Here is a 112,011-nt window from a genome sequence, read left to right on the forward strand (position 1 = left end):
AAGTACGGCGACTGGCTCGTCCGTCACCCCGACGGCCAGTTCGCCGTCCATCCGGCGCCCGCCGTTGCCTCGTCTGTCTGACCTGGAGTCCACATGCCCACGCCCGCCGACGAACTCGCCGCTGCAGTCGAGACGCTGCGCAACGCCACCTTCCGGGGCGCGATGACAGCCACACCCGCCGTCGCCGCCCTCCTGCGAGCCCGCGAGCCGCTCGCCAACTGGCTGGGCTCCTGGGGCGACACCGACATCGACGAACACGCGGCCATGCCCGACGACCTCCGCCACGCCCTGCTCATCGCCCGCGCGATCAACGCCAGCACCACGAAGTGACACGGCGCCGGCCGCTGCTGCGGATATCAGCAACGGCCGGCCACCCGATGATCCTCCACCGTCTGCACCCCCTCCCGGAGACGCCCCGATGACCACCGAACCCACCGCGCCTGCGGGCGACCGCCTTTTCGCCCTGATCGCGTCCATCCCCGGCTCCGGCACGGCGGACTGGTGCGACAAGGCCCGTGCTCTGCTCGACGAGGTCCGTGCGGAAGCTGTGTCTGCCGGAGTGGCGCCCGCCACCGACCAGACCACACTCCGCGACCGCATCGCCGCCGCGCTCATCGCCCGTATCAAGGAGTCCGTCCTTCCGGAGACCACGACCCCGCAGTTCCTCGGGGGCACTACGTCGTTCTTCGCGGCCACCGAGTACGACCTCGCCGACGTGGCGCTGGCCCAGATGCCCGCGACCGTCGACCGGGCCAGCGTGTACGCGGAGGTCGCTGGCCGCCTCGCCGCCGACGCCGAGCATGGCGACAAGGAAGGCCTGACGCGGATCTACCGCCGGTCTGCCGCGCGGCAGGTTCGCACGTGGGCCGACGAACTGGCCGGCGAGGTGCGACAGGACGAGGCTCCACGATGGGTGTGCAAGTGCCCGGCCGGACTGTGCGGATGCGGGCACCACGACGAGGCGCGGCAGGACCCGACACCCGATGGCGAGCCGGCCACCGCTCCAGGGCGTGCGGGAACGGTTCCCACGCCCCTTGGCGCGGCCGCGGTGGCGTACCAGTCCCGGGACGGGCGCTTCCTCCGATGCCTCACCCACGCCCCGGACGAAGGACTGGTCGGCGTCGACTGGTTCGTTCGCACCGGACTGGAGGTCGACGGCGACGACAGCCGTTGTTCAACGTCCGGCTGTGGCACGGATGTGCTCGCCGAACCATCCACCACCGCCTACGGCAACGGCAAGGGCCGCGCCTACTGCCTGACCTGCGCCCCGACCGTCGGCGCAGACGTGCCGCTCACGATCGACGACGTCGACCACTGGGAGCTGTGCCCGTCCTGCGGGCGGCACATCGTCGACGTAGCCCGCGACCAGCCGCAGACGACGGAGGACTGACCGATGGCAGAGCCCACCACCCCCTGCACCTGGTGCCCCGACCGACGCCGCATCCCCGTCGGTCAGTTCGACGAGCACGTCAACCGCATGCACCCCTCTGTCTCCGACCCCCGCAACTCCACGTCCTGCTGGTCGCAAACCGAGGTGTGCACCCCGGACGGCATGCTGCGCGAACTCGCCTGCCGACGGGGCCGACACCGGTGGGGCAAGCACTTGAACCTGCACGTGCGATGGGCATGCCCACCGCGCTGCTCGTGCATCCGGCACAGGCGCAACCACCGTCGCTCTGCCCAAAACCGGGAGACTTCGTGATGGCTGTGGACGCCTTGCTCGATGCCTACGCCGCCCGAGGCCGCGCCCTTCAACGAGTCCTCGGGCTTGTCGCCCGTCACGCCGACCAAGTCGCGGCCGAACCGTCCCTCGTCCTCCGTGCACTGGACGCCCACCCCACAGCCATCGGCTGGTGCCCGCCTGCGTGTGCAGGCGACTGCACGCCTGACAAGGCCGTCATGGCACATCCCGCCGCCAACACCTCCGAAGCCCCGGACCGGATCTTCGAGGGCGGGACGTGAACGGCTTCATCTCCAACGTCTTCCTCTTCGTCGGCGCGGCAGCCGCCTGGGTGGTCGTAGCAGCCCTTGCCGGCATCACCACCGTCGCCCTCCTCGCCCTCACGGTGACCCGAGCCGTGAGACGGCACCGGCACACATCCAGCACGTCAAGCAAGGACACCCCTTGAACGCTCCCGCCCCTTCCTCCGAGAGGCCCTTCACACCGGCGCAGACTCTCGTCATCGCCGGGTACGCCCGCGGCCAGAAAGCCGACGCGATCGCCACTTCGCTCGGTATCTCCTCCAGCGCCGTCCGCAACCACACGCGCCGTGCCTCGAAACGCATCGAGGTCCGCAACCGTTCCCTCGCGGCGCTCGTCGACCATGCCTACGCCTCCGGCGCGTTCGACGGCATCCCCGACCTGGCGGTCAAGCGCACGCCGCACGTCATGCCGATCGTGCGCAGCCTGCAGCAGGTCCTCGACTGCCTGGTCCGTGGCATGTCCACCAACGGCATCGCCCTTGAGCTCGCCATCAGCCGGAGCACCGCCCGCGAGTACCGGCGCCGACTGTTCGCCCAACTCGGCACCGATTACCCGCCCCACGCCGTAGCACGTGCCTGGCAGATGGGCTTGCGCAGGCCAGCCCGCACGACGCCGCCCATGCCCGAGGGGACGCCGTCCGTCGTAGCGGCCAGCGAGCGAGGGACACGGTGACCCGACAACCCCACTCCCACCCCGATTGCGCAGGAGCCGACGTGCCCCATCCGCTCGACGACATCCGCACCGCCATCCGCACGCTCAAGACCGCCCCGCCGCGCGGTCGCGTCAACAGCAACAGCAAAGCGATGCTCCAGCACGTCGCCGGCCTCATGCGAATCAGCGAACCCGTCGCCGCCTGGCTCGAAGACGAGGCCGAACGCCTCACCCTCACCCCCATCGGTACCGACCTGTCCGGGGAACACGCGGTCATCGTCGCCCGGGCGCTGCTCACCCCGATCACCGGCCGCCCCGAACCCGGACAGCCAGGTGCCGTCATCGACAACGTGCGCGCCACGCTCGAGGGCATTCTCCGCAGCGAGGAGCCCAGCCGGTGAGCGCCAGTGTCACTGTCCACTGCAACCGGCAATGGGCCGACGGCGCCTGCGCCCACCGCCTCTATACCGACGCCGTCACCCTGGACGAGGCTCGCAGCGTCGCGCGCTGGCTCGGCTGGCGCACCCACCCAGGCGGCCTTGACTACTGCCCCACCCACTCCGGCAACCCCACCCCGGGCCCCGCAGCGGACGTCGTGCAGCTCCACGCCCACGCGACCGCCGACGGCGGCAGCGCCCCGACACCGCTCGAGGTCCTCACCTCGGCCGCGCAGCGCCTGCGCGCCCTCGCCACGGCCGTCGACGAGGACATCGCCGACAACCCGTACTGGCACTCCCAGCACACCGCGCGGGAGGACTGGTTCGCGAACGGCATCACCAACGCAGTCGGCGGCCCCGCCGGAGTTCTCGCTGGCCTGCTCAGCCCGGCCAACGCACGCCTCTTCGCCCAGGCCCTCGAGGACCGCCGTCCCCGCACCGCGATCCCTGCCGAGTTGTTCCTCATCAGCCGCAACATCCAACGGAGCGCCAACCGATGACCGACAACCCCCGCGGCGAGACCTGCGCGATTGGCGTCGGAATGCCCGCCGCCCTCCACCTCGACGCGTTCGGCCGCGAGATCGACGCCGCGTTCGGACACCTGCCCTGCCTGGTCGGAACTGCCGCCGTCGGCAAGCAGTGGCGGGACGTCGACGTGCGACTCATCCTCCCCGACGATGAATTCGACCACCTGTTCCCACCCGTCGAGCGAGGACAGTTCCCTGACGGACTGTGGAGTCTGCTTTGCGCCGCGCTCAGCGAACTCGCGAGAGTCCGCACCGGCCTCCCCGTGGACTTCCAGATCCAGCGGCAGACCTACGCCAACGACCGCTACCCCGGGGTGCGTCATGCCCTCGGACTTCAGGACAGGAACGGCCAGTGACCGCCTCGCCAGCTGACCACACCTCCGCCGCGACCTTCGCGCGCGCTGCTGCCGGCATCAAGCCGCTTTGTTCCGTTGGCGTCTCATCCGCGTCCTTCGGCCTCCGGGCTCCAGCCGCCGACGAATCCGACCTCAACGGCGCCACCACTGCAGCCACGCCCGCCGACGATCGCGCTCCGGCCGACCTTGGCGCCCGCACCGAGAGCGAGCCCGAACGATGAGCCGCCGCTCCCGCATCCTCGTCCTCCTCTACGCCCTCCACGCCCTGTGGTCCGCCTGGTGCGCCACCCAACAGGCCTTCTACGGCAACGTCCTCGTCGCCACGGTGTTCGTCCTGTTCTCCGTGGTACCGATCGCCGCGGTCCTCGAGCAGAACGAACTCACCGACCTCCGCGACGCCGTCCACTACTACAAGTCTCTGGAAGCCAGGCGCCGTTCGCGCGACACCCACGAGGCGCAGCTGAAGGCCGCCGGACTCCAGAGGGCGGACTAACCGTGAACGACCTCTCCATCACACCGTGGAAGTGCCCCTTCTGCATCGGCGGCATCGAACCCAGCACTGGCGGTCAGGCCCGCGAGCGCTGCCTCCACTGCTCCGGAGTCGGCCTCACCGACGACCCCTGCGGTGACGCCGACCGGGCACCCCGGCCGCCCGCCCTCATGCGCACCCCCTGCGGCGACTGCGCCTTCCGGCCCGGCTCACCGGAACTCGAAGCCAGCGGAACCCAACTCCCAGACGCAGAGCCGTTCTTCTGCCACCAAGGTCTCCCCGTCAACGCCTACGGCGCGTACACGCCCGTCGCCACCTTCCGCGGCCTGCCGCTCGGCGCGATGGTCTGCGCCGGCTGGTGGGCCGCTCAGACCGGAGAGCCCCTGCCGGCGAGGCCCTACCGGGAGATCCCGATCACCGAAGACCAGGTCGAAGCTCGTTGGGGCCACACCCCGAAGATCCTCACCGACCCCACCAACAGCCACGCCGAGGACCAGTGACCATGCCCGAGACCAGCTGGAACGGCGAGCGCTGCATCGCACGCCGCATCACCGCAGTCGTGGCCGACGACGACCGATTCCCCCTGTACTGGGCCCGTCACCTCGTCGGCACCCGCCGCAACATCGTGGAAGTGATCTACAACGGCTCCACGTTCTACCTCGACGACGCCGACGGCTCCGCCTGGCACAAGGTCACCCAAGGCCGCGGCGCCCCGTACTGGACGCACAACAGCATCACTATCACCCCCGACAGCATTCGGCCCCGCCCCGACAACGCGCTGAACGGCGCCCTGGCCACGGAGGGACCAGCACCAGACCAGTCCACCACAGGGGTCGCGTACGTCGACGTCGGGTACTCGGCCAGCCAGGCCGGCTACGTACGTGACCAATTCGCCGTCCTCCTCAGCCGGCTGCCCGTACCGCTGCCCACCCCGCAAGAACTGGCCGATGGCGCCACCGCCGACAAGGTCACAGCGCAGCGCATCCATGCCGCCCGCCCAGGCATCCCGACCCACACCGCCTTTGGCGCCCTCCAAGCCCTCCGCGCCGTACGCGCCATCCACCGCGCGCCCAACCCCGACAGGGAAGACCGCATCCCGCTCGAAGACCTCACCGAGGAGGACCTGGAGCAGCTCTACGACGACCTCGACCGCCACGCCGAAGTCGTGGGCGAGATGAACGAGCAGGCCATCGACCTCGAGCGCCACGCAGCACAAACCCAAGCTGAGATCGCACGCCAGGCGCGATACCAGGCCCGCGCCCGCGCGGCCGCCGTACGACAGGCCAAGCGATGGGCCGGCCGAGCCCGAACCGCCGAGGCTGCGGTACGGAACTGGATCGCTTTCATCAACCGGGGCATGGACACCCACACCCAATTCAGCCTGCTCCATCCGGACGGCACGCTAGAGCAACTCCCGTGCGTGGACTGGTGCCACGCCTGCCGCCTCGAGCAGGCTCAGGCCGAGCGGGACGACGCGTACCGCGAGCGCGCCCGCCTCCTGGCGCTCCTCGCCGCGCTGCTTCCTGGATCGGTGATCGCCCACGCTGACGACGTAGACGAGCCAGGCTGGCAGATCCTCTACCTCTGCATCGGCGGCCACCAGGCGAGCTGGCACATCCATCCGCGCGACGCTGGCCTCCTCACGAACGTGGAACACGTCACCACTGACCACCCGCGAGCGACCTGGGACGGACACACCACCGATCAGAAACACGAGCGGATCGAGGAGCACACCTCCCTCCTTCACCGGGCGGGGTCCCAGCCCACGCTCGCCACCCCAGGAACAGCGACCAACTCCCAGGCACAGACGGCCCCCACGGAGAAGGCTCTCGACCTGTACAACAGGTGGACGCAGGCCGGCCCTCCGCCGCTCGGCACTTCGCTGGCCCGCTGGTGGGACGCCCGCCTCGCCGAACTCCACGAAGCCGTACGACCATGACCGGCAGCACGCCACCGCGCGACCAGGTTCGCCCAGACATCGCTGCACTGTTGCATGAAGGGCTGTCCGATGCCGCGATCTCCCGCCGGGTGCACGTCTGCCACACCACCGTGGCCAGGGCTCGTGCCGTCCTCGGGATCCCCAAGCACAGGCCCGGCCCGCGGGCCGCAGCCACTCCCGACGAACTGTTCTGGCAACGCGTCGAGCTGAAGGACGACGGTCACATGGAATGGACCGGCTACGGCACCACGGGCGTGGCCGGTCTGCGGCACGAAGGTAAGTTCCATACAGCATTCCGGCTGGCCTTCCGTATCGCCAACGGCCGGGAACCTGAGGGGAATGTGCAGGTCACCTGCGGACGCGAGCAGTGCGTGGCACCGGGACACCATGCAGACCGAGCAGACCGCGAACTGTCAGCGCGCATCGACATCCTGCACGACCTCATCTTCGGACCCCAGCCCGTCATGGAGAGCGAAAAGTGACACCCGGCCAGACCATCCCGCCCACCATCGTCCAAGCGAGGCCGTACTGGCCGCCGTCGACGCGACTATGAGCCGCTGCGACTTCACGGACCTCGAAACGACGGCCTGCGCACACTGCCGCCCGTCGACCTCTGCGCACACCCCCGTTACCAGCCCGAGTCCACGGCCCTCGACCCCTGTGCCGACGGACTCGGACAGGGAACGTGCACGGCCCTGGTTCACGGCCGTGCACGCGGGCCGGTGCGCCATCTGCCACACCCCCTACCCGGCGGGCACACAGATCCGCCTCCAAACGCCAGCAGGTTGGCGCGCCAACTGCTGCCGAGCGCTAAAGAGTGAGGGGCGGGAGTCACCCCCCACTGCCAAGCGTTCCCATCAACAGCTTCGGGCAGCCGGCCAGGCCGAACCAGCCACCAAGGAAGCTGCCGACTTCAACCTGTCCAAGTGTGTACGCGACGATTGTGGAGGCGGCGAGCAGGAGGCATCGCGTTTGTGGTGACAGATCGCCAGACGTCCAGGTCGACGCCCGCAGAGACTGGATCTTGCGGTGCAATGCGGCCGTCTCGTTTGCGCTCGCCCGCTCCAACTCCGCGACGATGCGAACTCCCCGCTTGCGCACGTCCGCGTCGTCAGTCGGTACGACCCGGTGGTCAGCCTCTCGCGCCGCTTCTGCTGCACGATGCGCGTTGTGTCGCAAGTAGTGCCCGAGTTCCTTGAGCGTTCCCGCGTCGGTGAGGCGTGCCCACGAGTCGAGAAGGGCGTCGCCCAGCTCGGCCGTGTCGTGCATCGCGTCGGGTGTCATGTGGCCAGCGTTCAATTGCCGCGTCCACAGGTCATCCAGTGTCAGCACACCGAACGCCTGAGTAAGCCACACCTGCGCCGTAATGTCCTCGTACAAGCTGCTCACACGCATGCTCCTGCCGTCGCGCCCTCTCTTCACGGAAGCGTGAGAGAAGGGTGTATTGCGAGCGGGGTTGCGCCGAACGGGTGGGGCCAGTGGGCGGTGACAGCCTGGCTGCGCGAGGTCCGCAGTCGCCACCTCGACTGCGGTCACAGCCTTCTCACTGAGGCAGGCACTTATCCACAGGCCTGCACGAGGTGACCGTGACAGTCATACGGTGCTGTTCCTGCCGACCTTGGGAGCGCACGATGACGTATCGAGTTGACCTGTCCGTCCACGCCGAAGACGCCCTCGCCGAACTGCGGGCTCATGACCAGCGGGAGGTCCTGGAGACGATCGCTGCGGCCCTGGTCCAACGGAATGCGTGGCCGCCGCCCGGCGGTTGGGACGCGACCACGCTCTCTGGATCGCGGTGGTGGATCACGTTCACGGCGTACGTGGACGGGATCGACATCCTCAGCATCGGTTGCGCCTGACAGGTTCCGTTGGCCGGACAGCGGGCTGTACAAACCCAGCGTCAGGACGGTCATGCAGGCGTACCCAGCATGCCGAGCACGGCTTGCGTCGAAGCCCCGAAACGCGCGCGCCTCCAGAGGACCACCCGACTATCCTGATCTGTTGCCCACCTGGAGACAGACGCCATGACCGCACTGACAGATCCACTCACCGAGGAGCAGCGGCTCCTCCTCGACATCGCGTGGACGACGTTCGTCGAACACCAGCGCTTCCCCAACTTCTTCTACGTCGAACACTGCATGCGCAAGCACGGTCACGACGCCGCCGAGGTGCTCTACAGCTTCCCGAGGATCGGCCACGACCAGGTTATTGCTGGCTACCGGGCCGTCGGGTTCCTCGGGCACGGCTCCACCCCGCAGTCCGACGGACCGGTCTTCGTAACCATGGCCGGGCTCTACCACCTGCAGCCCGACCAGATGGCCCGCGACCTGGCCAACGGCCTGCTGGCGTACATGCGCCGGATGACCTTGGAGCAGGACAAGATCCTTGACAGCCCCTTCGACCAGCCCAACGTCGACGTGGACCTCCGCGACGTCCTAAAGGAGATCGACGGCGCCGGCCCCCTCCTGGAGCGCATGTCGCAGATCGCCGACCGCGAGTGGCCGGGCATGCGCTTCAACAGGATGGCTCTTGCCGGTCGGCTCGGCGTGCTGCCGGCCGCGGACTACGACACCCTCGACGCCTACCTAGCCGGCGTCGCTGCCCATCTGTCGCCGCCCGCTCCGCCGGAGGCACTGTCTTTCACAGAGCCGCGCGCCTTGCTGCGTGCGCTGAACTTCCTCGACGTCACCTACGAGTTGGTCCTCGGTGAAACCCTTGTCGTCCCGCCGCCCATGGACCGCTCGAGCCTCCTCGCCCTGGACGTCGGCGACGAAGCGTCCTACAACTCCGGGCTGGTCGTCCTGACCGACATCCTGCGCGACTTCAAGGTGCCCGGGAGGAACCCAGGCTCGGGCCTCCTGCGCCTGGAAGATCATCTCGTCGGCAAGCTGCCCGCGCTGGACCGTGACGCGGTCCACCAGGCCGTCCAGCTCCTGGACCAGATCCGTGTTATCCGCAACTCTGCCGTCCACCCCAAGCCGCGGCCGGAACTCGCCGCCGCCCACCATGCACTTGGGCTGCGCTTCCCGGTGCGCGACTTCACGGCTGCCTGGGACAGCGTCCGCGCGCACGCTGAGCTGGCGGTGAGCAACCTGCAGGAGGCGATCCAGTCCGCAAGGCCCTGACGGCGGCCTTCGCGGTCAGCAGGGGTTACCGGCTATGCCGCCAGGCCACCTCTTGGTCTCGTGTAGATCGGCGGCCCCCAGGCCGTGGTCATCGCCAATGGACCCGTCGCCGCGCGGCTCAGCGGAACCTCTTGATCGTCACCACCCCGTGCCGCGTGGTCCCCGCCAGGGCCTCAGCGACGAGTCCGGAAGCAACCGCGGAATAGGCTTCGCCGGCGCCCGTCCGAGCCCGTCCGGACGCCGGCGAAGCATCCGCCCAAGCTGCGGCCTGTGCGGCGAGGAGCGCTCCGAGTCGCTGCGAGAGCACGACGCGTCCATCGGGCACCCGCACGGCGAGTGCGTGAGGGTGCGCGGCCGGCCCCGTGTAGCCGAGGACGTCGACGTCCACCGTCTCCGCGTGCCTGATCTTCCGCCACGAGCTGGACCGGCCGGCCCGGTAGGCGGAGCTGCCGAGCTTCGCGACCACTCCTTCGACGCCGGTGTCCTGGAGCGTGTCGTACCAGGCTTGCGCGACTTCGAGGTCGTCCGTCGCGGACACGGCCTGGATCGGCGTCGGCCGGGGCAGGTCGCCCAGGACATCGAGGAGAGCCTGGCGCCGCTCCGTGTACGGCCGCCCCCGCAGATCCACGGACGGCACGGCCAGGGCGTCCCAGACGATGTACAGCGCCGGATGCGCCTCGGACAGCTTCCTGGCCCGCGCCGGCCCCGACGCCGCTCGGGACTGCGCCGCCTCGAAACTGATGCGCCCGTCGACCACGACCACCGCCTCGCCGTCGAGGACCACCCCCGGCGGCAACTCCATCCCAGCCAGCGCGATGTCCATCCAGGCCGATGTCACCTCCCGGCCCGACCGCGCCTGCAGTCGTACCGAGTCCGCGGTACGCCACATGATCGTTCGGTGGCCGTCCAGCTTGATCTCGTACCACCAGTCCGGTCCTGCCGGCAGCACAGGGACCAGCTGGGCCAGCGCGACCTCGACGGGGAACTCCACACGACCACCCTGTGCCTCCTCCGCACCACACCGCACGGGGGCCTACTCCAGAAAGCGCAGCTCCCGGTCCGGTCGGCACGCTTCGCAAGCCGGCACCCCGTTCCGCAACGCATCCAAGGCCTGCTCCCGCGTCGCCGGAACACTCCGCCAGGCGCCCTTCGCCACAGCCCAGCACGAGCCCACATGCACGCCCCCGCGCTGGACCACCCACTCAGGCGGAGGCGGCCGCCGATCCTCTGCCCGCCGCCTCTCCGCCAGCCGCTCCTCGTCAGCGATCCACCGGTCGATGAGCGCGAGCTGCCGGACCGCCTGCTGCTCCACGACACGACGGGCGAACCGAAGCATGTCGAGCCGGGTCACCGGTGCGGGATCGTTCATGTGTTCGATGGTAAGGCTCGGATCCAACCCTGTGGATCCACGCGCTGGGACACCTCTCGGCCATCACCAGCGCAAAGCGATACCCCGCCCCGTACCTCGTTCAGGGGTGCGCTCGATCACGCCGAGCTCCGCCATCCTGTCGAGCTCGTACCCAACAGGCCCCGTACTTGACAGCCCCGCGCACCGGCTGATGTCCCGCACTGACGGAGTCGCCCCGTCATGCTCGACCGCCCACTCCCTGATCCACTGCAAGATGCGCTTCTGCTGCTCCGTGAGGAGCGCTCCCGTCTTCTGTATCTCGCGGACCTGTCGGCGAAACTAGACCCGGACCGCGGGCGACCGGCCAACCTCCGTCCTCCAGAACGGGTGAGAGCTGAGCTGCGTTGAGAGTTGCTGCAGGCGGCGGCGAAGCGCAGCGGTGTACTGCGGTCGGCGTTCGAGCGCCGAATGTGTAGGTGAGGCCACAAGCCCCTTTGTGACGTTCAGCGATAGTTGGCCATGCGCAGCGATAGCTCGCCACGGCGCTACACGCTGCGATGGATCGCGAGTATGACTTCCAATGGTAATGACCATTCCTCAGCGATAGATGGTCCTTCTCGCCGAGCTGCTCATATGCCGCTGATTCTGGGCGGTGACCCTGTGCGTCGGCCGTCGGCCGTTGTGCGTGAAGGGCACCCCGCCTAGGTTGTCGGCATGCCTGAGTCGCCCCCTGTTGTCCTGGACCCTTCGGTGAGTACCCGGCGGGAACGTTTCCGGGACCGGGCGCGAGGTCTGTCGTATCTCACCCGCACCACTCATTGGATCGTTACTCATGCGACTTGGTGGCTCGGGTTCTTCATCCTGCTTTATGTGCTGGGCGCTGGGCTGCTCGGCTGGCGAGCCGCCTATGAGGTTCTCGTAGGGCTGAGCTCGCCCGGCGAAACGCGGCAGCCAGCGTACGCCTACCTTCTGTGCCTCGCGGGCTGGCTTCTGGTGCCGGCCTTTATCGGTGCTGTTGCTGGCTACTTGGTGACAGGACAAATTGAGGCGCGCCGACGTCTGGGCGAGGCGCAAGTGCTTGAAAGGATGCACACTCCTCAAGACCCGACCGTCGGTCCCACGCTACGGGTGCGGTCGCTCGCCGAACTCGAGCGCGAGGGCGATGAGAACATGCGTCGCTTTGTGGATCTCTTTGTCAATGGGATACATGACGGAGATCAAGAACAAGCCCGGGGCCACTGGACCCGTACCGTGCAACACATCGCGAACAATGTTCGGGAGTTAGAGGAACTGACACCGGCACAAGCAGAACGCCACGCAGAACAGCTCGCCCAGACTGTGGCGTTTGACCTCGCGCAGCTCGGCAAGTGCTGGGCCTGCGGCCTGTAACGCGGCCCGCGGCACGGCTACCGTGACAGTGTGGAGAAGCAGTCGGCCGAGCAGGTTATCGAGCGCATGGTGGGTGCCACGTTCCCGGGCGCCCCCTACCACGCTGTGCACCAGGCCGCGGTCGCCATCACTGACGTGGGTATGCGTAGGGATGCAACCGAGGCAGACGCCCTCGCCTTTGCTAACCGGTTTCGGGGCCGGCTGAGTTCGCTGCCCGAACCAGAGCCTTCGTCCGATCCACCAGATTCGCCGCCTGAGCGTGCCCAGCCGAGGAAACGCCCAGTCTTGCGTCCTCGTGTGAGGCGCTCGCCCTCGCCCTGGCCTCGCACAAGGCATGAAGAGCTCAGGTTGGAACAGCGGTCCCTTGAACTCGAGTCGGAGAAGGCGCGAAAGCAGATGCTGCTGGCAACGGGGCGACAGCGCCTCGATCTGCTTCGACAGGCGATGGACGATCCCCAGTTGGCAGAGATCCTGAACACCTACCCGAGCGTGCGCATGGGGCTGGATGGGCCAGAGCCAAGGGAAAGTGCCGTCCGTCGCTATCTGTTTTGCCAGGCGCTGTACGAGCAGGAGGTGCTGGCCTTCCGCGTCGGCGTGATTGGGTGGGAAGAACTGTACGGCCGCATGCGCATCCTGCTGCAGAACCCCCACTTCCGCGAATGGTGGCAAGAGACCAAGTCCCACCGCGCAAGCCTGCCCAGAGGCAGCGTCGAGGCGCGAATCGGTAGCATGGTTGACACTCTCGTAGAGGCTTTGGAGGATGCGGACGCCGATGACTGGTGGGCCGCAGGCGATCCACCTGATTGGTCACGTTAAGCGCCCTCCGACCAGCGTATCCGTCGGCGGAATCGCTCGGGGCGGGACTGGACTGGCCAACTATCGCTGAGCAGAGTGGCCAACCGTGATTGAGCGCAGCACCTGCGGCCTGCGGCGATGTCAAGAGGCTGGCCATGTACCTCCGAAGGTCACACCCTTGTGCCAGTGGGTGTAGATCCCAGGCCGCGCTGAAGACGCTTCAGAGGCCTAGCCTGAACCTGTGAGCTATGACTACGAAGGGCCACAAGCCTCTACCAGGCTCGCCGTCGAGTTCCTGACAGTTTGGATGGAACAGAACCGACAAGCTGCGGTTGAGCACATCGTCAGCGTTCTGGACTCAGAGGGGGGCCCTGAACGCGATTTCGCCATCGCGGGCCTTCTCAACCTGGGTCACTTTCTTGTAATTCAGGTGGCCAAGGCGAACGGGGCGGTGGGTGCTGAGGAGCTGACCGAGGCCGCGCACGAATACCTTGCCTACCTGTCGGTCCACCTGCCTGATGAGCCATAGGCGACGAGCATGCAGTAGCCGCGTAGGTAACCCCTCTGACGGTAAGGGGCAGCAAGTCCTCAACTGCGATCAGACCTCATGGTCCGCAGCTCGCTGCGGTGCACCCATCACCCGTACGCGGTCAGAGCGACGCTCTACGCCCCGTGGTGCTGCGTCAGGCAGGCGAAGTACAGGGCGTCGCCCCAGCCTGAGGACGGATCGAAGACAAGCATCGTCGCACGCGCCGTCGGCTCGCAGACGGGCACCGTCTCGTGCAGCGAACCGTGCACGGGGTCGTACGACAGCAGATCCGCGCACTGATAGGCCGGCGCGTTCGCGAGGAGGATCGCGTCCTTCACTCCGTCACTCTCCGAGCCCGGGTAGACCAGGCAGTAGGTCGTGGCGATGTCGCCGCCGGTGGCCGGTGCCTGGATGATCCGCACTTCCTCGGGGCCACTCGCGGCGGCGATCTGCGGCGACTCGCTGACCGATGGTGAAGGCGACGGTTGGACAGGGAGCGACGTTCCGGATGCCGGCGCGGACGTGGACTGGGCTGGTACCGGCGACGCGTTCTGCGGCTGGGGTGTTGTGCCGGCCGCCGAGGCCTGGCGCCCGGGATCGGTACCGAAGACCAGTTGGAGGACGCCTACTGTCGCGAGGGCCCCCAGTGCGGCAACCGCGACGCTGGTGGCGCCGAGCATCCACCAATTCGGCTGCGTACGTGGTGGCGGGGGCGGTTGACGCTCGGGTAGACGGATGACCGGGATGCTGTTGAGGGTGTCGCCGTTGTGGAAGCGCAGGAGCTCTTCCTCGTCCGGGCGTGGTGGTCGTGCCGGCTTGTCGTCCATGGTTCCCCCCAAGGTGACGCGCGTGATGGGGAAGTGTTGCGCGTCAGGTGGGGTGCCGGGTGGCGAACGGCGTATCTCGACGCGACCGGGTGGAGCTCCCGCCGGCGGGTTGCCGTCGACGGGAGCTGCGGCGGTTCGGCTACGCGTCGTTGCTGTTCGCCGTGTCGGTTGTCCGGGGTCTGTGCTGCCCAGATCCCTTGTAGCCGCGGAGCAGGTCTTGGACCGTCCCGGGCGAGACGCCGAGGCGCTTGGCGATGTCGCGGATGCTGACCTTCTCGTCCTGGTCCTTGAGCTGATTGGCGAGTACGCCGCGCTCCTCTGCCCATCTTGAGCTGCGTTTCCTCACCTCGGCTGTGATCTGGCTCTGTGCGCGAGATCTCGCCTCGGGATCCTCGATGGCTTCAACGGCGTCGAGCGCCTCGTTCACGCGCTGCACCTCCTCGGATGTCACGCCCGCACCCTTCTTCGTCCTGCTCGGGCGGGCTTTTCTGCCAGAGGCGTATGGTGACCGTACGCCGTGGGTGTATGGTCACCTTACAGTCTCGGGCGAGAGCCCGCGATACATCGAAATAAGCCCTCGCCCCGGCGCTGGAACGCCATTGGGGCGAGGGCACCCACCCTGACTGCGACGAAAGGGCAGGCAATGCCCGACACTACCCACCCTGCAGAGGTCGACCAGCAGCAGCCGCGGCCCCCATCGCGTATCCGCGACGCCATCCATCCGCTCGTGGCGACCACGACGACCGCGCGCCAAATCCTCGATGCGTACATCGCCGTACGGGGCGGTGACAGCTCCTCCGTCGTGAGCGAGGCGGTCGCCAGCTTCAAGGTGGCTGTCGAGCAGCTCTGCGACTCCCGCCGCGCCGAGCGGCTCCCGGTCGCGCCGGCGGAGAGCGTGGCCCGCACCTTCCTCGAGCAGTTCGCCGACGTACGCGGCGGCACGTCGGACTCCGCCGCGATGGCGGAGGCACTCGGTGCGCTGCGGGGCGTGCTGGCCGCACTCCTCATCGGCACGCCCCATGATCCGCCCGTTAGTGGACCTGCGTTGGTCGATGGCGACGTCTTCATCGCCCGCTACCTCACCGTCGGGGGCGCGGCCACTGGCGTCCAGTACCGCCTGGCGACGCTGCGGACCTCATGTGACGGCGAAGGCTGCGACTGGACGCTCACCCAATCGATCGGGCTGGAGCACGACGACACCGAAGCCGTCCGGGACGAGAAGATCCGCGCCCTGCTCCCTTACTTCCAGGACCGGCTCCGCACCCACGCGGCCCAGTGTTACGCGAGGCCCGGTCTGACGCACGACACGGGCTCTCCGGACAGCGACCCCAGCGCGGCGCTGCACTGGGCCGCGTACGCGGTGAGGCTGGCCGCCGAGCGTGAGCGGCAGGGCCGCTGGCTGACCGGTGACGAGCAGGTCGTCTTCACCCGTTTCCAGTCGGCCGCGCGCGCCCACGGGTTCACCGACGAGCAGGTCCGCGAGTACTCGAAGGCGTTGCGCATCCCGGCGGTGAAGGCATGACCGAGCAGCCGGAGCAGCCCGACCTGAAGCCCAAGGCGAGCCCCATCGCCCTGATGCCCGCCACCGTCGAGGCCTGCGCCTCCGACCTTCGCAGCCGGAAGAAGCAGGCCATCAAGGCGGGAGACGCCGCCGCGCAGCGAGGCGCCATCACCCCGAAGGCGAGCTTCTGATGGACTTCGCCGCCGTCGCGGACGCCCTCGAGCGCGCCGCCACCGCCATGGAGACCAACCCCCGGCTGGACCCGGACGGGGCCGTACGCCTCGCTGTCTGGGGCAACGCGGAGACGCTGTACCCCGGCGACGACACCCCTGGGGCCCTGACCTTCGACTCCGCCTCGTCCGCGATCGAGTGCTTCTGCGGCTGGCAGGGCAACGGCATCGACCGCATCCCGCGCGACGAGGCCATCACCGCCGCGCGCTCCGAAGCCGCCCGGTACCGCTCATACGGGGGTGGCCGGTGAAGCGGATCGAGAAACGTCTGAAGGCCCTCAACCCGTTCGCGTCGAACCCGAGCACCACGGAGCGCGAGAAGGCCGGCCGCCGTCGGGACCGCGAAACGCAGGAGGCATCCGAGCGCCGCGCGGCCTATCGCGGGAGCCTCCGCGGCTCGGGCTCGAAGCCGCGCTGGCCGTTCTAGTCCGCCCACAGACCGCCGGGCCCGCGTGCCTCCCCCCGACCGCGGGCCCGGCTCACCACCACACCTGACTGCCATTTCGGAGAGAGGCACACCGCCCGTGCAAATCGTGATCATGGGTCAGGGCTACGTCGGCCTGCCCCTCGCCATGGCCGCCGTCGCCAACGGCTACACCGTCACCGGGTACGAGCCCGATGAGGACCGCCTGCTCCACCTCATGAACGGCAAGTCGTACGTCGAGGACGTCTCCTCGGACGTCTTGGCCCACGTCCTGGATTCGGGCCGGTATCTGCCCACCCGGCAGTCGGCCGCGCTGACCGACTTCGACGTCGCTGTCATCACCGTGCCGACCCCGCTCAAGGACCGGCAGCCCGACCTGTCCTACGTCCGGGCAGCCGCCGAGACCCTCGCCGCCCACCTCAAGGCGGGCGCCCTGGTGGTGCTGGAGTCGACCACCCACCCGGGCACGACACGCGAAGTCGTCGTCCCGATCCTGGAGAAGGCGACCGGCTGGACGGCCGGCCACGACTTCCACGTCGGCTTCAGCCCTGAGCGCATCGACCCCGGCAATCGGCAGTGGTGCCTGGGCGCCACCCCGAAGATCGTCTCGGGGCTCACGCAGGCCTGCCTGAACGAGGTCGAGCGGTTCTACACCGGCATCGCCGGCGAACTCGTCCTGGCCGCCACGCTGGAGGAGGCGGAGCTGGCCAAGGTGTTCGAGAACACCTTCCGGCACGTCAACATCGCCCTCGTGAACGAACTCGCCCGCCTCGCGCACGTGTTGGGCGTCGACGTGTGGCGCACCCTCGACTTGGCCGGGACGAAGCCGTTCGGCTTCATGCAGTTCCAGCCGGGCCCGGGCGTCGGCGGCCACTGCCTGCCCGTCGACCCGGTCTACCTCTCCCACCACCTGCGCACCGCCCACGGCCAGCCGTTCCGCCTCGTCGAGCTCGCGCAGGACATCAACGAGAGCCAGCCCGCATACGTCGTCCGGCGACTCCAGGACACCCTCAACACCCGCTACCACCGCGGCGTATACGGAGCTCGGATCCTGGCCCTCGGCCTCGCCTACAAGTCCGGCACCGGCGACCACCGCGAATCACCCGCCGCTCAGGTGATCAGCCTCCTCGAAAGCAAGGGCGCCCTCGTCGACTGCCTCGACCCCCACGTCGCGCCCGCCGGCGTGGGTGACGGCCCGAAGGTCTTCGGCGCCCACACCGAGCCGCCCAGGCCCTACGCGGACTACGACGCCGTCGTGCTGCTCACCCCGCACGACGAATTCGACCTCCAGCAGATCGCCGACCAGGCGAACTACGTGCTGGACACGCGGGGCGTCATGCCCGTCGCCCCGCACACCGAGCGGCTGTGACCGCCATGACAAAAAGGAGAACGCATGTACACGGGATCGATGGCCCACACCGGCCTGGGAGCACTGCTGCTGACCGGGGTCGCACTGGTGCTGGGCGTGGCCGGCGCGGCTCTGCGCTTGGCCACCAGGAGCAGCCAGGGCTGACGGACCTGACGATCGCCGTCCTCATCCCCGCGCACAACGAAGAGACGACGATCGGGGAGCTGGTCCAGGCATGCCTGGACCAGCCCTACCCCGTCGAGCAGCTCATCGTCGTCGCGGATTCCTGCAGCGACCGCACCGCCGAAGTCGCCCGCCAGGCCGGCGCAACGCTCGTGCTGGAGACCAACTTCGCGGACAAGGCCGCGAACCAGAACCACGCCCTCCCGCATGTAACAGCGGACGTGATCGTGGGCTTCGACGGCGACTCCCGCCCCGAGCCGTCCTGTATCTCGCTCATGGTCGCCGACATCGCCCGGGGCTACGACGCGACCTGCTCGTCGATCCTCCCCATCCAAGACAGCGGATTCTTCATCGAGGCGCGCCGGTTCGCGTACAGCCTCGGCAGCCAGTGGTGGAGGCTCTGCCAGCGCCAGGTCGGCCGCCTCCAGGTCCTCACCGGCGCGAGCTACGCGTTCCGCACGGACGTCGTCCGCGCCGTCGGAGGCTTCCCCAACGGCCTCATCAGCGCCGACATGGACATCACCTGGAAACTCCACGAAGGCGGCTACCGGACCTGGTACACGGCCGACGCGCTCACCCTCACCATCGACCCCGAGACCTGGGCCGAGTACACGGCGCAGATGCCCCGCTGGGCCGCCGGCTACTTCCAGAACGTCCTCCGCTACCGGCGCCTGATGTGGAACTGGCGCTCCATGCTCACCGTGGGCACCGCCATGTTCGACCTGGTGACGCTGTGGTGGTGGCTCGTCGTCGTGATCTACAACCTGACGACCTGGCAGCACCTCTCGATGTTCCGGTACATGGGCTACTGGTTCGCCGGCCACACCGCGCTGACCATGTACCTGGTCTCCCGCGTCGTCGGCTGGAAGAAAGCCCTGATCGGCTTCGCGCCGTACACGCTGCTCAACTTCTACAACAAGTACCTGTACACGCGGTCGATGTTCCGTGAGTGGCTCCTCGGCCGGCACTACGCGGCGTGGACCGGCCGCTCGGGCCGCAAGACCGTCATCACCCCCATGACCCCTGAGCGCCGACGCGGCCTCGGTTGTGCCGGCGCCATCGCCGGAACCGCGACCGCGATCTGGGGCGGCTACCTCGGCAGCACGCTCCTGTGGACGACCGGCATGGCCGCGTCCTGCCTGATCCCGCTGTCCATGATCCGGCTCTCCGGCAGCGGCCAACGCCGCGCCACCCCCAGCAGCCTCACCATCGCGGCGCCTTCCGCCGGTGGCGACGCCACTCGGGAGCTGCCCGCCGCCGAGGTCCTGGACTCCGAGACCACGCTCCAGCTGGCCACCCGCCGCTGAACCACCCCACGACCAAGGAAGCACTGCCATGCCCGACTGGACCCCGACCACGTTGGCCCGCGTCGACCACGAGTACGACCGCCGCAACGCCGGCAGCCGCAGCACCGGCCGCTTCGGCTCGTACATCAGCGCCCGCGAGAACGAACTCGACGAGGAGGAACGCGCCGACCGTTCCGGCTTCACCGCGTGGGCGTGGCACATCGCCACCTCGCCGGTGATGTCGCCCGGCTACGTCGAGATCCGTCCCGACCTGTCGGTCACCTTCGACCGCGACGAGGACGGCGACCCGATCGTGAAAGTTGTCGTGCCGCTGTCCCACGGCGTCCTCGCCCGCCAGCACCGCCCCGATTATGAGGTGGGCGACTGGGAGGCCCCGTACGGCCGCGGCGAGAGGTACAGCCAGCTGTACGGGCCCTCATTCGTCAAACGCACAGCTGTCCTGACGTCCGCCACGCTGCTCGAGCCCGCGAAGGACTGGGACCTGTACGTCCCCTCCGGCGGCGCTGAGCGGCTGGTTACGGACGCGCAGGAGGCGGTGGAGACCGCTGCCCGGCTCATCAACGTCTACGTCGGACCGCGGGTCGCTGGCCTGCTCGGCGAGTAGGGATCACCGCACCCGTGACCACCACACCAGACAACGAACTCGCCGCTGAGCAGCAGAAGTCGTTGGGCCACGCCCTCGGCCTCGCCGTCCGGACCGGCGTCCTCGGTAACGCCGCCGACCGAATCGCAGCACTGTCCCAGGACTGGGAGCTGGACCCGGGCCGCGGTGACGCCGTCGAGCACCTGCGCCAGTGGGCCCAGGAGACCGACGCCCTCACGATCGCCCTGGCCTGGGCAGGGAGCGTGGAGTACCCGGAAGGCATCGAGCTCACCAGGCCTGCCGTGATCCCCTGCACGGCCACCGAGGGCATCCGTGTCGAGCTGACCGTCCAGGGAGATGACCGGATCCGGCTCGCCTCCCTCCTCGACATGGAGCTCCGCGACCCCTACGCCACCTGCTCCACCCCGGGGTGCGGTTCCCCCGAGGACCTGGACACCACCGACACATGGGGCTGGACCCGGCTCAAGGTGGCCGGCACAGAAGACACCTCCTACCGCTGGTACTGCACCCCCCACTGCGTCTCCAACGCGCTCGCCCGCGCAGGCGACGAACTCGCCGCCGCAGACCACCAGGCCGCCATGGACGGCGGCCTGTGAAGTCTCCCCTCGACAGCACGCCCTGACAGCCGCGCAGAAGGACATCCCCGCCGGCGACCCAGCCGCCGGCGCACAGGGGACGCCGTCCACTCCGCTCCGTTCCGACCCCGCCCGACCGCGTTCCGACCACAGCTGACGAACCGGCTGCTCCACCCTCGTCCCGTCCATCGGAAGGGCCTCTCCATGACTCTCCTCGACCGCCTCACACACTGGCGCCGCAGCTCCGTTCCGAGGACGCAGACACCCGTTCCGACCGCACACCCGACCGTTCCGAGCGTGCACACCGCCGTTCCGACCACGCCCACCGGGAGCCCTCCCAAGGCCCCGGCTGGGCGGCTCCGGCGACGATCGGGAGACCGGGGAGCGAGGCACGTTCCGAGGACACAGGAGTCCGTTCCGAGGACAGCCCCCGACGTTCCGACAGCGCGGCAAGTCGTTCCGACGGCAGCCCGGCGAGGCCTCAACGTCTTCGCGGTCCTCGGCGGCCTTGTCCTCGCAACGATCGGCTTCACCGGCTCCTACCGCGCCCTCGTACGCCTCGGTCAGACACACCACTTTGGCGAATTCGCGCAGGTCTTCCCGATCGGCGTCGACGTCGGCATCGTCGTCCTCTACGCCCTCGACCTCGTCCTCACGCACCGCCGGATCCGCTGGCCCCTGCTGCGCCTGACTGCCCACGGCTTCACCGCGGCGACGATCACCTTCAACGCGGCGTCGGGTGGCCGGTCGCTGAGCGACGATCCGGTCGGGGTCGGCATGCACGCGGTCATCCCCGTGATGTTCGTGATGTCCGTCGAAGCCGCGCGGCGTGTGATCGTCCAGGTGACCCGGGCCGAAGCGGTCGCCGCCGGCGAAGCCCGCGCCTCAATTCCGCTCGAGCGCTGGCTCCTCGACCCGATCGGCTCCTTCCTGCTGTTCCGGCGCATGTCCCTGCTCGGGATCAACTCGTATGTCGAGGCGGTAGACAGGCGCCGTGACCAGCTCATCTACCGGGCTGCACTCGATCGCGCCTACCCCAAGGGGAAGGAGTACCCGCGGGGCTGGAAGAGCGCGCCGATGGAGGCCCGTCTCCCCATGATCATGGCCCCGTACGGGCTGACCGTCGACGAGGCCCTCGCCATCCCGGAGCAGGCCCGCGAAGCCGAGGAGCGGCGTGAACGCGAGGCAATCGAGCAGACGGAGCAGGAGGCTCTCGACGCCGAGCTGCGAGCGGCCGACGCCGAGATCCTGCGCCTCGCGAAGGAGGCCGAGGTCGTCGAGGCTCGCGAGCGGCTGGACGCCCGGAAGTCGGTCGCTTCGGTCGCTTCCCGCTCCGCGTACGCCAAGGCCAACGCGGTGGCGGAGGCAGAAGAGCGCGTAGCCGTCCAAGAGGCCGAGGCTCTTGAGTCGGCCACTGCCGCCGCAGCGCTGCTGCAAGCCGCCGAGGACCGCCGCACCGCCGCAGCCGCCACCGCCGAAGCCGATCGCCTCGAGGCACAGGCCGCCACTGACCGGCGCGCGACCGCGCTCGCCGAACAGGACGCGGCCACCGCGCTGGCCGAAACGAAGCGCCTCGAAGCTGTCGCTGCGCAGCGCGACCAGGAGGCCACCGAGGCCCGCGAGGCCGCCCTCGAAACGCGGGCCCGCGCCCTCGAAACCGAGCAGACGCTCACCGCAGAACAACGCCAGGCAGCGAACCGGGCCGCCGAGAACAGCAGGCGCCTGGAAGAAGCAGCCGAAGCCGAGAAGCGCGCCGCCGAAACGCGCGCGGCTGCGGCCGTAACGGACGCCCGCGCACTCGAAATGGAAGAAGCCAACGCCAGCGCGCGTCGCCGCACGGCACAGATCAACGAGGAAACGGCAGCGGCCGAGCGGCGCGCGGCCGACGAACTGAAGGCCGCCGAGACGGCGCGTCTCGATGCAGCCGAAGCGCGTCGACGCGCTGCCGAAACGGAGACCCGCGCGCTCGAAGCGGAGGACCTCGCACGCCTCAGCCCGCGCGAACGAGACGCCCGACGGGTCGCCCGGATGATCATCACCAACGGCGGCGACCCCGAGACCGTCGAACTCGCCGTCATCGCCAGCGCCCTCGGAGTGTCCGTCTCCACCGCCTCCGACCGACGCCGCGAGGCCGCCGACCTGATCGCCGGCGGCTACACGCTGCCCTCACCATCCCTCGACACCCAGTGCCTGGTCTGACCACGCCCGTGCCTGCCACGAGGACCACCTGGAGCCACCCGATGCCCTGCCTCTTTCTCCCCGTCGGCATGGTCGCCATCGCGACCGCGATCTTCACCCGGCACTCCGCAACGCGTCAGTACGCCCTCGTCGCCGCCATCGGCGTTGCCGTGCTCCAGACCGTCTGCTGGACGCAGCGATGAAGAGCACCGTCCACCGCGAGCCCGGTGAAGGCCAGCTGGCCGCTATCGCCGAGGGCTGGCACCTGTGCGTGCTGATCGGCCTGACCACCCCTCAAGCCGCCCTCTGCACCGACGGAGTCGGCCTCCTGCTGGCTCTGTACTCCTGCGCCCGCGGCCGTGCCTCCACCGGAGCAGCCCTCTCCGCCACGGTCAGCGCGAGCGCCACCGCCCTAGCCCTTCTGCACTAAGGACACCCACCCAATGTTCCTCGCTCATCTCCTCCTCATCGCGGCGTCTGTCTGCTGCATGGCTGGCGGTATCGAGCTCCTGGTCCACGCACGACGCAAGGCGGAAAACCCGAAGGTCGTAATGGTCCTCGCGACCGCGACCCTGACGCTCTCGGTGGCCGCTCTGGTCGTCTACCGCGTGGCCGACGGGGGTCTGCTGTGACGCGGCCTCAACCGCCCGGCGAGCCCGCCGCGGAGAGCACGACACACGCGGCCGTGCCCTCCGCGCCGGCAACTCTTCCGAGGGGACCGGAACCGCTAGCGGCGACTCATCCGGAGGACATACCGGCCCCCACCACCGCCCCCGAACCCGAAGAGCCGCAGCCTGCGCCCTCAGAGGCTTCCACGGCGCCGCCGACACGGAGCGGGAAGGACCAGGTGGACGAGGAGCCTGATGAGGTGGCCCTTCGGTTCGGCGACCTCATCGGGTGGCCGCGGCGCCGGGCCAATCCTCCGACGCAGCCTCCGTGCCTGCATCCGCGCACCGTGCCCGTCCACGCCCAGCCGTTCGGTGAACTCGTCGCGATGATCTGCCTGGTCTGCGACGAACAACTTCCGGCACCCGAACCGCGGGACGACGGTGACCCTCCGGGAGAGCGGGCGCCCACCGGCACCTCCCCGGGGGCGCGGGGGCGTGCGCCGACGTCGAAGCCGGCGCAGTCACGCCGCCCGGCCGCAGTCGGCCGCAGCTACGTCCGGCCGATCCTGTTCACGCTGTCTGCTGGCCTGTTCGGGTGGAGCGTCGGCCTCGTCGACGCCATGGGCGCGCTCCTCCCAGCAGCCGATCACGGTGCGCCGGGAGCTGTGGGCACTGCCCTCGCCCTCGGCGGCGGATACGGCACCTGGCGCGCACTGAGCCTGCCTGGCGTCGCCGGCATCGTCCCGGCCGGGATCGTCGGCCGCGCGATCGCGACCGTGTTCGTCGCGTCCGTAGTGCCCGGGCTCGCACCGGACGCGGTGGAGGTCCTCGACCACTACGGCGCCTACATCGGGCTGAACTCCTCGGCGGTGGCACTGCTGGCCGCTGCCGGCGCGATGGTCGGGGGCCTGTACTGGCTCGTCGACCGCCGCTTCAAGGCGATGCCGCTGCCGGTCCGGTGGCTCGTCAGGATCCCGCTCGCCTCCGCCTGCCTCGCCGTCGCTCTGTACTCGCCCGGACCGCGCTGAAAGGCCTGCTGATGACCATCCTTGCCGCCACTGGCGCTCTGGCCGGCCCCTGGCTCGGGACGATGTACCTGAGCGGGATCGCGGCCATGATGCTTGCCGCGCTGATCTACGGTGTGCTCGGCTCCGACACCATCAAGATCAACACGAAGGAGCGGATCACCGTCTGGGGCCTCCTCACCGGCTCCATGTGCCTTGCGGCCGGCGGGAACTGGGTCGACCTGATCACCGGCCTCAGCTCCGTCCCGTCCTCAGTCGTCGAACAGTCAGGCCTGCCCGCATTCGGGCCGGGCGCGATCGGCGGCCTCCTGGTCATCATTTCCATCGCCAAGAGCTACAAGCGGAAGTGGCTCCACGCCGTGTTCGCGCTCATGGCCGCGAAGTTCCTCATCGAAGCCGGCGGCATCGGAGCCGTCGTCCTCAACGCCGCCAGGATGACCATCGGACAGATGGGCGCCCACTCATGACCCACGTACGCACCGCCTGGCGCGCCCTGCTCCTCTTCGTGACGGACGTCCTGCAAGGCAGCGTCCTGCTCCTACGCCAGACCCACGCGACCAGCACGCTCCTGCACCGGAAGGTGCGGGACCTGTCTGGGTCGGCGGCTGCGGCCAACAAGGGCGCCAGCAAGCAGGACCAGGCCAGGAACGAGAAGAAGCCGGCCGACGCCGTCGCCCGCGGCCTGAATGAGAAGGGCGCGGCGACCGGCGAGGCGACGGCGAAAGCCGTCGAAAAAAAAGGCAAGGAGGGTGCGCGCCGGAAACGCAGCGCGTGGACGCTGGACCGCCTCGCCGGGCTGGCTCTCATCGGATGGGCCGTGTGGTGCTTCGGTCACCGGCCCGTCGCGACCGGCTGGCACGCGCTCACCCCGTTCCTCGCGCGCGCTGCCCCGTGGGGGATTGCGTTGTGGATCGTTGCCGCATGGCTGACCGCCCTCTGCGCCAAGGATGACGCCCGGGTAGCCTCCGGCCCGGATCGCGGTCGGCCGGGCGCTCCGGACCCCGACGCGGTGCGCGGCGCCGGCCTCTGGCTGTGGCGCCTCGTCGCCGTCCAGGTCGCCGCCGCTGTCGGCCACGGGCGCAAGGGCGTGCACTTGAGGACGCTCCTCACCGAGCCCGGCATCCCCGACGCGTGGGACGTGACGACGCTCCGCGAGCACTGCGAGCGCCTCGGTATCCCTGTGAAGCCGATTCGGATCCGGGGCAGCGGCGCCAAGGGCCCCACCCACGGAGTCCACGTCGACGACCTCACGGCTGCGCTCGGCATGCCTCTGGACGACGCAATCACCGCGCTCACCGACCGTCTCACCCCACACCCCCGGGCCACCCTCCCCGAGACCCCCGAAGGGGCCTCGCCCGACCCCTCGGAGGAGGTGCTGTCCGCCGCCCCGGTGCAGGCCTCCAGCACCCCGCCGGAGGGGCGCCCCTACGGCCTCGTGCTTGGGGCCTGGCTGGCCGCCCAGTCCAGCCCCATCAGCACCCCCCATCACACCCCTCTTCCCGGCTCCGCTCCAACCTCCTCTGGAAGGGGGTAGACGCCCAGCTCAGACGCCATCTACCGCCCACATCTACCGGCCGTCTACCGTGGTCCATCTACCACCTGCGCCGAACCTGAGAGCAGGCTCCGATGCCGCACCTCTACTACTGCCCCGTCTGCCGAATCGAGTCGCGTCCGTACGCGCTCGAGGAGGCCGCGCAGCGGAAGGGGCAGCGGCACCGGGATGAGAACCACGGTGGCGATCACCCGCACGGCGAGACCATCCAGACAGTGCCGTACCAGATCGACCTGGCACAGGCCCGAATCCTCGCTGCGGTTGTCGTAGTCGTCCTCCTCGCCTTGATCATCAAGGCGTTCTGACCCGGAGAGCCCACCGTGGAAGCACCACCCACCCCGCAGTCCATCACCCACATCACCCGCCACTACAGCGGCCTGCGCGCCCTCTACGGGCCCAGTGTCATTACCGAGGCCGCCCTCCTCCTTGACGCCTTGTACGGGACCGCCGGCGAACACGGCCATTCCCGAGAGGATCGCCTCGGTCGGCTGGGCGGCCTCATCACTGCGGCCGCGGAGGCGTCGGCCGGGAAGTACGGCCGGCCGGCCGTCGAGCGCACGGGCAACGAAATCGCGGCGCTCCTCATGGCGCTGAGGGACGCTTTCCAGGGCGAAGGCCTGACCGTCACCGGCTGTCAGGTCCGCCTTGGTGTCGCTGTCGAGCCGCTGCGCACCGAGCCCCGGTGGGGCCTTGACGGTCGTACCGGCCTCGCTGTGGCCGTGTACTCCGACAGCGGCTGGGAGCTCCTGGTCAACCAGGCCAGCAGCACTGTCGTGTCGATCCACGCACCCACCACGAAGGACGGCGCCCGCGAGGTGGCCGGGATCGTCAAGGGGATCCTCAAGGGCGAGATCGCTGACCCGTTCCGGAGGGCGCAGTGGTGAGCGGGGGAGAGGCGCTGACCGACTGGGTCGTCGACGGCAACGCGGTCCGTACAGCCGCCGAGCTCCAGGAACTGGTCGGCGCGATGCGCGCGGACGTTCACCGCATGCGTACCGGTCTCGCGCGCGCCGCATGGGGCGCCCTCCACGGCCAGCCCTGGGCCAACGCGCCCTTTGAGGGCGGTGTTCGGCCGGACGCGGAGGAGGTCCTGGAGCAGCTCCGGATGAGCGTGGTCCCCGCCGGGATGACGGCGAAGGAAGCTACGCACCGGCAGTCCCTGGCCGTGCTCCTCACCGCGCTCGACGCCGTGGACGAGGCCGCACTCGTCGTCTGGCTCGCCGGCGTCACCGTCGACAACCCGAACCGCCCGGCCTGACCACCGTCAACGGCCAAGGAGACCCGCTCTATGGCACGTTCAGCGCGCCCGCGCCAGCCGCGCACCTTCCTCCCAGGCATCGCGGACATCCGGATCATGGCCGACGAGGCCACCACGCAGGCTGTCCTCGACGTACTCCAGGGCGCCTTCCACACCACCGACGCACGCCCGTACGAGGGCGGGCGGACCTACCTCCAGCTCGACGCGGGCAACACTGCCCCGGACGACTGACCCAGGCACCATCCGCCCAGCTTGGGGCGGATCCGCCCCAAGCTCGGCCCCGTCTCTCTTCCTCACCGGCCAGACGGCTGACTCACCAACAGGAGCACCCTTGAGCACGACCACCGACACCGGTTTGCCCGACGACGGCCAGGTCGAAGTCCGCATCACGTCCGCCGACCCCGACGCCACACAGATGGTCTGGAAGCGGGCCATGGCCGCACTCGGCCACGCAGCACCGCCCCGCCGGCGCACGGCCCACGAGGAGGGCGGTGTGCGGCTGTACGGCATCGTCACTGCCCCCGAGCGCCTGCTGCCCGGCCAGCAGGACGCGGCCGAAGACTCCACCGCCCACCTCACGGCCGGCCCTCGCATCACCGTCGACGAACTCGCCGTCCACTGCTCCGCGGCCGCCGTCTGGCTCGACCAGCTCGCCCGTGCCGCCGAAACGCCCGCCACCCCCGTTGAACTCGCCGACGACATCGACGCATTGCGCCGTGAGGCCCGCTCGCTGCGGGAACGCGCCGAGCGCCTCCACAAGGTGGCCCGCATCATCGAAGGCGACATTCCCCTCGCCATCGGATTCAAGGGCGCCGGCGACGGGTGGGGCGCGGCGGCTCTGAACACAGACCGGGAGGACTACGGCGGCCCGGCCGTCATCCCCACAGCGAACCAGCTGCTGCACCTGGCGAGCAGTGCCCCGTACTCCGACGGCACCTTGACGTACCCGCAGGGCATGGAGGGCGTTCCGAACTCGCTGCTGCTGTCCTGGGAGTCGAAGACCGCTCAGCAGCGGCGAGCCCAGGAACGTGACGCGGCCATCGCCCAGGAGGTCCTGCGGATCGCATGTGAACGTTGCGAGGCCGGCAGCGGTCAGTCCTGCCGTACGAAGAACGGGCGTGCTGCGGAGCAGGCCCACACCTCTCGCCAGCGCGAGGCCGAGGCGAATGTCGACGCGCGCATCGGATGGCTCGGCGAGAACCCCGTAGCGGTCACGGAAGCATGACAGCGCGGATGTGATCAATTGCCTCGTACCGGACAATTAACTGCGAATCTGATCGAGGTAATTCGCCGACGTAATGTCGCTGCGTGTATTACCTCTGCCGTAATCGCAGCCCAATACGGTGTCGGCGGTGCGTGCGCGGCAGGTACATTGGAATCGCCGCACCAGCATGTAATTCACATCATGAGGGAGCGGCAGCGGAGGACCCGCTCCTGGCCGAGCGAGCCCCCCCGCGCCGCAGTTCACGAGCCCGGTCGTCCTGAAGCCGACCGGGCTCGCTGCGTGTGCAGCCCCGGTCTTGTCCGACCCGCTCGTCCGTGGGCGGTCCTAGCGGACCAACTGCCCCCACGTTCCGATGGCGCCGAGCAGCAGCCCTGCCGCAGTCAGCCAGACCTGCCAACGTTCAGCACCAGTCCAACGCCTGCGCGGCTTCTGCTCCTTCGAATCCATCAGACGCTTCCTCCTCTTCTCCCAAGTCCCCTGACCATCAAGGGACATCCCACCGAGCAGCCGGGGCAGCCCAGAGGGGGCTATGGAGGAAGAAGAGGCGAAGCACGCTAAGCATATGAGCCTGCGGGAGCCTGATGTTCAAACTGCTGCGATACAGAGAGTCATTTTGGCGATTGGACTGTAACGAATCGCCTACAAAAGACCTGCTCAAGGGGGGAGGGTCACCGAGAGAAGTACTTCGATTACCGGTTGCGATGCCCCCTACGGTGTACATGGCGCCGGTGGCATCAAGAGGCGCCTGTGCCGTCCGGGGCGGATCGGAAGTGTCCGGCTGGGCACCATAGACAAGATCATCACAGGGAACCCATCGAGTGGCCCCGCAGCGGGGCTGTGCACCGACTCGCTCGCCAACTGGCGTACGCGACCGCACGAGAGGCGCTCCCGCATGCCCACCTGGACACTCCACCAGGGCGACGCCCTGACCATCCTCCCCACCCTCACCGACCCCGTCGACGCCGTCATCTGCGACCCCCCGTACAACTCCGGCGGACGCACCATGAGCGAGCGCACAAGCCGCACCGCACGCGAGAAGTACCTGACCAGCGGCGGCCGCGAACACGGCTTCGACCTCGGCGACTTCACCGGCGAGAACCGCGACCAGCGCTCCTACACCGCCTGGCTCGCCCTCATCCTCGCCCACGCCTACCGCCTGACCCGCCCTGGGGGAGCGGCCCTCGTCTTCACCGACTGGCGCCAGCTTCCAGCGACGACCGACGCCATTCAGGCGGCCGGCTACACCTGGCGCGGCATCGCCGTCTGGCACAAGCCCATCGCCCGCCCGCAACCGGGCCGCCTGCGGCAGGAGTGTGAGTTCATCGTCTGGGGCAGCAACGGCGCGATGATCCCCGGCAATCAACCCGTCTACCTACCGGGGCACTTCACCGGCAGCCAGCCCCGCGGCAACGCCCGCGTGCACGTCACTCAGAAGCCCGAGGACGTCATGCAGCAGCTGGTGCGGATCGTCCCTGAGGGCGGCACCGTCCTCGATATGTTCGCCGGGGCTGGCACAACTGGCGCGGCGGCGCTCCTGGAAGACCGGAACTTCATCGGTATCGAGCAGTCACCCACGTACGCCGAGACCGTCCGGGGCCGGCTCACAGCGATCGCCGCGCAGGCTGACGCGGCGTAACGTCGCAACCATGACGGCCCATCGTGCCCGCGAAGCCGGAACGCTGTACGCAGGTGGAGCGCCGCTGCCACAGTAAGTGCATGCGCACGTTTGAAGGCGGCGTCACGGCAGCCGCCGACTACCTGGAACAGCACATCCCGGGCGCAGCAGCGCAGTGGTTCACCGCCGAGCTGCGCGGCAATCCGATACCCCACCCACCCGGCAGCACCGGCACCTTCGAGGATGGCGTGCAGGCAGCCGCGGACTTCGTGGAGCATCGCCATCCGTCCGAAGAGGCAACGCAGCTCGGAGCGAAGCTGCGTGGAATGCTGGAGTCCCACCCGCCTGGGAGCTGCAAGCTCTGCTACCCGCTGTGTGGGACCCATCATCTCCCGATGATCGACGGCATCTGTTTTACGTGCGCTACTGAGCAGAACTCGCCGCCCTGGGAACGGACGTAGGAACCGCAGATTGGTACGCGTCTCCACGCATCGAACGCACCGTCACAACACCGCTACAACCGCGCCCTGGCGGCAAGGGCGCATCCACCATCACCCGCATGAAACGCACCCTCGCGGCCACGGCCGCCATCTTCACCGCGCTGATGTGCGCCGGCTGTTCCGACAGCGGGCCGTCCGCCGACGACAGGAAGTACGCAGACGCGGTCGCCGCCGCGGACCCTGCCGATTTTGGAGACATCCCCACCGACCAGCTCGCTGACACGCTCGGGTCCGAAGGTGCCGACCTCTGCGACAAGTTGGAAGAGGGCACTTTCGAGGATGCCGCCGCGTACGCGAAGACCGGCTTCTCGGACAAGGAGACCGCCGCCCTCATCTCGGCGGCGGTCCTCGTCTACTGCCCGGAGGAAAAGAGTCAACTGCCGTAGTGCAGCACGCCCCATGCAGTCTCCCGTGCCCGATGGCAGCAGGCGCTCGCCGACCAGTTCAGGACCGGGCTGCCGTCATGCCGTGTGCTTGTGACGTCTGAGTTGTTGGAGCTCTCGCATGGAGACTGCGCGGGGATAGGCCTGCCCCCAGAGAACGACATCGCGCGCGTTCCGGAGGCCGTTTACCCAGTCACGTGCCACGGACCGCAGGAAGCGGTGCAAGTGGTTCATGCTGTGGGCTTCTCGTCCGGGCGTACCGGCTCCTCCGGATAGTCCACGCAATCCCGTGTGTGCCGAATCGCCACGGTGGTGCCGTCCGCGCGCCCGACGGTGATGCGGACGTCCATGGTGGCGTCCGTGGCGTGGCAGTACGGGCAGTCGATGTCGCCGGTGGGTGGGCCCGTCATCGGGTGCTTTCCTCGCTGCCCGCCGGGCGCTCCGGCAGTTCGGCTCCTGGGCGTTGGACGTACCACTCCCAGAACTGACGGGTGACCTTGCTGCGGTCGCTGCCTGCCCGCTTGGTGGCGTGGTCGAGGTCGGCCCAGAGGGCGTCGCCTACGCCTCGGATGCCCCGGAGTTTCTGGCTGTGCTGGTTGGCCATGTCCCGATTCTGACAGGTGGTTGACCACCCGTCCAGTCTGTGCCATATTGGAGGTGGTTAACCACCCGCCATCAGGGCGGAAGGAACCGAACCGAGGAGGAAGCAATGAAGACCGCCACCTACAGCATCCGAGTCACCAACGCCGAGGGCCAAATCGTCTCCTCCGTCCCCCTGTACGGCGACGAACAGGCGGCCTACGCCACCTTCAAGCGGGAGCTGGCCGTCTACCCCAGCACCCACGTGCTGGAGCTCTCCGACTTCGAGCAGACCCTCCCCAACGGCCGCCAGCACGGCACCGGCGCCGACTGGGAGTAACAGCCCAACCCAGGGGGCCGGCACACCCCCGGCCCCCCACCTGCCACACGAAGCCGCACCCAGGGGGACGCGGCGAGGCACCCCCCTCCATCACCCATCGGGCCACACCGGGAGACACGGCAATGAAGGTCTACAAGCGCACCGAGAACGGCGTCACCAGCCACGTCAGCATCCGGGAGGCCATGACCGAAGTGAACGACGCGAAGCTTGGCCGGCTGTCCCGCGAGCGCAGCGTCCGCAAGATGTCGTCGGGCCGCACCCAGCACCACATCGAGTATGCGGACGGCCGCACGGTGAGCATGATCCTGGTCGACGCCCCCGCCACGGTGGAGCCCGAGGAGGGGCCGAAGGCGTGGACGGGAGAAGCCACGCGGATCGTCACCGTCAAGGGCAAGCGGTATGCGGTCGGCCCGATCCGCCCGGCTCGGTCCTGGACCGTGGGTGCGACGTCCGGGGTCACTCCGGCGTCCGTCAACTACTGGACAGAGCGAAACGGTGTGACCTTCGGCGCCACCCGAACTGCGAACGACGAGGCGAAGCCGGGCTCCATCGGCCGCGCCATCTGGGACGCGGTGAGCGCGCGATGAGCCAGTGCACAGCCACCACGTCGAACGACTACCGCTGCATCAACAAGGCGCAGGACTGCCAGGAGGTGTGCGCGGCCCACGACTACCGCCGACAGTGCGGTGCCCCGACGAAGAGCGGCACCCGATGCAAGCGGCTGAAGGTCCAGGGCCGTGCTGCGTGCAGCTCCCACAGTTAGCCGAAACGCCCTCCGGGGCGTCCGCGGGACATGGCCTACCCGCGCTGAGGACGGCAGGCCGTAGGAGGAGAGATGGCGCATAAGGTGGCAGCGGAACTCCAGCCCGGTGACGTGGTGTTCCCGCCGTACGAGATCGCGACAGAGCGAGTCGAAAGCGTCTCTCGCCTGGCCGACCCTCGTAAGGATGAACGGTGGTTCCGCGTGAGCACGGAGGGCGGCGTGTACGACGTTGGCTGTGACTACCGCTGGATTCTCCCGAACTGATTCAGGCCCCGTCTAGGCAGGGAGTGTCCTCATGACCGGCATCCGAGTGTCTGTGATCGACGACCTGCCGCAACTCGCCGCTGCCGGCGTCTCTCTGCGCATGCAACGGCTCGCGGACAACTTGGGCGCCTCCATCGGCCGTTCCCTCCTCGAAGGCGTGGTCTACCCGAACCTCGTCGGCATGGCGGCGGAGGCAGAGCTGCAAGGGCAGCTCGACGCCTTGAAGGCGCAGGTCGCTCTGGACCGGTACCTGAACCTCGCCGCCTGTCTGGGCGTCGGGCGCGATGCCGCACACGCCATCCTGGCCATGGAGAGGGCGTACTTCCGCCCCTGGGTCGAGGGCCCTCCCACTGACCTGGAGATTGAAGAAGCCGACGTGGCACTCCGCGCCGTCAGCACCCTCGTCTCTGCTGCGCCGCGCGCCGAAGCCCGGCCTGAGCGGGAGAGGCTCAAGAGGCTCAGCGCCCGCGCCACCGAGACCGTGGCCCGCCAATGCGCCGGTGAACAGGGGTGGCCGTGTGGCTGTACTGGGCGATCGCGCTGATGGGGAGCCTCGGCAGTACAGCACCGCACTGTCGTGTTTGCCGGGTTTCTTGCTCCTTGCGGGACTTGTGAGGCAAGATCGGGGACGCACCGCGTTGCCACGTCGGTTGTTGAGTCGCAGTTTCACAGCGGATGGCTCCGCCCTTACTCACTCGGGGGCGGAGCCATCTGCTGTCTCCGCCCAGTGCCACCGCCCGCTCATCGGGGAGGCCTCGCATGCCAACGCCCACACCCTGCCTCGGCCCCTGCAACACTGCCTGGCGCCGCGCGGAACACCAACGCCGCACCGAGACAACCCCTCACGACATCCCGGTCACCTGGGGCGCCCCCGTTCACTGCGACGCGTGCGTAGACCGCGCGCGCCGCCAGCTCGGCGAGCTCCCCGAACTCCTCGTCGCCATCCAGCTCGAGCCCGTCTACGGTCAGCGAGGAGTACCCACCGCGTCAACGACGAGCGCACCGACCGACACCACGCCCTGGCCCGGGCAGGCCGCGCGCCTCATGATCGACCACATCGCCGGCGGTCTCGCCGAGATCGCCGCCGACGTACGCCGTATGCGGAACCTGGGTGACCATCCCGTGCGGGAGGAGGGCGTCCGGGAGGGCGTTTGGATCAACGTGACGGTCCGGCTGCTCGTCGCGCACTGCGACTGGCTCCTCCAGCAGCATCCCTGTGCGTCCGAGTCGCACGAGCCGGCCCGGCTCGGACGCGACCTGGTGCCGTCCGGGAATCCGGCCGCGCAGATCGCAGGCTGGCACCGGGCCGGAACCCGCTTCACACGCCGGGACAAGGCGCCGGAGGTGAAACGATTCGCTCCGTGTAAGCGTTGCGGTGGCCCCTGGCTCGCCGAGTCCCGTGATCTCCGCCTGGTCGACGACGAGCCGTACATCGAGTGCCAGGACCCCGACTGCCGCGCGCTCTTCACCCACGCCGAGTACGCCCGCTACCTCAAGGACCTCATCAGCGGGGAACTCACCGCGCGGCGCACGCCGGTTCACCCGGACGGCGCGCCGGACAAACTCCCTGCTTGACGCGGTGCGCATCGCGCGTGATGCTGATCGCGGATCACTCTGTCCACGAAGAGGCCTCGCTGACGCGGGGCCTTTCGCCGTTTCCAGTACCGCCGGTCGGAGGGCGCCGCATGGATCTCACAGACCTCCAGACCCGGCTCTGGACCGCCCAGGAGGCAGCGGACGCCGCCGGGGTCACGCCCAACACCGTCCGCAACTGGAAGCACCGGGGGCACCTCGCCCAGGCCCGCACAGCGAGCGGACGGCCCATCACCAACGCGGCCGGACAGCCTCTCTTCAACCCGGTCGACGTGATCAGAGCGGAGCGGGTAACCCGCCAGCGCGCTCGCCGCACCTACACCGTGCCGGCCGGAGCCGTCGCGGTCTGACCCTGCCACTCCGCCGCCCTTGAGTCCTCCCTGCTTCTGCGGCGCGCCAGCCGTAGGCGCGGGGAGTCGGACCGTCGCCGGGCGGCGCTGAGGGTCGCTGCCCGTGCGGCGGCCCCCCAAATCTCCGCTGCCCGGAACGGGTTCGGGCGGAATCCGCCGGGCGCGCCACCCGGGACTGTGGCGCGCCTCCGGGCAGCGGACCCTTCATCTCCTCGCCGCACGAACGGAGTCCACCTCCGGGAACACGGCGAGGCCCTGTGTGTCGTACGGCAGTCGCTGGCCAGCATCCGGACGCGCCCCCCGACGGGCGGGTGAGGGCCGGATAGCGCGGTGACCGGGCTCGACACGCGGTATCCGCGAGGACCGCACCGGCCCGGGCGCCACGTGCTCCGCCTGGGCCGGCCTCGAACCCCCGCGCGCCCACGGTGACCACCCTGTGGACGCGCGGGCCAGCCCATCCCCGGCCCGGCCGATCCGGACATCTCCTCGGCGGTCGGTCGCAAGCAGGAAGGGGGCGTGGTGCAGTACCACACCGTCCAGCAGCTCGACAGCGGTCCGCGGGCCGGAGCCTTCGTCTACACCGGGGGCAACGACCGGATCGGCAGGTACGTCGAATGCTGCTCCGACGCCTGGCTGGAGATCATCCGTACGCCGGTAAGCGAGCGTGACGCCTGTGCGGCCTGGTCCCGGATCGGCCACGACACTGCAGACGAGGCCTACGCGCACATGCGCGAGCACCTCCTGGAGCGGCTCAGCATCGACGGCCGGCTCGCGGACTGGTCGGGCTGCATCGCCCCGGTCGGCGACGGAATCTGTGACGTTCCGACCAAGCGGTTCGCCGCGATCCGGCCCATGTATTTCCAACGCCCGTTGTGTGACGAACACCGAACCCGGGAGACCGTCGAGGCCATGTGGGACGGCCCGGGAGACTGGAGCGGCTCATGGTGACCCCCACACCCCCCGCCGAAAGCGCACCGCGGACCGCGCGGGAGGCAGTCCAACGGCTTGTTGCCGAAGGGAAGCACGCGCACTACTCCTCTGACGGCGAAAGCCGCTGCATGGTCGGGCGCTGCACCCCGAACACCCCCTGACCACAAGGGATTTCACTGCGCCGAGAGGGACTGGGTATGCGGCCGGTCACCCAGTCGATCCTCCACGATGATCCCGAGGGCAGGCCGGGCAACTGCCTCCAGGCCACGGTCGCGTCGCTGCTGGAGCTGCCGTTGAAGTCGGTGCCGCACTTCATCGCCGAAGGCCCCCGCTGGCTCGAGTTGATGGAGGCGTTCTGCCGCGGGCAGGGCTACGCCCTGCGGTTCCTTCCTGCCGATGCGTACTGCGCGTACGGCATGGCTTGGGGTGTCTCCCCGCGCGGTGTGCGTCACTCCGTGTGCTGGGCCGACGGACGAATGTCCCACGACCCCCATCCCTCCCGCGCAGGTCTCCTCACCGTCACCGACCTGATCGCCGTCCGCCCGATCTGCCCGTAGGAGTCTCCATGTCCCAGCCAGTCCCCAACGGCACCATGCCTGCCGCGTACTCACCGGTGCCTCTGCCCGGTCCGAGCGTGTTTTGGCCGCCGAAGGCGCCGCAGATCGGCCACCGCGTCTTCTATCGCCTCTCGGCCACGGACGTGCGCGCGATCGCCCGCCAGCGCGTCGCCGCCAACACCCGCGCTCCTCATGTGCGGGCTGGCATGGTGCTGCCTGCAGTCGTTGTCCGCGCGAGTGGCACGGTGTCCGAGCCGTGCAACCTCCATGTCCTCCTCGACGGTCCGGACACGTACTGGGCGGAGAAAGTCGTCTGTGGTGACGGTGACGGCACCTGGGCGTGGCCCGCACAGCCAGCGGGTGCGTGATGGTCGCCCTCCCGCGCACGGTGCCCTTCCTGTGCCCGATCTGCCAGTTGCCCGTCGACCTCACGATCACGGCTCAGAAGCACCGGGTGAACGCGGATGAGCGGCTCGAGGTGAGCCTGAGCTTCGACACCGGACCGCTGGTCGATCACTACAAGACCGAGCACCCGACCAACGCGGTCAAGAACCCCGAACTCGGCGAGCTGCCGACCGTGGCGCAGACTTCCGGCAGCGTCACCGTTCACGTCCACCGGGCCCCTCCCGACGACGCCGCGCTCGCCCGGGCACTCGCCCGCAATGCGGCGAAAGCGGACTCATTCCAGCGCGGGAGGTTGTGATGGGTCGCAGACAACGCCGGGCGCGGCAGCGCCAGGTGGTCAAGCAGCTCCTGGACGGGCCCCCGAAGGACAGGGTGTGCGGGCAGGCCAAGGCTGCTGCCCGGGCTCGTGCACGGACCACCGGGCCTCAGGCGCCGAAACTGCCCAAGAGCGAGGCGCAGCAGCTCGCTCGGCAGCGGCAGGCCGCGACGGGCCGGCCGTACACCGTGTGTCTGGCCGAGGTCCGCGCCGAGCACGCCGGACGAGACAACGGGGCCGATGGCGGGGCCGGGCGGTGAGCCGGTCGCGGGCGGATGTGCCCCATTCCAGCGAGCTCCGCATGGTCATCACCCGCCGCGACGGCCGTGTGGAGGACCACGGAGTCGTCGCAGCGCACTACGCCAGCCCCTGGCGGAACGCCTGGTGGCGGATCGCGGGCCAGCATCTCGCGAATCGTCGTATCGCCCGCTCCAACAGACGCAGCAACAGGAGGACATGATGGGGGCAGTCGTCACCGCCAAGGGGCGGGAGATCATCGCGGGCCGGATGCGCGGCAGTTCGCCGACGCAGGCCGAACCGCTCAACCTCGCCTGGGGCAACAACCCCGCCGGCCTCACCGCGGCGGTCCCCGACGTCGGCCTGTTCAAGGAGGCTGCGGAGTCGCGGGTGGCGGGGACGTCGTCCGTCGTGACGACGACGACCCCGAACGACACCTACCAGGTGGTGGGGACCTTCACGTCGGGCTCCACGCAGTCGATCGCCGAAGTAGCCCTGTCCGACAGCGCGTCCAAGCCGACCGCGGTCGACACGGTCCAGGGCGGATCCGGTGTCATCGGCTCCAACTCGTCGACCAACCTGGTCGTCGCCAACGGCGCGAACTTCTCGGTCAACCAGTACATCCAGATCCGCACCGAGATCCTCAAGATCACGGCGATCTCGACGAACACGCTGACGGTGACGCGTGCGCAGAACGGCTCCACGGCGATCTCCACCATCGCCTCGGGCGACACTGTGACCGGCGGCAACATCCCCGGCGTCTCCAACGTCACCAACGGGTCGCTGTACTTCCACGCGGACCACGGCGCCCAGAACCTCGCGTCCGGGGATCAGGTCTCCTACACCCTCACCGTCAAGCACACCTGAGCCCCACAGCCCGGGACGAGCCAGCCCCGGGCGCATGCCGTACCCCCTCGATGTGAGGCAGTGAGGGGGCCGGATGTCGATCTCCCACGTCGCCACAGCAAGTGCGGTCACCTCGACCCCCACCGCGACGAGCCTGGCCTGCAACGTCCCTGCGGGGACAGCCGACACCGACGTGATGATCATGCTCGTGTCGCGGGCATCGGGCACGGCCACGGTCACCACGCCCTCCGGCTGGACCGTGATTCCGAACTTCCCGGTCACGAACTCCAACGGGACCGCCCTCGCCGGCTTCTACCGCGTCGCCTCCAGCGAGCCCGCCTCCTACACGGTGGCCTTCTCCACCGGCAAGGCCATCATCGCGATCTCCAGCTACCGGGGCGTCGACAACACCACCCCGATCCATCAGAGCGCGGCAGCCGCCGACACCACGACCCGGGCAGCGCACACGAGCCCGTCGGTGACGACGACGCTGGCCAACTGCTGGATCGTCGCCGGGTACGTCGACCGCGGCAGCATCACCGCCTCGACCTGGTCCACCCCGAGCGGGCTGACGTCCCGCTCCGGAAGCCTGGTCGCGACCGGCACGAACAACAACAGCCTCGCGACGTTCGACACGAACTCGGACCAGCCCACAGGTAGTTACAGCTACTCCAGCACCGCCTCCGGCTCCACCAACACCGCAACCATGTGCACGGTCGCACTCGCACCCGCCCCGCCGGCAGCCGCCGCGCCCCAGGCCATTCCCGTATGCGTCCGCCAGGCCGTCATGCGCGCTGCACTCAGATAGGGGACACCCGTGCCGGGCAACTACGACTACACCGTCACCACCGCGAAGATCACGCTGACCGCATCGGCGACCAAGAGCCTGATCCTCCTGGCCCCCGGCACACCCGGCCTGCGCCTGACCGAACTCGGCGTCAGCTTCGACGGGTCCACTGCACAGCAGGGCGTCCAGATCGACCTCTACCGCGTAGCCACCATGGGCTCCCCAACTGGCAGCAGTACGACGCCGGCGAAGATGACCGACGACAACGCACCAGCGGCGACCGCAACCGCGCTGACCGCGCTGACCGCGGAGCCGACTGCGGTGACCATCCTCCGCTCGTGGATGGTCAGCCCGTTCGGAGGACTCCTGGCCATGCAGGAGGTCCTCGACCGCGAAGTCGGCGCGATCACCTCCGGCGCCAGAATCGGCCTGCGCTACACCACAGCCGCCTCCGTCACCCCAGGCTGCGTCGCCTACCTCGGCTTCACGGAGTAGCGGGTGGCGCGCTTCGGGCGCGGCCGGCCCCCCGCGCCGATCACCATCCATCCCGTCCAGATCACCGGCCCCTCGGTCTACAACATCAGCGCCGCGGCCACCGCCACGGCGACCGCCGGCACCGGCCGCGCAACGGCACTACCACGGACCGCACTCCTGGCCACCACCGCGGCGGTCGTGCGTCTGACCGTACTGGCCGCACTCACCGCGCTCCTGCCGTCCACCGCAGGAACCGGCCGGGCGACCAGCCTGCTCCGCACCACCACCGTCACCCCCGCCAACTCCGTCGGGCGGCTCGGTGTCCTGGGCCGTTCCGCCACCATCAACAGCGTTCCGGGAGCGAGCCGTTCGGTGCAGCTGGTCCGCGCGGCCACCGTCGTCACGCTGGCCACTGCCAGCCGCCTCATGGCCGTGACCGCCGCTGCCATGAACACGACCACGGCGATCTGCCGGCGCGCCGCCACCGTCGCGCGCGGGACCACCTCGTCGACCACCGCCGGGGCGTCACGGGCCAGCGCCCTGTCCGCGCTCCGCGCCACCGTCCCGACCAGTGCCGGCGGCCAGCGCCGCGCAGCCCTCACTTCCTCGAGCACGCTCACCGCATCCGGGACCGTCTCGCTCGGGCACCTCGTCTCCCTGACCGTGCAGGCCACGATCGCCGTCGCCTCCAGCATCGCCCGTACGGCCGGACTCCAGCGCCCCGGCAGCGTGCTCGTCACCGGCGGCCGGACCTCCCTGGGCGTACTGGCCCGCGCCGCTGTCACCGTCGTCACGCCGGCCAACGCCCGGGCCGCAGGCCTTGCCCGTACGGCAGGCATCACGCTGTCCACTGCCGTGACCCGGGCGGCGACGCTGGCCCGGGCCGCAACGGCCGTGACGTCGTCCGCCTGCTCCAGGAGCATCGTGCTCGCCCGCTCCTGCACCGCGACCGTCGCCTCCGGCGCCCGCCGCACGATGCACGCCCTCCTCACCACGACCGCGATCACCGGCAGCACCGTCCAGCGACACAACGGCCTGGCGCGCGGCACGGCCACCGTGGCCAGCGGCGGCACACTGCGCGGCAGCTTCCTGGCCCGCACCGCCACCGCCGTACTGACCGGCACGACCGCGCGGGGACAGGCCTTCCTCCAGGCCCTCGCCGCGACGGTCACCACCACCGCGGCGGTGAGCATCGGGCAGATCGCGCACGGCGTCATCCTCGCCGCGACCCTCGCCACCACCAGCACGCTCGCCCGGGCCACCGCCCTGCGCACGACCACCACCGCGGCCCTGACCAGCAGCCTGCGCAGAGCAGGAGCCCTCACAGCCCCTGCGCTATTGGTCGTTCAGGGCACAGCCGCCCGAACGGGCAACCTGGCGAGCGTTGCGGTCCTGACCGTGACCGCCGGCGCGCGGCGCACCGCCGCACTGCCACGCGCGGCAGTGGCGGCCACGAGCGGCGCGGCCCGACGGATCATCAGCATCGGCCGATCCGCAGTGGCCTCCGCCGACGCCCAACTCGTCCGCATCCCGCACCTGTACGCAGCGGCCACCACCGCCTGTACGGCTTCCGTCGGCCGACGCCTCGAGGCCGCGCGCTCCGCGGCCGTAGCTACTGCGGGGGGAGCGCGGCGCCTGATCGGGCAGGCTGCTGCGTCCACGCTGGGCACGAGCGCGTCCGCCGTCATCCAGGGCGCTGCCCGGGTCACGCTCCAAGCCGCCTTGGGCCTCAACGCCTCGGCCAGCCGGCGGCTCGCCCTCGCCCGCACAGGGGCCCTGGCCGTGACCGCCGACGGGCGGCGCCTGATCAGTAAGACCAGCGCCGCGACCACCAGCGCGAGCGCAGCGGTCCGGGCGGTGCCGGGGCTCGTCCTGCACGCGGCACTGTCCGCCAGCGCCTCGCTCAGCCGCTGGAGCAGCCTCCACCGCACAGCGAGCGTCGCGCTGGCACGTCAGGCCCGACGCCGAACCGCGGTCGTCCACGCGGCCGTTGTCCAGGCTGTGGCGGACGCGGTCAGCGGGCGCCACTTCGAGATGGCACTGGAGGCCCTCGCCGGGCTGGCCGGGGTGGTGACGGCCGTACGCGGCAACCTGCGCCGACTCGTCGCCACCGCGACCGGCCCGTTCAGCCGCTGGCAGACCAGCCAGGGCACCCGGCGCTGGCGCTCCTGGCTGACGGGCTCTCGCTGGAACGCCGACGAGTAGAAGGGGGCGCCGGGGTGCAGACGATCGACCGCGACAGCAAGGAGTACGTCGGCGCCGAGGTGACCGCCACGGTCCAAGGCCAGCCCTACAACCCCACGAGCGATCCGGTCGAGTTCGCCTTCACCGCCATCGGCGGCAGACCGGTCACCTGGTACGAGGGTGGCTGGGACGGCCAGAACCCTATCCCCGGCTCGAACAGCTACCGGGCGCAGGCCCTCGTCGGCCCCGGCAGCTCCGGCCCCACCCTCGCCAAGGGGAAGTACGCGGTCTTCATCCGCATCACCGACAACCCCGAGCAGCCCATCATCCCGGTCGGGCAGCTCACCGTGACCTGACAGAACGGAGGACCGGCGTGGACACCCTCACCTCGCCCGACCCCGACCCGATCCACCCCGCCACCGCCGCGCTTCCACCCGCAGTCGCAGAGCCAGCCGACCCACCGGTCCTGCCGGCGGGACCGGCCTGCGCTCTGTGCGCCGGGCCGCACTCGGTGATGTGGCAGCGCCGCCCCACCGACGACGAGCTCTCGGAGATCCGGAAGACCGAGGAGAAGCGGCGCGTTCAGGCGCTCAAGCTCGCCGACATGCAGCAACCGGCCCCGGTTTTCCCGCCGTTGCCGACTGCCGGGGACGTCCTGCGGGCCGTGTACGCCTGCGCCGCGCACGCCATCAGTCTCGACAGCGCGACCCTCATCCATCTGAGCAGCTGCACCGCGCCCAACGAGGCAGACCTGCCCGGCTGCGATTGCACCCCCGAAGTCCTCCCTAAGGCGCCCCTGGAGGACGAGGTACCGAGAGTCCGGCTTCCGGAGCACTGGCTGTCGGCAGGTGTGTGATGGCCAACCGCACCGGGAACTTGGCCGAACCCACCGAGAGGCGCCGCTGCACCGCCCACAAGAAGGGCAAGGACGGCGCGAAGGGCGACCGCTGCCGCGCATGGGCCCTCAAGGGGCAGACCGTGTGCCGCGTCCACGGCGGCAGCGCCCCGCAAAACCTGGAGGCCGGCCGTCGACGCGTCGCCGAGGAACGGGCCCTCCAACTCGTTGAGACCTACGGCCGGAGAGTCGAGACGACGGCCGCCGAGGCACTCCTCGAAGAGGTGCAGTGGACGGCCGGCCACGTTGCGTGGCTCCGCGACCGCGTCCAGGAGATTGAGGCCCAGGCCGCCGCTGACTCTGACAGCCACGACGAGGAAGCGGACGGCGCCGACGAGGAGGCGTACGGCCGCGGCCGTCGACGGGAGTCCTCGCTCGTCTGGGGCGTCACGCGCCAGAAAATCGGCGGCGACGACCGCGGTACGACCTGGGAGACCGCCCCGAACATCTTTCTGCGTCTCTACCAGGCCGAGCGCACCCACCTGGTCAAGGTGTGCGCGGCGGCGATCAGTGCGGGCATCGAGGAGCGCAAGGTCCGCATGGCCGAACAGCACGGAGCGCTGGTCGCCCAGGTCATCCGCGCGATCCTCGCCGACCTGCAACTCACCAGCGAGCAGCAGGCCCGCGTGCCCGAGGTCGTCCCGCGCCACCTTCGTGCTCTGGCTTCGTGAGCTGAGGGAGGCGGCTGCCCATGGCCGCCACACTCGACTGGGCCGAATACGCCGCCCGCAGCTTCGAGCCCCGACCGGACGCCGACCGCTGGCCAACCCCCGGCGCGCTCGCCAAGGTCGTCGAGCCGGACACGATGCAGACCGCAGCGCTCGACCTGGTCGACGAGGCGGTCGCGTGGGCGTACAGCACGCCCGACTCCCGCCTGATCGTCTCCATGCCTCCGCAGGAGGGGAAGAGCCAGCGGGTCACGAAGACCGGGTCGCTGTGGGCGCTGCACCGCAACCGCGACCTGAAGATCGGGATCGTCTCCTACAACAAGCCGTTGGCGGAGTCCTTTGGCCGGGATATCCGCAACTGGGTCACCACCTACAACGGCGAAGAGGGCAGCCTCGACCTGGGCCTGCGGATCGCGCGGGACAACGGCGCCGCGTCCCGCTGGCAGCTCGCCGGCCACCGTGGCGGCGTCATCTGCGTCGGTCTCAAAGGCTCTCTGACGGGCCGTCGGGTCGATGCACTCGTGATCGACGACCCGTTCGCAGACAAGGAGCAGGCGGACAGCGCGTACTACCGCGACCGCGTCTGGGGCTGGTGGCAGAGCGTCGGATCAACTCGCCTCTCAAGCGGCGCATCCGTGATCGTGATCCTGACCCGGTGGCACGAGGACGACCTCGCCGGCCGCCTCATCGCCGCCGAGGACGGGAGCCGCTGGCGGGTCATCAACATCCCCGCCCTCGCCGACCACGACCCCGCCAAGGGACAGACCGACGCACTCGGCCGTTCGCCGGGGGAGTGGCTCAAGTCGGCCCGAGGCCGCACCACCGCGCAATGGGAAGCCATCCGGATCACAGCGGGTACGAGAGTCTTCAACGCCCTCTACCAGGGGCGCCCGTCGCCCGACTCCGGTGATGTGTGGCAACGCCAGTGGTGGCGCCGGTACAGCGTGCCGCTGTGGTCCCAGCACCCGACCGTCCCCGGGGCCTACCGGGTCGAGGAGTCCGATGGACTGATCATGTCGTGGGACATGGCCTTCAAGGACACCAAGAGCTCGGACTTCGTTGTGGGCCAGGTCTGGGCGAGGCGAGGCGCCAATGTCTACCTCCTCGACCAGGTCCGCAAGCGCCTCACCTTCACGGAGACGCTGACGGCGTTCAAGGCGATGGTGGCGCGCTGGCCCCAGGCCACGGCCAAGTTGGTCGAGGACAAGGCCAACGGGACCGCGGTCATCAACACGCTCAAGTCGAAGATCCCCGGGATCGTCGAGGTCACACCGACCGAGAGCAAGTACGCCCGGGCCAACGCGGTCGCTCCGGTGATCGAGGCTGGCAATGTCTTCCTGCCGACGGGGGAGATCGCCCTGTTCGAGCCCGACGAGCTTGTCAACGAGGCCGCGGAGTTCCCCAATGGGGCTCACGACGACCAGGTCGACGCCACCAGCCAGGCGCTCGCGCAGCTCCTCCTCGATGGGACCGGCGCCCAGGCCTGGATCGACTACGTCAACCGGCTCGCCGCGAATGCCGCCGAGGCCCGCGCCCGCGCCGCCGAGCCGTATCAACCGCAGGCGCACGCCGCCTCGAGCCTGCCCGAAGCCGAGTCCATCGACGAGACCGGATCCACAGCGCCGACGGCAGAGTCCGAGGATCCAGTCGCCCTCCGTAAGCGGCTACGTGACCAGGCATTCCGCAATCAGAACCGATAGAACAACAGGGGGTGTCCTGGCGTGAGTTGGCGCTCCCGACTGGCCAAGGTCTTCGGCGGCCGTGAACCGGCCGCGATGCAGGAAGCAGAAGTCGCGGCCGGCATGACGTCGCAGACGACGTTCTCACCGGGCACGCCGATCGCCCCGTACGACGGCTACTCCCGCCAGCCCCGCCAGTTCGACTTCAACACCGGCTACAACATCGCCGCCCGCCCGAAGTCGAATGAGCGCGTCAGCTTCGACACGCTCCGCGGACTCGTCGAGGCGTACGACGTCGCGCAGATGTGCATCTGGCACCGCATCGACTCCATCCGGGCCCTGGACTGGGCGCTCGTTCCCGCACGCGGTTTCACCGGGGACGCCACGGACGCGATCAAGATCGGCATGCAGGTCCTGCGGAAGCCGGACCGGCAGACGCCGTTTCCCGGATGGCTGGCGAAGTGGCTGTACGACGTCCTCGCCTACGACGCGGGCACCTTGTACCGGCGCCGCAACCGCGGTGGCCGAGTCATCGGGCTGAGTGTGGTCGACGGGACGACGATCGCCCCGCTGCTGGACTACTGGGGCAACAGCCCGGAAGAGCCGGCCGAGGCCTACGTGCAGTACGTCAACGGGCTGGCCTGGAACTGGCTCACCCGCGGCGACCTCATCTACGAGCCCTTCCGGCCGCGGACCAACTCCCCGTACGGGCAGGCTCCGCTCGAGACGATCCTCCTCAACGCGAACACGGACCTCCGGTTCCAGGTCCACTTCCTCCAGCGGTTCACCGAGGGCAACATCCCCCAGGCACTCGCCGGCGCGCCGGAGAACTGGACGCCAGATCAGATCGCCCAGTTCCAGGCAGGCTGGGACGCGCTCATGCAGGGCAACCAGGAGATCCAGTCGCAGATCCGGTGGATCCCGGGCGGCGGGAAGATCGCCTGGTCGAACGAGCGAGACTTCGACGACTCCTTCAGCCTGTTCCTGATGCGCAAGACCTGCGCCTCCTACCACATCGTCCCCAGCGACCTGGGGTTCACGGAGTCCGTCAACAAGAGCAGCGGCGAGACTCAGGCTGACGTCCAGCACCGCGTCGGCGACCTCCCGCTCGTCGCATACATCGAGGGCGTCCTCACCTCGTTCCTCCGCGACGACCTCGAGCTGCCCGTCGAGTTCGCCTTCGACACCGGCCAGGAGAAGGAGGACCGCCTCCAGCTCGCCCAGACCTGGCAGATCTACATCGAGTCCGGCATGGCGAGCGCCGACGAGGGCCGCAAGGAACTCGTCGGCCTGCCCGTCGACCCGCGCCGGCCCACCCCCCGGTTCTACGCCTCCCGCTCGGGCCCGGTCCCGCTGCTGGCCATCGAAGGCATCGCGGGGAAGATCGACCCCGACACCTATGCCCCGGCAGAGGACCAGCCGGTCGTGCCCCAGCCCTACGTCGCCGCCCCCGGCGTCGTGCCGCGGCCGGGTACGACGGACGCCGCCAACGCGCGTACGGCCGAGGACGCCTACCAGCAGCAGCTCCGCCAGGCGGTCACCGACGACGGACTCGTGAAGGAAGCCCCGGCCGGCGCGACCTCGGGCATTACCGCGGAAACCGGGATCCACGGCGTCGACCTCGCCGGCCGTGCCCAGCGGACCGGCAACGATGAGGACGACGAGCCGGCCGGCCAGAACGATCCGGACCACGAGGCGCTGCTGAAGCGGGAGATGGCGGCGTTCCGCCGTTTCCGCCAGGCCCGGCGTCGCAGTGGCGTGTGGCGTGACTTCCAGTTCCGCACCGTGAACACGGTCACCGCACACCGCCTCAACGACGCCGGCCGACTCGCCGTCCGCAAGGTCGCCGGTGAAGTCGCGGTCGCCGGCCTCGCCGTGCGCGCGACGGACACCGGCCGCGTCCTGATGCTCCAACGCGGCCTCGACCCCGCCGATCCCGCAGCGGGCAGCTGGGAGTTCCCCGGCGGCCACCTGGAGGAGGACGAGACCCCGCTCGCCGCCGCATGCCGGGAGTGGTCCGAGGAGACCGGCATCGTCCTTCCCTACGCCCCGGAGACCGCCGCCCGGCTCGCGTTCGGTACGGCTCCGACGTGGACGCACGGCATCTACCAGGGCTTCGTCTACGACATCCCCGCCGAAGCGGCCCTGGACCTGAACTGCCGGGACCAGGTCACCAACCCGGACGACCCTGACGGCGACTGCGTGGAGAGCATCGCCTGGTGGGACCCCGCCCAGATGCCCGGGAACACGGCGCTGCGCTCCGAACTCGCCGACAGCCTAAATGCGGTGATGCGGCTGCTCGTACCGTGCCCCTGCTGCTCGGGCAGCGGCGAGCACAGCAACGGCTGCGAGTGCCTGCACTGCGACGCCTCCGGTCAGTCCACCGGGGGCAGCGGTCCGGTGCCGTGCGAGGGCGCCCTGGACGGGGTCACCATCACCCCGGACGGGATCTACGAGGCGCCGTGCCCATGCGGCTGGCAGGCGGTCTACGACCCGATGGACGGCTGGCAGCACGTCGATGGCTCACACGGCCACGACGACGGCGAGAGCGTCAGCGACAAGATGACGGGTGTCGCCAAGGCCGCCAGCGGCGGCGGCAGTCAGGACGACGATGCTCATGACTCGGCAGCGGACTGGCCAGGCTGGAGCATGGACCGGGCCGCCGTCGCACACTGGGCCCCGCTGATCGCCGCAGCGTTCGAAGCCGGAGCCGACCCCGTCGCTCTTTCCAACGAGTGGATGAACACGGCTCCCGCCGCCGGCGACAGCGAGCACCTGGACGAACTCGCCCGGGTCTGGCTGAACTCGCAGCCCGTCAACCTCCCCGCGTCCATCCAGCAGACGATGGACGACCTCTACCGCGACGGCTTCGTCATCGGCCACTCCTCGGCCGAATCCGTCCTCCTCGGCCGCCCGGTCGACTGGAGCAACTGGCGCCCGGGCGACGTCGAAGCCGCACGCCTGCTGATGGGCCGCAACGCCGACGGCGGAGGCCTGGACGCGCTCCTGTCGGACCGGGGCCTCATCATCCGCTCCATCGCGAACACCCGCCTCAACGAACTCGGCCGCGCACTGGCCCGCGGCGCCGCCCGCGGTGACAGCGCTGACACCATCGCCCGCAACATCAGCAGCCTCCTCTCCGACCCGGCACGGGCCGAGATGATCGCCACGACGGAGCTGGCGCGCGCGATCTCCGCAGCGTCCGTGTCCACCTACCGCGTCAACGGCATCGACCTCGTCGAGTGGATCACCGCCGTCGACGAGCGGGTGTGCCCCCTGTGCTTCACAAACTCCGAAGCCGGACCGACCCGTCTCGAAGCCGAGTTCCCCTCCGGGGTCTACATGCCGCCGGCGCACCCCTTCTGCCGTTGCGCCCTCTCACCCGTCACAGCAGGAAGGTGACCGTGACCGCACCCGAGCAGCGCTACGTCCTGGGCGTGGCCTATCAGGCAGGACCGGATCCTCGGATCCAGCGGGGCATGGACGGTGCCCGCGATTACATCACCGCCGACGAACTGGAGAAGGCAGCCTGGGGGTTCCTGCCGTCCGGCGCCCAGGTCGGCCTCTTCCACGGCCCCGACGACACCGTCGGCCACGCCACCGTCGTCGAGTCCTACATCTGGCGTGCCGACCCCTGGGATCTGGGTGACGGCGTCGTCGTCCGCAAGGGCGACTGGCTCATCGGCGCGATCCTCGACGAGGTCGCCTGGGGCCTGTTCAAGTCCGGCCGGGTCACCGGCTGGTCACCGCAGGGCTCAGCGCGCCGGCGCCCGGCGCAGCCCGCCGATTCCCGCGCGCAGGAGTGACCATGACGACCCCACCCCAAGACGCCGACGGCTTCACCGAGATCGTCGACGCGCACATCCCGCGCGTCGACCTCGTGGACAAGGCCGCCAACGGCACGCGCTTCCTGATCGCCAAGCAGCAGGCAGGCGAGAGAGGGCTGTTCAGCCCCGAATACGTCCGCACGCTGCTGGCCAAGTCCGACACCCCACCCGCAGCAGACGAGGAGTTGGTGACGATGACGGCGAGCCCCGCCGCGATCGCCAAGATGATCCACGGTGCCGCCGTCCGCGCCGAACCCGCGGCGCCGGACCAGGTCTCCAAGGACACCGCCGAGGCGTCCTCGCCGGGCGACCTTGACCCCACCGTGGCGCTGGCCGAGCCCGAGGAGACCGCCCCCGGTGATCCCAACGTGCCCGGCTCGCCCGCCTGGGAAGCCGTCGACGCCGCCACCGCCACGAAGTGGACGGCCATCCTCGCCAGGGCGCGCCGCGCCCTCGACGTCCTCGTGGAGCGCGAACTCCTCGAGCCGGCCGCCGGCTGCCCGGACGATTACGACAACGTCATGGACCTCGGGGACGGCGCGTGTGCCATCGACTACGCGATCAGCCTGCTCGCCCCGTTCGCCGTCGCCGAGCAGGCCGACGCGCTGACCCGCGACGACCGTCTCGCCGCCGTGGGCAAGGCCCTTGCCGACTGGGACGCGGCCCCGCTCGACACGATCGAGGCCCTCACGCAGGTCAGGAAAGCGGGCCGCGTCCTGTCCCAGGCCAACGAGAACGCGATCCGCGGCGCCGTCGACAGCCTCCAGAAGGTCCTCGCGTCGCTGCCGGCCGCGCCCCCCGCACCGGACGATGAGCCGGTCACCAAGCAGGAGACGACGATGACCACCCCCACCACCTCCTCGGCCACCGACACTGTCGCCGCGGCCGGCACCCAGACGTCCCCCCAGGCCGCCGACGGCGTCACCAAGACCGAAGCCCCTCAGGCATCCACCGCGCCCGCTCCGGCAGTTGCCGTCCAGGCGCCGGTCGAGAAGGCGAAGGACCCGCAGGTCGCCGTCTACGACAAGCAGGGAAAGCTCGTCGGCATCGTCGACTCCGGCGACATCACGATGATCGCCGACGCCGAGCCCGAGACCCCCGCAACCCCGGACGCGCCCGCCGCGCCCGAGGCCCCCGAGACCACCGACCTCACCCCGGCGCCCGCCGCCGAGGTCGGCACCCCCAGCGACGCCGTCGAGGACGACGACATCGCCAAGACCACCCCGACCCCCCAGAACGCCTCCGGAACCGACGACCTGCTTAAGCGCAGCGACGTCGAGACCATGATCAAGGCAGCCCTCGACGAGCAGCGCGCCGGCCAGACCGAACTCCTCACCCAGCAGGGAGAGAAGATCGGTGAGCTGACGAAGAGCGTCGAGTCGCTGACAGGACTGGTCAAGACGCTGGAAGAGCAGCCCGCACCCCCGCGCGTGTTCACCCAGGGCGCCGGCCCGCAGCCCACCGCCCTGCGCGGCCAGGACCGCGGAGCCCCCGTCGCCGTCGCCCAGGACACCCAGCTCAAGAAGAGCCTGTACGGAGCCGCCGACGCCGGCGCGCAGAACAAGATCGCCACCGACATGCAGGAACTGGCCATCGCCCAGCTTTCCCAGATCCACCAGGGCAACGCCAGCTGACCGCACGGGCCGACGGCCCCTCCCACACCACCAGAAGCCCCGCCACGCACCGCGCACCGCGGGGCTTTCGCATGCGCAGAAAAGAGCCAGCATGAACACCATGCAGGGCGTCACGGAAGAGACGCTCGCCGGCCTGGACGCCATCCAGAAGGCCCAGACCACCGGCATCCTCACCGGAACCGGCATCTACAGCTACGACCTGTCCGGCCTCGTCAACCTCATCCCGGTCGTCACACCGTTCCGCGACGTCGTCGCCCGCCGCGCATCGCCGGACGGTAACCCGTACGCGGTGTGGCGCGCGTTCATGAACGCGACCAACAGCCAGCCGGACCCGGCCATGGGCTTCGACTACGCCGCCCCTGAAACGATCTTCTCGGAGCAGGACTTCCAGGCCCGCTACAAGCCGACAGGCTACGCAGGCCTCGTCACCCAGGACGCCTACGACCTGGCCAAGGGCTACGGCGACCCCTACGCCATGGCCACCTTCCAGGTCCTCAACCAGGTCCTCATCGGTGACGACCGCAAGCTGATCGGCGGCCAAAGCTTCGCGCTCGCCCGGCCGTCCGCCCCGACCCTGACCCAGTCGGCCTCCGGCGGCACCATCGGCGCCGTCCAGGTCTACGTCGGCGTCGCCGCGCGCACCGGGTCCGGCTACTACTACGCGTCGGGCAACAGCCGCGGAAACTCGGCCACCACGACCTTCGGATCCGGCACCACGAACAAGGTCATCGCCACGGTCCCGAGCGTGAGGGGAGCCGTCGCCTACGACTGGTTCTACAGCGCGAACGGCACGACCTGGTACTACTACACCACCACCACGACGAACACGGTCTCGATCACCGCGACCATCAGCTCCAACAACGCGGTGCCGACCGGCACAGCGCTTCCGGACATCAACACGACCGTCCCGACGTTCAACGCGGCGGCCGACAACGGATCCGGAAACGCCGCCGACTACGACGGCTTCCTCGCGTCGCTGGCGGGCGACTACAACGGCGTCGGCCAGTGGGTCCAGCCCGGCACCGGCACCGCCAACCCGTCCGTCAACAGCTCCCTCGACGGCGCCCCGCTCACCCTCGCGGGCGGCAACGTCGCCGAGATCCAGGACCGGCTCTTCCTGCCGATCTGGCAGGCGATCAAGTCGTCCCCCACCGCGCTGATGATGAACGCGGTCCACGCGCAGGAGATCGCGAACCTGATCCTCGGGTCGACCAGCGCGACCACCTTCCTCAACACCGACTCCAACGGCCGCATCAACGTGACGGCCGGCGGCCGGGTCGGCCACGTCGTGAACGCACCCGCCGGCGGCGTGACCGTGCCGATCGAGGTCCACGTCTCCCTGCCCCCGGGCACGATCCTCGCCCGCACCGACCGGGTGCCGTTCCCGCAGGCCAACATCGACTCCGTCCTGGAGTACAGGGCACTACGCGACACCGCCCAGTTCGACTACGGGATCAGCCGTGTCGCGAACACCCAGGGCGGCGGCCCCCGCAAGGAGTTCGAGATCCGGTCGGTCGGCGCCTTCCTCAACAGGGCCCCGGTCGCCATGGCCAGCCTCCAGAACGTGGCCTGACCCACCCCCGCGCAACCCGGTGCGGGCCCCTGACAGGGGCCCGCACCGGGTCCGCATCCGCCCGCCATCCGAGGAGCAGCAGACATGCGTCTGTACACACGCACGGGCGCCACCGTGCTCGAGGACCCCGACTTCGGCACGTTCAACGCCGACGAGCAGGGGGGCTTTGACTTCCCCAACGAACTCTCCAGCCGACTGCGCGCGTTCCATGTAGAGGGCCGTCCGGTCTGGGAGGACGACATCGAGCGGCAGCAGCGCCTCCTGAACGAGGAGATGGAGCGCCGCAAGGACCCGGCCACCCTTCTCGGTGCCGTGGAGGCGCTGGTGGCCGCTGCGAAGAAGACCGAGACACCTGACGTGCCGCCCACCCCGCCGCCTGGTGCTGACACCAGTACTGCGGGACACGGCAACCAGGCAACCAGCGCCGCTCAGGGCGACGGCCACCCCGACGGCCCCGGCGACGGTGATCCTGGGACGGCCGGTGGAGACCACGGCGACGGTGCCGAGGACGACGCGGCGAAGGCAACGGCGAAGAAGACCGCGGCCAAGAAGACCGCCGCGAAGACCGCAAAGTAGGCGCCCTGTGGCCGGAACGCCCTACGTGAACGCGGCAGAGTTCCGGGTGCACCCGACGTACCTGGCTCTGGACAACCTCGTCCAGGACAACAGCGACCCTGAGGCCCAGACGGCTGAGCTGACCAACGTCCTGCTCATGGCGTCCCATTGGGCCGACGGCGTCTGCAACCAGCCGCTCGGAGCACATGTGGTGACACGGTCTCAGCGGGCCCGCGTCGACCGCGACGGCAACCTCCAGCTGTTCGCCAACCGCTTCCCGGTCCTCGCGGTCTCAGCCGTGGCCTACGGGCCGCGACCCGGTGCGCTCACCAGCACCGTGGAGGACCTGACTGGCGTGTGGACCGAGGTGGACCGCCTGGTCCTCCTGCCCATCGGCGCACCGCGCACGATGTCCGGGCCGGGCCTCTATGCCCGCTGGACGTTCGTCGCCGGCCGCGTCGCCACCCAGGTCGACGCGGCCGCCGTAGCCGGGGCGACCTCTCTCACGGTGACCGATCCGACCGGCATCCTCCCCGGCGCGTCCTACCGGCTGTGGGAGCCCGGAGTCGAGGAGACCGTCACCGTCGCTGGCGACTACGAACCCGCCACGCCCACAACGCCGCCGGAACCGACAACGGTTCCGCTCGCGGCACCGACCGTGAACGACCACCTGGCCGGCTACAGCTTCTCCGGCATGACGGCGGACACCCGGCTCGCGATCATCTCCTACGCCGCGAGCATCCTCCTGCGCCCGGACACGGACGCGGAGAACGAGTTTCCCGACAACAACAGCTCCTCCACCCGCTCCAAGGACTCACGCCCCACTGGGCGCGGCCTGGTGAAGGAAGCCTGCCGCATCCTCATGTCAGACACGGTGGTGAGCTGACCCATGGCGATCACCGAAGTTCTCGACGGCATCTGCCGCTACTTCGGCGGCGACTACGACCCGGCCACACGCACCTACCGCAGCTCACCCGTGTCCGGCGTCGGCGTCGTACGCCGCGGCGCACCCACCGACGACAAGGCCGCGGACTACTTCGTCGGCATGGACCCGGGCACCCGGACGGGCAGCGTCGTCCTGGTGACCATTCCCCGCCAGCACGAACGCCGGGTCGCCGTCGGAGGCGAGCACAGCGGAATGAAGCTGATCGTCTACGACACGATCCTGCGGGTGTTCCTGCGGAGCAACACTCCGTACGCGGAAGACGCCCAGGACGATGCCTACGCGCTGCGCGAAGCCCTCGTTGCCCACATGCGCAAGGACCGGACGCTGGACGGGTGCGTGTTCCAGGCGGGTGAGCACGTCACCGAGGCAGGTGGTGACGGCATCGATGTCGAGTACTCGGAAGCGGCCTCCAAGGCAGGCCTGACCAAGGGCTACTTCGAGATGCGTTTCGCGGCCGTCGAGTACATCGAGGCCTGACCCCTGCCCCTGTCGGCCCCTGCACACGGGGGCCTTTCGTTTGCCCTTCACGAACCGGAGGCCTCGCATGGCCAGGACCACCACCAGCAACACCACCGACCGGCAAGAGGCCGACGAGCCTGCACCGGCAGCCCCTGGGACTCCACCGGCCCAGGGCGCCGACGACAGCGCCACGCTGCCCAGCCCCGAGCCTCCGGCAGAGACCGCAGCCGACAGCGACAGCACCGAACCGGCGCCGGGCGTCTACGAGTACACCCACAGCATCGGATGCGTGTACCCGCACGTCCCGCTCACCTGCCACGCCCACCACCCGGCCGTACCCGCCACAGACACCACCCCGGCCATCCCGGAGCAACTGGCCACGGTCTTCGACTGGCCGGAGGGACCGCCGGCGGACGGGCGCTGGGCCTCCACCCGCAAGAAGCCCAACCAGGCCGCGGACAACGCCGGCGGCCTCCTGAACGGCAAGGAGTAAGCCGGTGCCCACCCCCACCACCTACGCGCCCGCGAAACAGTTCGTAGGCGTGGCCAACGAGGTCACACAGGGCTCGCCCGTCGCGATGACCGCGACCCTCCTCCTCGACAACTTCAAGCCGAAGGACCAGCCCAAGTTCCTCGAGGACAAGGCCTGGCGCGGCGCAATGGCCACCGACTCCTTCGCGCAGATTCCCGGCGTGGCGACGGCTGACCTCGACCTGGGCGGCCCGGTCTTCCTCGATGGCCTGGGCTACCTGCTGCGGAACCTCATGGGCGACCTGTCCGTCACGGGCACGTCCACCGGCTCAGGCGGCACAACGCTGTCCGCGACCGCCAACGCCGGCGCCACGGCCATCTCGACCGTCGCGACGATCCCCAACGGCACCGTGATCCAGATCGGCACCGGCGCCACTGCCGAGGTCTTCACGACCGGCACGCCCACAGGATCAGGCCCGTTCACCATCCCGCTCTCCTCGCCGTCCGGTGGCCTCGTCTACCAGCACGCCTCCGCACAGGCCGTCCAGCCCGTGACCGGGCCGTACACGTACGCCTGGGCGCTCCTCAACTCCGGCACCGGGCAACCGATCAGCCACACCCTGACCCACATGCTGGGACCCACTGGGACGAGCGGCGCACGTCAGTATCCGGGCGCCGTCCTCTCCGAGATGGGCTTCAAGTGGAACTCCGAGTCGGACCTGTTCACGTTCGACGCGAAGGCGACGTCCTGGCCGTCAGTGATCCTCGGATCCGCGCCGACCGCGAACCCCGGAACGGTGGCACCGATCGCATCCTGGCGCATGGCCGTCGGCATCGGAGGACCAGCCGCTGGCGGCACGCTCATCGCGACCGTCACAGACGGCGAGATCAGCCTGAAGCGGGAGATCAACCCCTACTTCACCGGCAACGGCGCCCAGTCGCCGTACATCATCCAGCGCGCTGGCCTGACCGTCGAGGGCAAGCTGAACTTCGTCGCCGCCGACGAATCTCCGCTGCTGTACATGCTCAACAACAGCCAGCCGCAGCTGCAACTGCTCATCTCCAACGGCCTGTCCGGCCTCAACGCAGGCGCGGTGCAGTTCGACTTCGCGAAGGCGGCGTTCGTCGAGGCGGAGCCGGACGGATCGAAGACGGCCGTCGAGTACAGCAACTCCTTCAAGGCCGTGCTCAACACGACGAACGCGGGCGGATCCGGCTCGTTCAGCCCCTGCAAGATCAGCGTTACCTGCAACATCACCCCCGGCACCTACTGACCGGTACCGGCGCGTTCCATCCCCACCCTCACACCCTCACCCAAGGAGTCCCCTTGCCACGTCACGCCCTTCCGTCCGGGAACTGGGTCGAACTCCGCGACCCCGACACTCTCCGCCGCGGCGACAAGAAGAAGGCCCTGGGCCTGGTGCCGATCGACGAGGACATCGAGCTGACCCTCGCCACGGAGATGCAGATGACCGACGGCGTGCTCGTCGTCATGATCTCCTCCTGGTCTTTCGAGTTCCCGGTCAGTCCCGAGTCGATCGCGCTCATGTCCCTGGCCGACGGCAGCGTCCTGGAGGACCTCCCCGAGATTAAGGCCGCACACAAGCTGCTCTTCCCGCAGCAGCCGGAGGCGACCCCGGAGCAGGCGGCTGACCCGGCGTCCCCTACCGAACCCTCCGACGGCTGAAAGGCCTGCTGGAGGACCCGAAGAACCCGGCCGGCCGCGAGAAGCAGAAGCGCTATCCGGAGAGCCGCTGGCATCGCACGCTCGACTACCTGTGGTTTGCCGAGCGCTACCACTGGACCCCCGACCAGGTAGACGCGCTGCCTCTGGAGGTCTTCAACAGCCTCCCCGACCTCGCCGAGATCATCGACGAGATCCACGCGGACGCCCAGGAGAAGGCACAGCGGGACGCGGAGAGGGGGTGAGCCCGCGTGTCCGGAGCCGTACAGATCGTCGGGCTCTCCCAGTTCAACGCCCAGATGATCGCGCTGGAGAGGAGCATCCAGCGCGCCACCCGTATCGCGACCGCCCACGCCGCGCACCTGGCCGAGGCCGCGATCAAGGAAATGCTCACCACGAGTAGCCACCCCAAGGGCACCCCGACACCATCCGCGCCGGGGGATCCGCCCTCGCTCGTGACCGGCACGCTGCGCCGGTCGATCAAGGTGGTCGGGCCCGTGCCCGTCGGCTGGGGCCGGTGGCTCGCCGAGGTCGGCCCAACCGCCGTCTACGGCCGCGTCCAGGAGCTCGGCGGGCCCGCCGGCCGCGGCTCCGAGCTCCCGCCCCGTCCGTACGTCCAGCCCGCGTACGAGCGCCTCGTGACCACCGGTCAGATCTGGACCGTTTACCACCACGCCTGGCGAACCGCCCTCGCCGCCCACTGACCCCCTGAGCATCCCCTGACACCGCGCGCACCCCGGGCGCGCGGTGGACGGGGCTGCTCGCTGTGCCCGGAGGGCGGTTCGCGGTATGAGCGGCGGCGGTGGAGGCGGCGGGGGCCTGTTGCCCCCTGTGGTCGCACGGTTCATGGGCGACATCACCCAGCTCCGGGCCACGATGCGCGAGGCCCGTGCACAGGTCAACGGCACCGCCGCCGGCATGCGCACGGCCGGCGCCACCGTGTTCGCGGGGATGGCCCGGATGGGCCGTTCCGTCAGCCTGATCGGCGCCGGCGCGGCGGTCGCCTCCATGAAAATGGCGGGCGATTTCGAAGCCAACACCATGGTCCTGCACACTGCCGCGGGCGAAACGCTTTCCGGACTGAAAACGGTCCGAAAAGGCATCCTGGATATCGCCAAGGACACGGGTACCGACTGGCACAACCTCACAGAGGGCATGTACCAGGTCGAAAAGGCCGGTATCCGTGGCGCGAACGGCCTGAAAGTCCTCAAGGCTGCGGCACAGGGCGCGCGCGAAGAAAACGCATCGCTGGAATCGGTCACCAACGCGATGACCTCGGTCATGGCCTCATATCACCTGGGCGCGAACAAGAGCGTCCAAGTGATGAACGCCATGAAAACCGCTGCCGGTGAAGGCAAGATGACAATGGAGGAGTTCGCCTCCTCGCTGTCAACTGTCCTCCCGATCGCGTCCGCCAACAAGATTTCCTTCGCTGAGGTCTCCGGCGCACTCGCCACGCTGACGCAGCACGGCACCAGCGCCCGCGAGGGCACACAGGAACTGTCCTCCACGATCCGGTCGCTCGCCTCGCCGAACGCCGTCGCCGTCAAGGAAATGGCCAGGCTGGGCCTCTCGTCGACCGACGTCGCGACCAAGATGAAGGACGTCGACAAGGGCGGCCGCGGCCTCACCGGCACGTTCGACCTGCTGTCCAAGACCGTCCTCGGCAAGATGGGCAAGTCCGGCACAGTCCTGCTGTCGTCCTTCAACAACACGAAGTTCGCCGCGCAGAACATGCGCAAGATGATTTCCCTGATGCCCCCCAAACTCCAGGACCTCGCACACGGACTGGAAAAGGGCAGCCTCACTTCGAACCAGTTCTCCAAGGCGATCGGCAAAATGCCTGCCGATCAGCAGGTTCTCGGCGCGCAGTTCAAAACACTCTTCAAGAACTCACACGGGTTCGCGGACGAGCTGAAAAAGGGCGGCCCGGCAGCGCAGACCTACACCGAAGCCATGCGCAAGATGCTCGGTGGCGCAATCGGCCTCAACACCGCACTGCAGCTCACCGGCGAAAACACCGAGTCCTACAACGAGCGCGTACATAAAGTCCGCGAGTCCTACAACCATGCGACGAAAGACGTCGAGGGCTGGGACGCGACCCAGAAACTCTTCAACGTCCGCCTCGCGAAGGCCAAGCAGGCCATCAGCGTCCTCGCGATCGAGATCGGCACCAAGCTGATCCCGGTCGTGACGAGGGTCGTCGACTGGTTCTCCCGCCACCAGAAGGTGGCCATCGCGCTCGCCAGCGTCATCGGCGGCGTCCTGGCGCTGTCCGTGGTCGCGTACGCCGCCAAGCTCACCATCTCGGCTGCCAGGTCCGTCGGCTCGCTCGCCAAGATGGGAGTCGCCGGCGTCAAGGCCGGCGGCCGTGTGGTCCAGGGATTCCGGTCCGCACAGGTCGCGGGCTCGGCGTTCTCCGGCCGCGCCGGCAGCTTCGGCGGCGCCCTGCGGAAGATGTGGGACGGAGCCGTCAACGGCGCCAAGGCTGCTGGCCGCGCGATGAAGAGCGCCGGCAGCGCAGCAGCGTCGTTCGGCCGCAACGCCGCCCGGTCGATCGGCCGGGCCGGAAAGGCCGCCTGGACCGGGACCATCAACGGGGCCAAGGCGGCCGGCCGGGCGATGCAGAACGCAGGCCGGGCCGCGCTGACCTACGGGCGCAACGCGGCCCTGGCTGCCGGCCGGGCGGGCAAGTCGGCCTGGACCGGTCTCGTGAACGGTGCGAAGAGCGCCGGGCTGGCGATGCGGTCGGCCGCGGTCTCCGCACTGACCCTCGCCAGGAACGTCGGCCGGGCCACGCTCGCCGCGGCCCGGTCCGCGATCGCCTGGACCATCCAGAAGACCAAGCTCATCGCGTCCGCGATCGCGACACGGACCGCTGCCGTAGCGCAGTGGGCCCTGAACGCGGCGATGAGCGCCAACCCGATCATGCTGATCGTCCTGGCCATCGCTGCCCTGGTCGGCGGGCTGATCCTGGCGTACAACAAGATCGGCTGGTTCCGGGACTTCTGCAACGGGGCGTTCAAGGCCATCAGTGACGCCATCGGTTGGGTCGTCAACTTCGTGAAGGCGAACTGGCCGATGCTCCTGGGGCTCCTCACCGGCCCCATCGGCATCGCCGTCGCCTACATCACCACCCACTGGAAGAAGATCAGTTCTGGGTTCTCCTCGGCGTACCACGCCACCGTCAACGTCGGTCGATCGCTGGTCAGTTGGATCAGCGGCCTGCCGGGGCGGGCGAAGTCGGCGCTGTCGTCCCTGGGGACGAAGGTTGCCGCGACGGCACTGGACGCCTGGATCCGCTTCAAGATCGCCACGGTCAAGAAGGCGCTGGAGGCGGTCGCGTGGGTTCGATCCCTGCCCGGGCGGGCCCTGCGCGCACTCGGCAACCTGAAGAACCTTCTCCTGGGCGCCGGCGCCTCCATCATCAGCGGGCTGATCAGCGGCATCAAGTCGAAACTCGGCCCCCTGGGCAGCGTCCTCGGGTCTGTCGGCAGCTTCATCAAGGCCCACAAGGGCCCGCCGTCCTACGACCGGGTAATGCTGCTTCCGGCAGGACAGATGATCGTCCAGGGGCTCGTCACCGGGCTGCGATCCCGGCTCGGGCACGTAGCCTCGGCGGCCACCGGCCTCGGCGCCACACTCCACACCTCGTTCGCCAAACGCCTCGGCATCGCCAGCCCGAGCAAGGTGTTCCGGTCCCTGGGCATCTACATCAACCAGGGCCTGGTCGAAGGCCTCACCGGCAGCACCGCCCGGGTGAAGGCCGCCACGAGGCGGATCGAGACCCTGATCCTCCAGACCCGCAACCGCCTCGTCGACCAGCGCACCAGCAACCGCACCCGGGCCGGTCGGCGCACCAACGCCTGGGTCGCCCAGAAGCTGCGGGCGCTCGCCGGCGTCGAGCGGTACGTGAAGCGGGAAGACCGCGTCATGCGGTCCCTCGCGGCGAAGCGGGACGCGACCGCGAAGAAGCTGAAGGCCGCCCAGAAGACGCTGGCCGACCTCCAGAAGTCGTGGACGTCGAAACGCGACGAAATCGCCTCCAGCGTGATGCAGGGCATGTCGGTAGTCACCGCCTCACCCGACGAAGGCCGCACCGTCAACAGCTTCGACATCGTCGCCAACATGCGCGCCCAGGCGCAGAAGGTCGCCGAGTTCACCCGGAACCTGGCTGCCCTGAAGAAGAAGGGCGTCCGCAGCGATCTGATCGAGCAGATCGCTGCTGCCGGCGTGGAGGGCGGAGGCGACACCGCCCGGGCATACGCGGCGGCCTCGTCGGGCCAGGTCAAGGAGATCAATTCCCTCCAGGCCAGCATGAAGTCGCAGGCCAAGAAGACCGGAACCGTCGTCGCGGACGCGATGTACGGGGCCGGTATCAAAGCCGCGCAAGGCCTGGTCAAGGGCTTGCAGAAGCAGCAGAAGGCCATCGAGAAGCAGATGGTCACGATCGCCAAGAAAATGGCCGCGGCGATCAAACACGCCCTCAAGATCAAATCGCCGTCCCAGGTGTTCGCGGACATCGGCGGCTACATCCCCAAGGGCCTCGCCGTCGGCATCACCAGCGCGGCCCGCCACGCCGTGACCGCCGCCAGGAAACTGTCCGCCCAGGTCACCACCGCCGGAACGGTCAGCCAGGGCGCGTTCTCCGCGAACGCATCCAGCTACCGCATCCCGACGCAGCGAGGCGGCCAATACACGTACGTCGACCGGAGGACCGTCCGGGTCGAGGTCAAGGGGCACGTCATGACCGAGCGCGAGCTCGTGAAGGTCGTCGAGGAGGGCTTCCTCAAGAAGGGGATGCGCAACCCGAAGACCTACCCCAACTACAAGCGCTGAGGGCACCCGCCCGGCGGCACAGAGGGCTGCCCGCCACGTCCCTGCTGCCGGGCTGGACGACCATTGAAAGGACGAGCAGCGTGGCCACCTACGTCTACACGGCCCTCTACGACACCGTCTACGCGGGCATCCCGCTCACCGCGGGCCCTACCCGGGGTGCCGGTGGCACGCCGACCATCTGGGACTGGCCCACCATCCCGGCGGACGGCCGCTGGAAGGCCACCGCTTCGGCTGTCAACCAGCAGGCCGACAACGGCGGTTCCGGGAACCAGCCCGACACCTCGTCCCTCATCGCGGCCGGTTCGGCCATTCTGTCGGGCCACGGCAGTCCGCCCGCCAAGCTGGGCCAGGACGGTCAGTACTGGGTCGATGTCGACTCCAGCACGCTGTGGGGGCCGCGGCTGTCCGGGAACTGGCCGGCGAGCGGGATCCCGCTCGCGAGCAGTGTCCCGCTGTCCGGCGGCACGGTCAGCGGTGACCTGGCCGTGAACGGGCGCCTCAGCAGCGCCGGAGTCGCGATGCCGCTGATGGTGCCGTCGAGTCCGCGGCCCGCTTGGCGGCCGGCGTCGTTCTCGCAGCAGTTCCAGTCCGGCCACGGCTGGACGGCGTCCGGATCGGGCGTCGGCTCGTCGAACGTCAACGACACCGCAACCTTCTGCAGGGGCAGCCAGTCGTTCCAGGTCACCACCACCGGAACCGGGGCCGTCGCGAACATCCGCAAGCTCGCCGGCAGCGTTCCCGACCTCACCGGCAAGGCGCTGCGCCTGGTCTTCAGGGTGTCGGATGTGACCCACCTGAACCAGATCAACTTTCAGGTCGGCACCAGCACGATCGCGAACACCTTCTCCTGGCGCGTCCACACCCACGCCGCGAGTGCCGAGAACCTCGTCCTGAGCGGCGAATGGGTCACCCTCGTCCTGTCCTGGGCGGACGTACGGTCTGCGACGGGCACCTACTCGATCTCCGCGAACGGTGTCCCGAGCGTCACCAACGGCTTCACCGACCTGCTGTTCCAAGTCGTCGACGACAACACCGGTAACCCGATCGTCGTGAACCTGCAGTCGGTCGAGGTCATCGCCGATACCAAGGCCACCTTCGCGGGCGGCGTCATCAGCATCACCTTCGACGACTCCTACGCCAGCCAGTACACCAACGCCCGCCCGAAGATGGACAGCCTCGGGTTCCGGGGGACCGCCTACACGATCGTGGAGAACCTGGGGGCCGGCGGCTACCTGACCCTGGCACAACTGCGCTCTCTGCAGGACCAATGTGGATGGGAGGCCGCCGGGCACGCCTACTACGCGGCGAACCACAACACGAAGTACAACGCCCTGTCCGCAGCGGTGGTGGAGGACGACATCCGCCGCACGCGCGCGTGGATGGCTGCCCAGGGCTTCCCGGGCGGTAGCTTCGCGTATCCGGGAGGCTGGCTCAGCACCACGACCGACGGCGCCTCCATCGAAGCTCTCACCTGCCGCTACTTCAGCAACGGCCGCAGCATCTCGTCGGCCGACACCCTGGAGCCGTTCCCGCCCCCGATGCCCTACCGGATGCACGCCATCAGCGGAATCGGCGCACTCGCGGGTGGCGCATCCCGCGGCCTGCCCGCCAACTTGACCGGCGCCGGCGGCTCCCTCGACCGCTGCCAACTCGACGGCAACTGGGTCATCCTCGTCTTCCACGACATCGTCACCGGCTCCGTCACCACCTCGAACCAGTGCTCCCTGACCGACTTCAACTCGATCATGGACGGCATCAACTCCCGCGGAATCCCCGTACTCCCGGTCGGCGACGTACTGCGCCTCTACACCTGACCCGCACCCGCCCCACCACCGAAGACAGGGAGGCGGCATGCCCAAACTGGACGTCCTGCAGGACTACTTCGGGTCCCCGGTCCTCAATACGTCGATCTGGAACGCCTCCAGCGGCAGCCCCAACATCGTCCTCGACACCGTCCTGGACCGCGTCCAGATCGCCTGCACCGCCTCCTACCCCCAGCTCGGCAGCACCGGTCCCTGGGACGCCACCAACAGCGCGGTCTACGCCCGTGTCACACCGCCGCCGCTCGGCACCGGAACCACCCAGCTCCTCATGCGGATGGCCGTCGACGCCAGCAACCGAGCCACCCTGCTGTTCGACGGCGGCGGCGCCATGTCCGCCTCCGTCGTCAACGCCGGCGTCACAACCACCGTCAGCATCGGCGCCTACAACCCCTACCTGCACGCCTGGTGGCGCCTGCGCGAACAGGCCGGCAGCATCCTGTTCGACACGTCCCCGGACGGCTGGAACTGGACACTGCGCGCCACCATCGCGCACACCTGGTCCGCGACCGCGGTCCAGATCTTGTGGATGTCCGGGTTCTACGGCACCGAGGCTGCCGGGCTCACGGCCTACGTCGACCAGGTCAGCACCACCGTCACCGCCAAGGACCAGCTCAACCTCAACTTCCCCCAGATCGAGGACGGGTGGGGCCCGTACTGGGACAGCAACGGCGGCACGGTCCCGCTCGACCGCTACGTCGACATCTCCGACCGCCCCCGCAACGCCACCACGTTCAGCCGGGGACGCCAGTACGAGACCGACCAGGTCCGCTCCGCAGAAGCCCAGCTCGAGCTGGCCAACCCTGATGCGCTCCTGGACCCCAACAACGCCTCCGGCCCGTGGTCCGGCTACATCAACCCCTACCAGCCCTACCGGCGCCGCGCGCAGTGGCCGCCCGCCCGCAACCTGCTCGACCAGGTCATGGCGACCGGCGGAGACCTGGGTGGATTCTCCGGCACCATCAGCGCCTCGACCAGCGACATCTTCTCCAGCACCGACAGCAGCGGCGGAAGTTTTGTCAACTCTGCATCGGCATGGATGGGTTCGGTCGTCATGCAGTTCGCGGTGCCCTCCAGCACCGTGACGCAGACCCGGATCTGCCACACCCCCCGCTACTCGGTGGCCCCGGGCCGGACCTACACCATTGCTCTCCGGGTAAGGGACGTCACCGCCTCCACGAGCCTGTCCGTGGCGGCCTTTATCGGCTGGTACACCGCCGGCGGCGGCTCGACACCCACGAGCTTGGCCTACGGAACGACCAGCGTCCTGACCGGGTCGACAACAGCCGGGTGGACGACGGTGGTCGTGACCGCGACGGCCCCAGCCAACGCCGCCGGCATGGACGTCGGAGTAGCCACGGCCGCCACCGCGGCAGCCACGTGCAGCGTGCAGGTCGACGGCTGCCAGCTCGAGAAGGGCGCGACCGCGACGACGTGGCAGTGCCCAGGCATCTGGTACCCGGTGTACGCCGGGTACACGGAGCGCTGGCCGTCGAAATGGGACGGAGACGGCACGTACGGCAAGGTCAGCCCGAACATGGTCGACAGTTTCAGCCTGCTCTCGCAGCAGACCCTGGCCGACCCCCTCACCCAGGAGATCAACGCCAACAACCCGCGGTTCGTCTACAAACTCGACGATCCGGCGGGCTCTGTGAGCGTGGCGGACTGGACCGGTAACCAGCGCGCGGCGACGTTCGCGAACAGCAAGTACGGTGTGGGCAGCCTGGTGCTGGGCACCGAGATCACAGCCACCGACCTCGTCAACGGCATCTACACCGGCGGCTCCGGGACCGTGGCGACGTTCGACAACCCGAACCCCGGCACGAACCTCATCAGCCCGGCCACGTTCATCCGCCTGGGAACCGCAGGGATCCTCGGCCCGGCCACGGCCCCCTTCACCCGGATGATCGCGTTCCGGTACACGGGGCCCCTCCCGGGGGCCGGCGCGGCGGCAAATCTCTGGTCCAGCTTCGACAACCAGCGAGCCAATGGCGCTCCGTCGGGGTCGAACATCCTGGTGGCCATCAACACCTCCGGCACCCTCCAGTGGTCCTCCGCCGGCCCGACCGGCGTGGCGGGCGCGCGCATCAGCTCCGTCAACGTCGCCGACGGCAACTGGCACCTGGCCATCTTCGGCATCGACGTTGCGAACAGCATCGCGTTCATCAACGTCGACGGAGTCAACACCGACACCGTGCCCAGCGCCAGCACCGCACCCTCGGGCCTGATCAGCGACAACATCGGCGCCTACGTCGACCCCACCGTCGGCAACGGCACCATCCGCAACTGGAAAGGCGATGTCAGCTTCTGCGCGGAGTTCCCCTCCTACCTCAGCGCCAGTGCACGGACGAACCTCTACCAGGCGTGGAAGTCATCGTGCACCGGGGAGTCGACGGACGCCCGCTACCGGCGAATCCTGCGCTACGCCGGCTACACCGGCCCCACCAACATCCAGCCCGGCCTGACCACATCCATGGGGCCCGCCGCGCTCGACGGCCAGGACGCGGTCAGCGCTCTGGAAGCGGTCGTCGCGACCGAGAACGGCGCCCACTTCGTCGCCCGCGACGGCACGGTCACCTTCAAGGCCCGCTCGGACCGCTACAACTCCCTCACCCCGGCGTACGTGTTCGGCGAGCTGGAGACCCTGGGCGAGTGGCCGTACGAGTCGTGCGAGACCGACTTCGACTCGACCCACCTGTCCAACTCAGCCGAGGTGACCCAGGAGTCCACCGGGCAAATCTTCTACGGCACCGACAGCGCCAGCCAGACCGCCTTCTTCAAGCGGCCGATCACGCGCACCGTCAACTCGACCGACTCGGGCGAGTGCCAGGACGCCGCCGGCTACCTGATCTCCCGCTACCGACGCCCCGCCACCCGCATCGACTCGCTCGTCCTCCACCCCTCCGCGAACCCGGCCCTGTGGCCGGTGTGCCTCGGACTCGAACTCGGCACGCGGGCACGCGTGATGCGCCGGCCGCCAGGGGTCCCGGCCACCACGGTAGAGATGTTCGTGGAGAACATCGAATGGTCGTGGAACGAGGACCTGAACGTCACGCAGACACTCCAGTGCTCCCCAGTCGACCTCAGCCCCTACGGCATCTTTGCGTCCTGGCACACCACGCTCGCCACATCGCCGGCTGCGGGCGTCACCTCGGTCACCATTCGCAACGGCCAGGACAACACCAACCTCCTCGCCGCGCAGATCGCGCCGGGACAGCAGCTCGTCCTGGGACAGGGCACCGCCAACCAGGAGACCGTCACCGTCCTATCGGTGGGGGCAACGAGTCCCGGATGGACGACCGCGACGATCACGCTCACCGCAGCCACCACCAAGGCCCACACCACGAACGACACGGTGTGCGAGCCGCTGCCCGCCGGCATCACCGACGCGACGACCTGGGACAGCGTCAGCCAGTTCGACTCCATCGTGTTCGCTTACTGACAGGAGCCCCCTCATGCCTCGCACGGTTCCGGTCATCGGCACCCAGACCCCCGGGAACTACCTGACCGGGGCGCTGTGGACCGCGTCCGTCAAAGCGATGAGCGACTGGCTCCTGGGATCCGGCACCAACGGCGTGCCGCGGTTCCGCGGGCGCCAGGCCAGCGTGCAGTCCATCGCCGACAACACGTGGACCCCCCTGACCCTCGACACGGAGGACTACGACAGCGACAACGGTCACTCCACGTCCACCAACACCAGCCGCTACACCGTCCAGGTCGCCGGAACGTACGCGATCACCGGGATGGTTTCCTTCGCGGCGAACGCGACCGGGAACAGGGCCGGCCGGATCACCGTCAACGGCACTGCTGTGCCCGGCAGTTTCGTCAAAGGCCTCGCCGCGACCGCCACGCACTCCAGCGGCGCCGCCTTCCACGCCCAGGCTGTCCTCGCGGTCGGCGACTACATCGAGCTCCAGGGCCTCCAGACGTCAGGCGGCGCACTCAACACGAGTTCCGCGACCGACGTCGCCTGCGCCATGGGCGTGTGGTGGCTCGCCAGCTGATGCCGCGCACCTCCAGACCCGGAACCCGTCGCGGAACGGGTTCCGGCGTCCGCAGCTCATGACGCCGGAACCCGTTCTGCACCGGGTTCCGGAACCCGTTCCCGCCGGTGGTTCCAGACCGTGCGGAACCCGTTCCCGCCGGTGGTTCCGGAACCCGTTCTGCGACGGGTTCCGAACCCCGAACGACCCCGGAACCCGTTCTGCGACGGGTTCCGGAACCCGTTCCCGCCGGGGGTTCCACCGCGCCCGCACTAGTACCTGGCTGAGCAACCCCCACCCCCTGGCTCCCCGCGACCACAGCAACCCCCTCACGCGCGGGCAGTAGACGGCCGGGGTCTTCAAAAGATCAGCAGCGTGGCTGAGACCAGCGGGGGTTGCCCGAGACACACGCGCACCAGCCCAGTCGACCGCTGCCATCGTCGTGGCGGGCTTTCTGTGGCTGAGGACTACCCGGGCTGAGTCGTGACCGGCCGGACTGAGAGCGCGCGGGAGCATGCCTGCGGTGCAGGTACCACTCGAGAAGCCCTTGCGTCAAAGATCCAAATGCGGTGCACCACACAGGGAGACGACGATGCCCCAGCCCTCACCCAGCAACCTCCGAGACCTTGCCGCCCTCGGATACACCGTGCACTCGGCCGCGGTCGGAGGCCGCGCGTACAACGGCGACCCACTACCCGGCTGGGACGCCCTTCCTCAGCCGATCCAGAGTGCCTGGGCGGCCGCTGCCGATGCCATCCAGCTCGAGGCCGCCCGAGCGGCGAACGGAGGTGCCTGATGACCGAGACCACCTGCCGCGGAATCGACGTCTCGGCCCACCAAGGCACCCAGGACTGGGCAGCTCATCGGCGGGACAGTGTCGCTTTCGCGTTCGTCAAGGCCAGCGAGGGCGAGCACACCCACGACCTGTCGTTCACTGCTCACGTGCGGGGCGCCGCGGCGGCGGGTCTCCTCGTCGGCGGCTATCACTTCGCCTGGCCCAATCAGGACCCGCTGGTGGAGGCGGCGAACTACGTCAGCGCGGTTGCCGAATCCGCCCGCAGCATCCGTTCGTTCGTGCACTGGCTGGACCTCGAGGCCTACCCCGACAGCCGGAACTACCGCGGTCGCACGGCCAGCCAGATCCTCGGCTGGGTGCAGACATGGATCACCACCGTTCAGGCCGCGTTCCCCACGCAGAAGGTCGGGATCTACACCTCGGGCAGTGACCTGGACGCCGGCCACGTGCCTGCCGGACTGCCGCTCTGGTACCCGGCCTACCCCTGGGGCGCTGCAGACTACGCCCGCGCCGAGGCGGCCCCGCAGAGCACATACCGGCCTCTGATCTGGCAGTTCACCGACACCCCACTGGACCGGTCCATCGCCTACCTCTCCGAGGCCGACCTGCGCGCCTGGGCCGTCGGCGAGACCACAACCATCGAGGAGGACCCCGTGCCCGGCGAAGTGAACCTCGGCATCGCCAAACCCCACACACTCGCCGCAGGCGCCTGGGAGGACCTCAAGCTGACGACCGAGTGGACCGACAGCGAGAATCAGCACTCACCCGGGAGCGCCATCTTCGCGGCCGGCGCCTGCCGGTTCACCGGGTCTCTCAGCCTCCACATCGACGACCTGCCCGTTGGCGAAACGGTCCAGGTCCGCATGTCCGAGTACGCCGCCACCAAGCACATCGCGGACCACCCGATCGACGAGGTCATCGGCACCAAAGGCGGCAGCCACCACGTCACCCCGCTCGTCAAGCACCTCGCCCGAGGGCGCACCATGCGCGTCCGCCTCCTCAACAACGCCCCAGGTCCGGTCACGGTCCGCAGCGCCGTCCTGACCGCGCTCACCTGGCCCACCAACTAGCCCCGTACCGCCCGCAGACAGTCCCACCGGCCCGGCAACCGCCGCGCCAACGTCGCCCGACGAAAGGGAACTCGATGCACCCCACCGACGCGCAGCTGTGGGCCGCGGCCCTCGGCTACCTGCTGCCCCCTGTCATCGCCATCGTCGTCCAGCCCCGCTGGTCCGGCCCGACCAAGGGCATCTTCATGCTCCTGGTCGCCGCCGGCGACGGCGTTGGGACCGCGTACTTCAACGACGAGTTCACCGGCCGTCCGATTGTGACCGGCATCCTGACTGCCGCCGTGGCGATCGGCGTGGCCTACCGAACTCTCTGGCGCCCCTCGGGTATCGCACCCCGCATCGAAGCGGCCACCTCCACCACCGGCCGCCCCGATGCCGGGTCACCGCCCCGGGCCGCATAGTGCGACCCCAACCGCCGGCCGGCCACCGCCGCAGGATGAGGCACCTGATCTGGTGGCTGTGGACGCGCCTTGGATGGCGCGGCTTCGCCCTGCTCGCCTCTGGCCTGTCCTGGGTCAGCTACGGCGCATCCCTGACCGTCCAGCCCCGCTACGGCACCGTGCGGGGCATCAGCGTGCTCCTGGACCTGCTGCCCATGACGGCGTGGGGCTGGCTCTGGATCACCGCCGGCGCGGTCTCGGCCGGCTACGCGCTCGTCCGCCCAGGACGAGACCTGCCCGGCATCGCGGCCGCCATGGCACCGCCGCTCCTGTGGGCCGTGGCGTACGCGCTCGGTGCGATCACGGGCACCTCGTCGACCGCGTGGGGCGCCGTCGCACCGTGGGCCTCCCACGCGCTCCTCATCCAGATCGTGGCCTATCTGACCAGCCCACGCCTGATCGTCCCGAAGGCGGTGTCGTGTGGAGCCGACTAGCTGGCTGGGACTCCTCGCCGTCGTCGTCTCCACCCTCGGCTCCGCGTACGGCGCGTGGATGGGGCGTGCCCGTACGACAGTGCAGGAGGTCCCCGCCGACACACTGCCGGTAGCCCCGTCACAACCCGAGGGCACCTGGACGGTGTCGCCGGAGATGTACAAGTGGTTCGAGGAGCAAATGTCGGGGCTCCATCGGCGTATGCGGGCGCTGGAGGAAGCCGAGCGCGAATCGAGAGGGCGAGCTGACCGTACCGAGCGCCTCCTGGCACTCGCCCTCGTCCACATCGGGAACCAGGACGAACGGCTCCGCGCCGCTGGCATACCGCTCGTCCCGATGGACCCGGAACTCGTCGCCGCCCGCGACGCCCGCTAGATCCCAGACAAATGCCCCCACGCAGCCCTCATGACGAAGGATGCTGCGCGGGGCCAAGTCTTCGAAAACAAGGGGCCCTCCTCCGCGTCTGCGGGGGAGGGCCCCTTCTCGCTGTCGTACCGGGAGCGGCAGTAGGGTCGACGGAGTGATTGAGACCATCGTGTTCGACGTCGGCGAGACCATCACCCGGGACGACCGGCACTGGGCCGAGTGGGCCGACTGGCTCGGTGTACCGCGGCATACCGTGTCCGCCCTTGTCGGTGCCGTAGTGGCCGAAGGCCGCGACAACGCCGACGCACTGCGCCTCATCAGGCCGGACCTCGACGTCCCGGCGGAGTATCGCGCCCGCGAAGCGGCAGGTTACGGCGAGCACCTCGACGAGACCGACCTCTACGACGACGTCCGTCCGGCACTCGCGAGCCTGCGCGCCCTCGGCGTCCGCGTCATCATCGCCGGCAACCAGACAGCCGCGGTCGGCGACCTCCTCCGGGCGCTCGAACTACCCGCGGACCTAGTGGTGACGTCCGCTGAATGGGACGTGGCGAAGCCCCACCAGGCGTTTTTCGAGAAAGTTCTGACGGCGGCTCAAGCCGCCCCGGAGGCAACGCTCTACGTTGGGGACCATCCCGCCAACGACATCTATCCCGCTCGAGCCGCAGGGCTACGAACCGCGCACATCCGGCGCGGTCCGTGGGGACACCTCTGGGCAGACGCCCCGGACCTCGTAGCGGCAGCGGACTGGCGTATCGACGACCTCCACCAGCTCGCCACGCTCATCGCCAGTTGAAACGCGAGCGGCCCCAACAGGGGTGCCGTTGGGGCCGTTCGCGTATCCGCAGCGCAATCGCGCGAGTACGGTTCGGAGTGGACGCACCGAACTGGAGCACAAGTATGCCCCGAAACACCGCTGTTGAGGTGGGGCAGCGCATCGCGACGATCCGGCACGCACGTCGGATGACCCAAGCAGAGCTCGCCCGCGCCGCTTACATCTCGCTCGCCATGCTCAAGTCCGTCGAACGTGGGGCCCGTCGCCCCAGCGACACCACCCTGGAGGCGATCGCAGCCGCGCTGGGGGTCGACCCATCTCGGCTCACCACAGACGCTGCCCGGCACGACAGCAGGGTCCACGTGGCCATCCCCGCCATTTCGGCCTCCATCGCGGCGTACGACATTCCGATGGATCCTCCTGAGCAGGAGTTCCCGGAGCTGCTGGAAGCCGTCGACGCGGCGGTCGGCTGGCGCCTGGGCGCCCAGTACACCCTGATTGCCCAGCAAATTCCCTCCCTGATCGATGCCGCGCTGCGCGCCCTTCACCACAGCGACGGCGCCCAACGGCGACAGGCGGCACGACTCGTTGTTGCCGCCGCACGTGCTGCCGACGCCGCCGCATTCAAGTACGGATACACGGACCTCTCGGCGCGTCTCATCGAGGTCATGCGCTGGGCAGTAAGGCAGGCCGACGACCCGCTCCTGGACGCCAGCACCGCCTACGTACGGACAGAGACCTTTTTCGCTGCGCGTGCCCACGCGGCCGGCCTGCGCGCACTTGAGTGTGCGATCGACGCGAGCCCGCCGCCAGCCGGGACCGAAGCCGCAGCCGTGCGCGGCGCGCTGCACATGAGGGCTGCCGTGATCGCGGGTCGGGCTGGGGACGCCACTGCGGCCGACAAGCACCTCACCGAGGCGCGACTCCTCGGTGACCGAGTACCTGAAGACAGTTACCTGGGAACCGCCTTCGGTCCGCACTCCGTGCGCATCCACGAAGTATCCGTAGCCGTCAGTCTCGGCAGTGATCACGTGGGCCGTGCACTGAGCGTGGCACGGAAATGGACCCCTCCTTCAAGCCTGCCAGCGGAGCGCCAGTCCGGCTTCTGGATCGAGCTCGCGCGCGCCCAGTTGTGGGCAGGCCTGGCCGACGACTCCTTCGAATCGCTCAAGGTCGCTCGATTCATCGCGCCCCAGCACACACGAGAGCACCCCTGGGCCCGCGACACCGCATCCACGCTCCGGCGGCTGAAGCGTGCCGATGCCGAGACCCTCACAAACTTCGCGGAATGGGTCGGCGCAGTCTGAGGCAACCCGCCCCGCGAGGGGATACAAGCTGTATCCCTTGTACCGCTTGTAGACGCCCATCATCTGTCTGTCCGTAACAAACAGGCAGATGGGACCATGGATGAGCACCTTAGAGTCCGACGCTCAGCCGACGGCATTCGACGCCCAGCCGACCGTCGTTCACGGTCCACTGAGCGTCGCCCGCCAGCACGGCAAGGCATGTATCGGCTGCGGCGCCGTGGGCACGGAACTCACACCGGCCGGGCAGATCCGCCTCGCCGGCTGCGACGAAGTCTGGCCAGTCGTGACGTGCGGATGCCACAAAACCAACAGCAAGCGCCTCGTGATCGTCGCAGACCTGGAGGCCTGCGATGACTGAGCCCAGGAACCTCGAGCCTGCACCGAACGGAACGCAGGACGTCACGCAGGTTGCCGTCGCCGAGTGGCTCCTCACCGCGGCAGCCGACATCTCACAAGCCCTCCAAGACTGGCGGTACACCGGCACCACTGTCCTGGCCTGCGGGGACACCTTCTCGGCCCTCCGGATCACGGCCTCCGTCGTCCGGGCCGCCACCAACCTCCGCGAACCGAGGGCGATCGCCGACCAGTTGGCCAACGCGCTGCTCGGTGGCCCCGTCGTAGTGAGCAGGGACGGCGATAGCTACTACGTCCTCGTCCCGTCAAGAGCCGCGCAGCGGAACCTCCCCGCCGGAGTCGAGTACTTCGGCCGCTGTTCACTCCTTGTCGTGCCGCGCCCCGACATCACCGACCCGGGCCGCCACGGACAGGCCTCCTACTGGGCTGTCCCGATGTACGACCCCGGAACCCTCTGCCAACTGGACGCCGCCCTCCAGCTCGTCACCGTCGGACGGCACAGGCACCTGACGAAAGGCACCGAGCAGTGACCACCCCAACTCACCTGATCGTCCAGTGGCTCGCCCGGCCACACCCCACCCCTCGCCACGCCATCGCCGAGTGGGAATCAGACGGGATCGCCATGCTGCCGCTGGGCGTCACCATGAGCGCAATCCGCCTCACCGGCGACCTCGTACACGCCGCGGTCGACACCGACGACTGCGAAGCGGTCGCGGGCGCCCTCGAAGCGTGTCTGAACGGCGCCGTGATCCGTGACCGTTCGTCTGCGGTCGGCGTCACGTACTACGCCCTCATCCAGCAGCACGCCGGCCTCGTGTGGGACCTCGAGGAAACAGCACCGTGCCTCGGCGACGGCGTCTACCTCGGCGTCCCGGCCCTGCACCGCGTCCAACCGCCAGGCGCGCACTGGGCAGTTCCACCCCACTATGAGGGCGACCTCTGCCGCCCGCAGTCCGTACGCGAACTCGTCGCCGCCGGCCTGCAGCGACTGATGCCTGCGGAGTGTCCATGACCCGCGCCGGCGACCTCGCCGAGGGATGGCACCGACACCGCAGCTCCTGTCGCCCCTGTTCGACGGAGGCGTACTGCGAGGCCGGATACCGGATCCGACGCGCCATCAGGGCAGCGGAAACGGGACCCCAGGGCCGAGCCGGGAGCGGCAGCGGTGTCGGGAGAGGACCGAGAAGCGGTGCGCCCTGAGACCTTCGAGGCCTTCCTCGTCCAGCGCTGCCGCCGCACGCCAGCAGTACAGCGCGTGCGGACCTTTGAAGAGGCAGGAGACCTCCGCCATCCGTACGGACTGGTGGTCACGGTCGACGGCCACGAGACGCGGTGGCATATCGTCGGGCAAATCGCGGCAGGCGAGGACCACGACGTCCCCGCACCACCGGTACAAGGCCGGCCCGCGGCTTACACCCCAACCCGAGCCGGAACGGACGATGACTGGCTGGCAGCCGTCATCGCCGCCGGTGAGTCACCGGAGATCCAGCAGATCAAGGTGTGGTCGGCCTCGCCCCGCGCGCAGCCGGGCCACGTCGGTCTGACCGTGCGCTTCCACAACGGCCAACGGGCGTTCATCCGCAAGCTGTTACCCGGCGGGTCGTTCGTCGCGCTTGGCGTTGCGCAGGTCCAGCTCGAGCGAACTGGACACCAGGACGGACAGTGAGACGTCCAGTGCGTCCGCGATCAGCAGCAGCATCGACAGTGTCGGATCCCTCCGAGCCGTTTCGTAGCGGTGGATGCTGCGGCGATCGATCCCGATCAGATGCGCCAACTGCTCCTGCGTCAGGCGGCGATGGAGTCGAGCCGCTCGGATCCGCTCTCCGACATCGCGACGGCGGAGAAGGCTCCAGACCGGTTCTTGCTCAGGCACCCCACAAACGTGGTGGCTAAAAGATCAAGTGTCAGTGCCCAGCTGGGCACTTTTCAGCCGGTCTCAAAGGTGCTTAAATGCTGAATTCCGCCAAGATCTGCGGTTGGCGCAAAACTTGCCATTCTGCGACAGCGGATGGTGAGCGACTCCTCCTCATGCTCCGCAAAAGCCCGGAGGAGCCGTGCATCTGGGCCCGGCGGCGATGCCGCCGGGCCCGGGCCGGAAGTTATGTCTGGGCACCTTCGAGGACCCGCACCAAGGAGGCCGTCACCACCCGGTGCCGCTCGCCGACGCGAAGGATGCCGACAGGTGACTGCCCCTTCCCGATGAGTGCGTACAGCTGCGAGCGGGAGATTCCGAGGGCGGGTGCCGCGGTGGTGACGTCGACGGTCGCACCCCAGGTCCGGATCTCCTCAAGAGTGGGCGCTGGTCTCTTGGCTGCCATCTGCCGCTCCGATCCTCGAGGTCATGGAAAGTCCGGACGGGGCTGGAAAGGCCCGTCGCAATTTGGACGTCACCGGACAGTAAGGCACCATACGGGAAACGTGCAACTAACTCCCATGCGTGCAAGTTGCGGGCCGGGCTCCGCCCGAGCGCAGTCCAACAGGCTGCTCCGGTCCGCTGAAGATCCAGTCCCGATACCGGTAAGGCGTCGCCCAGGACCGCAGATGACCAGCGGCCGATAGGGCGACCAACTGGTCGGGCCCGACCCGAACAGGGGGGTCCATGTCAAAGGCCTGCGCAGCGCGGCGCAGATACGTCCGCCACTCCTACATCGATCCACGCGCCACAACGACGCCGGCGCGGCCCGGGCTTGAGGGCCTGCGGACCCGGCTTCTCTTGTGGGAACTCGCCGATGTACCGCTGGGGTCCCTCACGGCAGCCATGGTGCGGCGTTGGCTCGCGGGGGGACCTCGTGCCTGACCCGATCAAGGAGGTTCGGCTCGCGAGCGGAGCGATCCGCTACCGCTTCGTCGTCGACGTAGGGAGGCGTCCGAACGGCGACCGCCGCCAGCTGACTGTCACCAGAGAATCGGAGACCGAGGCGCGGGCCGAGTACGGTCGCATCATCGCCCAGAAGGAGAACGGGACTCTGGTTCTCCCCAGCAACATCACGGTCGCGCAGTGGATCGAAGAGTGGCTCAAGATGAAAGAGCGCGACGTCGAACAGACGAGCATCATCACCTACCGCAACACCCTCGTGCACATCATCGACCGCCTCGGGGGGACCAAGCTTCAGGACCTCACCACCGACCAGGTGCGCGACTGTGTTGACGACATCGTTGCGCGTGGCCGACGCTCGAGGGGACCGAAGGGGACGCGGCTGGCCGCCACAACGGCGGAATATGCGCTGAACCGCTTCCGGGAGGTTCTTTCCTCGGCCGTGGTGTGCCGGCTGCGCACCACCAACCCGGCTCAGGGTGTACGCGTCAGCTTGGCCGACAAGAAGGCTGACAGGCGTCTGAGGCCGAAGGTTAAGCCGTGGTCGGTGAGCGAGGTCCAGTTCTTCATCGCGGGCATCGAGAACGACCGGCTCGAGGCGCCCCTGCTGATGAGCCTCATGGGCCTCAGGCCGGCCGAGGTCGTAGGCCTGCAGTGGGAGTACCTGGATCTACCGCTCGCCACTCTGGAGATCGCCATCACGCGGCCGATGGTGGGCAACGAGACAGTGGAGAAGGATCCGAAGACCAGAGCCGGCGAGCGCGTACTGCCGCTGCCCGGGCCGGTCGGGTCCGCGCTGAAGAGGCTCAAGCTCGCCCAGGCCCGCGAGAAACTCGCTGCAGGAGAGGCCTACGCCGACACCGGATGGGTGGTGGTCGACGAGCTCGGGCTTCCTCTCAGCACCAAGCAGCTGCGCCGCTACGTGTACCGCGTCATGGAGAGGCTCGGCATGCGCAAGGTGCGCCTCTATGACGCGCGCCACTCATGTCTGAGCTACCTGGCCAACAACGGTGTCCCGGACCACATCCTGGCAGCGTGGGCCGGCCACACGAATGCGGCCTTCACGAAGAGGAAGTACGTCCACGTCGACGTGGAAGACATGCGTGAGGCTGCAGAGAAGTGGGGTGACTTCCATGGGGGCGGCCGGTGAGATTCTGTGAGAGACAGTCGCATTTTTGATCTCTCACGGCCCGGCTCACCAGGGGAGATGCGAAGCTGAGTGCTTAAGCGCGCGTTAAACACGCCTTATGTGTTCGTGGACTTCTGCCCGACCCTCAAGTAGCCGCAGGTCAGCGGAGTTTGCCGTCTTCGCGTTCCGGTTGGCGGGAGCAACGATCGTGCGTATCGTCGGGGCCCGTCGACGGCACACGGCGTGCGGCTGAGAGCGCTCTCAGGTCTTGGTTCGACCACACGCGGGCGGTGTGCCGTCACGGCTCGACCGGAACGCCCCCCACAGACAAGGTGAGTTCTCGCCATGACGCCCCGCCATCAGCGCAACCTGACCCGCCGCAAGATGATGTTCGCCCTCGGCGGCGCGGCCGTGGCCGCTCCGGCCATCGCCGCCATCGCCCCCCACGCGTTCGCCGACCAGTCGGGCGGCAGGACCACGGCGGCAGCCGGCGCACTGCCCCTGACCGTCGTCAACAACAGCGGCTCGTTCGACAACGCCTCCGTGCACCTGTACGTCGTGGGCAACCTGGACGGCAAACAGGTCAGGCTCACTCCCGGGGGCGAGGCCGTCCCCATCGCGGTCTCCGACAACGGCGCAGACGGCTTCACCGACTACGCGATCCCGCTTGAGGGCAGCGGAGCGACCACACTGTCCCTGCCGTTCATGTCGGGCCGCATCTATGTGGCACTGGGTCAGAAGCTCAAGTTCAAGGCCGTGACCGACGGCAACGGCGCCGCGGCCCTCCAGTACCCGGCCGGGTGGGTCGAGTCGGACCCCAACTACGGAGTGCTGCACGACTGCGCGGAGTTCACGCGCAACGCGGACGGCATGTTCTGCAACACCACCATGGTCGACATGTTCAGTGTGCCGATGAGCATCCGGCTCACCGGCGACAAGGACCAGACGACGGGCACCCTGCGCGCGGGTGGCCGGGCCGCCGCCTTCGCCGCCGTCAGGCAGATCGAGGAGTTCGCCCCGCTGATCGTCGACGACACCCGCATCATCGCTCCCGGTCACGGCCTGGACGCCGGCATCTTCGCCAAGGACTACTTCGCGCCCTACATCGACGAGGTGTGGAGCACGTACACGGGCAAGGACCTCAAGGTCACCACCAACGCGGGTACGTTCACCGGCCGTGTGCGCGGCGACCGCCTCACCTTCGACGGACCGGCATCGGTGTCCTTCGCCAGGCCCACCACCCGTGACGTCCTCTTCTGCGACGGCAATCTCGCCGCACCCAACGACGGCACCACAGGACCGGTCGCCGCGGTCCTGGGCGCGGGCTTCAACCGGTCGACACTGCTCAGCAGCGCCACCCAGCCGACCACCGACCCCGCCGCCTTCTACCAGGGCGAGTTGACCAATCATTACGCGAAGGCGATCCACGCGGCGACCGAGGACGGCAAGGCCTACGGCTTCGCCTTCGACGACGTGGCGGACTTCGCCTCCTACATCCAGGACACCGCCCCGACCGGCTTCACCCTGACGCTGTCCGCGTTCTGACGCCTGCCGGTGCTGCGGGCCGGCAGGGAGGACTGACGGCCCGCAGCGGGTCGGATCAGGCTCGGCGGATCACCCGCCCCGGATCACGGGAACTGCGTGATCTTCGAGGGGACGGTGTCGGTGCCGGAGGTCGGTGCCCCGGTGTCGTTGACGACGTGCGCGTACTGGCCCTTTCCGCCAAGGGAGATGACCAGTATGTCGTGCAACTTGATCCCGCTCTTGACGGGCACCTGGAAGCCGTGGTGCTGGACGATGGACGGGTCGGACGTGTAGTTGCAGTAGCTGCCCAGACCCCAGGCCTCGTGCACGTTCACCGTGTCGGCGACCTTGTAGGCGGCGTAGCCGACGATCCCGTCATGGGTGATGGCGGCGGCGTTGGGCGCGTCGTAGGCCTTCTCGTTCTGGAAGAAGATCGTGCGGCCGCGCTCGCCGCTCCAGAGCACGTCGTACTTGTTGAAGTGCTCCACGAACAGACCGGTGGCGAGGACGTCGTCGCCGTTGACCTTGAGTCCGTAGTCGGCCCGGTTGGTGTCCCAGCCGACGCCGTCGCCGTGATCGGCGCGCCAGATCCAGGTGTGGTCGATGACGACGTCGTCGCTGTTCACGACCACCGAGTTGGTGGCCAGTCCGGGACCGGCACCGCCGATCCTGACGAAGACGTCCTGCATGGTGGTCGGGTCGGCCGCATGGTCGGCGCCGGCGCCGGCGGGGCCGATCTGCAGCAGCGTGTCGGAGTTGGTGGCACCGGCGTCGATGAGGAATCCGGCGAGCCGGACACCGTTGACGTCCGCCACGTGCATGGCGTCGACGCCCCCGTCGGGCACCAGCGTGGCAAGGCCCAGGCCGAGAACCACGGTGTCGGCGCGGGTGACGTTGATCGTCTGGTTCAGGTGGTAGACGCCGGGCGTGAAGAGCAGGTTGAGGCCCTGGGCGAGCGCGGTGTTGATGGTGGCGGCCGTCGCGCCGGGCTTGACGACGTAGAACTGGCTCAGCGGGAGCGAGGTCCCGCCGGCGTTGGCGGGCCAGGACACACCGCGCGCGTTGGTGCGCTTGCCGGGCACGAAGACCTTGTAGTCGTTGCCGTCGAGGTAGAGGAACGGCTTCTCACGGGAGACCGGAGTGGTGTCCAGCGTGGTGTACGGGCCGGTGTCGAAGTTGGTGGCCGGGGCGCCCTCGACACCCGTGAACGTCATGTTCCACACGCCGTTGGTCCAGCCGCCGACCGAACTGTCGCGGGTGTACCACTGCTGCTGCGAGTACGGACCGACCGTGCCGTCGATCTTCGAGTCGGCGATGTATCCGCCGGAGGCCCAACCGTAGCCATTGGGCGCGAGGTTGAGGCCGCCCTTGACGTGGATACGGCGGAAGGGCGCGGCCTGCGCCACGGCCCAGCGGTCGGTGCCGTTGGACGGCGTGATCGCGAGGTTCTCCGCCGAACGCCAGAAGTTCTGCGTCGCGTTGCCGTTGAACCAGCCGGCGTCCACGGTGATGTCGCCGTTGATCTGCGTGTCGTCGGGATTCAGACCGAGCCCCGAGATCGAGGTGTAGAAGCCGAGTTGGGCGTTGATGCCGTTGTAGGTGCCCGGCTTGAGGAGGAACTGGTAGCGCCCGGAGCCGAACTGCGCCGACTCCTGCTGCGCGAAGACCTGGTCGAACTTGGCCTGCAGGTTGGGTGTGGAGGGGTCCACGACGATCACGTTCGGACCCAGGTCACCGCCGCCCTCGACCGGGGGAGTACCACCGGATCCGGTGTGGACGGCGAACTCCCAGAGCGAGTAGCCGTAGCCGGTCGCACGCGCGGTCCCCAGGACACGGACGTAGCGCCCCGAACCGCTGACGTCGTAGGAGGCCCGTCCGCCGGTCGCGCCGGTGACGGTCTTGAGCGTGTTCCAGTTCGTGCCGTCGCTGGATGCCTGGATCTGGAAGTCCCTGGCGTACGCGGCTTCCCAGTTCAGATCCACCTTGCACAGGTCCTGCGCCGATCCCAGGTCGACGCGCAGCCACTGCGGGTCCGAGGCCTGGCTGGACCAGCGGGTGGCGTCGTTGCCGTCGAACGCGGCGGACGCCGGGGTGCCGGCGTTCTCCGTCGAGGAGGCGGAAGCGGCTTTGCCCTGGGCGGAGTTGGCGGTCGAGCAGGTGCCGGGCTGGGTCGTGCCGTTGGTGCCGAAGACCTGGAACTCCCAGACGGAGTAACCCCATTGGGTCGCCCGGTGCACACCTTGCAGTCGCACGTACCTGCCCTGACCGGAGACGGCGAGCGTGTCGAGACCGCCGTCCCCACCGGTGACGGACTGCAGGTCGGTCCACGTGCTGCCGTCGGACGAGGCCTGGACCTTGTAGTCCTTGCCGTAGGCCGTCTCCCAGTTGACGACGACCTGACTGATCGTCGCGGAGGTCCCGAGATCGACCTGCAGCCACTGGTCGTCGGTCGCGGCGGAGGACCACCGCGTTCCGGTGTCGCCGTCGACCGCGTAGCTCGCGGGCGTGCCGGCGTTCTCCGTCGAGGAGGATGTCGCCGTTCTGCCCTGGGACAGGTTGGTGTCGGCGGCCGAAGCGGCCGGTGGCTGGATGGTGGGCAGGGTGATCAACGCTGCCGTCGCGGCGAGCGTGACACCCAAGGATCTGAGTCTCATGCCATGTTCCTCTGCGGGTGAGGTGCCTCTGGAAAGGAGGTGAAGGACCGCCCCTGGACAGCGCGGTGCCATGTCGGTGAATAGAGTGACAAGGCGGCCCATGGCTTAGTTCAAGACTTGATTTAACTGATGACTTCACCTGTTCGACAACCCCTCGGAACCAGAAATCCTTCAAGTCCTGCACTCCGGGCGCGTATTGACGTGTCGTCCGGGACTCAGCGCACGATGTCGACGAGGTGGGGCACCACACGCGTCAGCCGCACGACACCCCAGAGGATCAGACCCGCGCCGATCGCCTCGGGCAGCAACCACCAGCCGGTACGGATCGTTTCGTCGAACAGGGCGACGCCCAGCAGGAGGCTCACCGCCGCGTCGCCGACCGTGAGCGCGGGCTGCGACGCGGCGAGCGGACCGGCCTGGAGCGAGTTCTCCAGCAGCAGGAGTGCCGCGACGCCGGTGAGCGCGAAGCCGTAGGTCTGCCACGTGGTGAGGAAGGCCGGCAGGCCCGCGTCGGCGAGACGGCTCGTGGCCGACTTCATGAGCGCGGCGGTCAGCGCGTTGCCGATCGCGGAACCCGTCGCCAGGGTGGCGGCACGGAACAGTGGCGAGGTCGAGGACCGTGCGAGCAGCACCACGGTGACGATCGCGCCCAGAGTGAGGATCAGGACCGGAATCCAGCGCAGCATGGACGCCTGTTCCCTGTTCCCCGCCGGAGCCGCCGAGGCCAGGAGAAGGGCGAGTCCGGCCACCACTCCGCCGACCGCCCACCATCCCTGCGAGCTCAGCCGCCGATGCATGAGCGGCGCCGCGATGAGCAGGGCGAAGGGCAGTTCCAGCATGAAGAGGGGCTGCACGAGTGCCATCGGCCCGTTGACCAGGGCGAGCGCCTGGAACAGCGCGGCACCGGTCACTCCGGCGATACCGATGGCCCAGGCGGGACGTCGTACGAGAGCGAGCAGCAGGTGGACGCCACCGCCCCGCGACACCGTCGACGCGGCCTTCCGCTGAAAGGCCGTCCCCACCGCATTGCTGACGGCGCCCAGAACGGCGAAGAGCACGGCGAGCACCATCACGACTCCATGTCCATGGTGGGGTGAGCGCTCGGGGGAGCAGCGACACGGCCGTGTTTCACGGTAGACGTCGAACGAGCGGGAGGCACTCTCGTCGTCATGGCTGTACGTGAGGCACTCTCGTCGTCATGCGGTGCGGCACCGACGCGCGCGGGAACACCCGTACCCCCGGTCTGGTTATAACGTCGACGAAGGTTCGACCACGAAGGAGTGTCTGATGACAGCGGGAACCGAACGAGCCGTACTGGCCGGCGGTTGTTTCTGGGGCATGCAGGATCTGATCCGCAAGCTGCCGGGCGTGGTCTCCACTCGAGTCGGATACACCGGCGGCGACACCCCGAACGCCACCTACCGCAACCACGGTGATCACGCCGAGGCGATCGAGATCGTCTTCGATCCGACCGCGACAAGCTACCGGGACCTTCTGGAGTTCTTCTTCCAGATCCACGACCCGAGCACGAAGAACCGCCAGGGCAACGACATCGGTCGCAGCTACCGTTCCGCGATCTACTACACCGACGCCGAGCAGCAACGCGTCGCGCTGGACACGATCGCCGACGTGGAGGCGAGCGGTCTGTGGCCCGGCAAGGTGGTCACTGAAGTCGAGCCGGTGGGCGATTTCTGGGAGGCGGAGCCGGAGCACCAGGACTACCTGGAGCGCTACCCGGACGGCTACACCTGCCACTTCCCGCGCCCGAACTGGAAGCTTCCGCGCCGCTCCGAGGCGACGACCGGCTGACGCGTCTCGCGCCGATGTCAGTGGTCGGCCCTAGCGTTGTCCTCCACGGAACAGGAATCTGCACCCGGAGGACAGCGCGATGGCCTCGACGCCACAGAAGATCACCACTTTCCTGATGTTCGAGGGCAGGGCCGAGGAGGCGCTGACCTTCTACATGTCGCTGTTCGAGGACGCGGAGATCGTCGACATCTCCCGCTACGGCGCCGACGGCCCCGGCAAGGAAGGCACGGTCGAGCGGGCCACGTTCGCGCTCGCCGGCCAACGGTTCATGTGCATCGACAGCTACGTCAACCACGCCTTCGGGTTCACCCCGGCGGTGTCCCTGTTCGTGGAGTGCGAGACCGAGGCCGAACTCGACCGCCTCTACACCGCCCTGGCAGCGGAAGGCGCGGAGCTCATGCCCCTGGGCTCGTACGGCTTCAGCGCCAGGTTCGGGTGGGTCAACGACCGCTTCGGGGTCTCCTGGCAGCTGAACCTGCAGGAGTGACAGGGACGCTTCAGCCGGCCGCAGCCGTTGTTTTCGTCGTCGCCTTCACCAGTTGCTCGCGGTGCGCCCGAGCCCTGCTCATCAGCGTGTCGAGGGTGTCCCTCGTCTGCACGAGGTCCGCGATGTGCGCGGAGAGCCGCTCTCGTTCCAGCGCCATCCGCTCCAGCGCGGAGTCGGAGTTCTCCTCGCTGGGTGCGTCGACGCAGGGCAGCAACTCGGCGATGGTACGGCTGGACAGGCCCGCGGCGTACAGCGCCTGGATGAAGGCGACCCGTTCGACCTCGTCGTCCGAGTAGTGCCGCTGCCCGCTTGGGCTGCGCGTGCTGGTGAGCAGCCCCTGTTCCTCGTAGTAGCGCACGGACCGGACGCTGACCCCGGAGCGTGACGCGAGTTCGCCGATCCGCACGAAGTACTCCCTGCTTGGTTCTGTCCGACGGGTTCTGCCTGTCTGGTTCCGCACTGAGTCCTGCGTCACAGGCCCTTGCCTCTGACATCGGTGTGAGGTTTTAGCGTAGCCGCCGTACCCGAGACGCGGGTGCGGCGGCTACGCGAAGGAGCCCTGACATGACGACCCTGTTCACCAGCTACCGGCTCGGCGGTCTCACCCTGCCCAACCGGACGGTCATGGCCCCGATGACCCGGGTCCGGGCCGCTGCCGGTGGTCTGGCGACGCCGTCGATGGCGACCTACTACGCCCAGCGGGCCACGGCCGGGCTGATCGTGAGCGAGGGGGTGCAGCCGAACGCGATCGGGCAGTCCAACCCGGGCACACCGGGGCTGCACACCGACGAACAGGTCGAGTCGTGGCGCCCGGTGACCGCCGCCGTCCACGCCAACGGCGGCCGCATCTTCGCCCAGCTCATGCACGGCGGCCGGGTCTCCCACCCCGACACCACCGGTCTGCGGCCGGTCGGGCCCTCGGCCGTCGCCGCCGTGGGCGAGGTGTTCACCCCGACCGGCCCCCAGCCCGCTCCGACGCCCCGCGCGCTGGACACCGCCGAAGTGCCCGAGCATGCGCGGTCGTACGCCGAGGCCGCCCGCCGAGCCGTGGACGCGGGCTTCGACGGTGTCGAACTCCACGGCGCCAACGGCTACTTGATCTCCCAGTTCCTCTCGTCCAACGCCAACCTGCGCACGGACCGCTACGGCGGCCCGATCGCCGGCCGGATCAGGTTCGCCGTCGAAGCCGTCGCCGCCACCATCGAGGCCGTCGGCGCGGACAGGACCGGCATCCGGCTCTCGCCGGGCGGGACGTTCTGGGGAGTCGAGGAGACAGAGGTCCGCGACCTCTACACGGCGCTGCTGACGGAACTGGCCCCCCTCGGGCCGGCCTACGTGCACCTCGAAGCCACCGCCGACGAGGAACTGCTCGTGGCCCTGCGGCGGGCGTGGCCGGGCACCCTCGTCATGAACCCCACGCTTCCCATGGGCCCCAAGCAGACGGGCCGGGACGACGCCGACCACTGGCTCGGCCTGGGCGCCGATCTCATCAGCTTCGGCCGCGCCTTCCTCGCCAACCCCGACCTGGTCGAGCGGCTGCGGGGCGGTCTCCCCATCGCCCCCGTCGACGAGGCCACGTTCTACCAGGGTGGTGACGCGGGCTATCTGACCTACGGGGCGCACCAGTACGCGGCCTGATTCCGAGGCGCGGTCTCCGCAGGCGTCTGCTCGGCGCACTTCCGTGGGATACACTGGATCTTGAGCTGACCGCATCAACTCCGGTCAGCTGGTGCTGCGTCGGTGGTCCAAGGAAAGACGTCCCGCTTCCTGCGGGGAAATGCAGGTGCAAGGCCTGCCCGGCGCTCGATCACAGGGCCTGTCCCGCACTCGGTGCGGGACAGGCCCTGTCCTGTGCTCCGGGACGTCGGCTCAGCGAGTGGGGAAGAGCTGAAGCTTGGCCTTGCGGCCGGAGACCGACTTCACCCAGACCTTCAGGTTGTTGAGCTGGACGGTGCCGCCCGGACTGGTGCTGCCGCTGAGATGCACTCGACCCGAGGTGGCCGACATCTTCACCGAGCGGGAGCTGACGCTCGTGATCTTCAGGCTCGCGAACCCGAACTTGCGGCTGTTGACCTTGATGGTCTTGGGCGCCGACACGGTGATCTTGCAGCGTCCGTCGTAGCAGGGCCCGTGGGCGGCCGCGGATGCCACCGGTGTCATCAGGCCGAAGCCCAGTGCGCCTGTCATGGTGAGGGTTACGGCAGTCGTCGTGGCTCGCCGGCGCATGGTCGTGCTCATCATGGACCTCCAGTTTCAAGGCGGAATCCCGCTCGCCATTTCTAGACGGCACCGCTCGGGACCCCTCCCGAGACGGCTTTCGGGCCCCCTCCCGAGACGGCCTCGGGCTCACTCCCGAGACAGTTCTCGGCCCTCCCGAACAGGCGCCTCGACGAACGATGAGTCTCGACGTGATCGCCGGTCTGTATCCCCGACAGGCTTTGGACGGCACTTCAGGTTCGGGAGAGCGACATGACCACCACCTACACCTTCGACGTCTTCTCCAGCCTCGACGGCTTCGGTGCCGCCGAAGGCGACTGGACCGGCTACTGGGGCAAGCAGGGCCCCGAGTTCCTCGACCATCGCCTCGACCAGTACCGCGAGGAGCAGCGGATGGTCTTCGGGGCCACCACGCACCGGGAGTTCGTGCAGATGCTGGCCGCGAGCACCGAGGACTCCGAGGTGCACGACCCGTGGGTCACGCGGATGCTGAACCTGCCGGCGACGGTGGTGTCGACCACGCTCAAGGAGCCTCTCGACTGGGCGGACGCGGTCGTCGCGAACGGTGACGCCGTCGACGTCGTCGCCGCGCTCAAGAAGGAGTCCGAGGTGCCGCTGCGCTCGCACGGCAGCCTCTCCATGAACCGGGCGCTGATGGCCGCCGGCCTGGTCGACCGCCTCCAGGTGACGATCTTCCCCGTCATCACCGGTCGGACCGGGCTGGCTCCGATCTTCCAGGGCGCGGCCGACTTCGACCTGGAACTGCTCGAGCACAGGACGTTCGAAGGCGGCATCCAGGAACTCGTCTACCGTCCGACCCTGCACGGCTGAACAGCCACGCGCACTGGCTACCCGGAGGGGCCAACTCAGAGCGCGTGCAAGTCGGCACCTGGAAGGCACTGCCCGGGCCGAGCGCCTGACGGAACCGGCGATCGACGGATTCCGGCCGCAAGAGGTCGAGTTCGGCGCGCGGGAAATGACGAAGGCAAGGAGACGCATCTCCTTGCCTGTCTCAAGTTATAGCGCAGTAGGGGGCTTGCGGCAAGGCCCCGGTCGCAGCGCAGAATCGTCGGCCAAGGCCACAACCTGCGGAAATGAGGGCACGACGTGCGAGTGTTGGCGACGTCCGAGGGACGCGGTGACGTCGGACCAGGGGTCGGATCGGCAGTGCGACGACACACGGCCGCAGCGGAGGTGTCGCGATGACCGAGCGGTACGTGCGTGATCTACAGGAGGTCGACAAGACGCAGGTCGCGGTCGTCGGCGGCAAGGGCGCGCACCTGGGCGATCTGTCGCGGATCGACGGCATCCGCGTACCGGCCGGGTTCTGCGTGACCACGGACGCGTACCGGCGGATCATGGCGGAAGCCCCGGCGATCGACGATCTGCTCGACCGGTTGTCGCGCCTGAGCGCCGACGACCGGGAGGCGATCGGCACGCTGAGCGCACAGATCCGGCGGGCCGTCGAAGAGATCGCCGTCCCGGTCGATCTCGCGGCGGCGATCACCGGCGCGCTCGTCCGGTTCGGCGAGCAGGCCGCGTATGCCGTCCGGTCCAGTGCGACAGCGGAGGACCTGCCGACGGCCTCCTTCGCCGGTCAGCAGGACACGTATCTGAATGTGGTGGGGCCGGAGTCGGTCCTTCAACACGTCAGCCGGTGCTGGGCCTCGCTGTTCACCGAGCGGGCCGTGGCCTACCGTCTGCGCAACGGCATCGACCACCGCACGGTCCACATGGCCGTGGTCGTGCAGCGGATGGTGTTCCCGGACGCCTCGGGCGTGCTGTTCACGGCCGACCCCGTCACCGGTGACCGCAAGGTCGCGACCGTGGACGCCGGGTTCGGGCTGGGCGAGGCTCTGGTCTCCGGCCTGGTGAACCCGGACGTCTTCAAGGTGCGGGACGGCGAGGTCGTCGCCAGGGCGATCGCCGCCAAGCAGCGTGCCGTGCGGGCCCTTCCGGCCGGCGGTACCCGGGAGGTGACGGTCGACTCGCAGCGCCAGGAGGAGCCGGCGCTGACGGACGCTCAGGCCGTGCGACTCGTAGGTCTCGGGCGGGACATCGAAGCGCGCTTCGGAAGCCCGCAGGACATCGAATGGTGCCTGGTCGACGGGGACTTCCAGATCGTGCAGAGCCGGCCGATCACGACGCTGTACCCCGTCCCCGAGTCCGGCGACGAGGACAACCACGTCTACGTCTCCGTCGGCCACCAGCAGATGATGACCGACCCCATGAAGCCGCTGGGGCTGTCCATGTGGCGGCTGACGGCCATGGTGCCGATGCACGAGGCCGGCGGGAGACTCTTCGTCGACGTCACCCGGCGCCTGGCCGCGCCCGCGAGCCGCTCCGGCCTCCTGGACCTCATGGGGCGAGGGGATCCGCTGGTCAGGGACGCACTGGAGACCGTCCTGGAGAGTGACGACTTCGTCCCGTCGCTCCCGGACACGGTTCCCGGCGGGCCGCCGGTCGGCGGTGGCCCCACGCCCATCGAGACCGACCCGGCCGTCGTCACCCAGCTGATCGAGCACAGCCGGACCTCCATCGCCGCCCTGGAGCGCGAGATCAGCACCAAGAGCGGACCGGCGCTGTTCGACTTCCTGCTGGAGGCCTTCGAGGAGCACAAGAGGGTCGTCGGTGACCCGCTGAACATCCAGGCGATCATGGCGGGGATGGAGTCCACCTGGTGGCTCAACGACAACCTGGGGGAGTGGCTGGGCGAGAAGAACGCCGCGGACACGCTCACGCTGTCCGCCCCCGACAACATCACATCCGAGATGGGACTCGCGCTGCTCGACGTCGCCGACGTCATCCGGCCGCATCCGGAAGTGGTGGCGTTCCTGCGGGGCGTCGAGGACGACGACTTCCTTGACGAACTGCCGAAGCTCGCGGGCGGGACCGAGGCCCGCGACGCCATCGAGGCCTACCTCGACCGGTACGGCATGCGCTGTGTCGCCGAGATCGACATCACGAGGCCGCGTTGGCGCGAGCGCCCCTCCACGCTCGTACCGGTGATCCTCGACAACGTCAGGAACTTCCGACCGGGCGCCGCCGAGCGGCGCTTCGAGGAAGGGCTGCACAAGGCGCGGGAGAAGGAACAGGACGTTCTGACCCGCCTGCGGGCTCTGCCGGACGGGGAGCGGAAAGCCGACGAGACCAAGCGGATGATCGACCGGGTGCGCACCTTCATCGGATACCGGGAGTATCCGAAGTACGCCATCGTCTGCCGCTACTTCGTCTACAAGCGGGCCCTGCTGGGGGAGGCCGAGCGTCTGGTGCGGGAAGGCGTGCTTCCTGAGCGGGACGACGTCTTCTACCTCACCTTCCAGGAACTGCGCGAAGCCGTGCGCTCGCACCAGGTGGACGGCCGGCTCGTCCAGCAGCGCAAGGACGCGTTCCGGTCGTACCACGCGCTCACCCCGCCCCGGGTGCTCACCTCCGACGGTCTGGCCGTCAGCGGGTCCTACCGGCGCGAGGACGTGCCGGCCGACGCGCTGGTCGGACTCGCGGTGTCCGCCGGGACCATCGAGGGGAGGGCCCGCGTCGTCCTCGACATGGCGGACGCCGATCTCGAAGCGGGCGACATCCTGGTCACGACCTTCACCGACCCCAGCTGGTCGCCGCTGTTCGTCGCCGTCGCGGGCCTGGTGACGGAGGTGGGCGGGCTGATGACCCACGGCGCGGTGATCGCCAGGGAGTACGGTCTGCCGGCCGTCGTGGGCGTGGAGGGGGCCACGCGACTGATCCGGGACGGCCGGCGGATCCGCGTGCACGGAAGCGACGGGTACGTCGAGATCCTCTCCTGACCGCCGGCATCCCGTCTTGATCGACCGCACGGAGAAGCCGCCCCGACCGTGTTCGCGACGAAACGGCACACCCCTGCGGGAGATCGGGTCGGTGCGTCGGTAGTGTCCGCTGCGACGCACCGGGCCCGCGCCACCGCGGTCCGCGAGGAGGAGGATCACCATGGCGGATCGTGGGGACGAGGGCACCGCGGACGAAGCGACGGCGACGCGGCCACCGGAAGGGCGCCGGTCGAGTGCGCGGGACACGGTGCGGCTCGCCGTGGTGATCGGCGCTCTCGGCGTGGTCTTCGGCGACATCGGGACCAGCCCGATCTACACCCTGCAGACCGTGTTCAACCCGAGTGACCCGCACCCCGTCCCGGTCAGCACGCAGAACGTGTACGGCGTGGTGTCACTGATCTTCTGGTCGGTGACGGTCATCGTCACGGTCACCTACATCCTGCTGGCGATGCGCGCCGACAACGAGGGCGAGGGCGGCATCATGGCGCTCATCACCCTGCTGCGGCGCTGGAGTTCACAGCACGGCGGGCGAACTGCCGTGATCCTGGCCGGACTTGGCATCTTCGGCGCCTCGCTGTTCTTCGGCGACAGCATGATCACCCCGGCCATCTCGGTGCTGTCCGCGGTCGAGGGGCTCAAGGTCGTCGAGCCGTCGCTGGGCAGTGCGGTCGTGCCCATCACCGCGGTGATCATCGTGCTGCTGTTCCTGGTGCAGCGCCGGGGAACCGCGGCGGTGGGCCGGGTGTTCGGCCCCATCATGATCCTCTGGTTCACCGTCATCGGCGCGTGCGGGGTGGTCGGCATCACCGACCACCCGGACATCCTCCGGGCGCTGTGGCCGAGCTACGCGCTGGGCTTCCTCTTCGGCCACTTCGGCATCTCCTTCTTCGCGCTCGCCGCGATCGTGCTCGCGGTGACCGGCGCGGAGGCGCTCTACGCGGACATGGGGCACTTCGGCCGCCGCGCCATCACGCGCGGCTGGCTGTTCCTCGTCTTCCCCGCCTGCGTCCTGAGCTACTTCGGCCAGGGCGCGCTGATCCTCGAAGATCCGGACAACATCAGCAGCCCGTTCTTCCTGCTCGTACCCGACTGGGGACGGTGGCCGATGGTCCTGTTGGCCACGGCGGCCACCGTGATCGCCTCCCAGGCGGTGATCACCGGCGCGTACTCGGTCGCCTCCCAGGCGGCCCAGCTCGGCTATCTGCCGAGGCTGCGGATCGCGCACACCTCCGAGTCCACCATCGGCCAGATCTACGTCCCCTGGATCAACTGGCTGCTGATGGTCTCCGTCCTCACCCTGGTCTTCGCCTTCCGCAGCTCCACGGCGCTGGCCTTCGCCTTCGGCATGGCGGTCACCGGCACCATCACCATCACCACCCTGCTGTTCTTCTACGTCGCCCGCGCGAAGTGGGGCACCCCCGTCTGGCTCATCGCGACCGGTGCGACCCTGCTGCTCACCGTCGACCTGCTGTTCGTGGCGGCCAACCTGACCAAGCTCGTCCACGGCGCGTGGCTGCCCCTGCTGATCGGCCTCACCGCGTTCACCGTCATGACGACCTGGCAGCGCGGCCGCGCCATCGTCACCGCCGAACGAGTGCGCCACGAAGGTTCCCTGCGCGAGTTCGTCGACCAACTCCGCGGCGGGGAACGGCCGGTGCTGGAAGTCCCCGGCACGGCCGTCTTCCTCAACCGCGGCAAGGAAACGGCGCCCCTGGCCATGCGCGCCAACGTGGAACACAACCACGTACGGCACGAGCAGGTCGTGATCCTGTCCATCGAGACCGAGCCGGTGCCCCGCGTCCCGGACGACCAGCGGATCACCGTCGACGGTCTCGGCTACGGCGACGACGGGATCATCCACGTCACCGCCCGGTTCGGATACGTCGAGACACCGGACGTCCCCGGCACCCTGGCGTTGGTGGATCCGGCACAGACCGAGGGGCCGTTGCACCTGGAGCAGGCGTCCTACTTCCTGTCGAAGATCGAGCTCCAGCGCGGCAAGGAACCGACGATGGCGCCCTGGCGCAAACGCCTTTTCATCGCCACCTCCTACATCACGGCCGACGCCGCCGAGCACTTCGGTCTGCCCCAGGACCGCACGGTCATCATGGGCTCGCACATCGAGGTGTAGGCGCTGCCGACGGCTTGCCCACGGCCGGTTCGGAGGGGTGGGTTCCGTACGACAGTAGGGGCATGTCCCCACCTGCCGAACCGCGCACCTCCGGCTGGTCCGATGCCGAAACCGGCGGCTGCCTGCTGCTGCTCGTCCTGATGGCGGACGCGATGGCCGCGTGTCTGGCGGCCATCGTGATGGCCGTGCACGGGCTGGGCCAGGGGGATGGCGGCGCCGGACGGAGAACGGTGGAGCCGGCGCCGACGGACTGGACGCCGGTGTGGTGCTGGGGCACTCTCGCCCTGGCCGCCGGTGTCACGGGCGTACTCCTGCTGAGGGTCGGCAACCGTGTCACCGGAACCATCCAACTGACCTTGTGTGTGATCCTCACGGGCACCGTCGTGTCGGCCTGGCCCTGAGCTCGACCGGTCCGCCCGTCAGGAGGCCTTCTCGGCGGCTGCGGGCCGCGGTTCCCGCACGGCGACGCAGTCCTCCGCGTGCACGTCGTGACCGGCGGAGCAGCGCGTCACCGTGTGGACCTCCGCGCCGCAGTCCCGGTGCATGAAGCGCCACGGGGCCCGGTGTCCCTCGGAGACCCAGGTCTCGCCCCAGTCGCGCAGGGACATGATGGCGGCGAAGAAGTCCCGCCCCCTGTCGGTGAGTTGGTACTCGAAGCGCTTGCGCTGGCCGGGTTCCTGGTACGGCACCTTCTCGAGGAATCCGGAGGCGGTGAGGTCCTTGAGGCGGGCTGCCGTGGCGGCCTCGCCGATGCCCACCCGCTCGGTGAAGTCCTGGAACCGACGGGTTCCGAAGAAGGCCTCGCGGAGGATGAGCAGGGACGAGCGGGTGCCGACCACCTCGAGCGTGCGGGAGACCGGGCAGTTGGCCAGGGAGAGCGCGTCTGGGCGCTTCGACAGGTCATCCATGGGAGCAGCCTACCTGCTGACTATTGCTGGGCGAAGTCACGGGTGCGTGCCGACGTCCGGACCGTCGCCCGGCTTGGGCAGCCCTGTCCGGGCGGACGTCGGCACGCGTCCCCCGCAGAGACACTCAGCCGCTCTGACTCGCCTTGGATTCAAGGTTGTTGAGAGCGACAGGGGTCGGCGCGCTCGGCAGCCGATGGCGTACGAAGAGCGCGGACGGGACGGCCACGACCAGCAGGGTGATGCCGCCCACGAGCAGTCCTCGGTGCACGGCGTCCGTGAACGCCTGCGGCACGGCTTCGGTGACGGTCCGGGCGAGGGACGCGGGCAGTCCGGCCCCGCCGCCCCCGTGCGCCGCGCCCGCCACGACGCGGTCGGCGTCCGGGCCGGGAATCCCGGCGTCGACGAGACGCCCGCGCAGGTTGTCGGGGAAGCGGGTGGTGACGATGGTGCCGAGCACGCTGGGGCCGAGGACGTTCCCGAGCTGACGGGCCATGTTGATCGCCGATGCAGCCATTCCGGCCTGCAGTGCGGGGACGCTGCTGACGGCGGCCGCGGACGACGGGGCGACCAGCAGTCCGCCGCCGATGCCCGCCACGAGGAGGCCCGGCCACATGGCGCCGTACCCGTCGAAGGGGCCCACCGAGAGGAGCGCGAGCGCGCCGGCGCCCATGGCCACGAGGCCCACGGTGAGTACCGGGGTGAACCCGAACCGGCGCACCAGGCGCGGTGCGACGGCGCTGACGGCGATGAAGGTGACGAACAGGACCAGCAGCCGCACGCCGACACCGAGGGTCGTGTACTGACGGGCGCGCTGCATGTACAGCACGCTCAGCAGCGCCACCCCGACGAACCCGAACATGGCCGCGGCGGCCACGCCCATCACCGCGCTGAACGAGGCGCTGCGGAAGAGACGCAGATCGAGCATCGGGTCCGCGTGCCGCAGCTCCACCCGTACGAAAAGGGCCGCCGACACGGCGAAGACCACGTACATGGTGATGATCCGAGGCTCCGCGTAGCCGCTCGCGCCGCCCTGGATGATCGCGTAGGTGGCGGAGGCCAGGGTCACCGTGCCCAGCAGCACGCCCGCCAGGTCCAGGCGGCGCGAGGGGTGCTTGCTCTCGTGCACGAACACCGGCGCGAGCGCGGCGGCCAGGGCGCCGACGAGGAGGTTGGTGAGGTAGACCGAGTGCCAGGAGAAGTGCTCCAGCAGGACGCCGGCGATCAGGGGGCCGACGGCCAGGCCGAGGCCCGAACAAGCCGCCCAGGCGCTGATGGCGGTGGTGCGTTCGTGCGGATCCGTGAAGGTGGTGCTCACGATCGTGAGGCTGGACGGCAGTACGGCCGCGCCTCCCACGCCCATGACCGCCTGTGCGGCTATGAGGGTTCCGGGGCTGTCGGCGACGAAGGCGAGAAGGCTGCCGGCGGTGAAGACGACCGCGCCCAGGATGAAGGTCAGCCGCCGTCCGATCAGGTCGCCCAGAGTCCCCGCGGACATCACCAGGCTCACCACGGCCAGGCTGTAGGCACTGGTTAGCCACACCAGGGTGGCCGCCGATATGTGCAGGTCGGCCTGGATGCGGCCGAGCGCCGAGATGGTGCCGGTGATGTTGACGAACGCCATCATCACGCCGAGGCACACCACCATCAGGCCGAGCCACCGGCGGGGAACGGCCCCTCCCTCCTGGGACCCGGGGGGAGGTGGGGCGGTCCGGGAGTCCGGGCCTGCCGACTTCTGACTTTGTGTAGGCATAGCCAGGACCATAGCAGCCTGACTTTGCTAGGCAGAAGTCAGGAGAGGAGCTCTTTGCCGTTCCCGTGCCTCTATGGACCTCGCAGACTTGTTCACTTACTGTCTAGACATGCCTGGACAGGTTCACAAGCATCACCGCATCGCCCGCGTCCTCGCCGACGAGATCCGCTCGGGCGTGCACGCGGACGGCAGCAAGCTCCCCGGGGAGCACTCGCTCAGAGAGCGTTTCGGGGTCAGCCGCACCACCTTGCGGCAGGCGCTTCAGGCGCTCGGCGAAGAGGGCCTCATCGCCACCCACGCGGGCATCGGCTCCTTCGTCACCTTCGACGGAACCCCGCTCGACCACCGGCTCGGCTGGACCAGGGCACTCGCCCAGCAGGGCACCGAACTGACGACCGAGACCCTGCGCTTCGAGGAGGTCACCGACCCGGAACTGGCGGCCGGGCTGGGACTCGCGTCCGACGCGTTCATAGCGCTGGACCGGGTCAGACGGCTTCCCGACGGCCACGGCGTGTCGCTGGAGCACAGCCGGGTCCCGGCCACCGGGAACCTCGCGGGCCTGCCCGAGCGCGGCCTTGAGGAAGGCTCGCTCAGCCGGGTCCTGGTCGGCGCCGGCCGCATCACCGAATCCGGGGAGGGCGTGGTGTCGGTGCGCGGGCTCGACGCGGCCGAGGCGCAGACACTGCGCCGCTCGCCCGGTGAGTCCTTCCTGCGGCTGACCCAGGTCTACCGGGCGGCCGACGGCTCGGTCGTCGAACAGGTCACCAGCCTGCTCGACCCCGCCCGATTCGAACTGCACGTACGTTCCGGTCGAGGAGGACGACAGTGACCGACCGACTGGACCGCGCTCTCGGCGCCTACTACGGACTCGCCCTCGGTGACGCCCTCGGCATGCCCACCCAGGTGATGTCCAGGCAGGACGTCGTCCGCGTCTACGGCACCCTCACCGGCTTCGAGCCCGCCCGCCCCGACAACCCGGTCAGCGCGGGTATGCCCGCCGGATCCGTCACCGACGACACCGACCAGGCCGTCATCGTCGGACGCCTCATCGACGAGGGCCGCGGCCGGATCGACCCGCTGCGCCTGGCCCACGAACTGCTCGCCTGGGAGCAGGAGATGAAGGCCAAGGGCTCCTTCGACCTGCTGGGCCCGTCCACGAAGGCCGCACTCGACGCGGTGGCCGCCGGCGCCTCCGTCACGGAGGCCGGCCGCACCGGCACCACGAACGGCGCCGCGATGCGGGTCACCCCGGTCGGAATCGCCTTCGCCGCCGAGCCGCTCGAGCCCTTCCTCGACCACGTCGTGGAGTCCTGCCAGGTCACCCACGACACGAACGTGGGGATCGCGGGCGCCGCCGCCGTCGCGGCCGCGGTGAGCACCGGAGTGGGTGGGGGTTCGCTGGACGAGGCCGTCGCCGCAGCCGTGACCGCCGCCCGCGCCGGCGCCCGGCGCGGGCACTGGGTGGCCGGTGCGGACATCGCCGCCCGCATCGAGTGGGTACGCAGCCTGGTGCGCGACCTGCCGGAGGCCGAGGCGCTGGACCTGATCGTCGACCTCGTCGGCACCAGCGTCGCCAGCCAGGAGTCGGTGCCCGCCGCGTTCGCGGTGCTCACCGTCGCCGACGGCGAACCCTGGCGGGCCGCACTGCTCGCCGCCAACCTCGGCGGCGACAGCGACACCATCGCGGCCATCGCGGGCGCCGTCGCCGGTTCGGTCACCGGTCTGTCGGGGCTGCCCGCGGACGCCGTACGCACCCTGCGCACCGTCAACTCCCTGGAACTGGAACCCCTCACCGCCCGCCTGCTCACCCTGCGCTGAACACCTCCCTCCCCTTCCTCCCGACTCCCTTCTGCAATCCGCGCTCTCCGCACCCGCAAGGAGGTTCCGTCATGACCGCTTCGAAGACGAACGATCGCGTCGGCACCATCGAGACCCGGGGGATCGAACCGGTCCCCGACAGCGAGCGCCACGGCCACGCCGGACAGATGTTCTGGACGTGGTTCGCCGCCAACATCAGCATCCTCGGGCTGCCACTGGGCACCACCCTGGTGGCGTTCCGCGGCCTGAACATCTGGCAGGCGGCGCTCGTCGCGGTCCTCGGCTCTTTCGGTTCCTTCGCCCTGGTAGGAGCCCTGAGCCTCGCCGGCAAGAAGGGCGGCGCGCCCGCGCTCACGCTCTCCCGCGCGGTCTTCGGCCAGCGCGGCAACGCGGGCCCGACGCTGATCACCTGGCTGAGCCGGGTCGGCTGGGAGACCATCACCACCACTACGGCGGCGTACGCGCTGCTGGCCCTGCTGAACACCGCGTTCGGCGTCGGCCGAGGCACCGTCCTGACGCTCGTATGCCTGCTGTTCTTCATCACCTGCACCCTGCTGATCAGCGGCCTCGGTCACGCGACCATCATGTGGATCAACAAGTGGGCCACCGTCGTCTTCGGGGTCCTCAACCTGATCGTGATGGGCTTCCTCGTCGCCACCGTCGACTGGACCCGGGTGCTCGACACTTCGGCCGGCGCTACCAGCGGAGTCGTGGCGGGCATCGGGTTCATCGCCGCGGGCACGGGCATCGGCTGGGCCAACGCCGGTGCCGACTACGCCCGTTACCTGCCCCGCGGTATCCCGGGCCGACGACTGGTGGTGGCCTCGGCGTTCGGCGCCGGCATCCCCCTAGTCCTGCTGATCTCGCTGGGCTCACTGCTCGCCGCGGGGGACGGGACGCTGGCGACCTCCTCCGACCCGGTCGCGGCGATCAACGCCATGCTGCCCTCCTGGATGGCGATCCCTTATCTCATCGCGGCCTTCGGCGGGCTGCTCATGTCGAACCACCTTTCCACCTACTCCGCCGGACTGACGATGATCACCCTGGGCCTGCGCGTCCCGCGTGCCCTCGCCGTCACCTTCGACGTGGTGCTCATGTTCGCGGGCGGCATCTACTTCATACTGATCACCGACGACTTCTACGGTCCGTTCTCCACCTTCCTCACCCTGCTGGCCGTGCCCATCTCCGCGTGGATCGGCGTGGTCGCGGTGGACTCGTTGCGCGGCCGTACCTACGACCCCGAGGCGATCATGGATACCCGCAGCACCAGCCGCTACTGGTACACGGGCGGTTTCCACCTGCCCGCCGTGCTGGGCTGGGCCGGGGCCATCGTGGCCGGACTGCTGTTCACCAAGGCGTCGACCAGCGCCGACGACGTCTGGTTCGCGGGCCCCCTGTCCGACACCTGGTTCGGTGCGAACGGGCTGGGCTGGGCCATCGCCATGGTCGTCGCCGGCGCTGTCTACGCGGTGTGCGGCCCCCGTGGCAGTTCCCTGGCTGCCGATTCCTCCTCCGTCTCGTCCGAAGCCCTTCAGGAGGCCGCACGATGAGCGGCCGTCTGGTCCTCGCCGGAAACGTCCTCGCGGACCTGGTCATCGAGGTGCCGGCGCTGCCCGAACGCGGCGGTGACGTCCTCGGCACCCGCACCGAGACCACCGCGGGCGGCGGATTCAACACCCTGGCCGCTGCCGCGCGCCTCGGCACGCGGGCCGTCTTCGCCGGTCTCCACGGCACCGGCCCCTACGGCGACCTCGTCCGTGCGGCCCTCGCCGCCGAAGGCATCGCGACCCTGCTGCCCGTTCGTGCAGGCTCCGACACGGGCTTCACCGTCGCCCTGGTCGACGACGGGGGCGAACGGACCTTCGTCACCAGCTTCGGCGTCGAAACCGATCTCACCTCCGCCGACACCCGGACGATCGCCGCGGGGCTGAGCGGCGGTGACCTGCTCCAACTCTCCGGCTACGCAATGGTGTTGCCCGGCAACGGACCCTTGCTGGCCGGCCTCACGGCCTCCCTTCCGGCTGACGTCACCCTCTGTCTCGACCCCGGTCCTCTCGTGGCCGACATCCCCGACCACGTCCTCGCTCCGGTGCTCGCGCGCACCGACTGGCTCAGCGTCAATGCTCGGGAGGCCCGGCTGATGAGCGGTCACGCGGAACCGGACGCCGCGGCGGACGCGCTGCGCGCGAGGCTGTCAGCGGGCGCGGGCGTGCTCGTGAGGGCCGACAAGGATGGGTGCTGGCTGGCCGCTTCCGACGGTGCGCCGGTCCATGTACCCGGATTCCCGGTGGAGGCGGTGGACAGCAACGGCGCGGGTGACGCGCATGTCGGTGGGTTTCTCGCCCTGCTCGGTCAGGGGCACGATCCGCTGACGGCCGCCCGAGGGGCCAACGCCGTAGCGGCGTTCGCGGTGACCCGTCGCGGTCCCGCCACCGCACCGAACCGGGCCGAGTTGTCGGCGTTCCTGGGGGAGGATCCCCTCGCCGGGCTGCTTCTCGGCTCTGCGTAGCCGTGGACACCGTGCGTTGCGGGTGACCGGTCGTCCGTGGGTGGCGCCGCGTCCGCGTACGTCAGTGGTTCCTCGGTCTCAGCTGTTCACCGGGTGGACGGTGAGCAGGTCGGCGAGGTTGACGCGGGTCAGGAACTCACGCCGGATGCGGTCGGCGACGTCCGAGACCTCCTCGGACCCGTCGTTCGCGGGGTCGATGGTGACCCGGTAGGGGCGCTGCCCTGCGGGCAGCCCGACTATGCGCGTGATCTCGTCGGAGACCAGGGATGCCTCGGCGCCTTCGGGGGCCAACGCGGCGAGCTTCTGGGCGACTTGGCCGACGAGACCGGCGTACCTGGTCTCGTACTCGGCCTCGACGTCCTTGTCCGCGGGACGGCCGGAGTGGGCGAAGTGGTTGGTGCCGCTGGTGAACGAGCCGGGCACCACGATGGTCGTCTCGACGCCCCAACGGGCCAGTTCGGCCGCGTAGCTGACGGCGAGGGAGTCCATGGCCGCCTTGGCCGCGAAGTACGGCGCGAGGTAGGGCGGGGTGCCGCCCTTCACACTGCTGCTGGAGACCCAGACCACCAGGCCCCGGCCGGACTCGCGCATGGCGGGCAGGGCGGCGCGGTTGACGCGCTGGGTCGACAGGACGTTCACGTCGTACAGGTCCGCGAGTTGTTCGGGAGTGAAGGCCTCGGCGGGTCCGGTGACCATGTGGCCGGCGTTGTGGATGAGGACGTCGATACGGCCGTGCTCGTCGAGGATCTGCCTGATCGCGGCGTCGACGGATTCCTGTGAGGTGACGTCGAGTTCGACGGAACGCAGGTCGACACCGTGTTCCCTGCTGTACTCGGCGGCGGCCTCGACCTGTGCGGCGTTGCGTGTGGTGGTCTGCCGTATTCCGGCGTAGACGATGTGGCCGGCGTCCGCGAGGGCGCGGGCGGTGAGGGCGCCGAATCCGCTGGAGGCGCCGGTGATGACGACGATGTTGCTCATGGCTTCTGTCTCCTTGGGGGTGTGGAGGGGCGTGAGGTGGCGTTGAAGGACGGTCAGGCGATGCCGCCGTTGGTGTAGAGGATCTGCCCGTTGACCCAGCGGGCCGGGCCGGCGAGGAAGGCCACCGTCTCCGCGATGTCCTGCGGGGTGCCCAGGCGCTCGAGCGGCGCCGCCTTGGACAGGTTCGCGATCGTGGTCTCGTCCTTGCCGTCGAGGAACAGCGGCGTGGCCGTCGGGCCCGGTGCCACGGCGTTGACGGTGACGTCCTTGCCCCGCATCTCCCGGGCCAGGACGAGCGTCATGGCCTCGACCGCGCCCTTGCTCGCCACGTAGGCGCCGTAGGACGGGAACTGGAGACGGGTGACGGAGGTGGAGAAGTTGATGATCGCGCCGCCGCCGCGCACGCGCCGGGCCGCCTGCTGGGAGACGACGAAGGTGCCGCGGATGTTGGTGCGGTGCATGCGGTCGAGGTCGTCGAGGTCCAGGTCCGCGATGGGGGAGAGGAGCATGATGCCGGCCGTGTTGACGACCACGTCGATGCCGCCGAACTCCCGCTCCACGGTGTCGAAGGCGGCGGACATGGCGTGCTCGTCGGCGACGTCGCCGCTGACCGCGACGGCCCGGCCGCCGGCCGAGGTGATGGCGGCGACGGTCTCGTCGGCCTTGGTCTTGTTGCCGGCGTAGTGCACGCCGACGGCGATGCCGTCGGCCGCGAGGCGTTCGGCGACCGCGCGGCCGATGCCGCCGGAGGCGCCGGTGACGAGGGCTACACGGTTGGTGGTGTCGTTGCTCATGACGTTTCCTTCGGTGTTGTTGTCGATCGGGGGGAAGCGGCGGCGGTGCGGTTCGGGCGGGTCAGCTGCTCCGGCCGGGTCCCGCCAGATGTGCCAGCCACTGCTTGAGCAGGGCGGACTCGGCGGGCGTGAAGGGCTGGGGCGTGAACTCGTCCGCCGAGGCAAGCAGCGTGGTGGCGGCCGCCTGTCGCGCGTCGTGCGTGGCGGTGTCCGCGGCGGGGTCGAGGAGGATGTCCCGGTGGATCGCGTCGCGGACCATGACGGAGAGATCCAGGTCCGGGTACAGGGCGGGACGCGTGATCAGGGCGAGGGCGACGCCCGTGTTGGCGGACATCACCATGCGTGCGGCCACGTCCGGTGCGACGCGCAGGCGACCCTGTTGAGCGAGCCGGTCGAGCACCTCGCGCAGGATGCGCATGGCCTCCGCCGCGGACTCGGGCTCCTCGCTCAGGGCTGAGGAGAACATCAGCCTGTAGGCGTTGGGGTGGGCCAGCGCGAAGGCGGTGTGGCTGTCCCAGCCCGTCCGCAGGTCCTGCAGTGGGTCCGGGGACTTCTCGGCGGCCCGCTTGCTGCCCAGGTACTGGTCCCACACGTAGTCGACCGTGGCCGTGAGCAGTCCGTTCTTGTCACCGAAGAGTCGGTACAGCACCGGCTGCTGCACGCCCGCGGCCTCGCTGATCGCGCGGGTCGACACGTCGCCGCTGGGGGAGTGTGCGAGCAGCTCCGCCGCCGCTTCGATTAGCGCTGATCTCGTATCCATGTAATCGACGATAACAGGTGCTGTTATCGATGGCAACAGTCATCTGTTATCGGTGATGCGGGCGGACGTGGCGGCGCCCGTATCCCGAGGTAATCAGGGATACGGGCGCCGCTTCCCGCGGGCCGAGCGCGGAGGCCCGGACCGGCTACGGGAGCAGTGGTCCAAGCCGTCCAGCCACGCCTGGCCTGCCGTGTCGGTGGCCGGTGCGACCGCGAACGGGGCGATGAAGGCGACCGAGGAGCCGGACTCCGCGACCGAACCGGTGGGCTTGTAGCCCGACGCGATCCTGTCGGGATCGCCGCCGGTGGTCTGCTTGATCCAGCTGTTCATCTTCCGCGCCGGGGCGAACCTCGACGGGAGCCTGTTCGGAGACGTCCTCACCCGTGGACCGGACGGACCCTTCCTGCTGCTCGGAGCGGACCGAGCCGACGGCACGACCTGGCTGAACACCTGGCCCCACCTGTGCGGCTGGCGTCGTTTCCTCCGCCTGAGCGGATCCGCGCACTTCTCCCTCGCCGACTACGAGTCGCTGCTCCCGCAGGCCGCGGCACGGATCGGCGCGACAGCCGAGCTGATCGCCGCGTTCATCGGTTCGCCGGAATGGCGCCGTTCGCTCCCGTGCAGTGCGAGGTCCTGCTCGCCTTCTTCGACCTGCACCTGTGCGACCGTCCCGCGCCCCTTTTGGACGGGCCCACCCCGGGTGTCCGGAGCTGGTCTTCCGCAAGGTGAGGGGCGCGGGGAGTCGGTAGTCGGCGATCGTCAGACGGCGGCGTCGAGAACCGAGCGGATCACGAGCTCGCCCACGTCGACCTGCTCGGGCTGGCTCACGGCATAGACGATGGCATCGGAGATGGCGACTGTGGGCAGCGCCAGCTTGTCCGCCATCCCCTGGACCCACGCCATGGTGCCGGGGTCGCCGCCCTGGATCAGCTCCGACTCCACGAAGGAAGGGCTGACGACGGTCACGCGGACATCGCTGTTCTCCTTGCGGATGCCCTCGGAAATGGCCCGCACCGCGTACTTGGTCGCGCTGTAGACGGCCGTGGTGGGCGACACCTCGTGCCCCAGCGTGGAGGAGACGTTGACGAAGTGCCCGGAGCCCTGGGCCTTCATGAGGGGCAGCGCCGCCGCGATGCCGTGCAGCACGCCGCGTACGTTGACGTCGATCATCCGGTCCCAGTCGTCCGTCAGGCCCATGATCAGGGGCGACAACGGCATGACGCCGGCGTTGTTGACCAGGACGTCGATCCGCCCATGGCGCTCGTGCGCCGTGCTCACGAAGGCCTTCACGCTGTCCAGGCTCGTCACGTCGAGCTCGGAGTGGTCGGCGGACCCGCCGGCGGCCTTGATGCTGTCGGCGATCTCCGCCAGCCGGTCGACCCGGCGGGCACCGAGTACGACGTGGTGCCCGGCGGCGGCGAGAGCCCTTGCGGTGGCCTCGCCGATGCCACTGCTGGCTCCGGTCACCAGGACGATCTTCGACGTTGAGGTGGTGGTCATGCGATTCTCCGGTTTCTCTTCATGGCTGACGAGCAGCAATATCGAGATTGGCACCGTGAGAGCGGCGAAAGAGCGTCGGCGGAGGCCCAGCCGAACATAGGTCCAGCTGGGCCACGATCGACTCGGAGAGCACGCCGGGACGGGGACACAATGGGTGTATGGACCAGAACACCGAGCTGGGGGAGTTCCTCCGTTCTCGCCGGGCACGCCTGACTCCCGAGTCGGTCGGAGTGGGGACGAGCGGCCGGGGCCGCCGGGTGCCGGGTCTGCGCCGCGAGGAGGTGGCCCGTCTGGCCGACGTGAGCACGGACTACTACACCCGTATGGAACAGGGGCGGCATCCCCGTGTGTCCGAGAGCGTGCTCGACGGCGTGGCCCGCGCCCTGCGCCTGGGCCCGGTCGAGCGCGACTACCTCTTCCACATCGCGCGCCCGCGGGTCACCCACCCTTCGCGGGAACGCACACGCCCGGAGCGGGTGCGGCCGGAGGTCCATCAGATGCTGGAGGTGCTGGGCAGCGTCTCACCGGCCTTCGTCGTCAACCATCGCCTGGACGTGCTGGCCTCGAACTACCTGGCCCGGGCCCTCATCACGGATTTCGACGCGCTGGCGACCCGGGAGCGCAACTTCGCGCGCTTCGTGCTCTTCTCTCCCGCCGCGAAGGAGCTGTACGACGACTGGGAGGCGATCGCGCGGATCATCGTGGCCAACCTCCGCCTGTCCTCCGGGCGCCATCCCGACGACACCCGGCTCAACGAACTCATCGGCGAAGCGTGCGTCAAGGTCCCGGAGTTCAACGGCTGGTGGGCGGGGCACCAACTGGACGACTGCAGCCACGGCGCCCAGCGGCTCCACCATCCCGTGGTCGGGGACCTGACCGTGCACCACGAAGCGCTGAACTTCGCGTCCGACCCGGATCAGACCATGTGTCTGTACACAGCCGAACCCGGCTCTGCCTCCGCCCAGACCCTGGCGCTGCTCGCCAGTTGGAGTGCGCCCGCGATTCGGTGAGTGCGGAGCCGTCTCGACGATCGTCGGCGTCCATTCATCCGACAACTAGCCGGACATATTCGCGTATGCCCTCTTACGCGCTCGCATGTGCCCCTCAAAGGTCGGATCTTTTGCGTGCCTGCCCATTGCCTACCTCCTCGGCGTCTCACTAATTTACGAATTAATCTCGACCGCCTCACCCGAGGAGACCCGCAGTGCGCCCTTCCTCCCGCCGTGACTTCCTTCGTCTGACCGGTGTCGCCGGAGGTGGTCTCGCCGCTTTCAGCGGCCTGCCCCCGTTCATGGCGCACGCCGACCCCGCTCGCCCTGCTCACGCGAACATCGTTCCGGAGAACGAGGCCACCACCCTCTGGTACCGGAAGCCGGCCGACGAGTCGCGCATCATCCAAGAGGCGCTTCCCGTGGGCAACGGCAGGATGGGCGCCCTGGTCGGCTGCGACCCCGCGGATGACTTCCTCTACATCACGGACGGTTCCTTCTGGACGGGCGGACGCAACGACACCCCCACCAGTGACGGACAACTTCCCTACGGCGCCGACGACTTCGGCAGTTTCGGCCTGCTGGCCAAACTCCGGGTCACCCTGCCGGGCCACACCGCCCAGGAGACCAGCGGATACAGACGCAGTCTCGACCTGAGCAACGGCGTGGTGTCGGCGAGCTATCAGCACCGCGGAGCCTCCTTCCGCCGGGAGATCTATGCCAGTCACCCGGACGACGTGATCGTGGTCCGACTCACCGGAGGCGGCACCCACACCGGTGTGATCTCGCTGGAAGGCACGCACGGCGAGGACACCTCGGCGGACGGGAAACAGCTCTCGTTCGCCGCGACCCTCAAGAACGGCCTGCGGTACGCGGCTTCGGTCACCGCCGTCAGCAGCACGGGAACCATCAAGGCGAAGGACGGAAAGCTGTCCTTCTCCGGGTGCCGCGAACTGCTGATAGCCGTCTGCGCGGGTACCGACTACTCGCCCGACGCGGGCAAGGACTTCCGGGACGCGTCCATGGTCCCGCTCACGGTGGCCCGTACGAAGACCGCCGCCGCGGCGAAGGTCTCCGGCACCGCCCTGCTCGCGACTCATGTGGCCGACTACCAGCGCCTCTACGACCGTTTCACCATCGATCTCGGCAGATCCTCGGCGGTGCAGCGGTCGTTGGACTCGTGGTCGCGCATCGCCGTCAGATACACCGACGCCTCCACCCCCGACCCGGAGCTGGAGGCCGCCTACGTCCAGTACGGCCGCTACCTGACCATCACCGGGTCCAGGGACTGGTTGCCCATGAACCTCCAGGGACTGTGGATCCACAACAACAACCCTGACTGGTACGCCGATTACCACACCGACATCAACGTGCAGATGAACTACTGGCTGGCCGACCCCGGCGGCCTGGGCGACAACGCGCACGCCCTCGCCCGCTACTGCCGGTCGCAGTTGCCGGTCTGGACCGACGTGACCGGGCGGCTCTTCAACAGCCCTGACAACCGCTTCCGCAACAGCACCGGCAAGGTGGCCGGTTGGGCCATCGCCTTCTCCACCAACATCTACGGCGGCAGCGGTTGGGCCTGGCACCCCTCGGGCAATGCCTGGCTCTGCGCCACCCTGTGGCGGCACTACGAGTACTCCCAGGACCGTGAGTACCTGGAGACGATCTATCCGGTGCTGAAGGGAGCGGCCGAGTTCTGGAAGGCGCGGCTGATCACCACCAAGGTGACCGACCCGGACGGTTCGTCCCGCGAGGTCCTGATCGACGACACCTCCTGGTCGCCTGAGCACGGACCGGACGGCAAGGGAAACACCTACGCGCAGGAACTCGCGTGGGAACTCTTCCGGGAACTCGCCGTCGCCGCCCGCGTCCTGAAGCGCGACGCCGACCTCGCCGCCGAGCTGGAAGCGATGCAGGCCAAGCTCTACCTTCCCCAGGTCAGCCCGAAAACCGGTTGGCTCGAGGAGTGGATGAGTCCCGACAACCTCGGCGAGACCACCCACCGTCACCTCTCGCCCCTCATCGGATTCTTCCCCGGCGACCGGATCTCCGTCGACACCAGTCCGCGTGAACTGGTGGACGGCGTACGTGCACTGCTCACAGCCAGAGGAATGGACAGCTTCGGCTGGGCCTGCGCCTGGCGATCGCTGTGCTGGTCGCGGCTCAAGGACGCCGAGAAGGCCTACCAGCTCTATCTCACCGTGCTGCGCCCTTCGATGAACAACGGCAACGGGACGTCGGCGAACTGGTTCGACATGTACAGCCAGGGCAGCTACACGATCTTCCAGATCGATGCCAACCTGGGTGGCCCGGCCGCGGCACTGGAGATGATTCTCTATTCGAGGCCCGGAGTCATCGAACTGCTTCCGGCGCTCCCCGAAGCCTGGTCGGCGAAGGGTTCCGTCACCGGATTGGGTGCCCGCGGCGGATTCACGGTCGACTTCTCCTGGAGGGACGGCAAGGCGACCGCGGTGACGGTCCGGAGCGTCGGAGGGACGGAGACGGAACTGCGCGCCGGGAAGATCCGCAAGAAGATCTCCCTCAAGCCCGGCAGGTCCGTCAAGGTCGATCTGCCCTGAGCGGCCGCGGCATCCGACGGCGGAGCGATGTCCCGTGGCTGACAAGGATGTACTTCGGCACCTGAGGGGACCGAGGCGAAACACCAGGCGATGCGAGTCCGCGGAGGACTCGCATCGCCGGGTGGTGTTCGGGCCGGACGGTTCGCCGCGTCCTACTTGACGGCGAGGAACAGGTAGTCCGCCGTGTAGGGGACGCGGGCGGTGGGCTGCGTGGCCGGGTCGCAGGTGCCGGCCGGCGCGACGCCGCCGACAGTGTTGAGGCGCAGGACCGAGGTTGTCTTGGACAGGAGTCCCTCACTCCTGCCGGTCTGCTGGGCGCGGAGCAGGAGTTGGGGGATGTTCCCCGTGCCGTTGTCGAACTTGTTGAGGACCGAGCCCGTCACCGAGGAGCCGTCGGGGGCGATCCACTGCGGCGGGCCGGCGGGGCCGTGCTTGGCGAAGCTGTGCTGGATGTCGCCCTGGAGCGTGGCGTCGACGTTGTCCTGGGTGAAGGCGTAGGAACCGTCCTCCTGCTTCGTGCAGGCGTAGATCTGCGCCCCCTTGACCACGCCGGCCAGGGCGGAGTGCCGGATGGCGTTCGGCAGGGAGACGGCGCCCGGCAGCGCGATGGCCTGTCCGCGGACCGCGCCGCCCGGGAACTCGGCGGTGTGCAGGTTGAAGTAGAACTGGTCGGGATGGGCCTTGATGCTGCGCAGCAGATCGGCATCCTCGACCTTCACACTGCCGAACACGAACGGCGTGCCGCCCTTGAGCTTCTCCATGAAGAACGGGATCTTCACGTCACCGTTGGTGCCCCGTGCACCCTGGTGGAGGTGGGCCATGGTCGGGGTCCCGGTACCGGTCCACGCGAACGCGAAGGACACCTCGTCGCCCTGGACGCGCATGAGGGCCACCGCGCTGCCGTCCTTGTCACCCACCGCCGGCTTGCCCTTGACGGGCACCTCGTTGTCACCGGTGAGGATCGAGGTGAAGTACATCGCCCCCGGCTTGTTCTCGGAGTAGCGGCCGATGGCACCCGCGGCCTGCGTCGCGCCTGCCGCCGGAGGCGAGACGTTGGCGTGTGCCGCGCCGTCCGCGCCATTGCAGGCCGTCAGAACCAGGGTGCCGGTGATCGCGGCCGCGGCGATGGTCCCGACTCGCTTGATCATCATGGATCTCGTTCTCCCCGTGATAGCCGATCCGCGGCTGGCCCGCGGTCGTTCCTCCTCCATCACGGGCCCCCTTGGGACGATCCCTCAGCACATGACACTCCTGAGACATCCCTGAGAAGAGACGGGATCACTGCGGACACGATCTTGACATTACGACGCACACCGACCGGTGCCTCCTGCACGGCGTCCGAGCGGCGGGCGTCCCGAGTGCCGCTGGTAAAATGGGCGGACGCTTCGACGCCGCCGGGGCCCGTACCAAGGGGTACGGGCCCCGGCGCGTTGGAGGGCATCAGACCGAGGAAGGTTCTCCATGAACGCGCAGCCGCCCGTCGCATCCTTCGCCACGCTCGGGCTGCCGCCCGAGCTGGTCGACACGATGAACGGCCTCGGAGTGACGGAGCCCTTCCCGATCCAGGCGGCGACCCTGCCCGACGCGCTGGCCGGCCGGGACGTGCTCGGCCGGGCGCGGACCGGTTCCGGCAAGACACTGGCCTTCGGGCTTGCGCTGCTCGTGCGGACCGCGGGCAGGCGAGCGGAGTCGAAGCGGCCGCTCGCACTGGTCCTGGTGCCGACCAGGGAGCTCGCCCAGCAGGTCAGCGACGCGCTGGCGCCGTATGCCCGGACGACGGGGGTGCGGCTGGCCACGGTGGTCGGCGGCCTGTCGATCAACCGGCAGTCGGCGCAGCTGAAGACCGGCGCCGAGGTGGTGATCGCGACGCCCGGACGGCTGACCGACCTGGTGTCGCGCCGGGACTGTCACCTGAACCAGGTGCGGATCACGGTGCTGGACGAGGCGGACCAGATGTGCGACCTCGGGTTTCTGCCGCAGGTCTCGGAACTCCTGGACCAGGTCCCCTCCGACGGGCAGCGGCTGCTGTTCTCGGCCACGCTCGACCGCGATGTGGACCGGCTGGTGCGGGACTACCTCCACGACCCTGTTGTCGCGTCGGTCGACCGGGCGGCGGGCTCGGTCACGACGATGGAACACCACGTGCTGAACATCCACGCCGCCGACAAGTACGCGACCGCGACCGAGATCGCCGCCCGGGACGGCCAGGTGCTGATGTTCCTGGACACCAAGGCCGGCGTGGACCAGTTCGCCCGGCACCTGCGGGCCAGCGGCGTACGGGCCTCCGCCCTGCACAGCGGGAAGTCGCAGCCCCAACGCACGCACACGCTCGCCCAGTTCAAGGACGGAGAGGTCACCGTGCTGGTGGCCACCAACGTCGCCGCCCGGGGCATCCACATCGACGCGCTCGACCTCGTCGTCAACGTCGACCCGCCGGCCGACGGCAAGGACTACCTGCACCGGGCCGGGCGGACGGCGCGCGCAGGGGAGTCCGGGCGGGTGGTCACCCTGGTCACCCCCAACCAGCGGCGCGATGTGAACCGGATGATGTCCGAGGCAGGTATCCGCCCGACCACCACCCAGGTGCGCTCGGGCGAGGCGAAGCTGACCGCCCTCACCGGCGCGAAGCGCCCGCCGACCGAGACGAAGCCCAGTGGCGGCAACGCTCCCTTCCGCGGCATGGGCACCCGTCCGGGCCGCCCCGCCAAGGAGTCCCGCAAGGCTGCCGAGGCCCGGAAAACGGCGGAAGCCCGCGCGGCGGCACGGGTCCGCAAGGGCCGCTGAACCGTCGCGCAAGGGCCGCTGACTCGTCGGATCACAGGCGCGGACCGGGAGTGATCCCGGTCCGCGCCTGCGGTCTCCGCCGCCGTGCAGCGTGGGCGCGGTCGTGGATGGTGGTCGACAGGCGTCAGGTGGTGGGAGTGGAGGGAATGGCTCGGCCGGAATTGGTCCCACGATCGAGGAGATTCCCGGGCGCGCCCCGCGCCCGGGCGTGCCAGGCTCGTTGCGTCGGCTCTTGTACGACTGCAGGAGGTAATCGCCATGGACATGAAACTCGAAGTCGTCGTGGTCCCGGTGTCCGACGTCGACCGGGCCAAGAGCTTCTACACCCAATTGGGCTGGAGGCTCGACGCGGACGTGGCCACCGACGAGAACTTCCGGGTGGTGCAGGTCACGCCACCGGGCTCGTCGGCGTCGGTCATCTTCGGCACCTCGGTCACCTCCCAGACACCGGGGTCGGCGCAGGGCCTGCACCTGATCGTCGATGACATCACCGCCGCGCAGGGCGAGCTGAAACGACTGGGCGCCGAGCCGAGCGAGATCTTCCACGACGCCGGCGGCGTCTTCCACCACGCCGGCACCGACGCGCGGGTGCCGGGCCCGGATCCGCGGCGCAGCAGCTACGGCTCCTTTCTGTCGTTCGACGATCCGGACGGCAACGGCTGGGTCCTTCAGGAGATCACCAACCGGCTGCCGGGACGCCTGGATCCAACGACCACGACATTCGCCTCGGCGGAGGACCTGGCGGACGCTCTGCGCCGCGCCGCAGCGGCACACGGCGAGCACGAGGCGCGGATCGGCGCTGAGGACCCCGACTGGCCGGACTGGTACGCGCAGTACATGGTCCGCGAGCAGTCCGGAGCCGAACTGCCCTCCTGAACGCGGCAGATGACCGTCGGTGAATCCTGGACGAGTTCACGTACCGCGCGCCTCAGCCGCAGGTCAGTGTCGGCGTCCCCCAGTCGCCGTGGTCGCTGCCGTTCCCGTCGCCCGCGTCACCGACCTTGAGGTCGATCACCTGGGCGCCGGTGACGTCGACGTCGATCGGTAGGGCCGCCTGTTTGCCGCGGATCGTCGGCGTGGTGACCAAGGTCTTGCCGTCGGCGATGACGGAGAACGTCACCGTTCCCGCGCCACCCGTCTCGTCGTCGACGCCGACGTCCGCCGTCAACCTGGAGCATGTGCCGGCGAGATAGAGCTCGACGTCGCTGACCGAGTTGGTGCCCAGGCCCTTGGCGTAGCCGGCGCCGGCGATGGTGATCGGGCGGCCGTCGCCCGCCGCCTGTTCGCCGACGCTGCTGTCACGTTCCACCGGGCCCCAGCCGTTGGTCGACGACAGGAACGTCAGGTCGCTCACGGCGCTCTTGCCGGTCGGCGGAGCCGGTGGGATTCCGCGGACGATACGTTCGTCGCCGCCGGTGACGTGCCGTCCGCTCTGGCGGTAGCGCGCCGTGGTGGTGAGCGGTGTGGCGGAGGGCAGCGTCCCGGACGGTGGCTGCACCTTCCAGGTGAAGGTGGCCGAGGTGCCGGGTCGGATCCGCTTGACCGACGTGGGGCTCGTGGCCGTCACGGTCCAGCCGTCGGGCGCGGCGAGGGTGGCCGTCAATTCGGTGACGGACGGTCGGTTCTTCGGCACCGCCACGGTCGTGCGGGCCGTGAACGCCTGATCCGGCTGCGCGGTGTCCGGCGCGTTCAGGGTGACGTCCGCTCCCGGACGCTTCGGCATCGCGTACGTCCGTGGGTCGTAGCGGGGGCTGTCGTTCTGGACGACGCGGAGGGAGGAGGCGTAGCTGCCGTAGTCGGTGAGCGAGACCTTGCCGAGTCCGCCGGTGCTGCCGTCGAGGTTCGAGACGGCGATGGCGATGCTGTTGTGACCGTTCGGGTCGAGGATGCCGTTGGGAACCGGGAAGGTGTGCTGCGGGCCGAGGTAGTTGACGTAGTTGCCGACCTGCCAGCCGTTCACGAAGATCGTGGCGCGGTACTTGCGGGACGGGTCGTCGGTGAAGGTCAGGCCGAGTGAGGTGTCCTGGCCGCGTGGCAGGGCCAGTTCGGCGTCGGTGCGGTACCAGGAGACCCCGGGGCGGGTGTCGGTGGTCGGCAGGGACACCCGGTTCCAGCTGCCGTCCGGGTAGCCGGGCAGCGACCAGCCGGCGCGTTCGCCGTACAGGCCGCCCGTCGAGAGCGGTCCGCGCACGGTGTCCTGCAAGTCCTCGCCGCCCCGCACGCCCTGCAGCCGCCAGGTGACGGAGGTCAGTGGCGCTCCGACGAGGGAGGCGCTGGTCAGACCACGCGCGGTCTTGTTGCCGTTGGTCGAGTTGTAGTCCTCCTCGTGCCCCATGTTCACGGTGAGCACGGAAATGACGTTGTCACCCTGGGACTTCACCGCACCGGCGGGGAAGGCGAAGTCGCCGCCGCCTGTGGTGGAGCTGCCCAGGAAGGCGCCGTTGAGCCAGACGGAGAACGCCTGCGCACCTCCGCCGGAGTCCGAGACCAGGTGGATGCCGGCCTCTTTGCCGGTGGAGTGGAAGCGGCCGCGGTACCAGGTGTTCCCGGTGTGGAAGCCGTAGTCGTCGGCGTACAGCACGGGCAGTGAGTTGACGCCGGAGACGCTGTTGGTGGTGGTCCTGTCGGCCACCTGCCAGCTGGAGTCGTCGAATCCGGGAGCCGCTTCGGGGGATTCCTCGGCGTGTTTCCAGTTCGTCAGGGCCGGCAGGCGGATCGGGGCGGCGACCGGGATGGCGCCGGTCAGGCTCCCCGTGGCGGTCGCCTTGGTGTCCAGTCCCCGGCCGTTCCAGATGACATGGGCGGCGGAGGTGAACACCTCGATGTTCTTGTCGTCCGCGTTGTCGCCGGTCAGGGCCACGGTGTGGCCGCCGTCCCTGCTGGTCGCCGTCCGCAGCAGGTGGGTGCCGCGCACGATCACCGGGCCGGACGCGGTGTCCTGGCGCCAGAAGGTCTTGGCCGTGGCCTTGTCGCCCACGAGCAGGAGCAGCGGGCGCTTTCCGCCGCCGCTGATGCTGACGCGAATGAGGTCCTTGTGCGTGTAGTTGAGCCGCAGGTCTCCGGTGGCAGCGTCCCAAGTGGTCGTGACGGAACCGCTGTTGGCGGTCACGGTGGGCTTGGAGGCGTAGTGCAGGACGGTCTCGCCGTCGCTGCCCTCGTCGCCGTAGAGCACGGCGACGTCCCGGTCACCGATCGTCGCGTCGGTCATGAGCTCGGAGGTCGAGTACTGCAACTGCGCCTCCCCGAGCCGGTAGTTCGCCACGATCACGTGCGAGTCGCGTCCGTCGAGCGTGATCGCCGTGCCCGGTTGCTGCGGCACGACCGGATAGGTCGGCTCCGCGGCGGAGTCGCCCGTAGGTACGTCGATGGCGTCGATGGCCACGAAGTTGTCCGTGGACCCCGAGCTGTGGTTTCCGTTGACGACGATCTTCAGCGTGTGTGGGCCGGGTGCCAGGCCGGTCTTCTGGAAGAGCACCGCCTGGTTCTCGCTGCCGGAGTCGTCGACCGTCGCCACCTTGGTGCCGTCGAGGTAGATGTCGGCGTAGCCGTGGTTGTTCGTCTTCGAGCCGATCCAGCGGATCGCGGTGCCGTCGAAGGGGACGGTGAGCGAGTCACCGGCCTTGTTGGAGAACGACTCGGTGTGCTTGTAGTCGCCGCCGGTGTAGCTCGTGTCGGCCACGTGCGACCACGAACCGGCGTACTGCAACGCCGAGTCGGGGTCGTCCCAGGTGTAGGTGGTGTCCGCGGCCGGCTGGGCGTTGAAGTCCAGGGAGATGTGTGTCCTGTCGACGGACGTGGAGGTGGAGTCGCCGTGCCGCAGGACGTGGAACTGTGTCTTGGTGTCGGGGTTCATCCGGGCGGTGTCGACCACCGCCGAGTCGTCCGGCGGGGTGGCCCTGATCGCCTCGGTCTTGGTCAGCGGGGCGACGGATTGCGTGAAGTACCCGATGAGTTTGTCCTCG

At 69.2% G+C, this 112,011-nt stretch carries 126 protein-coding genes and 1 other RNA gene (2 of these 127 cut by a window edge); 103 read left to right on the plus strand and 24 right to left on the minus strand.

Annotated elements, in window-relative coordinates; all coding sequences use genetic code 11:
* The 13 genes from ACIQI8_RS27190 to ACIQI8_RS27250 all read left to right on the plus strand — a co-directional run.
* On the plus strand, window positions 1-81 hold the 3' portion of the coding sequence (locus tag ACIQI8_RS27190; RefSeq protein WP_402355469.1) for a hypothetical protein. It extends 849 nt beyond the left edge of the window; 81 of the gene's 930 nt are visible here — the last part of the coding sequence; the start codon falls outside the window, past its left edge; the stop codon is at window positions 79-81.
* Between the two features lie 12 nt (window positions 82-93).
* On the plus strand, window positions 94-330 hold the full coding sequence (locus tag ACIQI8_RS27195; protein ID WP_402355471.1) for a hypothetical protein: 237 nt from the start codon (window positions 94-96) through the stop codon (window positions 328-330).
* 88 nt (window positions 331-418) lie between these two features.
* Window positions 419-1,390 carry a hypothetical protein gene (locus tag ACIQI8_RS27200; RefSeq protein WP_402355473.1) on the plus strand — a complete coding sequence of 324 codons (972 nt, stop codon included), beginning with the start codon at window positions 419-421 and terminating at the stop codon, window positions 1,388-1,390.
* Window positions 1,391-1,701: 311 nt separating this feature from the next.
* Window positions 1,702-1,962, plus strand: a complete 261-nt coding sequence (locus tag ACIQI8_RS27205) for a hypothetical protein (protein WP_402355475.1) — start codon at window positions 1,702-1,704, stop codon at window positions 1,960-1,962.
* Window positions 1,959-2,129, plus strand: a complete 171-nt coding sequence (locus ACIQI8_RS27210; protein WP_402355477.1) for a hypothetical protein — start codon at window positions 1,959-1,961, stop codon at window positions 2,127-2,129. The genes ACIQI8_RS27205 and ACIQI8_RS27210 overlap by 4 nt, the downstream gene beginning before the upstream one ends.
* Window positions 2,126-2,656 carry a LuxR C-terminal-related transcriptional regulator gene (locus ACIQI8_RS27215; RefSeq protein ID WP_402355479.1) on the plus strand — a complete coding sequence of 177 codons (531 nt, stop codon included), beginning with the start codon at window positions 2,126-2,128 and terminating at the stop codon, window positions 2,654-2,656. Before ACIQI8_RS27210 ends, ACIQI8_RS27215 begins: the two co-directional genes overlap by 4 nt.
* A 41-nt stretch (window positions 2,657-2,697) precedes the next feature.
* Window positions 2,698-3,036: a hypothetical protein gene (locus ACIQI8_RS27220; protein ID WP_402355481.1), complete on the plus strand. Its 339-nt coding sequence runs from the start codon at window positions 2,698-2,700 to the stop codon at window positions 3,034-3,036.
* Window positions 3,033-3,572, plus strand: coding sequence for a hypothetical protein (locus ACIQI8_RS27225; RefSeq protein WP_402355483.1), 540 nt, complete (start codon window positions 3,033-3,035; stop codon window positions 3,570-3,572). Before ACIQI8_RS27220 ends, ACIQI8_RS27225 begins: the two co-directional genes overlap by 4 nt.
* Window positions 3,569-3,955, plus strand: coding sequence for a hypothetical protein (locus tag ACIQI8_RS27230; protein ID WP_402355485.1), 387 nt, complete (start codon window positions 3,569-3,571; stop codon window positions 3,953-3,955). Before ACIQI8_RS27225 ends, ACIQI8_RS27230 begins: the two co-directional genes overlap by 4 nt.
* Before the next feature lie 217 nt (window positions 3,956-4,172).
* Window positions 4,173-4,448: a hypothetical protein gene (locus ACIQI8_RS27235; RefSeq protein ID WP_402355487.1), complete on the plus strand. Its 276-nt coding sequence runs from the start codon at window positions 4,173-4,175 to the stop codon at window positions 4,446-4,448.
* A gap of 2 nt (window positions 4,449-4,450) precedes the next feature.
* Complete coding sequence (locus tag ACIQI8_RS27240) at window positions 4,451-4,945, plus strand: hypothetical protein (RefSeq protein ID WP_402355489.1); 495 nt, start codon at window positions 4,451-4,453, stop codon at window positions 4,943-4,945.
* Window positions 4,946-4,947: 2 nt separating this feature from the next.
* Window positions 4,948-6,384: a hypothetical protein gene (locus ACIQI8_RS27245; RefSeq protein ID WP_402355491.1), complete on the plus strand. Its 1,437-nt coding sequence runs from the start codon at window positions 4,948-4,950 to the stop codon at window positions 6,382-6,384.
* On the plus strand, window positions 6,381-6,866 hold the full coding sequence (locus ACIQI8_RS27250; RefSeq protein ID WP_402355493.1) for a hypothetical protein: 486 nt from the start codon (window positions 6,381-6,383) through the stop codon (window positions 6,864-6,866). The genes ACIQI8_RS27245 and ACIQI8_RS27250 overlap by 4 nt, the downstream gene beginning before the upstream one ends.
* 349 nt (window positions 6,867-7,215) lie before the next feature.
* Here the strand turns inward: ACIQI8_RS27250 and ACIQI8_RS27255 are convergent, their stop codons facing one another.
* On the minus strand, window positions 7,216-7,773 hold the full coding sequence (locus ACIQI8_RS27255) for a hypothetical protein (protein WP_402355495.1): 558 nt from the start codon (window positions 7,771-7,773) through the stop codon (window positions 7,216-7,218).
* Between the two features lie 242 nt (window positions 7,774-8,015).
* Between ACIQI8_RS27255 and ACIQI8_RS27260 the strand changes: the two genes are divergently transcribed.
* Together ACIQI8_RS27260 and ACIQI8_RS27265 are read left to right on the plus strand one after the other, a co-directional pair.
* Window positions 8,016-8,243: a hypothetical protein gene (locus tag ACIQI8_RS27260; protein ID WP_402355497.1), complete on the plus strand. Its 228-nt coding sequence runs from the start codon at window positions 8,016-8,018 to the stop codon at window positions 8,241-8,243.
* A 165-nt stretch (window positions 8,244-8,408) separates the two neighbouring features.
* Window positions 8,409-9,509 (plus strand): hypothetical protein, encoded by a 1,101-nt coding sequence (locus tag ACIQI8_RS27265; RefSeq protein WP_402355499.1) that lies wholly within the window; start codon window positions 8,409-8,411, stop codon window positions 9,507-9,509.
* A gap of 118 nt (window positions 9,510-9,627) precedes the next feature.
* Here the strand turns inward: ACIQI8_RS27265 and ACIQI8_RS27270 are convergent, their stop codons facing one another.
* The 3 genes from ACIQI8_RS27270 to ACIQI8_RS27280 form a co-directional block, all read right to left on the minus strand.
* Entirely contained in the window at window positions 9,628-10,500 is an 873-nt protein-coding gene (locus ACIQI8_RS27270) for a DNA ligase (protein WP_402355501.1), read from the minus strand.
* A 42-nt stretch (window positions 10,501-10,542) separates the two neighbouring features.
* Window positions 10,543-10,878, minus strand: coding sequence for a DUF6233 domain-containing protein (locus ACIQI8_RS27275; protein WP_402355503.1), 336 nt, complete (start codon window positions 10,876-10,878; stop codon window positions 10,543-10,545).
* 63 nt (window positions 10,879-10,941) lie between these two features.
* Window positions 10,942-11,175, minus strand: a complete 234-nt coding sequence (locus tag ACIQI8_RS27280) for a hypothetical protein (RefSeq protein ID WP_402356045.1) — start codon at window positions 11,173-11,175, stop codon at window positions 10,942-10,944.
* A 396-nt stretch (window positions 11,176-11,571) separates the two neighbouring features.
* Between ACIQI8_RS27280 and ACIQI8_RS27285 the strand changes: the two genes are divergently transcribed.
* From ACIQI8_RS27285 to ACIQI8_RS27295, 3 genes are all read left to right on the plus strand, one after another.
* Window positions 11,572-12,246 (plus strand): DUF6313 family protein, encoded by a 675-nt coding sequence (locus ACIQI8_RS27285; RefSeq protein ID WP_402355505.1) that lies wholly within the window; start codon window positions 11,572-11,574, stop codon window positions 12,244-12,246.
* A gap of 348 nt (window positions 12,247-12,594) precedes the next feature.
* Window positions 12,595-13,062, plus strand: coding sequence for a DUF6082 family protein (locus ACIQI8_RS27290; protein ID WP_402355507.1), 468 nt, complete (start codon window positions 12,595-12,597; stop codon window positions 13,060-13,062).
* Between the two features lie 220 nt (window positions 13,063-13,282).
* Window positions 13,283-13,570, plus strand: coding sequence for a hypothetical protein (locus tag ACIQI8_RS27295; RefSeq protein ID WP_402355509.1), 288 nt, complete (start codon window positions 13,283-13,285; stop codon window positions 13,568-13,570).
* A 134-nt stretch (window positions 13,571-13,704) separates the two neighbouring features.
* On the opposite strand, the gene ACIQI8_RS27300 is transcribed toward ACIQI8_RS27295, so the two are convergent.
* On the minus strand, window positions 13,705-14,397 hold the full coding sequence (locus ACIQI8_RS27300) for a hypothetical protein (RefSeq protein ID WP_402355511.1): 693 nt from the start codon (window positions 14,395-14,397) through the stop codon (window positions 13,705-13,707).
* Window positions 14,398-14,536: 139 nt separating this feature from the next.
* Complete coding sequence (locus ACIQI8_RS27305; protein ID WP_401724139.1) at window positions 14,537-14,848, minus strand: helix-turn-helix domain-containing protein; 312 nt, start codon at window positions 14,846-14,848, stop codon at window positions 14,537-14,539.
* A gap of 192 nt (window positions 14,849-15,040) precedes the next feature.
* Here ACIQI8_RS27305 and ACIQI8_RS27310 point away from each other — a divergent pair, with 192 nt between their 5' ends.
* From ACIQI8_RS27310 to ACIQI8_RS27420, 23 genes are all read left to right on the plus strand, one after another.
* Entirely contained in the window at window positions 15,041-15,919 is an 879-nt protein-coding gene (locus ACIQI8_RS27310; protein ID WP_402355513.1) for a hypothetical protein, read from the plus strand.
* Window positions 15,916-16,089, plus strand: coding sequence for a hypothetical protein (locus tag ACIQI8_RS27315; RefSeq protein WP_402355515.1), 174 nt, complete (start codon window positions 15,916-15,918; stop codon window positions 16,087-16,089). The genes ACIQI8_RS27310 and ACIQI8_RS27315 overlap by 4 nt, the downstream gene beginning before the upstream one ends.
* Window positions 16,089-16,379, plus strand: coding sequence for a hypothetical protein (locus ACIQI8_RS27320; RefSeq protein ID WP_402355517.1), 291 nt, complete (start codon window positions 16,089-16,091; stop codon window positions 16,377-16,379). The genes ACIQI8_RS27315 and ACIQI8_RS27320 overlap by 1 nt, the downstream gene beginning before the upstream one ends.
* Window positions 16,376-16,555: a hypothetical protein gene (locus ACIQI8_RS27325; protein WP_402355519.1), complete on the plus strand. Its 180-nt coding sequence runs from the start codon at window positions 16,376-16,378 to the stop codon at window positions 16,553-16,555. Before ACIQI8_RS27320 ends, ACIQI8_RS27325 begins: the two co-directional genes overlap by 4 nt.
* Window positions 16,556-16,652: 97 nt before the next feature.
* On the plus strand, window positions 16,653-17,921 hold the full coding sequence (locus tag ACIQI8_RS27330) for a nucleotide sugar dehydrogenase (protein WP_402355521.1): 1,269 nt from the start codon (window positions 16,653-16,655) through the stop codon (window positions 17,919-17,921).
* A 167-nt stretch (window positions 17,922-18,088) separates the two neighbouring features.
* Window positions 18,089-19,390 (plus strand): glycosyltransferase, encoded by a 1,302-nt coding sequence (locus tag ACIQI8_RS27335; protein WP_402356048.1) that lies wholly within the window; start codon window positions 18,089-18,091, stop codon window positions 19,388-19,390.
* Window positions 19,391-19,418: 28 nt separating this feature from the next.
* Window positions 19,419-19,994 carry a hypothetical protein gene (locus ACIQI8_RS27340; RefSeq protein WP_402355523.1) on the plus strand — a complete coding sequence of 192 codons (576 nt, stop codon included), beginning with the start codon at window positions 19,419-19,421 and terminating at the stop codon, window positions 19,992-19,994.
* A gap of 14 nt (window positions 19,995-20,008) precedes the next feature.
* Entirely contained in the window at window positions 20,009-20,590 is a 582-nt protein-coding gene (locus ACIQI8_RS27345) for a hypothetical protein (protein WP_402355525.1), read from the plus strand.
* A 183-nt stretch (window positions 20,591-20,773) separates the two neighbouring features.
* Window positions 20,774-22,768: a DUF2637 domain-containing protein gene (locus ACIQI8_RS27350; RefSeq protein WP_402355526.1), complete on the plus strand. Its 1,995-nt coding sequence runs from the start codon at window positions 20,774-20,776 to the stop codon at window positions 22,766-22,768.
* Between the two features lie 41 nt (window positions 22,769-22,809).
* Window positions 22,810-22,950 (plus strand): hypothetical protein, encoded by a 141-nt coding sequence (locus ACIQI8_RS27355; protein WP_402355528.1) that lies wholly within the window; start codon window positions 22,810-22,812, stop codon window positions 22,948-22,950.
* The gene (locus ACIQI8_RS27360; protein ID WP_402355530.1) at window positions 22,947-23,177 is read left to right on the plus strand and encodes a hypothetical protein; all 231 of its coding nucleotides are present in this window, start codon (window positions 22,947-22,949) and stop codon (window positions 23,175-23,177) included. The genes ACIQI8_RS27355 and ACIQI8_RS27360 overlap by 4 nt, the downstream gene beginning before the upstream one ends.
* Before the next feature lie 58 nt (window positions 23,178-23,235).
* Window positions 23,236-23,379: a hypothetical protein gene (locus tag ACIQI8_RS27365; protein WP_402355531.1), complete on the plus strand. Its 144-nt coding sequence runs from the start codon at window positions 23,236-23,238 to the stop codon at window positions 23,377-23,379.
* Window positions 23,380-23,702: 323 nt separating this feature from the next.
* Window positions 23,703-24,383: a hypothetical protein gene (locus tag ACIQI8_RS27370; protein WP_402355533.1), complete on the plus strand. Its 681-nt coding sequence runs from the start codon at window positions 23,703-23,705 to the stop codon at window positions 24,381-24,383.
* An 11-nt stretch (window positions 24,384-24,394) separates the two neighbouring features.
* Complete coding sequence (locus ACIQI8_RS27375) at window positions 24,395-24,847, plus strand: hypothetical protein (protein WP_402355535.1); 453 nt, start codon at window positions 24,395-24,397, stop codon at window positions 24,845-24,847.
* Entirely contained in the window at window positions 24,844-25,914 is a 1,071-nt protein-coding gene (locus ACIQI8_RS27380) for a hypothetical protein (RefSeq protein ID WP_402355536.1), read from the plus strand. Before ACIQI8_RS27375 ends, ACIQI8_RS27380 begins: the two co-directional genes overlap by 4 nt.
* A gap of 92 nt (window positions 25,915-26,006) precedes the next feature.
* On the plus strand, window positions 26,007-26,237 hold the full coding sequence (locus tag ACIQI8_RS27385; RefSeq protein WP_402355538.1) for a hypothetical protein: 231 nt from the start codon (window positions 26,007-26,009) through the stop codon (window positions 26,235-26,237).
* Window positions 26,238-26,252: 15 nt separating this feature from the next.
* On the plus strand, window positions 26,253-26,816 hold the full coding sequence (locus tag ACIQI8_RS27390; protein WP_402355540.1) for a hypothetical protein: 564 nt from the start codon (window positions 26,253-26,255) through the stop codon (window positions 26,814-26,816).
* Entirely contained in the window at window positions 26,813-27,190 is a 378-nt protein-coding gene (locus tag ACIQI8_RS27395; RefSeq protein WP_402355542.1) for a hypothetical protein, read from the plus strand. The genes ACIQI8_RS27390 and ACIQI8_RS27395 overlap by 4 nt, the downstream gene beginning before the upstream one ends.
* Window positions 27,191-27,220: 30 nt before the next feature.
* Window positions 27,221-27,421 (plus strand): hypothetical protein, encoded by a 201-nt coding sequence (locus ACIQI8_RS27400; protein ID WP_402355544.1) that lies wholly within the window; start codon window positions 27,221-27,223, stop codon window positions 27,419-27,421.
* 100 nt (window positions 27,422-27,521) lie between these two features.
* Window positions 27,522-28,415, plus strand: a complete 894-nt coding sequence (locus tag ACIQI8_RS27405) for a hypothetical protein (RefSeq protein ID WP_402355546.1) — start codon at window positions 27,522-27,524, stop codon at window positions 28,413-28,415.
* A gap of 892 nt (window positions 28,416-29,307) precedes the next feature.
* Entirely contained in the window at window positions 29,308-30,051 is a 744-nt protein-coding gene (locus ACIQI8_RS27410; RefSeq protein WP_402355548.1) for a DNA-methyltransferase, read from the plus strand.
* Between the two features lie 80 nt (window positions 30,052-30,131).
* The gene (locus ACIQI8_RS27415; protein WP_402355550.1) at window positions 30,132-30,491 is read left to right on the plus strand and encodes a hypothetical protein; all 360 of its coding nucleotides are present in this window, start codon (window positions 30,132-30,134) and stop codon (window positions 30,489-30,491) included.
* A 98-nt stretch (window positions 30,492-30,589) separates the two neighbouring features.
* Window positions 30,590-30,916 (plus strand): DUF732 domain-containing protein, encoded by a 327-nt coding sequence (locus ACIQI8_RS27420; protein WP_402355552.1) that lies wholly within the window; start codon window positions 30,590-30,592, stop codon window positions 30,914-30,916.
* Window positions 30,917-31,143: 227 nt separating this feature from the next.
* On the opposite strand, the gene ACIQI8_RS27425 is transcribed toward ACIQI8_RS27420, so the two are convergent.
* Both ACIQI8_RS27425 and ACIQI8_RS27430 read right to left on the minus strand, forming a co-directional pair.
* Window positions 31,144-31,323 (minus strand): hypothetical protein, encoded by a 180-nt coding sequence (locus ACIQI8_RS27425; RefSeq protein ID WP_402355554.1) that lies wholly within the window; start codon window positions 31,321-31,323, stop codon window positions 31,144-31,146.
* Window positions 31,320-31,517: a hypothetical protein gene (locus tag ACIQI8_RS27430; RefSeq protein WP_402355556.1), complete on the minus strand. Its 198-nt coding sequence runs from the start codon at window positions 31,515-31,517 to the stop codon at window positions 31,320-31,322. Before ACIQI8_RS27430 ends, ACIQI8_RS27425 begins: the two co-directional genes overlap by 4 nt.
* Window positions 31,518-31,622: 105 nt before the next feature.
* Here ACIQI8_RS27430 and ACIQI8_RS27435 point away from each other — a divergent pair, with 105 nt between their 5' ends.
* From ACIQI8_RS27435 to ACIQI8_RS27655, 45 genes are all read left to right on the plus strand, one after another.
* The gene (locus ACIQI8_RS27435) at window positions 31,623-31,832 is read left to right on the plus strand and encodes a hypothetical protein (protein WP_402355558.1); all 210 of its coding nucleotides are present in this window, start codon (window positions 31,623-31,625) and stop codon (window positions 31,830-31,832) included.
* A gap of 122 nt (window positions 31,833-31,954) precedes the next feature.
* On the plus strand, window positions 31,955-32,419 hold the full coding sequence (locus ACIQI8_RS27440; protein WP_402355560.1) for a hypothetical protein: 465 nt from the start codon (window positions 31,955-31,957) through the stop codon (window positions 32,417-32,419).
* The gene (locus ACIQI8_RS27445; protein ID WP_402355562.1) at window positions 32,416-32,595 is read left to right on the plus strand and encodes a hypothetical protein; all 180 of its coding nucleotides are present in this window, start codon (window positions 32,416-32,418) and stop codon (window positions 32,593-32,595) included. Before ACIQI8_RS27440 ends, ACIQI8_RS27445 begins: the two co-directional genes overlap by 4 nt.
* An RNA gene (locus ACIQI8_RS27450) (hammerhead ribozyme type II) lies at window positions 32,594-32,658 on the plus strand. The genes ACIQI8_RS27445 and ACIQI8_RS27450 overlap by 2 nt, the downstream gene beginning before the upstream one ends.
* A 232-nt stretch (window positions 32,659-32,890) precedes the next feature.
* Window positions 32,891-33,403: a hypothetical protein gene (locus ACIQI8_RS27455; protein WP_402355564.1), complete on the plus strand. Its 513-nt coding sequence runs from the start codon at window positions 32,891-32,893 to the stop codon at window positions 33,401-33,403.
* 215 nt (window positions 33,404-33,618) lie between these two features.
* A complete protein-coding gene (locus ACIQI8_RS27460) occupies window positions 33,619-34,434 on the plus strand; it encodes a hypothetical protein (protein ID WP_402355566.1) in 816 nt (271 codons plus the stop codon).
* 110 nt (window positions 34,435-34,544) lie between these two features.
* Window positions 34,545-34,802, plus strand: a complete 258-nt coding sequence (locus ACIQI8_RS27465; protein ID WP_402355568.1) for a hypothetical protein — start codon at window positions 34,545-34,547, stop codon at window positions 34,800-34,802.
* A 516-nt stretch (window positions 34,803-35,318) separates the two neighbouring features.
* Complete coding sequence (locus ACIQI8_RS27470) at window positions 35,319-35,750, plus strand: hypothetical protein (RefSeq protein WP_402355570.1); 432 nt, start codon at window positions 35,319-35,321, stop codon at window positions 35,748-35,750.
* 179 nt (window positions 35,751-35,929) lie between these two features.
* A complete protein-coding gene (locus ACIQI8_RS27475; protein ID WP_402355572.1) occupies window positions 35,930-36,289 on the plus strand; it encodes a hypothetical protein in 360 nt (119 codons plus the stop codon).
* A gap of 8 nt (window positions 36,290-36,297) precedes the next feature.
* Entirely contained in the window at window positions 36,298-36,657 is a 360-nt protein-coding gene (locus ACIQI8_RS27480) for a hypothetical protein (RefSeq protein ID WP_402355574.1), read from the plus strand.
* Window positions 36,630-36,992 (plus strand): hypothetical protein, encoded by a 363-nt coding sequence (locus tag ACIQI8_RS27485; protein WP_402355576.1) that lies wholly within the window; start codon window positions 36,630-36,632, stop codon window positions 36,990-36,992. Before ACIQI8_RS27480 ends, ACIQI8_RS27485 begins: the two co-directional genes overlap by 28 nt.
* Window positions 36,992-37,270, plus strand: a complete 279-nt coding sequence (locus ACIQI8_RS27490) for a hypothetical protein (RefSeq protein ID WP_402355578.1) — start codon at window positions 36,992-36,994, stop codon at window positions 37,268-37,270. The genes ACIQI8_RS27485 and ACIQI8_RS27490 overlap by 1 nt, the downstream gene beginning before the upstream one ends.
* 196 nt (window positions 37,271-37,466) lie before the next feature.
* On the plus strand, window positions 37,467-38,114 hold the full coding sequence (locus ACIQI8_RS27495; RefSeq protein ID WP_402355580.1) for a hypothetical protein: 648 nt from the start codon (window positions 37,467-37,469) through the stop codon (window positions 38,112-38,114).
* Between the two features lie 73 nt (window positions 38,115-38,187).
* On the plus strand, window positions 38,188-38,901 hold the full coding sequence (locus tag ACIQI8_RS27500) for a hypothetical protein (protein ID WP_402355582.1): 714 nt from the start codon (window positions 38,188-38,190) through the stop codon (window positions 38,899-38,901).
* 9 nt (window positions 38,902-38,910) lie between these two features.
* The gene (locus ACIQI8_RS27505) at window positions 38,911-39,375 is read left to right on the plus strand and encodes a hypothetical protein (RefSeq protein ID WP_402355584.1); all 465 of its coding nucleotides are present in this window, start codon (window positions 38,911-38,913) and stop codon (window positions 39,373-39,375) included.
* Between the two features lie 3 nt (window positions 39,376-39,378).
* Window positions 39,379-41,559: a hypothetical protein gene (locus tag ACIQI8_RS27510; RefSeq protein ID WP_402355586.1), complete on the plus strand. Its 2,181-nt coding sequence runs from the start codon at window positions 39,379-39,381 to the stop codon at window positions 41,557-41,559.
* A gap of 14 nt (window positions 41,560-41,573) precedes the next feature.
* A complete protein-coding gene (locus ACIQI8_RS27515) occupies window positions 41,574-41,894 on the plus strand; it encodes a hypothetical protein (RefSeq protein ID WP_402355588.1) in 321 nt (106 codons plus the stop codon).
* A gap of 17 nt (window positions 41,895-41,911) precedes the next feature.
* Window positions 41,912-42,394, plus strand: a complete 483-nt coding sequence (locus tag ACIQI8_RS27520; protein ID WP_402355590.1) for a hypothetical protein — start codon at window positions 41,912-41,914, stop codon at window positions 42,392-42,394.
* Window positions 42,394-43,104: a hypothetical protein gene (locus ACIQI8_RS27525; protein WP_402355592.1), complete on the plus strand. Its 711-nt coding sequence runs from the start codon at window positions 42,394-42,396 to the stop codon at window positions 43,102-43,104. The genes ACIQI8_RS27520 and ACIQI8_RS27525 overlap by 1 nt, the downstream gene beginning before the upstream one ends.
* Window positions 43,105-43,124: 20 nt before the next feature.
* Window positions 43,125-44,801 (plus strand): phage terminase large subunit, encoded by a 1,677-nt coding sequence (gene terL / locus ACIQI8_RS27530; RefSeq protein ID WP_402355594.1) that lies wholly within the window; start codon window positions 43,125-43,127, stop codon window positions 44,799-44,801.
* Between the two features lie 21 nt (window positions 44,802-44,822).
* Window positions 44,823-48,182, plus strand: a complete 3,360-nt coding sequence (locus ACIQI8_RS27535) for a phage portal protein (protein ID WP_402355596.1) — start codon at window positions 44,823-44,825, stop codon at window positions 48,180-48,182.
* Window positions 48,183-48,184: 2 nt separating this feature from the next.
* Entirely contained in the window at window positions 48,185-48,586 is a 402-nt protein-coding gene (locus ACIQI8_RS27540; protein ID WP_402355597.1) for an XkdF-like putative serine protease domain-containing protein, read from the plus strand.
* A 2-nt stretch (window positions 48,587-48,588) separates the two neighbouring features.
* Complete coding sequence (locus ACIQI8_RS27545; protein ID WP_402355599.1) at window positions 48,589-50,241, plus strand: hypothetical protein; 1,653 nt, start codon at window positions 48,589-48,591, stop codon at window positions 50,239-50,241.
* Window positions 50,242-50,332: 91 nt separating this feature from the next.
* Window positions 50,333-51,814, plus strand: coding sequence for a hypothetical protein (locus tag ACIQI8_RS27550; RefSeq protein ID WP_402355601.1), 1,482 nt, complete (start codon window positions 50,333-50,335; stop codon window positions 51,812-51,814).
* An 84-nt stretch (window positions 51,815-51,898) separates the two neighbouring features.
* The gene (locus tag ACIQI8_RS27555; protein WP_402355603.1) at window positions 51,899-52,390 is read left to right on the plus strand and encodes a hypothetical protein; all 492 of its coding nucleotides are present in this window, start codon (window positions 51,899-51,901) and stop codon (window positions 52,388-52,390) included.
* Between the two features lie 25 nt (window positions 52,391-52,415).
* Window positions 52,416-53,255 (plus strand): hypothetical protein, encoded by an 840-nt coding sequence (locus ACIQI8_RS27560; protein WP_402355605.1) that lies wholly within the window; start codon window positions 52,416-52,418, stop codon window positions 53,253-53,255.
* 3 nt (window positions 53,256-53,258) lie between these two features.
* Window positions 53,259-53,792, plus strand: coding sequence for a hypothetical protein (locus ACIQI8_RS27565; protein WP_402355607.1), 534 nt, complete (start codon window positions 53,259-53,261; stop codon window positions 53,790-53,792).
* A gap of 67 nt (window positions 53,793-53,859) precedes the next feature.
* Window positions 53,860-54,267: a hypothetical protein gene (locus ACIQI8_RS27570; protein WP_402355609.1), complete on the plus strand. Its 408-nt coding sequence runs from the start codon at window positions 53,860-53,862 to the stop codon at window positions 54,265-54,267.
* A gap of 4 nt (window positions 54,268-54,271) precedes the next feature.
* A complete protein-coding gene (locus ACIQI8_RS27575) occupies window positions 54,272-55,519 on the plus strand; it encodes a phage tail tube protein (RefSeq protein WP_402355611.1) in 1,248 nt (415 codons plus the stop codon).
* A gap of 53 nt (window positions 55,520-55,572) precedes the next feature.
* Entirely contained in the window at window positions 55,573-55,932 is a 360-nt protein-coding gene (locus ACIQI8_RS27580; RefSeq protein WP_402355613.1) for a hypothetical protein, read from the plus strand.
* 248 nt (window positions 55,933-56,180) lie between these two features.
* Window positions 56,181-56,633: a hypothetical protein gene (locus tag ACIQI8_RS27585; RefSeq protein ID WP_402355615.1), complete on the plus strand. Its 453-nt coding sequence runs from the start codon at window positions 56,181-56,183 to the stop codon at window positions 56,631-56,633.
* A 142-nt stretch (window positions 56,634-56,775) separates the two neighbouring features.
* Entirely contained in the window at window positions 56,776-60,768 is a 3,993-nt protein-coding gene (locus tag ACIQI8_RS27590; protein WP_402355617.1) for a phage tail tape measure protein, read from the plus strand.
* A gap of 80 nt (window positions 60,769-60,848) precedes the next feature.
* On the plus strand, window positions 60,849-62,582 hold the full coding sequence (locus ACIQI8_RS27595) for a polysaccharide deacetylase family protein (RefSeq protein WP_402355619.1): 1,734 nt from the start codon (window positions 60,849-60,851) through the stop codon (window positions 62,580-62,582).
* 37 nt (window positions 62,583-62,619) lie between these two features.
* Window positions 62,620-66,030, plus strand: a complete 3,411-nt coding sequence (locus ACIQI8_RS27600) for a hypothetical protein (protein ID WP_402355621.1) — start codon at window positions 62,620-62,622, stop codon at window positions 66,028-66,030.
* Between the two features lie 13 nt (window positions 66,031-66,043).
* The gene (locus ACIQI8_RS27605; protein ID WP_402355623.1) at window positions 66,044-66,592 is read left to right on the plus strand and encodes a hypothetical protein; all 549 of its coding nucleotides are present in this window, start codon (window positions 66,044-66,046) and stop codon (window positions 66,590-66,592) included.
* A 774-nt stretch (window positions 66,593-67,366) separates the two neighbouring features.
* A complete protein-coding gene (locus tag ACIQI8_RS27610) occupies window positions 67,367-68,437 on the plus strand; it encodes a glycoside hydrolase family 25 protein (protein WP_402355625.1) in 1,071 nt (356 codons plus the stop codon).
* Window positions 68,438-68,511: 74 nt separating this feature from the next.
* On the plus strand, window positions 68,512-68,838 hold the full coding sequence (locus ACIQI8_RS27615; RefSeq protein WP_402355627.1) for a hypothetical protein: 327 nt from the start codon (window positions 68,512-68,514) through the stop codon (window positions 68,836-68,838).
* 35 nt (window positions 68,839-68,873) lie between these two features.
* Window positions 68,874-69,311 carry a hypothetical protein gene (locus ACIQI8_RS27620; RefSeq protein ID WP_402355629.1) on the plus strand — a complete coding sequence of 146 codons (438 nt, stop codon included), beginning with the start codon at window positions 68,874-68,876 and terminating at the stop codon, window positions 69,309-69,311.
* Window positions 69,298-69,684 (plus strand): hypothetical protein, encoded by a 387-nt coding sequence (locus ACIQI8_RS27625; protein ID WP_402355631.1) that lies wholly within the window; start codon window positions 69,298-69,300, stop codon window positions 69,682-69,684. The genes ACIQI8_RS27620 and ACIQI8_RS27625 overlap by 14 nt, the downstream gene beginning before the upstream one ends.
* A gap of 145 nt (window positions 69,685-69,829) precedes the next feature.
* Window positions 69,830-70,471: an HAD family hydrolase gene (locus tag ACIQI8_RS27630; protein WP_402355633.1), complete on the plus strand. Its 642-nt coding sequence runs from the start codon at window positions 69,830-69,832 to the stop codon at window positions 70,469-70,471.
* Window positions 70,472-70,575: 104 nt separating this feature from the next.
* Complete coding sequence (locus ACIQI8_RS27635) at window positions 70,576-71,757, plus strand: helix-turn-helix domain-containing protein (RefSeq protein WP_402355635.1); 1,182 nt, start codon at window positions 70,576-70,578, stop codon at window positions 71,755-71,757.
* A gap of 100 nt (window positions 71,758-71,857) precedes the next feature.
* The gene (locus ACIQI8_RS27640) at window positions 71,858-72,115 is read left to right on the plus strand and encodes a hypothetical protein (RefSeq protein ID WP_402355637.1); all 258 of its coding nucleotides are present in this window, start codon (window positions 71,858-71,860) and stop codon (window positions 72,113-72,115) included.
* Entirely contained in the window at window positions 72,108-72,641 is a 534-nt protein-coding gene (locus ACIQI8_RS27645; protein WP_402355639.1) for a hypothetical protein, read from the plus strand. The genes ACIQI8_RS27640 and ACIQI8_RS27645 overlap by 8 nt, the downstream gene beginning before the upstream one ends.
* Complete coding sequence (locus ACIQI8_RS27650; protein WP_402355641.1) at window positions 72,638-73,123, plus strand: hypothetical protein; 486 nt, start codon at window positions 72,638-72,640, stop codon at window positions 73,121-73,123. The genes ACIQI8_RS27645 and ACIQI8_RS27650 overlap by 4 nt, the downstream gene beginning before the upstream one ends.
* Window positions 73,124-73,300: 177 nt before the next feature.
* Entirely contained in the window at window positions 73,301-73,777 is a 477-nt protein-coding gene (locus tag ACIQI8_RS27655) for a hypothetical protein (RefSeq protein WP_402355643.1), read from the plus strand.
* Here ACIQI8_RS27655 and ACIQI8_RS27660 read toward each other — a convergent pair.
* A complete protein-coding gene (locus ACIQI8_RS27660; RefSeq protein ID WP_402355645.1) occupies window positions 73,700-73,984 on the minus strand; it encodes a helix-turn-helix transcriptional regulator in 285 nt (94 codons plus the stop codon). The genes ACIQI8_RS27655 and ACIQI8_RS27660 overlap by 78 nt on opposite strands.
* 226 nt (window positions 73,985-74,210) lie before the next feature.
* Window positions 74,211-74,429 (minus strand): DNA-binding protein, encoded by a 219-nt coding sequence (locus ACIQI8_RS27665; protein WP_402355647.1) that lies wholly within the window; start codon window positions 74,427-74,429, stop codon window positions 74,211-74,213.
* Between the two features lie 471 nt (window positions 74,430-74,900).
* Between ACIQI8_RS27665 and ACIQI8_RS27670 the strand changes: the two genes are divergently transcribed.
* Window positions 74,901-76,076, plus strand: coding sequence for a tyrosine-type recombinase/integrase (locus ACIQI8_RS27670; RefSeq protein ID WP_402355649.1), 1,176 nt, complete (start codon window positions 74,901-74,903; stop codon window positions 76,074-76,076).
* Window positions 76,077-76,400: 324 nt separating this feature from the next.
* Window positions 76,401-77,600, plus strand: a complete 1,200-nt coding sequence (locus ACIQI8_RS27675; protein WP_402355651.1) for a beta-1,3-glucanase family protein — start codon at window positions 76,401-76,403, stop codon at window positions 77,598-77,600.
* 83 nt (window positions 77,601-77,683) lie between these two features.
* Here ACIQI8_RS27675 and ACIQI8_RS27680 read toward each other — a convergent pair whose 3' ends face one another.
* Window positions 77,684-80,233 carry a discoidin domain-containing protein gene (locus tag ACIQI8_RS27680; protein WP_402355653.1) on the minus strand — a complete coding sequence of 850 codons (2,550 nt, stop codon included), beginning with the start codon at window positions 80,231-80,233 and terminating at the stop codon, window positions 77,684-77,686.
* A gap of 215 nt (window positions 80,234-80,448) precedes the next feature.
* Entirely contained in the window at window positions 80,449-81,306 is an 858-nt protein-coding gene (locus ACIQI8_RS27685) for a DMT family transporter (RefSeq protein ID WP_402355655.1), read from the minus strand.
* Window positions 81,307-81,520: 214 nt separating this feature from the next.
* On the opposite strand from ACIQI8_RS27685, the gene msrA reads away from it, so the two are divergent.
* Together msrA and ACIQI8_RS27695 are read left to right on the plus strand one after the other, a co-directional pair.
* Window positions 81,521-82,042 (plus strand): peptide-methionine (S)-S-oxide reductase MsrA, encoded by a 522-nt coding sequence (gene msrA / locus ACIQI8_RS27690; RefSeq protein WP_402355656.1) that lies wholly within the window; start codon window positions 81,521-81,523, stop codon window positions 82,040-82,042.
* A 79-nt stretch (window positions 82,043-82,121) separates the two neighbouring features.
* Window positions 82,122-82,529 carry a VOC family protein gene (locus ACIQI8_RS27695; protein WP_402355658.1) on the plus strand — a complete coding sequence of 136 codons (408 nt, stop codon included), beginning with the start codon at window positions 82,122-82,124 and terminating at the stop codon, window positions 82,527-82,529.
* Window positions 82,530-82,539: 10 nt separating this feature from the next.
* Here the strand turns inward: ACIQI8_RS27695 and ACIQI8_RS27700 are convergent, their stop codons facing one another.
* The gene (locus ACIQI8_RS27700; protein WP_402355660.1) at window positions 82,540-82,935 is read right to left on the minus strand and encodes a MerR family transcriptional regulator; all 396 of its coding nucleotides are present in this window, start codon (window positions 82,933-82,935) and stop codon (window positions 82,540-82,542) included.
* A gap of 158 nt (window positions 82,936-83,093) precedes the next feature.
* Here ACIQI8_RS27700 and ACIQI8_RS27705 point away from each other — a divergent pair, with 158 nt between their 5' ends.
* On the plus strand, window positions 83,094-84,167 hold the full coding sequence (locus tag ACIQI8_RS27705) for an alkene reductase (protein WP_402355662.1): 1,074 nt from the start codon (window positions 83,094-83,096) through the stop codon (window positions 84,165-84,167).
* A gap of 231 nt (window positions 84,168-84,398) precedes the next feature.
* On the opposite strand, the gene ACIQI8_RS27710 is transcribed toward ACIQI8_RS27705, so the two are convergent.
* Window positions 84,399-84,716: a hypothetical protein gene (locus tag ACIQI8_RS27710; protein WP_402355664.1), complete on the minus strand. Its 318-nt coding sequence runs from the start codon at window positions 84,714-84,716 to the stop codon at window positions 84,399-84,401.
* 282 nt (window positions 84,717-84,998) lie between these two features.
* Here ACIQI8_RS27710 and ACIQI8_RS27715 point away from each other — a divergent pair, with 282 nt between their 5' ends.
* From ACIQI8_RS27715 to ACIQI8_RS27730, 4 genes are all read left to right on the plus strand, one after another.
* A complete protein-coding gene (locus ACIQI8_RS27715) occupies window positions 84,999-85,577 on the plus strand; it encodes a dihydrofolate reductase family protein (RefSeq protein ID WP_402355666.1) in 579 nt (192 codons plus the stop codon).
* A gap of 371 nt (window positions 85,578-85,948) precedes the next feature.
* Window positions 85,949-88,546, plus strand: coding sequence for a rifamycin-inactivating phosphotransferase (rph, locus tag ACIQI8_RS27720; protein ID WP_402355668.1), 2,598 nt, complete (start codon window positions 85,949-85,951; stop codon window positions 88,544-88,546).
* A 160-nt stretch (window positions 88,547-88,706) separates the two neighbouring features.
* A complete protein-coding gene (locus ACIQI8_RS27725) occupies window positions 88,707-90,677 on the plus strand; it encodes a potassium transporter Kup (protein ID WP_402355670.1) in 1,971 nt (656 codons plus the stop codon).
* 62 nt (window positions 90,678-90,739) lie between these two features.
* Window positions 90,740-91,078, plus strand: coding sequence for an inner-membrane translocator (locus ACIQI8_RS27730; RefSeq protein ID WP_402355672.1), 339 nt, complete (start codon window positions 90,740-90,742; stop codon window positions 91,076-91,078).
* Between the two features lie 18 nt (window positions 91,079-91,096).
* On the opposite strand, the gene ACIQI8_RS27735 is transcribed toward ACIQI8_RS27730, so the two are convergent.
* Together ACIQI8_RS27735 and ACIQI8_RS27740 are read right to left on the minus strand one after the other, a co-directional pair.
* Window positions 91,097-91,585, minus strand: a complete 489-nt coding sequence (locus ACIQI8_RS27735) for a winged helix-turn-helix transcriptional regulator (RefSeq protein WP_402355674.1) — start codon at window positions 91,583-91,585, stop codon at window positions 91,097-91,099.
* 124 nt (window positions 91,586-91,709) lie between these two features.
* Window positions 91,710-93,335, minus strand: coding sequence for an MFS transporter (locus ACIQI8_RS27740; RefSeq protein ID WP_402355676.1), 1,626 nt, complete (start codon window positions 93,333-93,335; stop codon window positions 91,710-91,712).
* A gap of 109 nt (window positions 93,336-93,444) precedes the next feature.
* On the opposite strand from ACIQI8_RS27740, the gene ACIQI8_RS27745 reads away from it, so the two are divergent.
* From ACIQI8_RS27745 to ACIQI8_RS27760, 4 genes are all read left to right on the plus strand, one after another.
* Window positions 93,445-94,164, plus strand: a complete 720-nt coding sequence (locus ACIQI8_RS27745) for a GntR family transcriptional regulator (RefSeq protein WP_402355678.1) — start codon at window positions 93,445-93,447, stop codon at window positions 94,162-94,164.
* A complete protein-coding gene (locus ACIQI8_RS27750; RefSeq protein ID WP_402355680.1) occupies window positions 94,161-95,153 on the plus strand; it encodes an ADP-ribosylglycohydrolase family protein in 993 nt (330 codons plus the stop codon). Before ACIQI8_RS27745 ends, ACIQI8_RS27750 begins: the two co-directional genes overlap by 4 nt.
* 71 nt (window positions 95,154-95,224) lie before the next feature.
* A complete protein-coding gene (locus ACIQI8_RS27755; RefSeq protein ID WP_402355682.1) occupies window positions 95,225-96,703 on the plus strand; it encodes a purine-cytosine permease family protein in 1,479 nt (492 codons plus the stop codon).
* Window positions 96,700-97,662: a PfkB family carbohydrate kinase gene (locus ACIQI8_RS27760; protein ID WP_402355684.1), complete on the plus strand. Its 963-nt coding sequence runs from the start codon at window positions 96,700-96,702 to the stop codon at window positions 97,660-97,662. Before ACIQI8_RS27755 ends, ACIQI8_RS27760 begins: the two co-directional genes overlap by 4 nt.
* 78 nt (window positions 97,663-97,740) lie before the next feature.
* Here the strand turns inward: ACIQI8_RS27760 and ACIQI8_RS27765 are convergent, their stop codons facing one another.
* The 6 genes from ACIQI8_RS27765 to ACIQI8_RS27790 form a co-directional block, all read right to left on the minus strand.
* Window positions 97,741-98,640 carry an SDR family oxidoreductase gene (locus ACIQI8_RS27765; RefSeq protein ID WP_402355686.1) on the minus strand — a complete coding sequence of 300 codons (900 nt, stop codon included), beginning with the start codon at window positions 98,638-98,640 and terminating at the stop codon, window positions 97,741-97,743.
* 53 nt (window positions 98,641-98,693) lie between these two features.
* A complete protein-coding gene (locus ACIQI8_RS27770; RefSeq protein WP_402355688.1) occupies window positions 98,694-99,434 on the minus strand; it encodes an SDR family oxidoreductase in 741 nt (246 codons plus the stop codon).
* Between the two features lie 61 nt (window positions 99,435-99,495).
* Window positions 99,496-100,194, minus strand: coding sequence for a TetR/AcrR family transcriptional regulator (locus ACIQI8_RS27775; protein WP_402355690.1), 699 nt, complete (start codon window positions 100,192-100,194; stop codon window positions 99,496-99,498).
* Window positions 100,195-100,287: 93 nt separating this feature from the next.
* Window positions 100,288-100,524 carry a hypothetical protein gene (locus tag ACIQI8_RS27780; protein ID WP_402355692.1) on the minus strand — a complete coding sequence of 79 codons (237 nt, stop codon included), beginning with the start codon at window positions 100,522-100,524 and terminating at the stop codon, window positions 100,288-100,290.
* Window positions 100,525-100,713: 189 nt separating this feature from the next.
* Window positions 100,714-100,851, minus strand: coding sequence for a hypothetical protein (locus ACIQI8_RS27785; protein ID WP_402355694.1), 138 nt, complete (start codon window positions 100,849-100,851; stop codon window positions 100,714-100,716).
* Between the two features lie 102 nt (window positions 100,852-100,953).
* A complete protein-coding gene (locus ACIQI8_RS27790) occupies window positions 100,954-101,694 on the minus strand; it encodes an SDR family oxidoreductase (RefSeq protein ID WP_402355696.1) in 741 nt (246 codons plus the stop codon).
* A 158-nt stretch (window positions 101,695-101,852) separates the two neighbouring features.
* Between ACIQI8_RS27790 and ACIQI8_RS27795 the strand changes: the two genes are divergently transcribed.
* Both ACIQI8_RS27795 and ACIQI8_RS27800 read left to right on the plus strand, forming a co-directional pair.
* Window positions 101,853-102,704 carry a helix-turn-helix transcriptional regulator gene (locus ACIQI8_RS27795; RefSeq protein WP_402355698.1) on the plus strand — a complete coding sequence of 284 codons (852 nt, stop codon included), beginning with the start codon at window positions 101,853-101,855 and terminating at the stop codon, window positions 102,702-102,704.
* Window positions 102,705-102,898: 194 nt separating this feature from the next.
* Window positions 102,899-105,265 carry a glycosyl hydrolase family 95 catalytic domain-containing protein gene (locus ACIQI8_RS27800; protein ID WP_402355700.1) on the plus strand — a complete coding sequence of 789 codons (2,367 nt, stop codon included), beginning with the start codon at window positions 102,899-102,901 and terminating at the stop codon, window positions 105,263-105,265.
* 152 nt (window positions 105,266-105,417) lie between these two features.
* Here ACIQI8_RS27800 and ACIQI8_RS27805 read toward each other — a convergent pair whose 3' ends face one another.
* Window positions 105,418-106,416, minus strand: a complete 999-nt coding sequence (locus tag ACIQI8_RS27805; RefSeq protein ID WP_402355702.1) for a CHRD domain-containing protein — start codon at window positions 106,414-106,416, stop codon at window positions 105,418-105,420.
* 310 nt (window positions 106,417-106,726) lie between these two features.
* Between ACIQI8_RS27805 and ACIQI8_RS27810 the strand changes: the two genes are divergently transcribed.
* Both ACIQI8_RS27810 and ACIQI8_RS27815 read left to right on the plus strand, forming a co-directional pair.
* Window positions 106,727-108,049: a DEAD/DEAH box helicase gene (locus ACIQI8_RS27810; protein ID WP_402355704.1), complete on the plus strand. Its 1,323-nt coding sequence runs from the start codon at window positions 106,727-106,729 to the stop codon at window positions 108,047-108,049.
* A 258-nt stretch (window positions 108,050-108,307) separates the two neighbouring features.
* A complete protein-coding gene (locus ACIQI8_RS27815) occupies window positions 108,308-108,925 on the plus strand; it encodes a VOC family protein (protein WP_402355706.1) in 618 nt (205 codons plus the stop codon).
* A 52-nt stretch (window positions 108,926-108,977) separates the two neighbouring features.
* Here the strand turns inward: ACIQI8_RS27815 and ACIQI8_RS27820 are convergent, their stop codons facing one another.
* A protein-coding gene (locus tag ACIQI8_RS27820; protein WP_402355708.1) for a beta-galactosidase crosses the window boundary here: on the minus strand, window positions 108,978-112,011 show its 3' portion. The gene runs 1,043 nt beyond the window's last position; 3,034 of the gene's 4,077 nt are visible here — the last part of the coding sequence; the start codon falls outside the window, past its right edge; its stop codon occupies window positions 108,978-108,980.

The organism is Streptomyces sp. NPDC092369 (assembly GCF_044755245.1).
In the GTDB taxonomy this organism is placed as follows: Bacteria; Actinomycetota; Actinomycetes; order Streptomycetales; family Streptomycetaceae; genus Streptomyces.

Bases quoted from the DNA above. Each gene is read 5' to 3' on its own strand.
- ACIQI8_RS27815 (WP_402355706.1), top strand. From the start codon at position 108,308: ATGGACATGAAACTCGAAGTCGTCGTGGTCCCGGTGTCCGACGTCGAC.
- ACIQI8_RS27745 (WP_402355678.1), top strand. From the start codon at position 93,445: ATGCCTGGACAGGTTCACAAGCATCACCGCATCGCCCGCGTCCTCGCC.
- ACIQI8_RS27770 (WP_402355688.1), bottom strand. From the start codon at position 99,434: ATGAGCAACGACACCACCAACCGTGTAGCCCTCGTCACCGGCGCCTCC.
- ACIQI8_RS27200 (WP_402355473.1), top strand. From the start codon at position 419: ATGACCACCGAACCCACCGCGCCTGCGGGCGACCGCCTTTTCGCCCTG.
- ACIQI8_RS27350 (WP_402355526.1), top strand. From the start codon at position 20,774: ATGACTCTCCTCGACCGCCTCACACACTGGCGCCGCAGCTCCGTTCCG.
- ACIQI8_RS27735 (WP_402355674.1), bottom strand. From the start codon at position 91,585: ATGGATGACCTGTCGAAGCGCCCAGACGCGCTCTCCCTGGCCAACTGC.
- ACIQI8_RS27710 (WP_402355664.1), bottom strand. From the start codon at position 84,716: ATGACAGGCGCACTGGGCTTCGGCCTGATGACACCGGTGGCATCCGCG.
- ACIQI8_RS27250 (WP_402355493.1), top strand. From the start codon at position 6,381: ATGACCGGCAGCACGCCACCGCGCGACCAGGTTCGCCCAGACATCGCT.
- ACIQI8_RS27635 (WP_402355635.1), top strand. From the start codon at position 70,576: ATGCCCCGAAACACCGCTGTTGAGGTGGGGCAGCGCATCGCGACGATC.
- ACIQI8_RS27285 (WP_402355505.1), top strand. From the start codon at position 11,572: ATGCCTGAGTCGCCCCCTGTTGTCCTGGACCCTTCGGTGAGTACCCGG.
- ACIQI8_RS27795 (WP_402355698.1), top strand. From the start codon at position 101,853: ATGGACCAGAACACCGAGCTGGGGGAGTTCCTCCGTTCTCGCCGGGCA.
- ACIQI8_RS27445 (WP_402355562.1), top strand. From the start codon at position 32,416: ATGAGCCAGTGCACAGCCACCACGTCGAACGACTACCGCTGCATCAAC.
- ACIQI8_RS27740 (WP_402355676.1), bottom strand. From the start codon at position 93,335: ATGCCTACACAAAGTCAGAAGTCGGCAGGCCCGGACTCCCGGACCGCC.
- ACIQI8_RS27695 (WP_402355658.1), top strand. From the start codon at position 82,122: ATGGCCTCGACGCCACAGAAGATCACCACTTTCCTGATGTTCGAGGGC.
- ACIQI8_RS27465 (WP_402355568.1), top strand. From the start codon at position 34,545: ATGGATCTCACAGACCTCCAGACCCGGCTCTGGACCGCCCAGGAGGCA.
- terL (WP_402355594.1), top strand. From the start codon at position 43,125: ATGGCCGCCACACTCGACTGGGCCGAATACGCCGCCCGCAGCTTCGAG.
- ACIQI8_RS27410 (WP_402355548.1), top strand. From the start codon at position 29,308: ATGCCCACCTGGACACTCCACCAGGGCGACGCCCTGACCATCCTCCCC.
- ACIQI8_RS27475 (WP_402355572.1), top strand. From the start codon at position 35,930: ATGCGGCCGGTCACCCAGTCGATCCTCCACGATGATCCCGAGGGCAGG.
- ACIQI8_RS27610 (WP_402355625.1), top strand. From the start codon at position 67,367: ATGACCGAGACCACCTGCCGCGGAATCGACGTCTCGGCCCACCAAGGC.
- ACIQI8_RS27265 (WP_402355499.1), top strand. From the start codon at position 8,409: ATGACCGCACTGACAGATCCACTCACCGAGGAGCAGCGGCTCCTCCTC.
- ACIQI8_RS27620 (WP_402355629.1), top strand. From the start codon at position 68,874: ATGAGGCACCTGATCTGGTGGCTGTGGACGCGCCTTGGATGGCGCGGC.
- ACIQI8_RS27675 (WP_402355651.1), top strand. From the start codon at position 76,401: ATGACGCCCCGCCATCAGCGCAACCTGACCCGCCGCAAGATGATGTTC.
- ACIQI8_RS27615 (WP_402355627.1), top strand. From the start codon at position 68,512: ATGCACCCCACCGACGCGCAGCTGTGGGCCGCGGCCCTCGGCTACCTG.
- ACIQI8_RS27310 (WP_402355513.1), top strand. From the start codon at position 15,041: ATGCCCGACACTACCCACCCTGCAGAGGTCGACCAGCAGCAGCCGCGG.
- ACIQI8_RS27430 (WP_402355556.1), bottom strand. From the start codon at position 31,517: ATGGCCAACCAGCACAGCCAGAAACTCCGGGGCATCCGAGGCGTAGGC.
- ACIQI8_RS27665 (WP_402355647.1), bottom strand. From the start codon at position 74,429: ATGGCAGCCAAGAGACCAGCGCCCACTCTTGAGGAGATCCGGACCTGG.
- ACIQI8_RS27205 (WP_402355475.1), top strand. From the start codon at position 1,702: ATGGCTGTGGACGCCTTGCTCGATGCCTACGCCGCCCGAGGCCGCGCC.
- ACIQI8_RS27195 (WP_402355471.1), top strand. From the start codon at position 94: ATGCCCACGCCCGCCGACGAACTCGCCGCTGCAGTCGAGACGCTGCGC.
- ACIQI8_RS27545 (WP_402355599.1), top strand. From the start codon at position 48,589: ATGACGACCCCACCCCAAGACGCCGACGGCTTCACCGAGATCGTCGAC.
- ACIQI8_RS27645 (WP_402355639.1), top strand. From the start codon at position 72,108: ATGACTGAGCCCAGGAACCTCGAGCCTGCACCGAACGGAACGCAGGAC.
- ACIQI8_RS27360 (WP_402355530.1), top strand. From the start codon at position 22,947: ATGAAGAGCACCGTCCACCGCGAGCCCGGTGAAGGCCAGCTGGCCGCT.
- ACIQI8_RS27440 (WP_402355560.1), top strand. From the start codon at position 31,955: ATGAAGGTCTACAAGCGCACCGAGAACGGCGTCACCAGCCACGTCAGC.
- ACIQI8_RS27245 (WP_402355491.1), top strand. From the start codon at position 4,948: ATGCCCGAGACCAGCTGGAACGGCGAGCGCTGCATCGCACGCCGCATC.
- ACIQI8_RS27705 (WP_402355662.1), top strand. From the start codon at position 83,094: ATGACGACCCTGTTCACCAGCTACCGGCTCGGCGGTCTCACCCTGCCC.
- ACIQI8_RS27495 (WP_402355580.1), top strand. From the start codon at position 37,467: ATGATGGGGGCAGTCGTCACCGCCAAGGGGCGGGAGATCATCGCGGGC.
- ACIQI8_RS27435 (WP_402355558.1), top strand. From the start codon at position 31,623: ATGAAGACCGCCACCTACAGCATCCGAGTCACCAACGCCGAGGGCCAA.
- ACIQI8_RS27565 (WP_402355607.1), top strand. From the start codon at position 53,259: ATGGCGATCACCGAAGTTCTCGACGGCATCTGCCGCTACTTCGGCGGC.
- ACIQI8_RS27490 (WP_402355578.1), top strand. From the start codon at position 36,992: ATGGGTCGCAGACAACGCCGGGCGCGGCAGCGCCAGGTGGTCAAGCAG.
- ACIQI8_RS27715 (WP_402355666.1), top strand. From the start codon at position 84,999: ATGACCACCACCTACACCTTCGACGTCTTCTCCAGCCTCGACGGCTTC.
- ACIQI8_RS27550 (WP_402355601.1), top strand. From the start codon at position 50,333: ATGAACACCATGCAGGGCGTCACGGAAGAGACGCTCGCCGGCCTGGAC.
- ACIQI8_RS27415 (WP_402355550.1), top strand. From the start codon at position 30,132: ATGCGCACGTTTGAAGGCGGCGTCACGGCAGCCGCCGACTACCTGGAA.
- ACIQI8_RS27455 (WP_402355564.1), top strand. From the start codon at position 32,891: ATGACCGGCATCCGAGTGTCTGTGATCGACGACCTGCCGCAACTCGCC.
- rph (WP_402355668.1), top strand. From the start codon at position 85,949: ATGACCGAGCGGTACGTGCGTGATCTACAGGAGGTCGACAAGACGCAG.
- ACIQI8_RS27680 (WP_402355653.1), bottom strand. From the start codon at position 80,233: ATGAGACTCAGATCCTTGGGTGTCACGCTCGCCGCGACGGCAGCGTTG.
- ACIQI8_RS27600 (WP_402355621.1), top strand. From the start codon at position 62,620: ATGCCCAAACTGGACGTCCTGCAGGACTACTTCGGGTCCCCGGTCCTC.
- ACIQI8_RS27340 (WP_402355523.1), top strand. From the start codon at position 19,419: ATGCCCGACTGGACCCCGACCACGTTGGCCCGCGTCGACCACGAGTAC.
- ACIQI8_RS27780 (WP_402355692.1), bottom strand. From the start codon at position 100,524: ATGAACAGCTGGATCAAGCAGACCACCGGCGGCGATCCCGACAGGATC.
- ACIQI8_RS27320 (WP_402355517.1), top strand. From the start codon at position 16,089: ATGGACTTCGCCGCCGTCGCGGACGCCCTCGAGCGCGCCGCCACCGCC.
- ACIQI8_RS27525 (WP_402355592.1), top strand. From the start codon at position 42,394: ATGGCCAACCGCACCGGGAACTTGGCCGAACCCACCGAGAGGCGCCGC.
- ACIQI8_RS27315 (WP_402355515.1), top strand. From the start codon at position 15,916: ATGACCGAGCAGCCGGAGCAGCCCGACCTGAAGCCCAAGGCGAGCCCC.
- ACIQI8_RS27300 (WP_402355511.1), bottom strand. From the start codon at position 14,397: ATGGACGACAAGCCGGCACGACCACCACGCCCGGACGAGGAAGAGCTC.
- ACIQI8_RS27355 (WP_402355528.1), top strand. From the start codon at position 22,810: ATGCCCTGCCTCTTTCTCCCCGTCGGCATGGTCGCCATCGCGACCGCG.
- ACIQI8_RS27730 (WP_402355672.1), top strand. From the start codon at position 90,740: ATGTCCCCACCTGCCGAACCGCGCACCTCCGGCTGGTCCGATGCCGAA.
- ACIQI8_RS27235 (WP_402355487.1), top strand. From the start codon at position 4,173: ATGAGCCGCCGCTCCCGCATCCTCGTCCTCCTCTACGCCCTCCACGCC.
- ACIQI8_RS27590 (WP_402355617.1), top strand. From the start codon at position 56,776: ATGGGCGACATCACCCAGCTCCGGGCCACGATGCGCGAGGCCCGTGCA.
- ACIQI8_RS27380 (WP_402355536.1), top strand. From the start codon at position 24,844: ATGACCCACGTACGCACCGCCTGGCGCGCCCTGCTCCTCTTCGTGACG.
- ACIQI8_RS27420 (WP_402355552.1), top strand. From the start codon at position 30,590: ATGAAACGCACCCTCGCGGCCACGGCCGCCATCTTCACCGCGCTGATG.
- ACIQI8_RS27365 (WP_402355531.1), top strand. From the start codon at position 23,236: ATGGCTGGCGGTATCGAGCTCCTGGTCCACGCACGACGCAAGGCGGAA.
- ACIQI8_RS27805 (WP_402355702.1), bottom strand. From the start codon at position 106,416: ATGATGATCAAGCGAGTCGGGACCATCGCCGCGGCCGCGATCACCGGC.
- ACIQI8_RS27790 (WP_402355696.1), bottom strand. From the start codon at position 101,694: ATGACCACCACCTCAACGTCGAAGATCGTCCTGGTGACCGGAGCCAGC.
- ACIQI8_RS27555 (WP_402355603.1), top strand. From the start codon at position 51,899: ATGCGTCTGTACACACGCACGGGCGCCACCGTGCTCGAGGACCCCGAC.
- ACIQI8_RS27275 (WP_402355503.1), bottom strand. From the start codon at position 10,878: ATGAACGATCCCGCACCGGTGACCCGGCTCGACATGCTTCGGTTCGCC.
- ACIQI8_RS27640 (WP_402355637.1), top strand. From the start codon at position 71,858: ATGAGCACCTTAGAGTCCGACGCTCAGCCGACGGCATTCGACGCCCAG.
- ACIQI8_RS27385 (WP_402355538.1), top strand. From the start codon at position 26,007: ATGCCGCACCTCTACTACTGCCCCGTCTGCCGAATCGAGTCGCGTCCG.
- ACIQI8_RS27500 (WP_402355582.1), top strand. From the start codon at position 38,188: ATGTCGATCTCCCACGTCGCCACAGCAAGTGCGGTCACCTCGACCCCC.
- ACIQI8_RS27810 (WP_402355704.1), top strand. From the start codon at position 106,727: ATGAACGCGCAGCCGCCCGTCGCATCCTTCGCCACGCTCGGGCTGCCG.
- ACIQI8_RS27425 (WP_402355554.1), bottom strand. From the start codon at position 31,323: ATGACGGGCCCACCCACCGGCGACATCGACTGCCCGTACTGCCACGCC.
- ACIQI8_RS27755 (WP_402355682.1), top strand. From the start codon at position 95,225: ATGACCGCTTCGAAGACGAACGATCGCGTCGGCACCATCGAGACCCGG.
- ACIQI8_RS27230 (WP_402355485.1), top strand. From the start codon at position 3,569: ATGACCGACAACCCCCGCGGCGAGACCTGCGCGATTGGCGTCGGAATG.
- ACIQI8_RS27775 (WP_402355690.1), bottom strand. From the start codon at position 100,194: ATGGATACGAGATCAGCGCTAATCGAAGCGGCGGCGGAGCTGCTCGCA.
- ACIQI8_RS27760 (WP_402355684.1), top strand. From the start codon at position 96,700: ATGAGCGGCCGTCTGGTCCTCGCCGGAAACGTCCTCGCGGACCTGGTC.
- ACIQI8_RS27260 (WP_402355497.1), top strand. From the start codon at position 8,016: ATGACGTATCGAGTTGACCTGTCCGTCCACGCCGAAGACGCCCTCGCC.
- ACIQI8_RS27480 (WP_402355574.1), top strand. From the start codon at position 36,298: ATGTCCCAGCCAGTCCCCAACGGCACCATGCCTGCCGCGTACTCACCG.
- ACIQI8_RS27605 (WP_402355623.1), top strand. From the start codon at position 66,044: ATGCCTCGCACGGTTCCGGTCATCGGCACCCAGACCCCCGGGAACTAC.
- ACIQI8_RS27765 (WP_402355686.1), bottom strand. From the start codon at position 98,640: ATGAGCAACATCGTCGTCATCACCGGCGCCTCCAGCGGATTCGGCGCC.
- msrA (WP_402355656.1), top strand. From the start codon at position 81,521: ATGACAGCGGGAACCGAACGAGCCGTACTGGCCGGCGGTTGTTTCTGG.
- ACIQI8_RS27570 (WP_402355609.1), top strand. From the start codon at position 53,860: ATGGCCAGGACCACCACCAGCAACACCACCGACCGGCAAGAGGCCGAC.
- ACIQI8_RS27725 (WP_402355670.1), top strand. From the start codon at position 88,707: ATGGCGGATCGTGGGGACGAGGGCACCGCGGACGAAGCGACGGCGACG.
- ACIQI8_RS27400 (WP_402355544.1), top strand. From the start codon at position 27,221: ATGGCACGTTCAGCGCGCCCGCGCCAGCCGCGCACCTTCCTCCCAGGC.
- ACIQI8_RS27375 (WP_402355535.1), top strand. From the start codon at position 24,395: ATGACCATCCTTGCCGCCACTGGCGCTCTGGCCGGCCCCTGGCTCGGG.
- ACIQI8_RS27460 (WP_402355566.1), top strand. From the start codon at position 33,619: ATGCCAACGCCCACACCCTGCCTCGGCCCCTGCAACACTGCCTGGCGC.